The organism is Sphingomonas sp. MJ1 (PH-R8), assembly GCF_048058635.1.
Taxonomy (GTDB): domain Bacteria; phylum Pseudomonadota; class Alphaproteobacteria; order Sphingomonadales; family Sphingomonadaceae; genus Sphingomonas.
In genome coordinates this window covers 1-85,468 of record NZ_JBBEFX010000015.1, presented here as the reverse complement: position 1 = coordinate 85,468, position 85,468 = coordinate 1, and the positions used below count along the sequence as shown (strand labels likewise).

The 85,468-nt window shown below is 69.3% G+C and carries 84 protein-coding genes and 1 riboswitch; of the genes, 42 read left to right on the top strand and 42 right to left on the bottom strand.

Translation table 11 applies throughout. The features are described from left to right. Window positions 1–162: 162 nt before the first annotated feature. The gene (locus tag VPH46_RS12905; RefSeq protein ID WP_272695240.1) at window positions 163–1,746 is read right to left on the bottom strand and encodes a sensor histidine kinase; all 1,584 of its coding nucleotides are present in this window, start codon (window positions 1,744–1,746) and stop codon (window positions 163–165) included. Between the two features lie 10 nt (window positions 1,747–1,756). Next, a complete protein-coding gene (locus tag VPH46_RS12900; RefSeq protein ID WP_164521170.1) occupies window positions 1,757–1,933 on the bottom strand; it encodes a NepR family anti-sigma factor in 177 nt (58 codons plus the stop codon). Between the two features lie 278 nt (window positions 1,934–2,211). On the opposite strand from VPH46_RS12900, the gene VPH46_RS12895 reads away from it, so the two are divergent. From VPH46_RS12895 to VPH46_RS12850, 10 genes are all read left to right on the top strand, one after another. Beyond that, window positions 2,212–3,012, top strand: coding sequence for a response regulator (locus tag VPH46_RS12895; protein ID WP_125959014.1), 801 nt, complete (start codon window positions 2,212–2,214; stop codon window positions 3,010–3,012). Between the two features lie 36 nt (window positions 3,013–3,048). Continuing rightward, the gene (locus VPH46_RS12890; protein WP_260153890.1) at window positions 3,049–3,183 is read left to right on the top strand and encodes a hypothetical protein; all 135 of its coding nucleotides are present in this window, start codon (window positions 3,049–3,051) and stop codon (window positions 3,181–3,183) included. 111 nt (window positions 3,184–3,294) lie between these two features. After that, window positions 3,295–3,927: a sigma-70 family RNA polymerase sigma factor gene (locus VPH46_RS12885; RefSeq protein WP_125959013.1), complete on the top strand. Its 633-nt coding sequence runs from the start codon at window positions 3,295–3,297 to the stop codon at window positions 3,925–3,927. Between the two features lie 448 nt (window positions 3,928–4,375). After that, entirely contained in the window at window positions 4,376–7,045 is a 2,670-nt protein-coding gene (locus tag VPH46_RS12880; RefSeq protein ID WP_416611803.1) for a bifunctional [glutamine synthetase] adenylyltransferase/[glutamine synthetase]-adenylyl-L-tyrosine phosphorylase, read from the top strand. Beyond that, window positions 7,042–7,503, top strand: a complete 462-nt coding sequence (locus tag VPH46_RS12875; RefSeq protein ID WP_416611801.1) for a peroxiredoxin — start codon at window positions 7,042–7,044, stop codon at window positions 7,501–7,503. Before VPH46_RS12880 ends, VPH46_RS12875 begins: the two co-directional genes overlap by 4 nt. Beyond that, entirely contained in the window at window positions 7,500–8,294 is a 795-nt protein-coding gene (locus VPH46_RS12870; RefSeq protein WP_416611799.1) for a ferritin-like domain-containing protein, read from the top strand. The genes VPH46_RS12875 and VPH46_RS12870 overlap by 4 nt, the downstream gene beginning before the upstream one ends. 110 nt (window positions 8,295–8,404) lie before the next feature. Then, window positions 8,405–9,589, top strand: a complete 1,185-nt coding sequence (locus VPH46_RS12865; protein WP_416611797.1) for a M23 family metallopeptidase — start codon at window positions 8,405–8,407, stop codon at window positions 9,587–9,589. An 83-nt stretch (window positions 9,590–9,672) separates the two neighbouring features. Further along, on the top strand, window positions 9,673–10,014 hold the full coding sequence (gene erpA / locus VPH46_RS12860; RefSeq protein ID WP_416611795.1) for an iron-sulfur cluster insertion protein ErpA: 342 nt from the start codon (window positions 9,673–9,675) through the stop codon (window positions 10,012–10,014). Between the two features lie 9 nt (window positions 10,015–10,023). Then, the gene (gene xth / locus VPH46_RS12855; RefSeq protein ID WP_416611793.1) at window positions 10,024–10,794 is read left to right on the top strand and encodes an exodeoxyribonuclease III; all 771 of its coding nucleotides are present in this window, start codon (window positions 10,024–10,026) and stop codon (window positions 10,792–10,794) included. Further along, a complete protein-coding gene (locus VPH46_RS12850; RefSeq protein ID WP_416611791.1) occupies window positions 10,791–11,585 on the top strand; it encodes a transporter in 795 nt (264 codons plus the stop codon). Before xth ends, VPH46_RS12850 begins: the two co-directional genes overlap by 4 nt. Before the next feature lie 84 nt (window positions 11,586–11,669). Here the strand turns inward: VPH46_RS12850 and VPH46_RS12845 are convergent, their stop codons facing one another. Next, window positions 11,670–11,999, bottom strand: a complete 330-nt coding sequence (locus VPH46_RS12845) for an SMR family transporter (RefSeq protein ID WP_416611807.1) — start codon at window positions 11,997–11,999, stop codon at window positions 11,670–11,672. 402 nt (window positions 12,000–12,401) lie between these two features. Between VPH46_RS12845 and VPH46_RS12840 the strand changes: the two genes are divergently transcribed. Continuing rightward, entirely contained in the window at window positions 12,402–13,028 is a 627-nt protein-coding gene (locus tag VPH46_RS12840; RefSeq protein WP_416611789.1) for a hypothetical protein, read from the top strand. A 103-nt stretch (window positions 13,029–13,131) separates the two neighbouring features. On the opposite strand, the gene VPH46_RS12835 is transcribed toward VPH46_RS12840, so the two are convergent. Continuing rightward, window positions 13,132–13,656: a DUF1697 domain-containing protein gene (locus VPH46_RS12835; protein ID WP_416611787.1), complete on the bottom strand. Its 525-nt coding sequence runs from the start codon at window positions 13,654–13,656 to the stop codon at window positions 13,132–13,134. Between the two features lie 261 nt (window positions 13,657–13,917). Between VPH46_RS12835 and VPH46_RS12830 the strand changes: the two genes are divergently transcribed. Beyond that, complete coding sequence (locus tag VPH46_RS12830) at window positions 13,918–14,199, top strand: hypothetical protein (RefSeq protein WP_416611785.1); 282 nt, start codon at window positions 13,918–13,920, stop codon at window positions 14,197–14,199. A 51-nt stretch (window positions 14,200–14,250) separates the two neighbouring features. Here VPH46_RS12830 and VPH46_RS12825 read toward each other — a convergent pair whose 3' ends face one another. Beyond that, the gene (locus VPH46_RS12825; protein WP_416611783.1) at window positions 14,251–15,405 is read right to left on the bottom strand and encodes an N-acetyltransferase; all 1,155 of its coding nucleotides are present in this window, start codon (window positions 15,403–15,405) and stop codon (window positions 14,251–14,253) included. Between the two features lie 172 nt (window positions 15,406–15,577). On the opposite strand from VPH46_RS12825, the gene VPH46_RS12820 reads away from it, so the two are divergent. Further along, window positions 15,578–16,675, top strand: coding sequence for a fatty acid desaturase family protein (locus VPH46_RS12820; protein ID WP_416611781.1), 1,098 nt, complete (start codon window positions 15,578–15,580; stop codon window positions 16,673–16,675). A 51-nt stretch (window positions 16,676–16,726) separates the two neighbouring features. On the opposite strand, the gene VPH46_RS12815 is transcribed toward VPH46_RS12820, so the two are convergent. From VPH46_RS12815 to VPH46_RS12775, 9 genes are all read right to left on the bottom strand, one after another. Further along, window positions 16,727–17,137 carry an endonuclease domain-containing protein gene (locus VPH46_RS12815; protein WP_416611779.1) on the bottom strand — a complete coding sequence of 137 codons (411 nt, stop codon included), beginning with the start codon at window positions 17,135–17,137 and terminating at the stop codon, window positions 16,727–16,729. Window positions 17,138–17,315: 178 nt separating this feature from the next. Then, window positions 17,316–18,413: an LPS export ABC transporter permease LptG gene (gene lptG, locus VPH46_RS12810; protein ID WP_164521168.1), complete on the bottom strand. Its 1,098-nt coding sequence runs from the start codon at window positions 18,411–18,413 to the stop codon at window positions 17,316–17,318. Further along, window positions 18,410–19,609, bottom strand: a complete 1,200-nt coding sequence (lptF, locus tag VPH46_RS12805; protein ID WP_416611776.1) for an LPS export ABC transporter permease LptF — start codon at window positions 19,607–19,609, stop codon at window positions 18,410–18,412. The genes lptG and lptF overlap by 4 nt, the downstream gene beginning before the upstream one ends. Window positions 19,610–19,888: 279 nt before the next feature. Beyond that, window positions 19,889–21,151 (bottom strand): serine palmitoyltransferase, encoded by a 1,263-nt coding sequence (spt, locus tag VPH46_RS12800; protein WP_416611774.1) that lies wholly within the window; start codon window positions 21,149–21,151, stop codon window positions 19,889–19,891. A 67-nt stretch (window positions 21,152–21,218) separates the two neighbouring features. Next, entirely contained in the window at window positions 21,219–21,464 is a 246-nt protein-coding gene (locus VPH46_RS12795) for an acyl carrier protein (protein WP_229362588.1), read from the bottom strand. Window positions 21,465–21,535: 71 nt separating this feature from the next. Next, entirely contained in the window at window positions 21,536–22,441 is a 906-nt protein-coding gene (locus tag VPH46_RS12790) for an SDR family oxidoreductase (protein WP_416611772.1), read from the bottom strand. Beyond that, on the bottom strand, window positions 22,438–23,556 hold the full coding sequence (proB, locus tag VPH46_RS12785; RefSeq protein ID WP_416611770.1) for a glutamate 5-kinase: 1,119 nt from the start codon (window positions 23,554–23,556) through the stop codon (window positions 22,438–22,440). The genes VPH46_RS12790 and proB overlap by 4 nt, the downstream gene beginning before the upstream one ends. A 15-nt stretch (window positions 23,557–23,571) precedes the next feature. After that, entirely contained in the window at window positions 23,572–24,618 is a 1,047-nt protein-coding gene (gene obgE, locus VPH46_RS12780) for a GTPase ObgE (RefSeq protein ID WP_416611768.1), read from the bottom strand. Between the two features lie 29 nt (window positions 24,619–24,647). Beyond that, entirely contained in the window at window positions 24,648–25,241 is a 594-nt protein-coding gene (locus VPH46_RS12775) for a TetR/AcrR family transcriptional regulator (RefSeq protein WP_416611766.1), read from the bottom strand. A gap of 43 nt (window positions 25,242–25,284) precedes the next feature. On the opposite strand from VPH46_RS12775, the gene VPH46_RS12770 reads away from it, so the two are divergent. From VPH46_RS12770 to VPH46_RS12750, 5 genes are all read left to right on the top strand, one after another. After that, entirely contained in the window at window positions 25,285–26,133 is an 849-nt protein-coding gene (locus VPH46_RS12770; protein ID WP_416611764.1) for a metal-dependent hydrolase, read from the top strand. A 241-nt stretch (window positions 26,134–26,374) separates the two neighbouring features. Beyond that, complete coding sequence (locus VPH46_RS12765; protein WP_125958993.1) at window positions 26,375–26,572, top strand: hypothetical protein; 198 nt, start codon at window positions 26,375–26,377, stop codon at window positions 26,570–26,572. A gap of 9 nt (window positions 26,573–26,581) precedes the next feature. Beyond that, complete coding sequence (recO, locus tag VPH46_RS12760) at window positions 26,582–27,313, top strand: DNA repair protein RecO (RefSeq protein ID WP_416611761.1); 732 nt, start codon at window positions 26,582–26,584, stop codon at window positions 27,311–27,313. A gap of 46 nt (window positions 27,314–27,359) precedes the next feature. After that, the gene (gene leuB / locus VPH46_RS12755; RefSeq protein ID WP_416611759.1) at window positions 27,360–28,406 is read left to right on the top strand and encodes a 3-isopropylmalate dehydrogenase; all 1,047 of its coding nucleotides are present in this window, start codon (window positions 27,360–27,362) and stop codon (window positions 28,404–28,406) included. Continuing rightward, complete coding sequence (locus VPH46_RS12750) at window positions 28,403–29,521, top strand: glycosyltransferase family 2 protein (protein ID WP_416611757.1); 1,119 nt, start codon at window positions 28,403–28,405, stop codon at window positions 29,519–29,521. Before leuB ends, VPH46_RS12750 begins: the two co-directional genes overlap by 4 nt. 183 nt (window positions 29,522–29,704) lie before the next feature. Here the strand turns inward: VPH46_RS12750 and VPH46_RS12745 are convergent, their stop codons facing one another. Next, complete coding sequence (locus tag VPH46_RS12745) at window positions 29,705–30,949, bottom strand: phospholipid carrier-dependent glycosyltransferase (protein WP_416611755.1); 1,245 nt, start codon at window positions 30,947–30,949, stop codon at window positions 29,705–29,707. A gap of 130 nt (window positions 30,950–31,079) precedes the next feature. Between VPH46_RS12745 and VPH46_RS12740 the strand changes: the two genes are divergently transcribed. The 4 genes from VPH46_RS12740 to VPH46_RS12725 are packed head-to-tail and all read left to right on the top strand — an operon-like array spanning window position 31,080 to window position 34,022. Next, window positions 31,080–32,288 (top strand): trans-sulfuration enzyme family protein, encoded by a 1,209-nt coding sequence (locus VPH46_RS12740; RefSeq protein ID WP_416611753.1) that lies wholly within the window; start codon window positions 31,080–31,082, stop codon window positions 32,286–32,288. Then, entirely contained in the window at window positions 32,285–32,683 is a 399-nt protein-coding gene (apaG, locus tag VPH46_RS12735; protein ID WP_416611751.1) for a Co2+/Mg2+ efflux protein ApaG, read from the top strand. The genes VPH46_RS12740 and apaG overlap by 4 nt, the downstream gene beginning before the upstream one ends. Next, a complete protein-coding gene (locus tag VPH46_RS12730; RefSeq protein WP_416611749.1) occupies window positions 32,680–33,471 on the top strand; it encodes a LysR family transcriptional regulator in 792 nt (263 codons plus the stop codon). Before apaG ends, VPH46_RS12730 begins: the two co-directional genes overlap by 4 nt. After that, window positions 33,468–34,022 (top strand): GNAT family N-acetyltransferase, encoded by a 555-nt coding sequence (locus VPH46_RS12725; protein WP_416611747.1) that lies wholly within the window; start codon window positions 33,468–33,470, stop codon window positions 34,020–34,022. The genes VPH46_RS12730 and VPH46_RS12725 overlap by 4 nt, the downstream gene beginning before the upstream one ends. A gap of 9 nt (window positions 34,023–34,031) precedes the next feature. On the opposite strand, the gene VPH46_RS12720 is transcribed toward VPH46_RS12725, so the two are convergent. The 4 genes from VPH46_RS12720 to rplU all read right to left on the bottom strand — a co-directional run bounded on the left by VPH46_RS12720 (window position 34,032) and on the right by rplU (window position 36,691). Continuing rightward, window positions 34,032–35,255: a threonine synthase gene (locus VPH46_RS12720; RefSeq protein ID WP_416611745.1), complete on the bottom strand. Its 1,224-nt coding sequence runs from the start codon at window positions 35,253–35,255 to the stop codon at window positions 34,032–34,034. A 79-nt stretch (window positions 35,256–35,334) separates the two neighbouring features. Next, the gene (locus tag VPH46_RS12715; RefSeq protein ID WP_416611743.1) at window positions 35,335–35,895 is read right to left on the bottom strand and encodes a GNAT family N-acetyltransferase; all 561 of its coding nucleotides are present in this window, start codon (window positions 35,893–35,895) and stop codon (window positions 35,335–35,337) included. Between the two features lie 175 nt (window positions 35,896–36,070). Then, window positions 36,071–36,340 carry a 50S ribosomal protein L27 gene (rpmA, locus tag VPH46_RS12710; protein ID WP_125958983.1) on the bottom strand — a complete coding sequence of 90 codons (270 nt, stop codon included), beginning with the start codon at window positions 36,338–36,340 and terminating at the stop codon, window positions 36,071–36,073. Window positions 36,341–36,364: 24 nt separating this feature from the next. Next, window positions 36,365–36,691, bottom strand: coding sequence for a 50S ribosomal protein L21 (gene rplU, locus VPH46_RS12705; protein ID WP_125958982.1), 327 nt, complete (start codon window positions 36,689–36,691; stop codon window positions 36,365–36,367). Window positions 36,692–36,972: 281 nt separating this feature from the next. Between rplU and VPH46_RS12700 the strand changes: the two genes are divergently transcribed. From VPH46_RS12700 to VPH46_RS12690, 3 genes are all read left to right on the top strand, one after another. Next, the gene (locus VPH46_RS12700) at window positions 36,973–38,262 is read left to right on the top strand and encodes a GumC family protein (RefSeq protein ID WP_164521167.1); all 1,290 of its coding nucleotides are present in this window, start codon (window positions 36,973–36,975) and stop codon (window positions 38,260–38,262) included. Window positions 38,263–39,680: 1,418 nt separating this feature from the next. Continuing rightward, window positions 39,681–40,469, top strand: coding sequence for a hypothetical protein (locus VPH46_RS12695; protein WP_416611740.1), 789 nt, complete (start codon window positions 39,681–39,683; stop codon window positions 40,467–40,469). Then, a complete protein-coding gene (locus VPH46_RS12690) occupies window positions 40,453–41,181 on the top strand; it encodes a metallophosphoesterase family protein (RefSeq protein WP_416611738.1) in 729 nt (242 codons plus the stop codon). The genes VPH46_RS12695 and VPH46_RS12690 overlap by 17 nt, the downstream gene beginning before the upstream one ends. Here the strand turns inward: VPH46_RS12690 and VPH46_RS12685 are convergent. From VPH46_RS12685 to VPH46_RS12650, 8 genes are all read right to left on the bottom strand, one after another. After that, complete coding sequence (locus VPH46_RS12685; RefSeq protein ID WP_416611736.1) at window positions 41,178–41,912, bottom strand: cytochrome b; 735 nt, start codon at window positions 41,910–41,912, stop codon at window positions 41,178–41,180. The two genes, VPH46_RS12690 and VPH46_RS12685, sit on opposite strands and share 4 nt — an antisense overlap. Window positions 41,913–41,982: 70 nt before the next feature. Beyond that, the gene (locus tag VPH46_RS12680; RefSeq protein ID WP_416611734.1) at window positions 41,983–42,774 is read right to left on the bottom strand and encodes a sulfite exporter TauE/SafE family protein; all 792 of its coding nucleotides are present in this window, start codon (window positions 42,772–42,774) and stop codon (window positions 41,983–41,985) included. 18 nt (window positions 42,775–42,792) lie between these two features. Continuing rightward, the gene (locus tag VPH46_RS12675) at window positions 42,793–43,542 is read right to left on the bottom strand and encodes a 3'(2'),5'-bisphosphate nucleotidase CysQ (RefSeq protein ID WP_416611732.1); all 750 of its coding nucleotides are present in this window, start codon (window positions 43,540–43,542) and stop codon (window positions 42,793–42,795) included. Beyond that, on the bottom strand, window positions 43,539–45,458 hold the full coding sequence (gene cysN, locus VPH46_RS12670; protein WP_416611730.1) for a sulfate adenylyltransferase subunit CysN: 1,920 nt from the start codon (window positions 45,456–45,458) through the stop codon (window positions 43,539–43,541). Before cysN ends, VPH46_RS12675 begins: the two co-directional genes overlap by 4 nt. 124 nt (window positions 45,459–45,582) lie before the next feature. Then, complete coding sequence (gene cysD / locus VPH46_RS12665) at window positions 45,583–46,518, bottom strand: sulfate adenylyltransferase subunit CysD (RefSeq protein WP_416611728.1); 936 nt, start codon at window positions 46,516–46,518, stop codon at window positions 45,583–45,585. Window positions 46,519–46,984: 466 nt separating this feature from the next. Next, window positions 46,985–48,019, bottom strand: a complete 1,035-nt coding sequence (locus tag VPH46_RS12660) for a glycoside hydrolase family 5 protein (protein ID WP_416611726.1) — start codon at window positions 48,017–48,019, stop codon at window positions 46,985–46,987. After that, on the bottom strand, window positions 48,016–48,906 hold the full coding sequence (locus tag VPH46_RS12655; protein WP_416611724.1) for a hypothetical protein: 891 nt from the start codon (window positions 48,904–48,906) through the stop codon (window positions 48,016–48,018). Before VPH46_RS12655 ends, VPH46_RS12660 begins: the two co-directional genes overlap by 4 nt. Before the next feature lie 22 nt (window positions 48,907–48,928). Continuing rightward, the gene (locus tag VPH46_RS12650) at window positions 48,929–50,266 is read right to left on the bottom strand and encodes an ATP-binding protein (RefSeq protein ID WP_416611722.1); all 1,338 of its coding nucleotides are present in this window, start codon (window positions 50,264–50,266) and stop codon (window positions 48,929–48,931) included. A 190-nt stretch (window positions 50,267–50,456) separates the two neighbouring features. Between VPH46_RS12650 and VPH46_RS12645 the strand changes: the two genes are divergently transcribed. The 4 genes from VPH46_RS12645 to VPH46_RS12630 all read left to right on the top strand — a co-directional run bounded on the left by VPH46_RS12645 (window position 50,457) and on the right by VPH46_RS12630 (window position 54,177). Beyond that, a complete protein-coding gene (locus VPH46_RS12645) occupies window positions 50,457–51,641 on the top strand; it encodes a hypothetical protein (protein WP_416611720.1) in 1,185 nt (394 codons plus the stop codon). Window positions 51,642–51,776: 135 nt separating this feature from the next. Then, on the top strand, window positions 51,777–52,358 hold the full coding sequence (locus tag VPH46_RS12640; protein WP_125958971.1) for a calcium-binding protein: 582 nt from the start codon (window positions 51,777–51,779) through the stop codon (window positions 52,356–52,358). Beyond that, window positions 52,355–53,287 carry a class I SAM-dependent methyltransferase gene (locus VPH46_RS12635; protein ID WP_416611717.1) on the top strand — a complete coding sequence of 311 codons (933 nt, stop codon included), beginning with the start codon at window positions 52,355–52,357 and terminating at the stop codon, window positions 53,285–53,287. The genes VPH46_RS12640 and VPH46_RS12635 overlap by 4 nt, the downstream gene beginning before the upstream one ends. Then, window positions 53,284–54,177: a sulfotransferase domain-containing protein gene (locus tag VPH46_RS12630; protein ID WP_416611715.1), complete on the top strand. Its 894-nt coding sequence runs from the start codon at window positions 53,284–53,286 to the stop codon at window positions 54,175–54,177. Before VPH46_RS12635 ends, VPH46_RS12630 begins: the two co-directional genes overlap by 4 nt. 477 nt (window positions 54,178–54,654) lie before the next feature. On the opposite strand, the gene VPH46_RS12625 is transcribed toward VPH46_RS12630, so the two are convergent. Continuing rightward, window positions 54,655–55,563: a TraB/GumN family protein gene (locus VPH46_RS12625; RefSeq protein WP_416611713.1), complete on the bottom strand. Its 909-nt coding sequence runs from the start codon at window positions 55,561–55,563 to the stop codon at window positions 54,655–54,657. Window positions 55,564–55,870: 307 nt separating this feature from the next. Between VPH46_RS12625 and VPH46_RS12620 the strand changes: the two genes are divergently transcribed. The 5 genes from VPH46_RS12620 to VPH46_RS12600 all read left to right on the top strand — a co-directional run bounded on the left by VPH46_RS12620 (window position 55,871) and on the right by VPH46_RS12600 (window position 63,137). After that, the gene (locus VPH46_RS12620) at window positions 55,871–56,314 is read left to right on the top strand and encodes a GNAT family N-acetyltransferase (RefSeq protein WP_416611711.1); all 444 of its coding nucleotides are present in this window, start codon (window positions 55,871–55,873) and stop codon (window positions 56,312–56,314) included. A 340-nt stretch (window positions 56,315–56,654) separates the two neighbouring features. Beyond that, window positions 56,655–57,521, top strand: coding sequence for a glycine--tRNA ligase subunit alpha (locus VPH46_RS12615; protein ID WP_342453510.1), 867 nt, complete (start codon window positions 56,655–56,657; stop codon window positions 57,519–57,521). A 150-nt stretch (window positions 57,522–57,671) separates the two neighbouring features. Further along, entirely contained in the window at window positions 57,672–60,170 is a 2,499-nt protein-coding gene (glyS, locus tag VPH46_RS12610) for a glycine--tRNA ligase subunit beta (RefSeq protein ID WP_416611709.1), read from the top strand. A 97-nt stretch (window positions 60,171–60,267) separates the two neighbouring features. After that, entirely contained in the window at window positions 60,268–62,934 is a 2,667-nt protein-coding gene (gene ppdK / locus VPH46_RS12605) for a pyruvate, phosphate dikinase (protein ID WP_416611707.1), read from the top strand. Continuing rightward, complete coding sequence (locus VPH46_RS12600; RefSeq protein ID WP_317893076.1) at window positions 62,931–63,137, top strand: hypothetical protein; 207 nt, start codon at window positions 62,931–62,933, stop codon at window positions 63,135–63,137. The genes ppdK and VPH46_RS12600 overlap by 4 nt, the downstream gene beginning before the upstream one ends. 235 nt (window positions 63,138–63,372) lie before the next feature. Here the strand turns inward: VPH46_RS12600 and VPH46_RS12595 are convergent, their stop codons facing one another. The 8 genes from VPH46_RS12595 to VPH46_RS12560 form a co-directional block, all read right to left on the bottom strand. Beyond that, on the bottom strand, window positions 63,373–63,966 hold the full coding sequence (locus tag VPH46_RS12595) for a hypothetical protein (protein ID WP_416611705.1): 594 nt from the start codon (window positions 63,964–63,966) through the stop codon (window positions 63,373–63,375). 64 nt (window positions 63,967–64,030) lie between these two features. Continuing rightward, window positions 64,031–65,029, bottom strand: a complete 999-nt coding sequence (locus VPH46_RS12590) for a type II secretion system F family protein (RefSeq protein ID WP_165889983.1) — start codon at window positions 65,027–65,029, stop codon at window positions 64,031–64,033. Window positions 65,030–65,033: 4 nt separating this feature from the next. Further along, window positions 65,034–66,011, bottom strand: a complete 978-nt coding sequence (locus tag VPH46_RS12585; protein WP_416611703.1) for a type II secretion system F family protein — start codon at window positions 66,009–66,011, stop codon at window positions 65,034–65,036. Window positions 66,012–66,056: 45 nt separating this feature from the next. Further along, window positions 66,057–67,343, bottom strand: a complete 1,287-nt coding sequence (locus VPH46_RS12580; RefSeq protein WP_416611701.1) for a pilus assembly protein CpaE — start codon at window positions 67,341–67,343, stop codon at window positions 66,057–66,059. After that, a complete protein-coding gene (locus VPH46_RS12575) occupies window positions 67,343–68,044 on the bottom strand; it encodes a CpaD family pilus assembly lipoprotein (protein ID WP_416611699.1) in 702 nt (233 codons plus the stop codon). The genes VPH46_RS12580 and VPH46_RS12575 overlap by 1 nt, the downstream gene beginning before the upstream one ends. Before the next feature lie 20 nt (window positions 68,045–68,064). Continuing rightward, window positions 68,065–69,582, bottom strand: a complete 1,518-nt coding sequence (locus VPH46_RS12570; protein WP_416611697.1) for a type II and III secretion system protein family protein — start codon at window positions 69,580–69,582, stop codon at window positions 68,065–68,067. A 1-nt stretch (window position 69,583) separates the two neighbouring features. Beyond that, window positions 69,584–70,618, bottom strand: a complete 1,035-nt coding sequence (cpaB, locus tag VPH46_RS12565; RefSeq protein ID WP_125958959.1) for a Flp pilus assembly protein CpaB — start codon at window positions 70,616–70,618, stop codon at window positions 69,584–69,586. A 50-nt stretch (window positions 70,619–70,668) separates the two neighbouring features. Continuing rightward, a complete protein-coding gene (locus VPH46_RS12560) occupies window positions 70,669–71,139 on the bottom strand; it encodes an A24 family peptidase (protein ID WP_416611695.1) in 471 nt (156 codons plus the stop codon). Between the two features lie 47 nt (window positions 71,140–71,186). On the opposite strand from VPH46_RS12560, the gene VPH46_RS12555 reads away from it, so the two are divergent. Then, the gene (locus VPH46_RS12555) at window positions 71,187–72,137 is read left to right on the top strand and encodes an alpha/beta fold hydrolase (protein ID WP_416611693.1); all 951 of its coding nucleotides are present in this window, start codon (window positions 71,187–71,189) and stop codon (window positions 72,135–72,137) included. Beyond that, window positions 72,134–73,228: an NAD(P)/FAD-dependent oxidoreductase gene (locus VPH46_RS12550; protein ID WP_416611691.1), complete on the top strand. Its 1,095-nt coding sequence runs from the start codon at window positions 72,134–72,136 to the stop codon at window positions 73,226–73,228. Before VPH46_RS12555 ends, VPH46_RS12550 begins: the two co-directional genes overlap by 4 nt. A 4-nt stretch (window positions 73,229–73,232) precedes the next feature. Here the strand turns inward: VPH46_RS12550 and rnhA are convergent, their stop codons facing one another. The 3 genes from rnhA to ispH are packed head-to-tail and all read right to left on the bottom strand — an operon-like array spanning window position 73,233 to window position 75,622. Beyond that, a complete protein-coding gene (rnhA, locus tag VPH46_RS12545; RefSeq protein WP_416611689.1) occupies window positions 73,233–73,694 on the bottom strand; it encodes a ribonuclease HI in 462 nt (153 codons plus the stop codon). Then, window positions 73,691–74,644, bottom strand: a complete 954-nt coding sequence (gene thrB / locus VPH46_RS12540) for a homoserine kinase (RefSeq protein ID WP_416611687.1) — start codon at window positions 74,642–74,644, stop codon at window positions 73,691–73,693. Before thrB ends, rnhA begins: the two co-directional genes overlap by 4 nt. Window positions 74,645–74,647: 3 nt before the next feature. Then, window positions 74,648–75,622 (bottom strand): 4-hydroxy-3-methylbut-2-enyl diphosphate reductase, encoded by a 975-nt coding sequence (gene ispH / locus VPH46_RS12535; RefSeq protein ID WP_416611685.1) that lies wholly within the window; start codon window positions 75,620–75,622, stop codon window positions 74,648–74,650. A 114-nt stretch (window positions 75,623–75,736) separates the two neighbouring features. Between ispH and VPH46_RS12530 the strand changes: the two genes are divergently transcribed. The 6 genes from VPH46_RS12530 to VPH46_RS12505 all read left to right on the top strand — a co-directional run bounded on the left by VPH46_RS12530 (window position 75,737) and on the right by VPH46_RS12505 (window position 82,612). Continuing rightward, entirely contained in the window at window positions 75,737–76,384 is a 648-nt protein-coding gene (locus VPH46_RS12530; RefSeq protein ID WP_416611683.1) for a hypothetical protein, read from the top strand. A gap of 259 nt (window positions 76,385–76,643) precedes the next feature. Next, a riboswitch (glycine riboswitch) is annotated at window positions 76,644–76,746 on the top strand. A 155-nt stretch (window positions 76,747–76,901) separates the two neighbouring features. After that, entirely contained in the window at window positions 76,902–78,083 is a 1,182-nt protein-coding gene (gene gcvT, locus VPH46_RS12525; RefSeq protein WP_416611681.1) for a glycine cleavage system aminomethyltransferase GcvT, read from the top strand. Between the two features lie 12 nt (window positions 78,084–78,095). Next, a complete protein-coding gene (gcvH, locus tag VPH46_RS12520; RefSeq protein ID WP_416611679.1) occupies window positions 78,096–78,467 on the top strand; it encodes a glycine cleavage system protein GcvH in 372 nt (123 codons plus the stop codon). A 275-nt stretch (window positions 78,468–78,742) separates the two neighbouring features. Next, a complete protein-coding gene (gcvPA, locus tag VPH46_RS12515; RefSeq protein ID WP_416611677.1) occupies window positions 78,743–80,101 on the top strand; it encodes an aminomethyl-transferring glycine dehydrogenase subunit GcvPA in 1,359 nt (452 codons plus the stop codon). After that, on the top strand, window positions 80,098–81,669 hold the full coding sequence (gene gcvPB / locus VPH46_RS12510) for an aminomethyl-transferring glycine dehydrogenase subunit GcvPB (protein WP_416611675.1): 1,572 nt from the start codon (window positions 80,098–80,100) through the stop codon (window positions 81,667–81,669). The genes gcvPA and gcvPB overlap by 4 nt, the downstream gene beginning before the upstream one ends. Before the next feature lie 181 nt (window positions 81,670–81,850). Next, window positions 81,851–82,612, top strand: a complete 762-nt coding sequence (locus tag VPH46_RS12505) for a hypothetical protein (protein ID WP_416611673.1) — start codon at window positions 81,851–81,853, stop codon at window positions 82,610–82,612. A 55-nt stretch (window positions 82,613–82,667) separates the two neighbouring features. Here the strand turns inward: VPH46_RS12505 and VPH46_RS12500 are convergent, their stop codons facing one another. From VPH46_RS12500 to VPH46_RS12490, 3 genes are all read right to left on the bottom strand, one after another. Beyond that, window positions 82,668–83,957, bottom strand: a complete 1,290-nt coding sequence (locus VPH46_RS12500; RefSeq protein WP_416611671.1) for an ectonucleotide pyrophosphatase/phosphodiesterase — start codon at window positions 83,955–83,957, stop codon at window positions 82,668–82,670. 74 nt (window positions 83,958–84,031) lie between these two features. Next, window positions 84,032–85,132: a redox-regulated ATPase YchF gene (gene ychF, locus VPH46_RS12495; protein WP_416611669.1), complete on the bottom strand. Its 1,101-nt coding sequence runs from the start codon at window positions 85,130–85,132 to the stop codon at window positions 84,032–84,034. Between the two features lie 96 nt (window positions 85,133–85,228). Beyond that, window positions 85,229–85,468, bottom strand: a 240-nt coding sequence (locus tag VPH46_RS12490) for a hypothetical protein (RefSeq protein ID WP_416611667.1), incomplete at its 5' end; no start/stop codon positions are given.

Below are 85,468 nucleotides of genomic sequence, written 5' to 3'. Positions count from 1 at the left end.
GGGTAGACGCTTCCGGGCCCGTGTTCTGGATAGCGAGAGCGGGGGGGCATAAGGTCGCTATCCGAAGAACAAAACGTCGCTTGGGGGCGGTGGTTCCGGGGAAAAACGCTCGGAGAGATTCTTTTTTCCGCAGCGGCGTAACGACCCGCGGAAAGCCGTGGATCAGCGCGCCGAACGTGCGCTGATCGCAATTTCATAGGCGCCCACCAGCGGATCGTGGTGGAGAGGGGAGCGCAGCTGGCGCGAGAGGCCCAACAGCACCCGGCCATAGCGCGAGGCGACCAGCTCGCTCAGTTCGGCGCTTTCCACCAGCGCCGGCGAACTCACCCGCAACACCACCTGCTCGGGCTGCGACACCTTGGCCGAGATGCGGGCCTGGGTGCTCGGATTGACCATCATCGCCAGCTCGATCAGCTCGGTCAGCAGGAACGAGACGGCGACGCCGACGTCCTGCGACACCAGCAGCGGCTCGACATCGATGGTGATGCCGAGGCCGGAGGCGTGTTCGGGGGCGGTGGCACGGATGTTGGAGGCGAGTTCGCCGATCACCGCGCGCAGCTCCAGCCCGCGATTCTCCTCCAGCTCGGCGAAATGGTGGCGGTGCACCACCGCCAGCGCGTCCACCCGGCGCTGGATCGAGGCATAGGCCTCGCTCGCGTCGGCACTGGGCGCGCTGCGCGCATGGAAGTTGATCAGGCTGGCGATCACCTGGAGGTTGTTCTTGACCCGGTGATGGACCTCGCGCGTGAGCTTGGTCTGGCGCACCAGCCCTTCGGCGAGGTTGCCCTCATGCTCCTGCACCGTGCGGGTGATCGCCTGGAAGGTCTCGCCGAGCTCGGCGATCTCGTGGGCGGGGACCGCGCCATAGTCGACGCTGCGGATTACCTCGCCCGGGGTATAGGAGGCGACGCTCGCGCGCAGGCGGCGCAGCGGGCGGATCAGCAGGCGGTCCACCACGAACCAGCCGATGCCGGCGGCGGCGGCCCACATCAGCAGCGGCAGCAGCATCGCGACCAGCACGGGCGAGGTGATCGGGGCGCTGCGCACGGACATGGAGAAGGCGAGCTCGTCAAAGCCGAGCGGCACCACCAGCGTCTCGCGACGTTCGAGCGCTCCCCTGCGAGGCAGGCCCTGGAGCTGGAGCGGCATCTCGTCGCCACGCTGCAGCTCGGCAGCATAGGGGGGCACGAAGCCGCTCGGGCGGGCGACGTCGGCCAGCACTTCGGTCGGGAAGAAGGCGTCGGCACGCGTGCCGTTGGGCGCATCGGGCAGGTGGACCAGCAGGCCCTGCGCCGGGAGCAGCGTCACCTGGAGGCGGCCGGGATCGGACAGGGCGGGCAGCGGCACCGGCAATTGCGCACCGCACAGCGTGCGGCCGGTCGCATCGGCGATCTCGAAGCGGATGCCGGCGGCGGACTGCTGGGCGAAGATTCCCTGAACGCGGGCGCAGCTGGGCGCGTCCTGGACATCGCTGTCGATGGCCCGCAGCGCGACGCGTAGCGCCGTCAGGTCGCCGACGAGTTCGTTGGCAAGCGCACGCGACGCCTCCAGCCCGGCCACGCGCAGGCGCGCGCGCGTCTCTACGTCCACCGTCCGCGTCGTCTGCAGCGTCGCGAACAAGGCGATCAGCGCCAGCGGCAGCAGCGCGATGCTGAGAATCAGGAAAACACGCGCACCCGTCGTCAGGTGCTGAAACGCCGCCACAGGCACCATCGGCCTGCGGCGTTCGAGATCGTCTTCGGCCACGAAGGTGGCGCTATTTCAGCTTGCTGAGCAGGTCGAGCATCTCGTCGGGGATCTCTTCCCCAGCGGCATCCTGATAGACAGCGCGCAGCGCGTCACCGACGTTCTTCTGCTTGCCTTCCTCAGGCTTCTGCTTGCCGTCCGCGGTTGCGGCGCGTTCCTGCCGTTCCGTTTCGTTCGAACCCGTCACCAACTGCACACCCTAAGCCCCCTAAGCGCGGCACCCGTGCCGTGCACTACATGAACAAATGCGGCCACGCCAACCCGATGGATGCATGCAGCGGCTGCCCGCATCCGCATGCAGGCAAAGCACCGGCGCATGGCGTGAAACCAAATTCGTCCTCGTTGGTTCCAACCCCGACGCGAAATCGGGGGAGAGCGTCTCTTCCGCCGTCGTGAAAGTGAATTGCAAACGTTTGGACGGCTCCCCAGAATGGCCGTCCACCTCTGGAGGAGACCTACCCGATCATGTCGCTTGGACAGCAACTGGCGCCGCATCTTCCTTTCCTGCGGCGCTACGGTCGTGCGCTCACGGGCAGCCAGTCGGAAGGCGACCGCTACGTGCGCGCCGCCCTGGAGGCGATCGTGGCGGCGCCCGAGGAATTCCCGCGGGACGTCGATCCCCGGCTTGGCCTCTATCGTACCTTCCAGGCGATCTGGTCGTCGACTCACCCGGCCGAAGACGCCGCACGCGAAGAAGCGAGCGGGGACCAGGAAGCGATCGCGCGTGCCCGGCTCGCCCGCATCGCGCCGCTGTCGCGTCAGGCGCTGCTGCTGACCGCGATGGAAGGCTTCACCAACGAGGATACGGCCTATCTGATCGACACCAGCGAAGAAGAAGTCGAATCGCTGGTGGCCGAGGCGCTGCGCGAGATCGAGGCGCAGACCCGCTCGCGCGTGATGATCATCGAGGACGAGCCGCTGATCGCGATGGACCTGGAAACCATCGTGCGCGACCTGGGCCATGACGTGACCGGCGTCGCCGTCACCCGCGACGAGGCGGTGGCGCTGGCGATGGAGGATCGCCCGGGCCTGGTGCTCGCCGACATCCAGCTCGCCGACGACAGCTCGGGCATCGACGCGGTCAAGGACATCCTGGCCGAGTTCAACGTGCCGGTGATCTTCATCACGGCGTTCCCGGAGCGGCTGCTGACGGGCGAGCGGCCGGAGCCGACGTTCCTCATCACCAAGCCGTTCCAGCGTTCCACCGTCAAGGCGGCGATCAGCCAGGCGCTGTTCTTCGACCAGTCGACGGTGCCGACGATCTGATACGGAGCCAAAACGATCCTGGGGGGTTTAGGCAGAATGGTCGACGATAAGCGAACCCATCTGAACACCGATCGTGCCCGTGCGGGCACGACCCCCGGGATGACCCGCTACATCCTGGGGGTGTCGCTGGCGCTGGTGATCGTCATTTTCGCGATCATTCTCTGGTCCTGACCCGCGACCGGACGTCCGGCCGGCGCGCCCGCTGGCAATCGACGGACGCATCCCCTATGTTGGCAACACGGCGCCGTCGCGAGCTTGCGGCCGCCCACCGATCGGATTTTCATGACTGAACCGGAAGTTACGGGCGAAGAGACTGGTGCGACCGAGCACGTCGCGCTGTCCGACCCTGAGTTCAAGAAGCAGCTGGCGCAGGTCATCCCGCACCTGCGCGCCTTCGGACGCTCGCTTTCCGGCAGCCGCGATCTTGCCGACGACCTGGTCCAGGAAACGCTGTTGAAGGCATGGGCGGCGCGTCAGCGCTTCCAGGCCGGCACCAACATGCGTGCCTGGACCTTCATCATCCTGCGCAACCTCTATCTCTCCCAGATGCGCCGCGCGCGCTTCAAGGGCGAGTGGGACGATCTGGTCGCCGACCGCATCCTGGCGGCCCCGGCCAGCCAGGATCGCCACGTCGAGCTTTCCGACATGCAGCGTGCCCTTCTCCACCTGCCGCAGCCGCAGCGCGAGGCGCTGATCCTGGTTGGGGCGGGCGGCTTCGCCTATGAGGAAGCGGCCGAGATCTGCAACGTGGCGGTGGGCACCATCAAGAGCCGCGTCGCCCGCGGCCGCGTGGCGCTCGAGACCCTGCTGACCGAGGGCCAGCTTCCCACCCGTGCCTCGCACCCGGGCAATGGCGAGCAGAGCGCGCTCGAGGCGATCATGGGCGAGGTCAACGAGCTCAGCCGGGACCGCTGACGGCCGGCTCTGCCGGGCTTCTGCGCAGGCAGGGCCCGGGTCTCGCCGCGCAACGCCGGTGGCCGCGCGCCTGCCTCCGGGCCGGTGCGGCACTTTCCAGAACGAGAAGCAGGAACCGGGCGGCCAGGCTTCCGAGCCCGCGGCCGGCCGACGGGCTGCGTCAGTGTCGGTGGCTGATACCGTCCAGCAGGCGGAGGTAGGGCGCGAACTCGTCTGGCAAGTTCTCCATGCCGTCGAAGCTCTGACGAAGCGCGTTTCCGATCGCGTCGCGGGGCCGGGGGCGACGCACAACGACACCGCGCGACCTGTTCGCGTCAGAAACGGCATCGGGGGCCCGGCGGGGTGGCGAAGTAACCATCGGCCTAACAACTCAACATCTTGATATTTGTTGCTTTCGCATCGCGCTTTTGTCGTTGCGCCCGCGTCCCGAACCATCGCACCAGAGGGCATGGACCTGAACTCGGCAATTCTGCGCGCGCGGGAGCACTCCCCGTTTCTTGCCCGGCTGTTCGAGCTGGAGGCGCCGCTGCTCGACGGCGTATGGATGGATGACCCGCTTGCGCATGCACGGGTCGACGATCCGGACATGGCGGTCGCGCGGCGGCTGCGGATCGAGCGACGGCGCGTTGCGCTGCTGGTGGCGCTGGGCGACCTTTCGGGCGAATATGACCTGCGCCGCGTGACGGGGCTGCTCAGCGCCTTTGCCGATCATGCGCTCGACGTGGCGATCCGCGCGGCGATCGAGGAGCGGACGCCGGGCGCGCCGCCGCAGGGGTTCGTCGCGATCGCGCTCGGCAAGCAGGGGAGCCGCGAGCTCAATTATTCGTCCGATGTGGACCCGATATTCCTGTTCGACCGCGCGACGCTGCCGCACCGCGAGCGGGAGACGCCGGACGAGGCGGCGATCAAGATCGCTCGGCGCGCGACCGAACTGCTCCAGACGCGCGACGGCGACGGCTATGTGCTGCGCGTGGACCTGAGGCTGCGGCCTGCGCCCGAGGCATCGCCGATCGCGCTGCCGGTGGGCGCGGCGATCAGCTATTATGAATCGCAGGCGCTGCCGTGGGAGCGGGCGGCCTTCATCCGCGCGCGGGCGGCGGCGGGCGACCTGGCGCTGGGGCGCCGGTTCCTGGTCGCGATCCGCCCGTTCGTGTGGCGGCGCGCGCTCGATTATGGCGCGGTGGCGGAAATCCGGCAGATCTCCGGGCGGATCCGCGATCATTATGCGCAAGGCCAGGCGTTCGGCCCCGGCTATGACCTGAAGCGCGGGCGCGGCGGCATCCGCGAGGCGGAGTTCTTCGCCCAGGTGCACCAGCTGATCCACGGCGGTCGCGATCGCAGCCTGCGCGCGCCGGCGACCCTGGATGCGCTCGCCGTGCTCGCCCGGGCGGGCTGGATCGCCCCCGAACAGGCCGCCACGCTGGCGGAGGGCTACACGCTGTTCCGCACGATCGAGCACCGGTTGCAGATGGTGGACGATCGCCAGACGCACAGCCTGCCGACCTCGCCGGAGGCGCTGGACAATGTCGCGCGCCTGCACGGGCTGGCAGACGGCGGCGCCCTGCTCGACCTGCTGCGCCCGAAGGTGGAGGGCGTGGCGGCGGTGTACGACACGCTGGGCGCGACCGATCGGCCCGCGGTGCCGGGCGATCCGCAGCTGCTGGAGGCGCGGCTGGGCGAGCTCGGCTTCGACCCCGCCGACCAGGCGGCGCGCCGCATCGCCGACTGGCGCAGCGGCCGCTATCCCGCGCTCCGCAGCCCGGCGGCCCGCACCGCGCTGGAGGCGGCGCTGCCGGAGATGCTGAGCAGCCTGGCGAGCGCGAGCGACCCGTACCAGGCGCTGATCCGGCTCGACGGCATGCTGGGGCGGCTGCCGAGCGCGATCAACCTGTTCCGCCTGCTGGAGGCGCAGCCGGCGCTCGCCAAGCTGCTGAGCGCGATCCTCTGCCATGCGCCGACCCTGGCGGAGGCGCTCGCCCGGCGGGCGACGCTGCTCGATGGGCTGATCGATGCGAGCGCGCTGGAGCCGGTGGGGGAAGGGGCGGAGCTTGCGGCCGAGATGGTCCCGCGCGAGGCGGGCGCGTCCTATGAGGCGGTGCTCGACCATGCCCGCGCGATCGTGGGCGAGAAGCGCTTTGCGCTCGGCGCGCAGATCATCGCCGGCACCAGCGACCCGATGACGGTGGCCGCCGGCTATGCCCGGGTAGCCGAGGCGGCGATCGAGACGCTGGTCGCCGCCACCGTCGCCGAGTTCGCGGCCCAGCACGGGCGGGTGCCGGACAGCGAGCTGGTGATCGTGGCGCTCGGGCGGCTGGGCGGGGGGCTGCTCACCCATGCCTCCGATCTCGACGTCGTCTACCTCTTCACCGGCGACTATCGTGCGGAATCGGACGGGCCTAAGCCGCTGGGGGCGGTGCTCTACTACAACCGGCTGGCGCAGCGGGTGACGGCGGCGCTGTCGGTGCCGACCGCCTCCGGCCCCCTCTACGAGATCGACACGCGGCTGCGGCCGTCAGGGGCGCAGGGGCCGCTGGTGGTTTCGCTGGAGGGCTTTGCCCGCTACCAGCGCGAGAGCGCCTGGACCTGGGAGCACATGGCGCTGACGCGCGCGCGGCCGGTGTTCGGCTCCGCAGGGGCGCGCGAACAGGTGGCCGGCATCATCCGCGCGGTGCTGGAGGGCGACCGGCCGGAGCGCGACATCGTCGCCGAAGCGCGGGAGATGCGGGCGGAGATGGCGCGGCACAAGCCGGCCGGCGGGCCGCTCGACGTGAAGCTCGCCCCCGGCGGGCTGGTCGACCTGGAATTCGCCGTGCACGTCGTCCAGCTGGTCCATCGCATCGGCTTCCACGCCGACCTGCCGGGCGCGACCGCGGCCTTGGAGGCGGCGGGGCTGCTGCCGCCGGGGCTGGTGGAGGCGCATGCGCTGCTGACGCGCGCGCTGGTCACCTTCCGCCTCGTCGCGCCCGATGCGCAGCTGCCGCCGCCGGCGTCGCGGGCGCTGGTCGCGCGGGCGCTCGGCCAGGCCGATTGGGACAGCACGGTTGCCTCGCTCGATGCGGCACGGCAACGGATTGCCGCCGCCTGGGCGGCAGTGAGCAACGGGAAGGATGCGGAATGAACGAGGGCGATGCCATTCCGGCAGTGACGCTGACGGCGAGCGACGGGACCGCCATCGATCTTTCGTCGGTGCGGCCGCTGGTGGTCTATTTCTATCCCAAGGCGGACACGACCGGCTGCACGCGCGAGGCGATCGACTTCAGCGACCTCCAGCCGCAGTTCCGCGCCGCAGGGGTCGAGGTGATCGGCGTGTCGAAGGACGCCCCTGCCAAGCTCGAGCGGTTCGTCGCCAAGCACGGGCTGGCGGTACGGCTGGCGAGCGACGAGGGGCCTGCGTGCGAGGCGTTCGGCGTCTGGGGCGAGAAGAAGCTCTATGGCCGCAGCTACATGGGGATCGAGCGCGCGACCTTCCTATTCGATGGCGAGGGGCGGCTGGTGCAGGCGTGGCGCAAGGTGAAGGTGCCCGGCCATGCCGAGGCGGTGCTGGCCGCTGCCCGCGCCATGAAGGCGGCCGGATGACGAGCATTGCCGAGGCCTCCCGCGCCGTTCTGGAGACTGCCGACCCGCGCACCAAGGTGAAGCGGGCGCGGGCGGCGGCGCGGGCGTGGCGGCGGGGCGAGCTGGCGTTCGCGTTCGACGTCGCCATGCCGGACCGGCCGGGCCGGCCCGAGCGGCCGGAACTGCTGCCGCCCAACCGCATGCCCAAGCGCGGCAAGGGCGGGTCGGAACGCGGGCGGCTGGCGCTGCTGCATGCCCTCGCGCACATCGAGTTCGTGGCGATCGACCTGGCGTTCGACGCCGCCGGACGCTTCGGGGCGGAGTTCCCGCGCGGCTTCACCGACGACTGGATCGGGGTGGGCGCGGACGAGGCGATGCACTTCGCCGTGCTCGAACGGCGGCTCCGGCACCTCGGCAGCCACTATGGCGCGCTGCCGGCGCACGACGGGCTGTGGGACGCCGCGACCGAGACCGCGCACGATGCGCTGGCGCGCCTGGCGGTGGTGCCGATGGTGCTGGAGGCGCGCGGCCTGGACGTCACCCCGGCCACCGTGGAACGGGCGCGGGCGGGCGGCGACGAGGCGACGGCGCGCATCCTCCACCGCATCTACACCGATGAAATCCGGCATGTTTCGGCCGGCACCCGATGGTTCCAACATCGTTGTAAAATCGAACGAATCATTCCCGCGCCGCATTGGCAGGCGCTGGTGCGGCGGCACTTCCGCGGGGCCGTTAAGCCACCGTTCAACGATTCAGCGCGCGCGTGTGCCGGTCTGACGCGGGATTATTATGAGCCGCTTGCAGAAAGCTGACGCGTCGGGCCAATCAAGGCTCGTCAAAGCGCGGAGGGGCTGCAGCTGAGACATCGATGAAGAGCGAACGGCCTGAAACCGCTCGCGAAACTTGGATCGCCGGACTCAGTATGACCATCAGCAACGTCGTCTCAGCCAACGCCGCGATTGCTAAGCGGTTCCGTCGTTTCTTCACTTTCCGCGATTTCATCCTGCACGATGGCCGCTCCGGCCGCCGCGTCCGCATCGCTGCCCGCACCCAGGCGCTTGCCGCGACCGCCGCTGCGCTAACCCTCGGCTTCTCGGGCTATGGCGTCGCCAACGCTGCGGTGGACACCGCAGCGGCAGCCGGCCTCACCCCGCAGGCCGAGCAGGCTGCCACCGTCGCCCAGATGCGGCAGCGGGTCCGCGCGATGGAGGCCAATGTCGCCGAGCTGCGCCAGGTCGCCGCTGCCCATGCCACCCGCATCGACCAGCGCCAGGCGATGATCGCCGCGGTGCTGACCGGCGAGGGCGATCCGGCAGCACTCGCCGACGCCGCGCTCGCCCCCCTGCCGCAGGGCAGCAAGGCCGTCGCGAGCGTGACCGCGCCGCTCCAGCGCGCCGAGCAGCGCCAGGCAGAGCTTGCCGCCAAGGCGCAGGAAGTCACCGCCGAGCGCTATGCGGAGACCGCCAAGCAGCTCCGCAAGCTGGGCCTGCGCCCCGAGAAGCTCGCGATGGGCGGCCCCTATGAGCCGGTGAGCACGACCGAGGCCGCCGCCGTCACCGCAGCGTCGAACGAGGCAGACGCCCAGTTCCGCAACCTATTCATGACCTGGAAGAAGCTCGACACGCTCGAGCAGGCGGCGATCGCGATCCCGTCGCTCCAGCCGGTCGACAACATCAAGCTGTCGAGCAACTTCGGCGTCCGCTCGGACCCGTTCCGCGGCACCGCCGCGATGCACGCCGGCATCGACCTTCCGGGGCCGATCGGCACGCCGGTCTATGCCACCGCCGACGGCATCGTCGGCCGGGCGCAGCGCGCCGGCGGCTACGGCAACCTGGTCGAGCTGAACCACGGCAAGGGCATCCAGACCCGCTACGGCCACCTGTCGAAGATCCTGGTCGGCCCGAACAGCCGCGTGCGCCGCGGCCAGCTCATCGGCCTGATGGGCTCGACCGGCCGCTCGACCGGCAGCCACCTCCATTACGAAGTGCGCATCAACGGCGCCGCCGTGAACCCGATCCCCTATCTGCAGGCCGGCGACCAGCTGCTGGCGGCGCAGGATCGCGCGGCGCGCAACCGCCAGCAGGCGGTCGGCGGCCCGGCGAACTGATCGACGACTTTCACGAGACGGAGAGGAGAGGGGCCACGGCGACCATGGTTGCCGATGGCCCCCGTACCTCTTATCTCCGGCCCATGGCCACCATCCCTGTTTCCGAAGTCGGCCTGACGCCATCCGCCGCGGCCCGTGTCGCCGCGATCGCCGCGCGTCAGGGCAAGCCCGCCATCCTGCGCCTGTCCGTCGAGGGCGGGGGCTGTTCGGGCTTCCAGTACCGCTTCGGCCTGGCCGATGGTGCCGAGGGCGATGACAGCGTCACCGAGACCGATGGCGTCCGGCTGGTCGTCGACTCGATGAGCCTGGACCTGGTGCGCGGCGCGCAGGTGGATTTCGTGGAATCGCTGGGCGGCGCCGCGTTCAAGGTCGAGAATCCCAATGCCGCGTCGGGCTGCGGCTGCGGCACCAGCTTTTCGGTCTGACGCCCAAGCGTGCGCATCGTCACCTACAACGTCAACGGCATCAAGGCGCGCCTGCCGCGCCTGCTGGAGTATCTTGCCGAACAGACGCCCGACGTCGTCTGCCTGCAGGAGCTCAAGTCGAGCGACGAGACCTTCCCCGAGGCGGAGATCCGTGCAGCCGGCTATGGCGCGCTGTGGCACGGCCAGAAGGGGTTCAACGGCGTCGCCGTGCTCGCCAAGGGTGCCGACCCGATCGAGCGGCAGCGCGGCCTGGCCGGCGAGCCGGAGGACGAGCACAGCCGCTATCTGGAGACCGAGGTCGACGGCGTGGTGATCGCGTCGATCTACCTGCCCAATGGCAATCCGGTGCCCGGCCCCAAGTTCGACTATAAGCTGCGCTGGATCGAGCGCCTGTCCGATCGCGCCCGTGCGCTGCTGGCCGAGGAGCGGCCGGTGGTGCTGGCGGGCGACTACAACGTCATCCCCAACGACGACGACGTCTATTCGGTGCGGGCGATGGCGAGCGACGCGCTGATGCAGCCGGAATCGCGCCAGGGCTATCGCGCGCTGGTGGCGCAGGGCTGGACCGATGCGTTGCGCACCCGCTTCCCCAAGGGCGGGGTGTGGACCTTCTGGGACTATCAGGCTGGCGCCTGGCAGCGCGACGCGGGCTTTCGCATCGACCACCTGCTGCTGAGTCCGATCGCGGCGGACCGGATGCAGGATGCGGGCGTCGACAAGGACTATCGTGGCCGCGAAAAGGCGAGCGACCACGCGCCCACCTGGGTACGCCTGCGTTGAGGCAGATTGCCGGGGCCGCACTCGCGGCCGCGCTGCTGGTGCCCGTGGCTGCCCAGGCGCGGGACTATTGCCCGACGCGCCCGGGCCTGGGTGACAATCCGTGCGTGATGGAAAAGGGTGCCGTCTCGGTTGAGACGGCGCTGGCGGACTGGGAGCATGATCGCAGCGCCGAGGAGCGCACCGACACGCTGCTCGTCGCCGACACACTGCTGCGTTTCGGCGTCAGCGACCGCGCCGAACTGCAGCTGGAATGGCAGCCCTATGGCCGCGACGTGACCCGCGACCGGGTGCTCGGGGAAACGGAGCGCAAGGACCGCGTCGGCGACGTGACCCTCGGCGCGCGCGTGAACCTCGCCAATCCGGACGGCTCCGGCTTTTCCTGGGCGGTGCAGCCGTCCCTGACGCTGCCGGTGGGCCGCCAGCCGATCGGTGGCGGCGACTGGGGCGCGAGCCTGATCGTGCCCGTCGCCTATGCGCTCGGCGACACGCTCACGCTCGAACTGACGCCGGAGGTGGCGGCGGAGGTGGACGAGGACGGCCGCGGCCGGCACCTGGCCTATGGCAACGTCCTCGGCCTGGAACTGGACCTCACCGACGCGCTCTCCACCACGCTGGAAGGCGAGGTCCGGCGCGACGACGATCCGGTCGAGCCCGCCACCACTGTCCGCGGCGCGTTCGCGCTGGCGTGGATGGCGAACGACGACACGCAGCTCGATGTCGGCACCGCCCTCGGCCTCGACCACGACACGCCGGACCTGCGCCTCTACGCCGGGATCGCCCGCCGCTTCTGACGCCTGCCGGCGCCGTCCGCCAGCGTGACCAGGTCGACGGCTGAGCGGGGATGGAGCGGACATCGAGCATCCGCCGCCCTTGTCCTAGTGCACTGCCGCTTTCGAAAAGACGTTCATCACGACCACGCCACAGATGATGAGGCCCATGCCGACGATCGCCGGCGCGTCGAGCTTCTGCCCCTGGAACACTGCGGCGACGGTGGCGATCAAGACGATCCCCACCCCGGACCAGATCGCATAGGCGATGCCGGTCGGGATCGTCTTGAGCGTCTGCGAAAGGCAGAAGAACGCAACTGCGTAGGCCACGGCCGTGATCAGGCTGGGGACGAGCTTGGAGAAGCCCTGGGACTGCTTCATGAACGTGGTGCCGATCACCTCCGAGAGGATCGCGATGGCGAGAAAGACGTAGTTCAGGGGACGCTCCGTGCGCTGGATCAGCGGGCGGGCTTGTTTGAGCGCAGCGCCCCCTGACCGGGTCAGGTCGACGCCGAGGCAGGGAAGAACCCGCCATGCGGGCGCAGGGGCTACCAGCCTGCTGCTCTATTTCCGGCAAGCCCTCCCTACACCGCCTTCGCCCGAGCGTCACGTCCGCAGCGAGCCGGTTGGAGTGGAGCGCTGCTGCGGGGTCCGCTCGATCGCGCAGAGGGTCTCTCCGCCGCAGCGATCGATCGACTTGAGGGAGGGCTCGGACCCCGCTCGCCGGCCAGGGCGATCCACACAGCACCGGACGGCCTGGACGCCGAATGAAAAGCGGCTTGACCCGCGCCCCGGACCGCTGCGATGCCGCCCTCGTTACGCGAATGGGGGGCAATCGCAGTGCACGTTCATATTCCGAAGATGCCGCATTCGGTGCGCGAATTCCTGGTCGAAATCAGCACCATCACCGTCGGCATCCTGATCGCGCTGAGCCTGGAGGCGGGCGTGGAAGCCTTGCACCATCAGGAACTGGTGGAGCAGGCCCGTGCGAACCTTCGCCGGGAACTCAAGGACAACCGCAACGGCCTGGAAAAGGCGCTGGCGACCGAACGCAGCGCCGTGGCCGGCCTGAACCGCATGTCGGCGTATCTTCAGTCTGAATCCGCTGGTGAAAAGGCGGCTGGCGAAAACATCGCGATCAACATCGATTTCACCGAGATGCGTACTGCAGCCTGGGAAAGCACGGTCGCTACGCAAGCTTTAGCCCACATGCCCTACGACGAAGCGCAGGCCTTGGCGCTGGCCTATTCCGCCAGCCGCACCTTCAACGGGCTCCAGCAAGAAGCGCGCAAGCCCTATGTCGAGATGGCGGCCACCATGGCTGACGATCCGACCTCGATGAGCAAGGAGCAGGTGGCCGAGACGCAACGCGCGATCCGCCTCAACCGGATGTACGCGACCACCACCGTGCAGACGGGGGAGGACCTGCTGAGGGTCTACGACCGTGCTCTAGAAAAGCTGGACTGATGCCCAGGCGCGGCGGCTTGCACCCGTTTGCCGCCGCAGGTGCCTTGGAAACCCTGAGGCTATCTCGTGAGCGTCCGCAACGGAGCGTCCCGGGACCCACGACCTAGTCGAGCATGCCGGCGATGGTGCGCACCGTGCGCAGGTTGCGGGTCGTCCAGATGCCGGCGCCCGGGCCCAGTCCCATCTTCGAGCGGCCGGCGCCGTCGCCGAAATAGAGCCACAGCGCGTCCCCGCGAAGCTCGACCCGCTCCCGCGCCCCGGCACGGCTGCGCAGCGCGGCGGCATCGGCGGGCGTCGCCGCTTGCTTACCGATGCAGAGCATCAACAGGTTCGGCTCCCCTTCGCCTTCGGCCGCGAAAGGGTGGTCGACCAGATACGCCCGCCATTCGGCCGCCGAACGCGCGACCACGTCCACCGCAAAGCCGAAGCGCCGCTCGATCGCCTGCTCGAGAACCGCCTCGGCCGCCCGAGCAGGCACGTCGCTTGCGAACACCAGGTTGCCGCTAGCCACATGGGTGCGGGCGTCCCGGAAGCCAATCTCCTGCGCCAGCATCCGCAACTCGGCCATCGGCACCCGGCGATGGCCGCCGACGTTGATCCCCCGCAAGAGCGCGATGTGACTGGGCATGGCGACCTGCTGTTGTTGCCGCGAATGCCTATCACAAGGTCGCGGGAGTGCCACTGTCCGGCCAAGCAAAGCTAACCCAAATGGTCGTTTTGAAATCCGCGCCACCTGTCGGCGAAATCCACCATGGTTCGGCGGCGAAAGACGCCAGGGCTCAAGGCGCGTCGAGCTAAGTCCTTGAAAACCCGTGACGCCGCTGTTTGGCACGCATGATGCACTACCCTGTTTGTCAGCCAAGTGGCTGCCTAGTCAGGGAGAAAGATCATGACCATCCGTGTTGTTGCCGCCGCCGCTGCCCTCGTCCTGGGCGTTGCCACCGTCGCAGCCCCGGCCATGGCCGAGCCCCGCACCGTGCCGGCTCCCACCACCACCACCACCGAGAGCGTCGACACCGCGAGCACGCCGTCGGGCACCAAGGCGAAGCGCGAGACCCGCTACTGCGCCGAGACGGAAGTCACCGGTTCGCGGCTGCCGCGTCGCCAGTGCCAGACCCGCGAAGACTGGCTGCGCGACGGCGTCGATCCGCTCGACTATCTGCCGCGCTAAGAAAGACGGTGCGCCGGGGGCAGGGCCCGCCCCCGGCACCGCCGACCGGCGTTACAGCGCGCGCTGGTAGACCTGATAGACGCGGTTGATCCGGCTCTGGATCGCATCGGCGATCGCGATCATCCCCTGGTTGTCGTCCAGGATCCAGCCGATCTCGCCGCGCGACGCGCCGTAATGGGCGACGGCATCGCGGCGGATATATTCGATCATCATGAAGGCCAGCTGGCTCGCCATGCGCGACGACTGCAGCCGCTTCACCACCCCCATCAGCGGCACGCGCATCGTCCGCACCTTCGGCCGGCGCAGCCACAGCAGCAGCTTGGCCCAGCCGAACGGGAGGAGCGAGCCGTTCAGCGGCTTGATCGCCTCGTTCATGTCCGGAAGCGTGATCATGAACGCCACCGGCTGCCCATCCAGCTCCGCGATGCGGATCAGGTCCTCGAACACGATCGGCTTCAGCTTCTTGCCGACGTCGTCGATCTCGGGCTGGGTGAGCGGGACGAAGCCCCAGTTATCGGACCAGGCATCGTTGAGGATGCCCAGGATCACGGCCGCTTCCTCGTCGAACCGCGACTTGTCGACCTTGCGGATGCGGATGCGGTCGTTCTTCTCGCCCGACTGGATGATGCGGTTGACGATCGGCGGGAAGGACTGGGTGATGTCCAGCTCATAGGTGACGAGCTGCTTGGCGGGCTGGTAGCCGGCGGCTTCCACCCAGCCCTGATACTCGGCCCGGTGGTGGCCCATCAGCACGGTCGGGTCCTGGTCGTGGCCCTTCACCAGCAGGCCCGGCTCTTCCCAGACCGACAGGCTCACGGGGCCGACCGCGCGCGTCATGCCCTTGCCGCGCAGCCATGCCTCGGCCGCGGCGATCAGCGCGGCGCCGGTGGCGGCATCCTCCGCCTCGAACATGCCCCAGAAGCCGGTGCCGGGGCCGAAGCCCTGTTCGGCCGGCATGGTGAGGGCGAGCGTGTCGAGGTGGGCGGAGATGCGCCCCACGACCTTGCCGTCCCGCTCGGCCAGCATCAGCTGCACCTCGGCGTGGCTGAACCAGCCGTTCTTCTTGGGATCGATCTGCCCGGCCACTTCGCTCTTGAGCGGCGGCACCCAGTGCGGGTCGTTCGCATAGAGGCGGAAGGGCAGGTCGATGAACGCCTTGCGGTCCGCCTTCGACTGGACGGGACGGATCGTCGGTTGGGTGGCCACGCATGCCTCCGGAAGAATGGAATGGGCCGCGTGTAGCGTCGCGGGACCCGGAAGGCGAGGGGAGGGATCGAGGGGGCCCGTCACAGTGATTGATTCAAGTCATCAAGCCGGCACAGTCCGGTGCCTACACATGCCACGCTGTCGCCACTATCTCAGCGCTATGGAACAGGTCATGGAACCCACGCTTGCCCTTTCGCGGGATGCCGCCGGATCGGCGGACGCCCGCGTCGTCCAGCCCAGGCCGCGCATCCTCGACGACAAGACGATGCTGCGCACGGCGGCCGAGCTGACGCGCGACCTCAACACGCCGAACCGCGCCTTCTACTGGGGCGACCTGATCGGATCGGCGGTGCTGGGCTATGGCGCGCTGGTGGTGGCGGTGCTCGCCTCCTCGACGCTGGTCACGGTGCTGGCGGCGGTGGTGTCGGTGCTCCCGCTGTACCGCGCGCTGCTGTTCATCCACGAAGTCAGCCACATGAAGCATTCGGCGCTGCCGGGCTTCCGGCTCGGCTGGAACCTGATCGCGGGCATTCCGATGCTGGTGCCGTCCTTTATGTACGAGGGCGTGCACAACCTGCACCATGCCAAGACGCGCTATGGCACCGCGGACGATCCCGAATATCTACCGCTCGCGCTGATGAAGCCGTGGACGCTGCCGGTGTTCATCCTGGTGTCGCTGCTGGCGCCGATCGGCCTGTTGATCCGCTTTGCGATCCTTTCGCCGCTGTCCTGGCTCTCGCCCAAGCTGCGCGAGCTGGTGATCGCGCGCTATTCGTCGCTGTCGATCAACCCCGCTTTCCGTCGCCGCATCCCGGCCGGCGAGCAGCGGGTGCTGTTCGACCGCCTCGATGCCGCGGCGAGCGTGTGGGCGATCGCGCTGGTGGCACTGGTTGCGACCGGCGTGATCCCGATGCGCGGCTTCCTGATCGGCCTGGGCATCGGTTCGGCGGTGGCGCTGCTCAACCAGGTTCGCACGCTGGTCGCGCACCTGTGGGAGAATGAGGGCGAGCAGATGACGGTGACCGCCCAGTATCTCGACTCGGTGAACGTGCCGCCGCCGTCGCTGCTGCCGGGCCTGTGGGCGCCGGTGGGTCTGCGCTACCACGCGCTCCACCACCTGCTGCCGAGCCTGCCCTATCATTCGCTGGGCGAAGCCCACCGCCGGCTGAGCGCGGTGCTGGAAGAGGGCTCGCCGTATCACAAGGCGAGCTACCGCAGTGCGCTGGGCCTGATGCACCGGATTGGCAAGAGTACGATGGTCCGGCGCTAAGGGGCGAGGAAGGAAGAGGGCGGTCCGAGAGGCCGCCCTTTTTCGTATCGGCTAGCTCCAGCGCGGACGCCTGTTCCTCCCCTCCCTGGAAGGGAGGGGCTGGGGGTGGGTACCGCCGAGGCACTCGGCGGCTTCCTCCAGGATGTGCTCAACGGCGCCGTCCGTATTGGCGAGCACCTCCGCATTCCACAGGCGCAGGACGCGCCAGCCCTGCGCTTCCAAGTATGCCGTCCGGCGTGCATCGGCCTTGACCGCGTCGAGATGCTGGCTGCCATCCAGCTCCACCGCCAGCCGCGCCTGTCGGCAGGCAAGATCGACGATGAATGGTGCGATGACCAACTGGCGTGTGAAGGCCGGACGATAGCGGGCGATGCGGTGCCAGATCGCAAGCTCCGCCTCGGTCGGGTTGTTGCGCAGCTCGCGCGCCCGGGCGGTTAGGGTTGGATCGACGCGGCGGAGCATGGGGCCAGCGTAGAGCGGCTTCGCTTCGCTCGCCAACCCACCCCCGGCCCCTCCCTTGCAGGGAGGGGAGTTGTTGCGTCGCTGAGGCTCATCTTCTCCCCTCCCTGGAAGGGAGGGGCAGGGGGTGGGTACCGCCGAGGCACTCGGCGGTCTTGCCCTCCGGGGGAGGATTGAGCCGCTATTCCTCCGTTCGGATCAGCACCAGTTCGCCGATCAGCAGGAACAGCAGGAACGGCGCCCAGGCGGCCAGGAACGGCGGGTAGGCCCCCAGATTACCCATCGCGAGCGCGAAATTGTCGGCGACGAAATAGGCGAAGCCGAGAGCCATGCCGATCACCGCGCGCACGAACAGCCGGCCGGAACGGGCTACGCCGAAGCCGGCGACCGCGCCCAGCAGCGGCATCAGCACGGACGACAAGGGGCTCGACAGCTTGTGCCACAGCGCGCCGTCGAGCGCCTTGGTCGGGCGGCCGGCGGCCTCGAGATCGGCGATCGCGTCGCGCAGCGCGCGGAAGGAGAGGCTGTCCGGGTCCACCGAGGCGAGCGTGAACTGGTCCGGCCGTACGCCCGAGGCGGCATGCAGCGTGCCGAGCTGCTCCATCTTGCCGGTGGCGACGGTGAAGCGGGTCGCGCCGTCCACGCGCCACTCGCGCCCGTTGAACCGGCCCTGCTTGGCCGTCAGGATCGACAGAAGCCGGCCGCCCTGGCGTTCATAGACGGTGATGCCGCGCAGCACCGCCGCATTGCCGCGCCCCTGGATGCGGTCGACGCGGATCAGGTTGGCGCCGTCTCGTACCCACACGTTGCCGCGCTCGCCGCTGTCGACCGGCAGGGGGCCGTAGTCGACCTTCTCCCACTGGGTGAGCGTGGCCGTCGCGCGCGAGACGATGCGGTCGTTGAACAGGAAGGAGATGGCCGCGACGCCCAGGCTCGCAACCAGCAGCGGGGCGAGCACCTGGTGCGCCGACAGCCCCGAGGCCTTCATCGAGATGACTTCGCTGTTCTGGTTGAGCTGCATCAGCGTCAGGATCGTGCCGAGCAGCACCGAGAAGGGCAGGAAGCGCGCGATGATCTGCGGCATGCGCATCGAGACGTAGTGCCAGACCTGCGCATCGGTGTTGCCGGGATAGGCGAGGATCTTGGCGCTCTCGCTCAGCAGGTCGAGCGCCTGGAGCACCAGCACCAGGGCGGCGAGGATACCGAAGGTGCGCACCAGGAACAGCCGCACCATGTAGAGCGCGATCGTCTTGGACGGGAAGGGGGAGTTGGCCTTCATGCCCTTTTCTCCCGCCGGCGGCGGCCGGGCAGGAAGCGCACCATGGCCTTGAGCCCCTTGTCGAACACGCGTTCCAGGGCGCCGATCGGCTGGCCGCCCGGCACATGGGCGATCGTATAGTACATCCAGAACACCAGCCCGGCGAAGATCAGGAATGGCCCCCACAGCGCGATCGCCGGGTCGACACGGCCGAGCGATCCGAACGCTTCGGCATATTCGTTCACCTTGTGATAGGTGACGATCATCACGATCGAGAGGAACACGCCCAGCGCCGACGTCGAGCGTTTGGGCGGGACCCCCAGCGCCAGCGCCAGCATCGGCAGCAGGAACATGGTCGCCACCTCCACCAGGCGGAAGTGGAAATTCGCCCGCGCGCTGGCGCGCGTCTCCGGCGTCTCGCCCTGGTCGCGGCCGATGATCGCGAGCTCCGGCAGCGTGCGCTCAAGGTCGCGGCCGCCGCGCGCGCGGAAATTTCCGAACTTGGGCAGGTCGATCGGCAGGTCGTGCGAGCTGAAGCTCAGCACCCGGGGCGTGCGAAAGCCCGGCTGGTCGTGCAGCAACGTGCCGTTGGTCAGGCGGAAGATGATGGTGTTGGGATCGTCGGTGCCGAGGAACTGGCCGCGCTCCGCGGTCGCCGCCAGCCAGCCGCCGTTCGGCCGCGCCACCCGCACGAAGATGCCGCGCAGCTCGGCGCCGCCCTCATGGCTCTCCTCGATGCGCAGCGTCATGCGGTTGCCGAGGTTGGTGAACTCGCCGATCTTGATCGACGCGCCGAGGGCGCCCGAGCGCAGTTCGAACCGAAGCCCCTCGTAATTGTAGCGCGCCCAGGGCTGGACGAAGCCGACGATGGTCAGGTTCAGCAACGCCAGCGCGATCGCGTAGAGGTACGGCGTGCGCAGCAGCCGGCCGTAGCTCATGCCGACGCCGCGCAGCACGTCGAGCTCCGACGTGGTGGCGAGTTTCCGGAAGGCGAGCAGCACGCCCAGCATCAGCCCGATCGGGATGCCGAGGCCGAGATACTCGGGCAGCAGGTTGGCGAGCATGCGCCACACGACGCTGACCGGGCCGCCCTCGGACGCCACGAAGTCGAACAGCCGCAGCATGCGATCGAGCACCAGCAGCATTGCTGCGATGATGAGCGTCGAGAACAGCGGCACCGCGATGAGCCGCGCCATGTAGCGATCGATCGACTTCATGCGGGGGGCGATGTGCTTTCGAGGGCGGTTGCAGGAATCCCGCAGCTATAGCGGAGGGGCGGGCCTGTGCCAGCCCCTCGATCGGTGTTGGTCCTGCGCAGTCCACTACCCGTCATGCGGACGAGGGTGCGCGTCCGACTGCCGCAAGGGAAAAGCGTACCCCGGCGAAGGCCGGGGCCCAGTTGCGGTGTCTTTGCGAGGGCAGGCTGACCTCACCGCCGCCTTCTCAACTGGGCCCCGGCCTTCGCCGGGGTACGGGGGACGCTCGAGTTGAGGTGCTTACGCGAGAACGCCCACCGCCTTGCCGGCCGCCTGGAACATGCCCAGCACCTTCTGGATCTGCTCCGGCGTGTGCTCGGCGCACAGCGAGCAGCGCAGCAGATAGGTGCCGGCCGGCGTCGCAGGCGGGCGCGCCATGTTGACGTAGAGGCCGCCCTCCAGCAGCGCCTGCCACATCGCCACCGCCTGGGTCTGGTCCTCCAGGATCACCGCGAGGATCGCGGAATCGGGCGTCTTGGTGCCGAGGCGGAAGCCCATGTCCTTGAGGCCGGCGTGCAGCGTCCGCGCGCTTTCCCACAGGCGGGCGCGCTTTTCATGGGCGTGCTGCAGCTTGCGGATCGAGACGGCGGCCGTTGCGACCACGCTCGGCGGCAGCGAGGCGGTGAAGATGTACGGGCGACAGGCAAGCCGGATCGCCTCGAACTTCGGGTGGTTCGACACGCAGAAGCCGCCGACGGTGCCGACCGACTTGGAGAAGGTGCCGACGATGAAGTCGACGTCGCCCTCGCAGCCCTGCGCCTCGTACACGCCGCGGCCGTTGGGGCCGTAGAAGCCCATCGAATGCGCTTCGTCCGACAGCACCATCGCGCCATGCTTCTTGGCGACGGCGACCATCTCCTTGAGCGGCGCCACATCGCCGAGCATCGAATAGACGCCCTCCAGCACGACGAGCTTGCCGGCGTCCTTGGGCAGGCGGCCGAGCCGCTTGTCGAGATCGGCGATATCGTTGTGGCGGAAGCGGACGACCTCGGCATAGCCCTGCTTGCAGCCGTCGTAGATCGAGGCGTGGCTGTCGGCGTCGAGGATGACGTAATCGCCCTTGCCGGCCAGCGTCGAGATCATGCCGAGGTTGGCCATGTAGCCGGTCGAGAACACGATCGCGCCCGACACGCCGTAGAAGTCGCGCAGCGCCTGCTCGACTTCCATATGGTCGCGGAAGGTGCCGTTGAGCATGCGGCTGCCGTTGGTGCCCGAGCCGAACTGTTCGAGCGCGTCCTTGCCGGCCTGGATCACGTCCGGGTCGAACGTCATGCCCATGTAGTTGTAGGTGCCGAGCAGGATCGTGTCGCGGCCGGCGATCACCGCCTCGGTCGGCGACTTCACCTGCTCCATGACGATCGCGAACGGATCGGTCACGCCGGTGTCGATCAGCGCCTGGCGTTCGGCGATCAGCGCGTCGAACTTGCTCATCAGGTCACGCTCCGGCGCGGCGGCCGGCAGATCGACGGGGAGCTGGTGCTGGGTGGCGGCGGCTTCGGTCATCTGTGTTTTCCTGGGGACACCATCGGGCGGATCCGGCGCGCGACGCGCCCGGTCCGCCCGAACGGCGTTAGTCCTGCTTGAGCTTGGCGACGGCGTCGGTGAGCTGGCCGACGGTCTCGATTTCCGCCTGCATGTTCATGGTGATGAGAATGTCGAACTCGTCCTCGACCGCCGCCACAAAGTCCATCACGGTCAGGCTGTCCCATTCGAGGTCGCCCGCGAAGGTGGTGGTCTCGCTCAGCGCCACGCCCTTCTTGTTGAACGGCTCGATCAGGCGGGAGACGGTGTCGAAGATGGCGGCGCGATCGCTCACAGGGGGCGTCCTTTGCAGATGGGGCCGTTCCTGGGCTGCGTGGCGCAGAAATCCGGCACGATTTTGGCGCTCTATAGCAGCCGGTTGGCGCGATACCATGCCGCGGTGGCGGCGAGACCGTCGGCGGTCGCGATCCGCGGGCGCCACAGCGCTTCGGGCGGGCGCGCGTCGGGGGACGAGGTCCAGTCGGGATGCGCCATATAGGCGGCGCGGTCGGGCGTGAGCTTGGCCTTGTCCCCGCGCGCCAGCCGGTCGATCCGTGCGCCCAGCCGCAGCACGCCGGCGGGCAGCGACAGCGGTAGCACGCGGCGGCCGACGGCGGTGCCGATCGCGCGGGCAAAGCCGGTGTGCGTCCAGGCGTCGGGCGTGCCGTCGTCTGGTTCGTAGATCGCGCGGCCGGTGTCCTGCCGGGCCAGCGCCAGCAGCAGCCGGGCGAGATCGTCGACGTGGATCAGCGACAGCCGCCCGGCCGGCGGCATCGGCAGCACGCCGAAGCGCGCGGCGCGGAACAGCTCCAGCATCTCCAGGTCGCCGGGGCCGTAGACGGCGGGCGGGCGCACCATCGTCCAGGCGAGCGGGGAGGCGCGCACCGCATCCTCGGCTCCCGCCTTGGAGCGGCCATATTGCGACAAGCCCGGTTCGCGCGCGGCGAGCGAGGAGACGTGGACGAAGTGTTGGACGCCGGCGGCTTCGGCGGCGGCGAGCACCGCGCGGGTGCCGTCGATGTTGCCGCGGGTGAAGCCCTCCGGCGTCGGCGCGTTCACCACCCCGGCGATGTGGATCACCGCATCGGCGCCGCGCACCAGGTCGGCAAGCGCGTCGGGCGTATCGAGCGCGCCCTGGACCCAGGTGACGCCCGCCTGCGCCGGCTGCGGTCGGCGGGTGAGCGCGCGCACGCTGTGTCCCGCCTCCAGCGCCAGCGCGAGGGTGCGGCCGCCGACGAAGCCGGTCGCGCCAGTGATCGCGAGGATACTCACGCCACCACCATGTGGTTGCGGTGGACCAGCGCGGCGCGCGGTGCGTGGCCGAGGATCGCGTCGAGTTCGTCGCTGCGGCGGCCGACGATGCGGACTGCTTCGTCCGCGTCATATTCGCTGAGGCCCCGTGCGACCGGCTGGCCGGCCTCGTCCAGGATCATCACCAGGTCGCCGCGCGCGAACCGCCCTTCGACGCGGGTGGCGCCCGCCGGCAGCAGGCTGCGCCCGTCCTGGAGCGCGCGTGCCGCACCGGCGTCGATGTGGACGGTCCCGCACGCGACGAGGCGTCCTTGCAGCCATGCCTTGCGCGCGGGCTGGGCGGGGCGGGCGACGAACACGGTGCCGCGGCCGGTGTCGGCAAAGCGGGAGAGCGGGCGATCGACGCGGCCCGAGGCGATGGCGAGGTGCGCGCCCGCCGCAGTGGCGATCCTGGCCGCCTGCACCTTCGACACCATGCCGCCCGATCCCATGCCGGAGGCGGAGCGGGTGTCGGCCATCGCCTCCACCGCGGCGTCAATGCGTTCGACCCGCTCGATGAAGCGGGCATCGGGATCATGGGTGGGGTTGCGGTCGTAGAGCCCATCGATGTCGGACAGCAGCACCACGCCGTCGGCATTCGCCGCCTGGCCGACGCGGGCGGCGAGCCGGTCGTTGTCGCCGAAGCGGATCTCTTCCGTGGCGACGCTGTCGTTCTCGTTCACCACCGGCACGACGCCCAGCGTCAGCAGCCGGCCGAGCGTGGCGGCGACGTTCAGGTAGCGGCGGCGCTGCTCCAGGTCGTCCAGCGTCACCAGCAGCTGCGCGGCGGTGAGGCCCCGGTCGGCGAGCAGCTCGGCCCATGCCCCCGACAGCGCGATCTGCCCCGTGGCGGCGGCGGCCTGCGCATCCTCCAGGCTGGCACGGCCGCCTTTGGGCAGCCCCAGCCGCCGCGCGCCGAGCGCGATCGCGCCGGAGGAGACGACGATCACCTGCTGGCCGGCGGCGTGGCGCTCGGCGATGTCCTCGACCAGGCCGCCCAACCAGTCGCGCCGGATCGCGCCGCCGGCGTCGACCAGCAGCGCGGACCCGACCTTGACCACCAGGCGCGGGCAGGCGGCGGGGGCGAACAGCGACATGGGATCAGGCGCGCGTCAGATCGGCGACCATTCGATCGGATCCTCGCCCTCATCGCTGTCGTCGACCTGCGGGTTTTCCGGATCCATCAGCTCGATCAGCTGGTCGAGCACCCAGTCGACGCCGACGCCGCTGGCACCCGACATCGGGATCACCGGCGCGCCGCTCGCCTCTTCCAGCTCAGCCGAAAGGGCGGCGATCAACTCGTCGTCCAGCGTGTCGATCTTGTTGAGGACGACGATCACGCGCTTGTCGGTCAGGCCCGCGCCGTAATTCTCGAGCTCCGCGCGCACGATCCGATAGCTCTCGGCCACGTCCGCGTCGTTAGCGTCGACCAGGTGCAGCAGCACGCGGCAGCGCTCGATGTGCCCCAGGAAACGGTCGCCGATGCCCGCGCCCTCGGCCGCACCCTCGATCAGGCCGGGGATGTCGGCGATCACGAACTCGCGCATCTTATGGCTGACCACGCCCAGCTGCGGGCGGGTGGTGGTGAAGGCATAGGCGCCGACCTTGGCCTGGGCATTGGTGACGGCGTTGATGAAGGTCGACTTGCCCGCATTGGGCAGGCCCACCAGGCCGACGTCGGCGAGCAGCTTCAGGCGCAGCCACACCCAGGCTTCGTCGCCAGGCCAGCCGGTGCCGTGCTGGCGCGGCGCGCGGTTGGTCGAGGTCTTGTAGCTGGCGTTGCCGCGGCCACCGTCGCCACCGCGCAGGAACACCTCGCGCTGGCCGGCGCGGGTGAAGTCGAGCAGCACGGTCTCCTTGTCCTCGGCGAGGACCTGAGTCCCCACCGGCACCTGGATGACCAGATCGTCGCCGCCGCCGCCGGTCTTGTTCGAGCCCGAACCGCCCTTGCCGCGCGGGGCCCGGAAATGCTGGGTGTAGCGGAAGTCGATCAGCGTGTTGAGGCCGGGGACGGCTTCGAACACGATGTCGCCGCCCTTGCCGCCGTCACCGCCGTCGGGGCCGCCATATTCGATGAACTTTTCGCGGCGGAAGCCGACGGCACCGGGGCCGCCCGTTCCGGAACGCACGAAAATCTTGGCTTGATCGAGAAAATGCATGGAAGCCGCTTTACGTGCGCGCGGGGCTTTTATCCACCGCCCTCGTGCAGGACGCCATAGGAGGACAGCAGCCGCTGGCGGGCGAGGGTGCGGGCGCGGTCGCGCGGCAGGCCCAGCGCCTTGGCCATGGCGCCGCCGAGCAGCGCGTCGCCGAGCGCGATCAGCACCAGGTGCAGCGTCTCGTCCGCAAGCGGCAGGTCGCCGAGGCCGGAGTCGGTCGCGAGTTCGTCGACCAGCCGATGGATCGCGTCCAGCACCGGATCGAGCAGCTGGTGGTTGCCCGACAGGATCATCCAGCTGGCGAGCGCGCCGGCACCCTGGTGACCGAACGCGTCGAAGGTGAGGTCCACCACTTCGCTCGGATCGCCCTTGCTCCGCGCGCGCAGCGCCGCCGCGCCGATCTCCGCGGTGATGGTCGCCGCCATGCGTTCGGCCAACGCCTCCTGCAGCCCGGCGGCCGAGCCGAAATGGTGGAGCAGATTGGCGTGGGTGCGGCCGATCCGCGCAGCGACCGCCTTCAGCGTCACGCTCTGCGGGCCGCTTTCGACCAGCAGCGCGCGGGCGGCATCGAGCGCTGCGTCACGGGACTCTGCCGAAGACAGGCGCCGGCGCGTTATTGACATGAATGTAAGTAGTCCATAGCTCCATCCTGACTGGAGGAATTTCATGGCGAAGGCAAAGACTCCCGCGGACCTCACGATCACCCCGCGCGACCTGCGCTTCGGGCGCGGGCAGGCGCGGCGGCGCTGGTGGCTGAACGACGATCCGGTGGCGACCGCGCTGTTCAACGCGCTGTCGGTCACCTTCCCCAAGGGCGAGGCGTTCTTCATCGAAAGCGTGCGGCGCTTCCGGGAAGGCGTGTCGCCGCGGCTGGCCGAGGAGATCGCCGCGTTCGTTCGGCAGGAGGCGATCCACACCCGCGAGCATGTCGCCTTCAACCGCCACGTCGCCGAGCAGGGCTATGACGTGTCGCGCCTGGAAGCGCGCGTGGACGAGGAACTGGCGATCGCCCGCGCGCGTCCGCCGATCGTCTCGCTGGCCGCGACCCTGTGCCTGGAGCATTTCACCGCCATCCTGGCGCACGCGATCCTGGCCGACCCGCGCCATCTGGAGGGCGGGGACCAGGGCGCCGCGGACCTGTGGCGCTGGCACGCGATCGAGGAGATCGAGCACAAGGGCGTCGCCTATGACGTGTGGATGCACGCGACCCGCGACTGGAGCCGCTGGCGGCGCTGGGTGGTGAAGGCACATGCGATGCTGATCGTCACCGCCCGCTTCCTGAGCGGCCGCACCCGCGGCATCCTAGACCTCTTGGAGCAGGACGGATTGAAGGGCGCGGGCGTGAAGTGGCGGCTGTTCCGCTACGCCTTCGGCCGCCCCGGCGTCGCGCGCAGCCTGGTGCGGCCGTGGATCGCCTTCTTCCTGCCGGGCTTCCACCCCTGGAACCACGACGACCGCGCGCTGATCAACAAGGCCGACAGCGAGTTCGCCGCGGCGCGGCTGGCGGTGGCGTAGGGGGCACGCCCGCCCGGCCCTTAATCTCCATCCCCGTTTGTCTCGAGTAGGGATCGAGCTTGTCGAGAGCCCGTATCGAGAGAGCCGCAACGGCCGACCTCTCGATACGCCGTCTCGACAAGCTCGACGGCTACTCGAGGCGAACGGGTGGGGATGGGATGCGGAGCAGGAGGGGCGGACAAGACGCCCTGCTTGTCTCGCCCCACTGGAACCCCATCGCCCGATGCGGCATGGCGGGGCCATGCGCACCATCTCGCACGATGTCGCCGTCCGGCTCTATCACCTCGACGACGAGGGAGGCGTGGCCACCACCATCCTCTACGGCACGCTGGCCGAGGCGTTGGCGCGCGCGGCGGCCGAGCCGGAGGAGGTCCAGGCCGGGCTCTATCTCCAGACCAGCAACGACGTGGTGTCGTACCTGGATTACTGCGAGGGCTGAGGCGCACCCATGCACCTGATCGCCGAGGCCATCCTGCTGTCCGTGCGCGGGCATGGCGAGCATGGCGCGGTGGTGCGGGCGCTGACCGAACGCGCCGGCGTGCAACCGGGCTACGTCCGCGGCGGACGCTCGCGGGCGCTGCGACCGGTGCTCCAGCCGGCGAACCTGGTGCGCGGCGAATGGCGCGCGCGCACCGAGGAGCAGCTGGCGGCGCTGACGGTCGAGCTGGTCCACAGCCGCGCGCCCTTGTTCGCCGAACCGCTGGCGGCCGCCGCCATCGAATGGGCGTGCGCGCTCACCGCCACCGCCTTGCCGGACGGCCTGCCCTATCCGCGGCTGCACGCGGCGCTCTCGGCGGTGCTCGACGCGGTGGAGGCGGCACCGGCGGCGCGCGGCTGGGCGGCGGCACTCGCCCGCTATGAACTGCTGGTGCTGGCGGAGCTGGGCTTCGGCCTTGACCTGGAGCGCTGCGTCGCCACCGGCGTGGACGAGGACCTCGCCTTTGTGAGCCCGAAGAGCGGCGCCGCTGTCAGCCGCGCCGCGGCCACCGGCTACGAAACCCGGCTGCTCCCGCTGCCCGCCTTCCTGCGCGAAGGCGGCGAGGCGGATTGGGCCCAGCTGTTCGACGCGCTGCGGCTGACCGGCCATTTCCTGGAGCGCGACGTGCTGGTCGGGCGCGGCGCGGAGGCGCTGGCGGCGCGGCAGCGGCTGGTCGAAAGGCTGAAAAGGGCGGTTGCGTGAGCGAGGCGGGCGGGGCAATTCGCGAAACCCAGCCGAAGGGAATGGAATGTCGCTGATCGCCTTGTTGCCCGGAGACGGGATCGGACCCGAAGTTGTCACCCAGGCCCGCCGCGTGCTCGAGGCCTTGTCGCTCGACCTGGTGTTTGAGGAAGCGCCCGTCGGGGGCGCCGCCTATCTGCAGGAGGGGCATCCGCTGCCCGCAGCCACGCTGGCGCTCGCCAGGCGCGCGGACGCGGTGCTGTTCGGCGCGGTCGGCGATCCCCGTTTCGATGCGGTCGAGCGCGCGTTCCGGCCCGAGCAGGCGATCCTGGGGCTGCGCCGCGAGCTGGGGCTGTTCGCCAACCTGCGCCCGGCCAAGCTGTTTCCGGGGCTGGAGGACGCCTCCGCGCTCAAGCCCGAGGTTGCCGGCGCGATCGACATGGTGATCGTGCGCGAGCTAAACGGCGACGTCTATTTCGGCGAAAAGGGCCGGCGCACGACGCTCGAAGGTCTGCGCGAAGGCTATGACCTGATGAGCTACGACGAGCGCGAGGTGGAGCGGATCGCCCGCGTCGGCTTCGAGACCGCGCGCGTGCGAAGCAAGCGCCTGTGCTCGGTCGACAAGGCCAATGTGCTGGAAACCAGCCAGCTGTGGCGCGACGTCGTCAACAGCGTCGCGACCGAATATCCCGACGTGCACCTCACCCACATGTACGTCGACAACGCCGCCATGCAGCTGGTGCGCAACCCCGGCCAGTTCGACGTGATCGTCACCGGCAACCTGTTTGGCGACATCCTGTCCGACCAGGCGAGCATGTGCGCGGGCTCGATCGGCATGCTGCCCTCGGCCGCGCTCGATACGGGCAAGAAGGGCCTGTATGAGCCAATCCACGGCTCCGCGCCCGACATCGCCGGCCAGGGCAAGGCCAATCCGTGCGCGACGATCCTGTCGGCGGCGATGATGCTGCGCTACTCGCTCGACGACGAAGCTTCGGCCGAGCGGATCGAGCGCGCGGTCGAGGGCGCGCTGACCGCGGGCGTCCGCACGCCCGACCTGGGCGGCACCGCCACCACTGCCGAAATGGCCGACGCGATCCTGGCCCGGCTGGCGTGAACCCGGCGCTCGCGCTCGCGGTCGTCGTCCCGGTCTTCAACGAGCGCGCCAATGTGGCGCTGCTCGTGGAGAAGCTGGCGGCGGCGCTCGCAGGCCGGGCGTGGGAAGTGATCTTCGTCGACGACGACAGCCCCGACGGCACCGCCGAAGTCGCGCGCGCCCTGGCGGCGACCGACCCGCGGGTGCGGGTGATCCAGCGGATCGGCCGGCGCGGGCTTTCGACCGCGTGCATCGAGGGGATGTGCGCCACCGCCGCGCCCGTGGTGGCGGTGATCGACGGCGATCTCCAGCATGACGAGATGCTGCTGCCGCGCATGCTCGACGCGCTGGAGGGGGACGCGGCCCTCGACCTGGTGATCGGGTCGCGTTTCGTGGACGGCGGCGGCACCGGGGAGTGGGACGCCGATCGCGTCGCCAAGTCCGCCTTTGCCACCAGGCTGTCGCGCCGGCTGCTGAAGGCCGACCTGTCGGACCCGATGAGCGGCTTCTTCATGATCCGCACGTCGCTGGTGCGTGCGCTGGTGCCGTCGCTGTCGGGCATCGGCTTCAAGATCCTGCTCGACATCGTGACGGCGAGCCCGCGTTCCTTGCGCTTCGTGGAACTGCCCTATGTGTTCCGCACGCGCGTCGCGGGCGAGAGCAAGCTCGACCATGTCGTGGCGCTCGAATATCTGATCGCGCTCTACGACCGCATGTTCGGGCGGATCGTGCCGGTTCGCTTCGTGCTGTTCTCCGCGATCGGCGCGGCGGGCGCGGCGGTGCACCTGGGGCTGCTGGCGCTGCTGCTGGAACTGGCGCCGATCGGCTTCGTCGCCGCGACCATCCTCGCCACTGTGGCGGCGATGACGTTCAACTTCTTCCTCAACAACGCGCTCACCTATCGCGACCGCCGGCTGAAGGGCGCGCGGGCGCTGCTCGACGGCTGGGTGTCCTTCTGCCTGGTGTGCGCGGTGGGGGCGGTCGCCAATGTCGGCGTGGCGGCGTTCCTCTACGACGTGCGCGGCGGCGCCTGGGCCGTGCCGGCGCTGGCGGGCGTGCTGGTGGGCGCGGTGTGGAACTTCGCCCTGTCGAGCCGCTTCACCTGGGGGCGCTACGGCCGCAGGGCGGCGGCGTGAGGCATCGGTCGGATTGACATCCCTCCTTTCCCGTTTGTCTCGAGTAGGGATCGAGCTTGTCGAGAGCCCGTATCGAGAGAGCCGCAACCGCCGACCTCTCGATACGCCATCTCGACAAGCTCGATGGCTACTCGAGGCGAACGGATAAGGCGAAAGGGCGCAACGCCTGCGCTGAACGTCGCTTCACCGCCAGCTGTCGAACCACATCCACCGGTTGAACGCGCCCGGCCCGTCCAGCGGTGCGGCGCTCAGGATCGGCCAGAAGTGGAAGAAGGCGAACAGCGCCGCGAACAGGAAGATCTCGTCCAGGTAGCGGCGTCGGCTCTGCGGAAAGGCGTGAAAGGCCGCGGCGATCGCCACGCACAGGAAGATCCCCGACAGGTGATAATAATAGAAGAAGCCGAGCGACTTGGGGATCGCCGCCCAGAGCGCCAGCGAGGCCACCCACAGCAGCCCCGCGCCGCCGATCGCGGCCGAGCGCCGCCGCAGCCCGGCCCACAGGCAGGCCGCCACCGCGACCAGGCCCCCGTACCAGATCACCGGATTGCCGATCAGCAGCACGCCGCGCTGCACGCCCCCGTCGGGCTCGTAGAAATACCAGATCGGGCGGATCAGCAGCGGCCAGCTCCACCAGTCCGACTGGTAGGGATGCGGCGGCAGCAGCTGCGTCTGGCGCTCGTACATATAGTGCTGGAACGGGATCAGCTCGCCCAGCGTCATCGGATCGAGCCGGTAGAAGAACGCGGGCAGGAAGGTGAGGAAATAGGTAGCGATGCTCACCAGCCCCAGCACCAGCACGGCGGCGAACCCGTTGACGCCGGGGAAATAGCGGTCGCGGTCGCGCCACTTGGTCCAGAGGATCAGCAGGCAGGCAAACGCGACATAGGGCGCCGCCACCCATTTGGTGCCGACCGACAGGCCGAACAGCACCGCCGACAGCAGCAGCCGCGGCCACACGCGTCCGCGGGGGCCACGCATGGCCCACAGCAGCGCCGCGATCGCGCAGGTGACGAACGCGCCGAGGAACCCCTCCAGCATCGCGATCCGCGCCTGGATATAGACGGTCTGGTTGAGCAGCACGAACACGGCACCCAGCACCGCGATGCGGGCGCGGCCGAACAGCAGCCACAGGATGGCGAACACGCCCAGCACCGTGGCCGTGCCCGCGAGCGTCGACAGCGCCCGCCACCCGATCGGATTGTCCCCGAACAGATGGATGCCGAGACCAATCAGCTCCTTTGCGACCAGCGGATGTTCGGTATTGGCCGGCTCCGCGAGCGCCCACAGGGTTCGTGCGGCCGGGACATAATGGACCTCGTCGAAGGTCAGCACCGACGGGGCACCCAGTCGATAGCAGAACAGCAGCTGCGCGGCCGCGCCGATCAGCAGGGCCAGGGTCCACGGGCGATCGCGCAGGCGGGAGAGCATGGCCGTGCTGATAGGTCGGAAGCGCCGCCGGGGATAGGGCGCGCAGCGTAGGCGCCGTACCGCCGGGGCGGAGCATCGGGCCTGCCCCAAGTGCTTGCACGGCTGGCCTCAAGGGAGCAAAGCGAGCGCCATGAAGCGCACCACCGGACAAGACCGCACGATCACCCGCAACTGGCGCCCGGCGACGCAGGCCGTGCGTGGCGGCACCGCCCGCAGCGAGTTCGGCGAAACCTCCGAGGCGTTGTTCCTGACCTCGGGCTATTGCTACGACAAGGCGGGCGACGCCGCCGCGCGCTTTGCCGGCGAGCAGCAGGGGATGACCTACTCCCGCCTCCAGAACCCGACCGTGGAGATGCTCGAGGAGCGGATCGCGCTGCTGGAAGGTGCCGAGGCGTGCCGGACGATGGCGTCGGGCATGGCGGCGATGACCGCAGCGCTGCTCTGCCAGCTGCAGCAGGGCGACCATGTCGTCGCCGGCCGCGCGCTGTTCGGGTCGTGCCGCTGGCTGACCGACACGCTGCTCCCCAAGTTCGGCATCGAGACCACCGTGGTCGACGCCCGCGACGCGCAGCAGTTCGCCGACGCCGCGCGGCCCAACACCAAGGTGTTCTTCTTCGAAACGCCGTCCAACCCGACCATGGACGTGGTCGACCTGAAGGCGGTGTGCGGCATCGCGCGCGAGCGCGGCATCGTCTCGGTCGTCGACAATGCGTTCGCGACGCCGGCGCTGCAGCGGCCGATGGAGTTCGGCGCCGACGTCGTCGCCTATTCCGCGACCAAGATGATGGACGGGCAGGGCCGTGTGCTCGCCGGTGCGGTGACCGGCAGCAGTGCCTTCATCAACGACGTGCTGCTGCCCTTCACCCGCAACACCGGCCCCACGCTGTCCGCGTTCAACGCCTGGGTGGTGCTCAAGGGCCTGGAGACGCTGGACCTGCGCATCCGCCGCCAGAGCGAGAATGCGCTCGCGGTCGGCCGCTTCCTGGAGACGCGCGTGCCGCGCATCAACCATCCGGGCCTGCCGAGCCATCCGCAGCATGCGCTGGCGATGGCGCAGATGGATGCGGCCGGTCCGATCTTCTCGTTCGAGGTCGATGGCGGGCGTACCCAGGCGCACGCGCTGCTCGATGCGCTGGCCCTCATCGACATCAGCAACAACATCGGCGATTCGCGTTCGCTGATGACGCACCCGGCTTCCACCACCCATGCGAGCGTCGCCGAGGACAAGCGCGTCGAGATGGGCATCGGCGAGGGGCTGCTGCGCCTCAACGTCGGGCTGGAAGACCCGCAGGACCTGATCGAGGATCTCGACCAGGCGCTCACCGCGGCAGGTCTGTGAAGGCGTTCTTCCCCTATGTGGCAGAGACGCGCGGGGTCACCGTGCGCGTCTCCGTCAGCTATCTGGCGGAGCAGTCGGAGCCGGCGCAGGCGCGCTGGTTCTGGGCCTATCACATCCGCATCGAGAATAACGGCGAGCGCGCCGTCCAGCTGCTGACCCGCCACTGGGTCATCACCGACGGTCGCGGCGAACGGCACAGCGTCGAGGGCGAGGGCGTCGTTGGCGAGCAGCCGCTGATCCTGCCGGGCGCCAGCTACGACTATGTGTCGGGCTGCCCGCTCACCACTTCCACCGGATCGATGCAGGGCAGCTATCATATGCTCGACACCGAAGGCGCCGCGTTCGACGTGGTCATTCCGAAGTTTGCGCTGACCGCACCGGCGGTGGGCGCGTGAAGCGGACGCACCTGCCGCTGAACGGCCTGCGCGTGCTCGACGCGGCCGCGCGCCACCTGTCCTTCACCCGCGCGGCGGACGAGCTGGCGGTGACGCCGGCGGCGGTCGGCCAGCAGGTCCGCGCGCTGGAGGACACGCTGGGCGTGGTGCTGTTCCGCCGCACCACCAAGGGGCTGGAGCTGACGCCGGAGGGCGAGGCTGGCCTGGCGGCGCTGCGCGACGGCTTCCTCCAGTTCGAGGAAGCGGTGCGCGCCATGCAGGCGGGCCAGTCTTCCAAGTCGCTGACCGTCGCCGCACCGCGCGACCTCACGCAAAAGTGGTTGATGCCCAAGCTCGCGGAGATTGCGCGTGTCGACCGCGAGCTCCGCTTCGTGCTGGTCGCCGCCGACGACGCGGTGGAGTTCACCGAGGCGAACCTCGATCTCGCGATCCGCTGGGGCGAGGGGCCGGGCGTGCACGAGGGCGAGGCGCTGGAGTCCGAGGGGCTGGTGACGGTGGCCGCCCCCGGATCCGCCACCGACACGGTGATCGGCTGGCCGGGCTGCCCGGGTGGCGAGGCGCAGGCGCTGGTGCAGGTCGCCGATGCCGGCCTCGCGATCGATGCGGCTGCCGCCGGTCTGGGGCGTGCGACCGTGCCGGAGCTGCTCGCGCGCGCCGATCTCGCCGCCGGCCGGGTGGTGGCGCTCGGGGAGGCCCAGGTGGGGCGGGCGGGCTATTGGCTGGTCGCCCCGCTGCCGCAATGGCGCCAGAAGAAGGTCCGCGCATTGGTCGAGGCGCTGGGCGCGTGAACCCGGTGCCGGCGGCATTGCCGGTGCTGGAGACGGCGCGGCTGCAGCTGCGCCCGCTCGAAGCCGCCGATGCGGAGGCGCTGCACCCCACGCTTTCCGATCCCGTCAGCATGACCTGGTGGTCGCATCCGCCGATGGAGAGCCTGGCGGAGACGCGCGCGCATTTGGAGCGCAACGCAGCCTCTTCCGATTGGCGCAATTGCGTGTTCGTGCCGCGCGAGGGCGGGTCGGCGATCGGCTTCGTCGCAGTGGGCGAGAAGCGCAACGGCGCGTGCGAGCTCGGCTACATGATCGCCCGCGAACATCGGGGCTCGGGGCTGGCGCGCGAGGCGGTGTCGGCCGTGCTCGACCATCTCTTCGCCGCGGAGGGCCGGCGCCGGGTGTTCGCCGATACCGACCCCGACAACATGGCCTCGCGCGCCCTGCTGGAACGCCTGGGCTTCACGCTGGAGGGCCGCCTGCGCGCCGAGTGGGAAACTCACATCGGCATCCGCGACAGCCTGATCTACGGCCTGCTGCGCGACGAGTGGCTGGGCGCCCGCCCGCGCTAAGCCGCCCGGCTACAGCGCCGCCAAATCGATTTCGGCGTTGCGGTCCAACCAGTTGTCGGTCGGCGGCATCGGGTACTTCAGCCCCGTCGCGCAGTTGAACAGCACCGTGCGCTCCTCCGGGTCGACCAGCCCGTCGGCGAGCGCCTGACGATAGGCGGCAAGCGTCGCGCCGCCCTCGGGGCAGAGCAGCAGGCCGTCCTTGCGCGCGGCTTCGTCCACCGCGGCCAGGATCGCGGGATCACCGACCGCCAGCGCCTGGCCGCCCGATTTGCGCACCGCCCGCAGGATCAGGAAGTCGCCCACCGCGCGTGGCACGCGGATGCCGGCGGCGACGGTGGCGGCGTCCTCCCAGCGCTCGGCATGTTCCTCGCCCGCTTCGAACGCGCGCACGATCGGCGCGCAGCCGGATGCCTGGACGGCGTACATGCGCGGCCGCTTCGATCCGATCCAGCCGAGCCGCTCCATCTCGTCGAACGCCTTCCACATGCCGATCAGGCCGGTCCCGCCGCCGGTGGGGTAGAAGATCGCGTCGGGCAGCTCCCAGCCGAACTGGGCGGCGAGCTCCAGCCCCATCGTCTTCTTGCCCTCGATCCGGTACGGCTCCTTGAGGGTCGAGAAGTCGAACCAGCGGCCCTCCGCGGCGCCGCGCGCAACGATCGCGCCGCACTCGTCGATCTGGCCGTTGACCCGCCAGACGCGGGCGCCTTGCGCCGCGATCTCGCGGACGTTCACCTCCGGGGTTTCCTCGGGGCAGAGCACCACCGTCTCGATGCCGCAGCGCGCCGCATAGGCGGCGAGCGCCGCGCCCGCATTGCCGTTGGTCGGCATGGCGATGCGGGTCACGCCCAGCTCGCGCGCCATCGCCACCGCCATCACCAGCCCGCGCGCCTTGAACGATCCGGTGGGAAGCCGCCCCTCGTCCTTGACGATCGCGCCCCGGCCGCCGGAGCGCGGGATCGGCACCAGCGGCGTCTCGATCTCGCCCAGCGACACGATGCTCCCGGTCCGCCGCACCGGCAGCAGCTCGCGCCAGCGCCACAGGTCGGTCGGCCGCGCCGCAATCGCGTCGCGCGACACCGCCTGCCCGAGCGCATCCAGGTCGTAGCGGACCAGCAGCGGCCGCCCCACCCGGGAGAGGCCGTGCAGCCGGTCGGCTTCATAGCGCTCGCCCGTCATCGAGCATTCGAGGTGGCTGACGAAGGTCGGCCGGTCGCTGTGCAGATTCTCGTTCACACCGCCTGCTTAGACCGCGGGGCGTCACGCTGTCACGCGCCCGGGGGCGAGCCGCCGCACACGACTCGCCCCTCGTCGATCAGGCCGCGAGCGGCGGTGCGTCGGAAATGTCGGGCAGCGCCGCAGTACCCGCACGCTGGCGGCGATAGTGCACGGCCGGCACCTCGCTCCCGCGCGCGCGGCAAGGGGCGAGGGCCTGCTCCCCGGTCGGGCGGAAGCCCAGCTTGCGCAGCACGCGGCCAGAGGCGGCGTTGTCCACGAAGTGGCAGGCCGACACCTCCGGGATGCGCAGCGTGTCGGCGATCGCGAGCACCGCCCGCGCCGCCTCGGTCGCATAGCCGCGGCCCCAGGCATCGGGCGTGATCCAATAGCCGAGCTCGTGCGCGCCCGCGTCGCTCCGGTGAAGGCCGGCGCCGCCCACCAGGCGAATGCCGTCGCCCTCGTGCGCGAACACCAGCAGCGACGGGGTGCGCGGGGCCTGCGGCGTGCGCAGGAATGCCTCGGCATCGCCCAGCGCATAGGGCCAGGGCATGCGGCTGGTGTTGCGTGCGACGGCTTCGTGGCCCGCGGCGCGGGCGAGCTGAGGGGCATCCTCGACCCAGCCGGGCCGCAGCGTCAGGCGTTCGGTACGGGCGAACATGTCCGCTCTCCTCTTGCGCGGGCGCCTACGCCGTCATGATGACAGCGGCGCGACCGTTTCGGGCAGAGGGAGCAATAAAAAAGGGAGCCGGGGCGGACCCGTCTCCCTTGTTGGCTGGTCCCGCTGGCTGCGGGACCCGGGTCGCCCTGGTGGGCAACCCGGTTGGTTGCCCTATTTATTCAGCCGCAATCGCCGGCATGTCGACCGAGCAGAATTTACGGCCAAGCTTGCCCTCGCGGAACGACACGCGGCCGTCGACGAGCGCGAACAGGGTGTGGTCCTTGCCCATGCCGACGTTGGTGCCCGGGTAGAACTTGGTCCCGCGCTGGCGCACGATAATGTTGCCCGCGACCACTTCCTGGCCACCGAACTTCTTCACGCCAAGACGACGGCCTGCCGAATCACGACCGTTGCGCGACGAACCGCCTGCTTTCTTATGTGCCATGGTTCAAACTCCTCGTGTTCGCGCTCAGGCGGCTGCGCTGTCGTCAGCGCGGCTGTCGCCGATCGCGGTGATCTTCAGGATGGTGTGCTGCTGGCGATGGCCGTTCTTGCGGCGATAGTTGTGGCGGCGACGCTTCTTGAAAACGATCACCTTCTCACCCTTCGCCTGGGCGACGATCTCGGCGGAGACCGTGAGGCCCTCGACCGACTTCAGCTCGCTGCCCTCGCCGGCGAGCAGAACGTCGCCCAGGGTCACGTTGCTGCCGGCGTCGCCGTCCAGCTTCTCAACGACGATCTTGTCTCCGGCGGCGACGCGATACTGCTTGCCGCCCGTGCGCACGACTGCGAACATGGCCCTCATCACTTCCCAAAAGCATGTGCCCGCGCAGGGAAGCCCGGCGCAGGAGAGAGGGCGAGCTAGGCGAGCCCGGCCGTCGTGTCAAGGCTGAATGCCCGCAAGGGGCCGTGCGGGAGGGGCGCAGGCCGGACGGGAGGGGGCGGTTAGCGCCGCCTGCGGGCGGAGACAAGCCCTGCGCGACTCGGGCGCGAATCACTCGGGAATGGAGTCGCTTCCCGTGGCCGCGGGCCGGGCCGGGCCGTAGCGTGCCGGGGAAGCGGAAGAAGGGGGCGCGGATGGGTGCGGGCGATCTGGTGGCGGCGGTGCTGGTCCGATGGCGGCTGGTGGTGCTGGTCGCGGCGGCGGTGCTGCTGCTGGTCGCCGGCTGGACGCTCGCCCAGCCGCGACTCTACCGCGCCTCGGCATCGGTGCTGTTCAACGTCGCCCAGTCCGATCCCGAAAGCATGGCCGGCGATGCGCCGCAAAGCAGCAACGCCCTGCTCGCCACCCAGGGGGACGTGCTTCGCAGTGCCCGGGTCGCGCACGACGTGGCGGTTCGGCTCGGCGGCGGCGCAGCGGGTGCCGGGGCGGACGGCGCCGGGCTGGAGCGGGTGGCGGCGGCGCTGCGCGCGAAGGTCAGCGTCACCAATGCCAAGGCCAGCAACGTGATGGTCGTCAATGCCGAGGATCGCGATCCGGAGCGGGCGGCGCGCATCGCCAACGCCTTTGCCGAATCCTACCTCGCGCAGGTGCCGCAGCTGCGGGCGGTCGCCGCCCAGGGCTATTCGAGCTGGCTGGAACGCCGCACCCGCGACGTGCGCGGGCGACTCGAACGCGCGCAGGAGGCGCTGGCGCGCTATCAGCGGGAGCGGGGGCTGGTCGGAGCCGGTCGGTTCGATCTGGATGCGGAATCGCTCCGCACCCTGAATGCCGAACTCGCCCAGGCGGAGGGAGCCGCCGCCGAAGCGCAGTCGCGCGCCGGTTCGCGCAGCGTGCCGGAGGTGGCGTCCGACATGGCGGTGCAGCAGCTGCGCACCAGCGTCGCCACCCAGGCGGCGCGGGTGGCCGAACTCTCCCGCACGCTGGGACCGAGCCATCCCGACATGCAGGCCGCCACCGCACAGCTGGCGGCGCTCCAGGGCCAGCTTTCCGCCGCGATCGGCAGTGCGGCCGAATCGGTTCAGGCCGCCAGCACCGCGTCGCGCCGGCGCGAGGCGAGCATCCGCGCCCGGCTCGCGGCCCGGGAGCAGGCGATGATCGCCGGCTCCGACGACCAGAACCGGCTCACCGTCCTCCAGCGCGACGTCGACGCGGCACAGCAGATCTACGACCAGATGCGTCGCGAGATCGGGCAGCAGTTCGTGCGCAGCCAGGCGAGCCAGGCCAATGCCAGCCTGCTCGATCGCGCCGACCCGCCGCGCCTGCCCTACAAGCCTAACCTGCCGCTGATGCTGGTGCTGGGAACGGTGCTGGGCATCGCCGTCGGGCTCGCCTCGGTCATGGGGCTCGAGTTCCTGGAGCCGCGGGTGCGCACGGACCACGGCGTCGAGCTCGCCACCGGCGCCCCGGTGATCGCCCTGGGCTAGGAGGAACCCACGACGTCGGGTGCTCGCCTCAAGGCGCGTTGCGCACCGATCCGTGTATCCCAACCGTTCAGGACGTCGGGCGGCCGAGGAACGCGCGCGAAACTACTCGCGGTCTTTACCTTCGCCCCGGCCAGGTCTTTGCAGACCGCGCGTGCCGTACTTCCGAGAAGCGATACCTCTGCGAAACCCCTGACGTGCTCCTGCGAAGGCAGGAGCCCAGGTTCCAAGCGCCGCAAGTCGTTGGTCTGCATGGCCCTGGATTCCTGCCTGCACAGGAATACGGTGTGACCGAAGGGCGGCGCTTCCGGCGTTCATCCTGCCCTTCGCGGCTGGGGCGCCTCTTTGCCATTGTTCGTTGGATCAGGGACGGATTCGTCTGGTAGAAGCAACGGGTGCACCGGCGCGACCCTGGATGCGAGTCCTTCTTTTCGCGCGCACTGCACCGGGACCGCTCGTCTTGAACTGCTGCGGCGGAGTGTGATGAAATGGGAACGCGCATAAAGGTTTTTGTGGCTTGCTGGATCGTTGCAAGCACGTTGCTGCTGAGCGGGATCACGCAAGGAATACGTGGTTTTGCCGAACCTCGATTCATCCAGGAGCAGTTCGCGAAAGCGAGCAAGCTGACCTGGTCTCCTTCGATCGAGATATCCGTTGAGGTAACGCTGAACCTCGCACGATGATCTTGCGCGCTCCTCGGTTTGGCGGGTGCGTGCAGCAAGGAAACCGCCAGCCCGCCGGGCAGGGACTGTGCGCGACGCCGTGAAGCCCACGGTTTGTCTTGGAAGAAGCGTTCGGGATTGAAGCCGGAGTATCTCTGCAAGGGGGGACTCGTGGTGTTCGGACGAGGTTCGGCATCTTCGCAGCCCGCTTGGGTTCCGCGGCCGCGCTGATCTGGGGTGTGTCTGGAGCGACGCGGCTCCTGCAAAGGGGCGATGCGCATCCAGCCGCAGGAAAGAGCATGCCGCTTCTGCCGGGCTCCGTGCTGCTCATCGGCGCGCTCCTCCGCCATCGCCCACGCGAGCATGCCCATTCTAGCCGGTGTGAATCGCCAATCCCGGCGCCCCGCCGCACGGCGCAACCCGTCTTCCCGGACCGCGTCTTTCCTACCGGACATGGGGCGCGGTACACCGGCTCCGTCCTCCAAAAAGGCGGAAGCGGTGCTGGACCAAGACCCTCATCCCGTTGCCGATTCTCCCGCGGGCCGCGGCTGCCGCGCGGGCGCTTCGCCGGAAGTGCGCGGAGCCTGTTCTTGGACTAACTTTCGACTAACTTTCCGCGGTCGCATGGCCGCGGCCGGAGCCGTTCGCCCGGCCGGGCACGACCTGCCGGATGTGCCTCCATTCGGAACGCTTGCCCCGGCAGCCCGTTGTTTCCGTCCTGCCACCCCCCGGCAGATCAGGGAAGGAAACCGCGTGCGCATGACCGACACACCCCCGGTGCTGGATGCGTCCGCGTTCGATCCCCCGCCCAATTCGCAAGGCTTCTACACCGACTCGCTCCGGCTGCTCGGCGAGTCCGGCGTGCCCTATCTGCTGTCCGGCACCTATGCGCTCAGCTGCCACACCGGCATCATCCGCCCGACCAAGGACATGGACGTGTTCTGCAAGGCGGGGGACGCGCCGCGGCTGCTCGCCTGGTTCAAGCAGCACGGCTACGAGATCGAGGTCGAGGACGACCGCTGGATCGGCAAGGTCTGGCAGGGCGAGCATTTCTTCGACGTCATCTACAACCTGTCCTCGGCCAGCATCCCCGTCACCGAGGACTGGTTCCGCGACACCTATGAGGTGGAGATCTACGGCAGCATCGTGCCGGTGACGCCGCCGACCGAGTTCATCCTGTCGAAGCTCTTCATCCAGGATCGTTATCGCTACGACGGCGCGGACGTGGCGCACGTCATCCTGAAGAAGCACGACGAGATCGATTGGAAGCGGCTGCTGGCTACCATGGAGCTGCAGTGGGAAGTGCTGCTGATCCACCTGCTCAACTTCCGCTTCATCTATCCGACCGAGCGCGACTGCGTGCCGCGCTGGCTGTTCGACGAACTGATCGACCGCGCCCGGCTCCAGGCGGACCTGCCGCCGGCGAACGTGAAGGTTTGCCGCGGCCGCCTGCTGAGCCCGCGCGACTATCTCGTCGACATTTGTGACTGGGGCTTCGCCGACGTGGTCGGCAAGGGACTTGAGGAGCAGCATGAGCGAAAAGCCTGAGCGCATCGTCCTGGCGGCAACCGGCGACCTGCACGTCAACGACGCCGACGCCAACCGCTACCGCGACCTGTTTGCGGAGATCTCCGAAAAGGCGGACGTGCTGGCGCTGACGGGCGATCTCACCAACTTCGGCAGGACGCGCGAGGCCGAGAACCTGGCCGAGGACCTGCGCCACTGCACGATCCCGGTGGTCGCCGTGCTCGGCAATCATGACTATGAATGCGGCCAGCCCGAAGAGGTGGTGCGCATCCTCCAGGGCGCGGGCGTGACGGTGCTCGACGAGCAGGCGGTGGAGATCGCCGGGGTCGGCTTCGCGGGCGTGAAGGGCTTCGTCGGCGGCTTCGATCGCGCCGAACTGGGCGCGTTCGGCGAAAAGGCGATCAAGGACATCGTCGACGAGTCACTGGCCGAGGCGCGCAAGCTGGAGAATGCCCTGCGGACGCTGCGTACGGACCGTGCGGTGGCGCTGCTCCATTACTCTCCGGTGGCGGCGACCGTGGAAGGCGAGCCCAAGGAGATCTGGCCGTTCCTCGGCTCGTCCCGCCTCGCCGACGCGGTCGACCGCTTCGACAATGTCCGGCTGGTGCTGCACGGCCATGCGCATCGCGGCAGCTATGAGGGGCGCACCCGGCGCGGCGTCCCCGTCTACAACGTCGCGCAGTTCGTGCTGACCGAGCAGTTCGGCAAGCCGTACGTGCTGTACGAGGTCTAGCGGGGCTCGGCCCGGCCCAGCCCCATGCGGGCGAGCTCGCGCTGGCGGTCGACGAACTGGTGCTTGAGGGCGCCAGCGACGTGGAGCAGCAGCAGCGCGAGCAGGATCCAGGCGCCGATGGCGTGAAAGGTCTCGATCCGCGCATGCACGGCGCGCTGTTCCGGCACCCCTGCGGGCGTGCGGCCGAGTTCCTGGACCGGGCCGATCATCGGCAGCGGGAACAGGCCCCAGATTTCGGTCGGGCCGCGCTTGCGCGGCGGCAGCCCGCCGCCCTTGCCTTCCCCCGCAGGACCGCCGCGGGAGGTCGTGTCGGGCTTGAGCGTGGGTGCGGGGGGCGCGCCGGGCGGGTTCTCGGCAGCCCAGGCGGCACCCGGCGAGTCGGCCGGCGGATTGGCCGAGATCATCGCCCAGCCGGAGAAGGGCATCAGCAGCATGGCGGCGTAGAGCAGGAGGTGGACAGCCTTGGCGAGCCGCTTCTCCCACTGGACCATGGGCAGGAAAGGCGGCGGGCGGTTGGTAAGCCGCCAGCCGACCAGGACCAGCGTCAGCACCAGGATGGAGATCCCGGACGAGACGTGGAAGGCGAAGAAGCCGCGAGGTAGCACCGGGCGCAGCAGCCCGGAGGTGAGATTGTAGAGGATCAGCGCGGCGATCGCCCAATGCAGCGCGATCGCGACATTGGCGTAGCGCAGCCTTCGGCGCGCGCTCCCGTCGTAGGTGTCGACCCCCATGCGGACCCACTCCTTCAAACCTGCATCAACCTGTCCCTCGGCCGCGGCCGGGTCAAGCACGCGGAGGCGGTCAGGCGAGCAACCGCGTCCCGGTGATCACCAGCACCAGCGCCAGGGTGGGGCGAAGGACGCGGTCGGAGGCGCGGGAGGCGAACAGCGAGCCGGCGATGATGCCGGGGATCGAGCCCAGCAGCAGCCCGCCGAGCAGCGGCGCGTCGACGTTTCCGAGCGAGAGGTGACCCAGCCCCGCGACCAGCGTCAGCGGCACGGCGTGGACGATGTCGGTGGCCACCAGCTTCCGCGTGGTGAGGCGCAGCGGATAGAGGCCGAAGAGGATGACGGCGCCGAGCGCGCCTGCGCCTACCGAGGTGAGCGTCACCATCACCCCCAGCAGCGCCCCTGCGAGCACGGTCAGCGGCGGCTGGAGGTGGTGGAAGCGGGCGGCCGAGCGGGCGCGGAAGCGGATCGCCGCCCGTTGCAGCCGCGGGCGCAGCAGCGTCGCCCCCGCCGTCAGCAGCAGCACCACGCCCAGCGCATGCAGGATCAGCCCGCCCTTGATCGCATGGGTGTCGGTCTGCGCGAGCACCCATAGGGTCAGTCCGGCGGCAGGAAGGCTGCCGAGGCACAGCCGGCGCACGACCTGGAAGTCCGGGCCGCCGTCGGTGCCGCGGTGGCGATGATGGATGAAGCCGCCGACCGACTTCGTGATCGCGGCGAACCACAGGTCGGTCCCGACCGCGGTGATCGGCGTCACCCCCAGCAGCAGGATCAGGATCGGCGCCATCAGCGATCCGCCGCCCACGCCTGTCATGCCGACGAGCAGCCCGACACCCAGGCCGGCGATCACATTGTACAGGTCCATGGCCCCCCGCTGCGGCGGCTAGGCCGACAGCTCGGCGACCAGCGCGAGCAGGCGGGGCGCGGCCTCCAGGCGACAGATCAGCAGGTCCGGGAGGTAGGGGTTGGCGCAATTGTAGACGAGCGGCTGGCCGTCGATGCGGCTGACGTGCAGCCCGGCCGCGGCGGCGACGGCGACCGGCGCGCAATTGTCCCATTCATACTGGCCGCCGGTGTGGAGGTAGATGTCCGCCTCACCGCGAACCACTGCCATCGCCTTCGCCCCGGCCGATCCCATCGCGATGAGTTCGGCGCCGATCGCCTGCGCGACCGCGACCGCCTGTTCGGCCGGACGGCTGCGGCTCACCAGCATGCGCGGTGCGCCGCCGTGTGGCGGTGGGAGGACCGGCGGCGTATCCGACGCCAGCGTCACGCCGAGCGCCGGCAGCGCAACGGCGCCTGCCGCGGCCCGGCCGCCGACCGACAGCGCCACATGCACCGCCCAGTCGCTGCGCCCCTCGCTATACTCCCGGGTCCCGTCGAGCGGATCAACGATCCACACGCGCTCCGCCGAGAGCCGCGTGGCGTCATCCTGCTCCTCTTCGGAAAGGATCGCGTCGTCGGGGCGCGCCTGCGCCAGCGCCTCCAGGATGAAGCGGTTGGCGACGCAATCGCCCGCCTTGCCCAGCGCCTTGCCCGCGAACAGGCCGGAGCCGCGGATTTCCATCAAGACCCGGCCGGCACTTTCGGCGATGCGGCGGGCGAGCGCGGCGTCCTCCGCCAGCGTCGTCACGCCGTGGTGCCGAGCAGCTGGGCCACGATCCGTTCGGCAGCAGCCTCCGGCGTCTCCCGAGTGGTGTCGACGTGGATATCCGGCGCCTCGGGCGGCTCATAGGGGCTGTCGATGCCGGTGAAGTTCTTGAGTTCGCCGGCGCGCGCCTTGCGGTAGAGACCCTTCACGTCGCGCGCCTCGGCCACTTCCAGCGGAGTATCGATGAAGACCTCGACGAACTCGCCCTCGGGCAGCATGCTGCGCACCAGCTCGCGTTCGGCGCGGAACGGCGAGATAAAGGCGGTGAGCACGATCAGGCCGGCGTCGGCCATCAGCTTGGCGACCTCGCCCACGCGGCGCACGTTCTCGACGCGATCGGCATCGGTGAAGCCCAGGTCCTTGTTGAGCCCGTGGCGGATGTTGTCGCCGTCGAGCAGGAAGCTGTGCTTGCCAAGCGCATGCAGCCGCTTTTCGACCAGGTTGGCGATGGTCGACTTGCCCGATCCGGACAGGCCCGTGAACCACAGCACCTTGGGCGCCTGGTGCTTCTGCGCGGCGTGCGCCTCGCGAGTGATCTCGACCGCCTGCCAATGGACGTTCTGGCTGCGCCGGAGCGCGAACTGCAGCATGCCGGCCGCGACGGTCGCGTTGGTGAGCTTGTCGATCAGGATGAAGCCGCCGAGGTCGCGGCTGTCGGCGTAGGGCTCGAACGCGATGCCGCGGTCGGTATAGACCTCGGCCACGCCGATGTCGTTGAGGCCCAGCGTCTTCACCGAAAGCTCGGCCATCGTGTTCACGTCGACGGCATGCTTGGGCGGTTGCACCGTCGCGCTGACGGTGCGGGTGCCGATCTTCATCCAATAGCCGCGGCCGGGGAGCAGATCCTCCGCATCCATCCACACGATCGTCGCCTGGAACTGGTCGGCGACCTGCGGGGGCGCGTCGGCCGCGACCAGCACGTCGCCACGCGAGCAGTCGATCTCGTCGGCGAGCGTGAGGGTGACGGATTGGCCGGCACCGGCCTCCTCCAGGTCGCCGTCCAGGGTGACGATGCGGGCGATGGTGGAGGTGCGGCCGGAGGGAAGCACGCGCACCGCATCGCCCGGTTTCACGGTGCCGCTGGCGATCAGGCCGGCAAAGCCGCGAAAGTCGAGGTTGGGGCGATTGACCCACTGCACCGGCATGCGGAACGGGCGGCGGCGGTCGGCAGCAAGGTCGACCTCGACCGTCTCCAGATGCTCGATCAGCGTCGGCCCCTGGTACCAGGGTGTCTGGTCCGAGCGGCTGGCGATGTTGTCGCCGCCCAGGCCCGAGATGGGGATGGCGGTGAAGTCCTCGATCCCGATCGAGCGCGCAAACGCGCGATAGTCGGCGACGATCTCCGCGAATCGGTCCGCATCATAGCCGACCAGGTCCATCTTGTTCACCGCCAGCACGATGTGGCGGATCCCGATCAGGTGCGCGAGATAGCTGTGGCGGCGGGTCTGGGTGAGCACGCCCTTGCGCCCGTCGATCAGGATCACCGCCAGGTCGGCGGTCGACGCGCCGGTGACCATGTTGCGGGTATACTGCTCATGGCCGGGGGTGTCGGCGACGATGAACTTGCGCTTCTCGGTCGCGAAGAAGCGGTAGGCGACGTCGATGGTGATGCCCTGCTCGCGCTCGGCGGCGAGGCCGTCGACCAGCAGCGCGAAGTCGATGTTCTGCCCCTGGGTGCCGATGCGCCGGCTGTCGTTCTCCAGCGCTGCCAGCTGATCCTCGAAGATCATCTTCGAATCATAGAGGAGGCGGCCGATGAGCGTCGACTTGCCGTCGTCCACCGACCCGCAGGTGATGAAGCGCAGCAGCGTCTTGTTCTGGTGCGCCTTCAGATAGGCGTCGATGTCCTCGGCGATGAGGGCGTCGGTCTTGTAGATCGGATCGTCGAGCACGGACATCAGCAGGCCTCGTCATGCTGAACGTGTTTCAGCATCCACCGCGCCGCAGGCAGCGTCGGTGCGCGGGGAGGAAGGAACCCGGAAACAGGTCCAGGGTGGCAGGAGAGAAGGGACGCGACCCGCATCAGAAATAGCCCTCCTGCTTCTTCTTCTCCATGCCGGCGCCGCCTTCGTCCTTGTCAATGGCGCGGCCCTGGCGCTCGGAGGTGGTGGTGAGCAGCATCTCCTGGATTACTTCCGACAGGGTCGCCGCCTCGCTCTCCACCGCGCCGGTCAGCGGGTAGCAGCCGAGCGTGCGGAAACGGATGGAGCGTTCGACCGGAGTCTCGCCCGGCCGCAACGGAAAGCGCTCGTCGTCCACCATCAGCAGCATGCCGTCGCGCTCCACCGTGGGCCGGGGTGCGGCGAAGTAGAGCGGCACGATCTCGATCCCCTCGGCGAGGATGTATTGCCAGATGTCGAGCTCGGTCCAGTTGGAGAGCGGGAATACGCGGATCGACTCCCCCTTGGCCTTGCGCGCATTGTAGAGGCGCCAGAGTTCAGGCCGCTGCGCCTTGGGGTCCCAGCGGTGGCTTGCCGAGCGGAAGCTGAACACGCGCTCCTTGGCGCGGCTCTTCTCTTCGTCCCGGCGGGCGCCGCCGAACGCCGCGTCGAAGCCGTATTTGTCGAGCGCCTGCTTCAGGCCTTCCGTCTTCCAAAGATCCGTGTGCAGGCTGCCGTGGTCGAACGGGTTGATCCCGCGCGCCATCGCGTCCGGATTGTGGTGGACCAGCAACTCCATGCCGGCATCCGCCGCGGCTTTGTCACGCAGGTCGTACATCGCCCGGAATTTCCAGGTGGTGTCGACATGGAGCAGCGGGAACGGCGGCGGCGCTGGGAAGAACGCCTTCTTGGCGAGGTGCAACATGACGGCCGAATCCTTGCCGACCGAATAGAGCATCACCGGCCGCTCTGCCTCCGCCACCACTTCGCGCAGGATGTGGATGCTCTCTGCCTCGAGCCGCTGGAGGTGCGTGAGGCCGGACCCGGACGGCCGGCGGATGGACGAAGAGGCGTTCATGACCCGGAGTTGGCAGAACGTTCCGGGCCGTACAATGGCGAATTGCCCCATTTACTCGGTCCGTCCCGGAGAGATCTTGGGCGGGTAGAAGCGGAACTTTAGGAGGGCCCGAAAAGCGGCCCGAACCGCAAATGATAACTTCGCGGAGCAATAGAGATGCTTTGGTCGGTGGTCTTGCTGCCGCGTACGGCTGGCGTCCCGCGCGTGCGAGACTCAATCGGCGACGTGGTCATTCTGGTGTGGCGCAGCGATGAACGGGACCGACGCGTTTGGACGGCGAGGCAGGTGTTCTCCGTGGGGTGCAGTCCGCAAGAGGATCGTCCGTGCTCGATCGGAGGGCGCTGGGAGCTTCTTCTCCGGAGTCGGCAGGACTGCGCCTTGGGGCTACGGAAGGTGGGCGCGCTGCCCGCTCGGGCTCGACGATCCGGAGGGGCGACATGGATATCCCTCGGCGCCGCGGCGCGTCCTATCGCGCCAGGTGGCGGCGTAGGACCCGCATCTGCGGCCGCTCGCCGCCCGTGCGGCTCGGCTGCACGCTGAAGGCGTAGCTGGCCGGCCACCAGGGACCCGCCGCCCAATAGGTCCAGCCGGACCAGACATCCCCGTTCCGGTCCATATAGGCCAGCATGCGGTCAAGGGTTGCCAGGCATGCGGCGTCGCCGCCGGCGCCGAACTCGGCGAGGAAGCCGCGCGCCCCTACCGAGCGCAACCAGGCGGTGGCAGCACGGAGTCGGTCGACGCCGGTATCCGGGCCGCCGCAGCCCGGGTGGATGCCCGAGGAGTCGTTGTCGAGATACTGGTGCATTTCGAACGCGAAGTTGCCGCCGGGGTCGCGAAACCCGGCGAACGCATCGGCATTGGAGCCGCCGCCGCCGGTGCGGGCCCAGCTGTGGGCGCCGGTCCACTTCGTACCGGGCACCAGGACCAGATTGCGGGCGCCCGTGGCGCGAATGGCGGTCACCACCCGATCGACGATCCTGCGCCACTCGGTCGCGGCAATGCCGTGCGGCTCGTTCATCAGCCCGAAGGCGACGCGCTTGCCCCTGTAATGCGCGGCGAGGCGCTTCCAAAGATCGACCAGCCCGTCGGCGACCACCGGCTCCGTGACGCTGCGACTGGCGTATCTGCCGTAGTTGTGCACATCGAGGATCACCGTCAGTCCGTAGGCGGACGCCCTGGCGACGACCGCATCGAGCCGCCCGACTTCCACCGGGGAGAGCGCCTGCGAAAGCCCGGGCTGCACGCGCTCCCAGCGGAGCGGCACGCGCACGACGTTCATGCCCCCCTTGGCGAACGTCGCCAGATCGGCGTCGCGCGGGTAGAGGTAGTCCTTGCCATAGATGCCCGGGCGCCTTGCAGGCTTGAATTCGCCGCCTGCGATGTTGACGCCGGTCAACTGCGGTCTGGCTTGCGCGGCAGCGGCAGCGGCAGCGGCAGCGGCGGGCGAGGGCAGCAGCAGCGCGAGGAGCGGGAGCACGACCGTGCGAACGCCGCCGATCACGGCACGATCACCGTCCCCAGCAGCGGCACCCCGCTTTCCTCCAGCAGCATGGTCAGCCGCTGGAGCGGGCGGAGCGCGCTGGCGTTGCGGCTCGCCAGTACCAGCGCGCCGTCGAAGCCGCTTAGGACCGTGTCGACCGCGCCGAAACGGGGCGACTCCCCGCGCGCGGAAAGGCTGAGAAGGAGCAGCCGGTACCGGCCGATGCGGCCTTCCAGCGCTTCTGCCAGCGGCCTGCGCTCGATCAGTTCGGGGCCATCCGCCGCTGCGGGGCCCGCCGGCAGCAGCGATAGCCGCTCGATCGCGGTCGGCTGGACGGCGGCGCGTCCCTCCGCTTCCTGGAGCAGCGTCGATAGACCCGCCTGGTTCAGTGTGCGAAAGAGCCGGTCCTGCGCCGGTGCCTGGATATCGCCGTCGATCAGCAGCGTCGGCCAGCCGAGCTGCGCGCAGACGACCGCGAGGTTCGCCGACACGCATGCCACCTCCACCGTCGTGTCGAGGCCGATCACCGCGACGGCTCGGCGGTCATCGGGGGTGTCGCTGTGCCAGCGGCTCGACAAGGTGCTGCGTAGGTCGCGGATGCGGGCCACCGCGTCACCACCGGCCTCGAACGCGGCAAAGACGGACGGATCGACGCGAGGGTCGCCTGGATGCAGCAGAGCGCCGTGCCGAGCCGCTCCCGCTGCGGCACCGCCGGGCACGGATGCGCCGTCGTGCACCGCGCCTCCGGCCTCCTGCGGATGCGAGGCCATCGGGTCGCTGAAGGCATCGATGGGCGGCATTCCGGGCGACGGCAGCGGGCCTCGACTCGGGTCGCCGGGGGCATCGTTCGGCCACAGCCGCGCGCCCTCCAGGCTGCGTGCATCGAGCGCGGTGGAGCGCAGTCTCATGGCAGGACTCTCCCGATCATCTTCATTCTGCGGCCGCCATCGCCGGCCGGGGCTCGGATGCTGCGAGCTGGAGCCGCGCGAGCAGGAACTGGGGTGCGAGCGAGTCCGCGAAGACGGCGGTGCCGCCATCGTTGAACAGCAGGGCGGGGGCGAGCGCCTCCGGTACCCGGTCGGCGGCAACCGTCTGATGCGCGGCGGCATCGCAGGCGAGCGCCCGCAGCCGCTCGCGAAGATCGGCAAGCCGGCAGAGGCGTTCAAACAGCGCGGCGGCGGACGCGTTGACGCTGGCCCATTCCTCGAAGCTCGCCGCCAGTCCGGTGCGCACCGCCGCCACATCGACCGTGCCGGCGCCGGCCTCCGCCGCCGCCAGGCCGGCTGCCTGGCAGAACAGGCGGACATGATAGGGAGAGCCCGCGGCGGCGGCGCCGATCAGCACGCGGGCCTCGGCAGGGAAGAGCAGGCCGCTGCGCCGTGAGCCCTCGTCGATCACCGCCTCCACGGAGCGCGATCCGAACGGGCGGATCGGCACGGCGGTGAGGTGACGGCGCAGCGACGGGTGGGCCTCGAGCAATTCGTCCACATCGGCGGCGATTCCGACGAGCAGGAACTGGAGCGGGGCGCGCGTGTCGGACAGCAGCTTCAGCAGGCTCGCCATCTGCGCCTTCGTCTGCGCGTTTTCGATGCGATCGAACTCGTCCACGATCAGGAAGACTCGCCGCGCGAGCCCAGGGGCGGCCGCGCTTACGAAGTCGCGCGCCGTGAAATCGCGCTCCGCGAGCGCGGATAGTGCAGCCCGGCCGGCGGGACGCGCCTCCGCCTGCAAGAAGGGAAGATAGGGACGCAGCAGGTCCACGAACTCGGTGTCGCCGGTCGCCGCGTGATAGAGGGCAACGCATTCCGCCTCATCGGCGAGATCGCCGAAGATCCGCGCGAGCGACGTCTTGCCGGAGCCGCGGGCGCCGAAGATCACCGCATGCTGGCGCCGCTCGACCACGCCATCCACGAGCCGGTTGAGCTCGGCCATGCGCCCGAGCAGTTCGTAGCGGTCGTCCACCGGCTGCGCGGCATTGAAGGCGGCGATGACGCGGGAGCGCTGCGATCGGGCCCCCATCGCTGCCGCAAAGCGCTGCGCCGGGGCCTGGGTGCCCTCCGCCTCGGGACGGACCGGTGTTGCATCCATGTTGGAAGCAATCGCCGTGTCCCCGACCGCCGGCGTTCCCACCGGGATTGCCGGTGCGCTGCGGTGGTGCAGGGCCGAGGGAGCAGGCGACGGCCGCTCGTTCACCGCCCAACGCACGATGCGATGGACGGCGCGTCGAACCCGGCGCCACCACCCGCGTGTCTTGCCATCCTCTGCCATGAGGAAGTCGTACGACGCATGCGGCAAGTAGAAAAGTGGATGGGTCCAACAAGTGCGGCAGTATTGAACCAATCCATCATTGTGCGAACCTGGAAGCCGCGCGATCGTAACTGGCAGCTGCGTTGCAGCCGGTGGATTGAGGGGCGGGATGGCGGCCGATTTTTTGTTCGACAGCGGAAAAGGCGGCGGCGTGGACCCGCCTGCCGCATTCCTCTTCACCCAGCAGACGATCGGCCTGCAGGCGCGCAAGACCAGCATGGTGTTCCTGGCGGAGGCGCTGGTGCGGCGGGGCTACCGGGTCCATGTCGTGACCGTGCAGCGGAGCTGGCTTAGCAGGCTGCGGCGGAATACCGAAGGCGCCGCAATGCGCGGTGTGCCACGCAACGGCTGGTATGCGGCAGATGGGATGCAGGGATTCCTGTGGGTTCCGCCGGTGCATCCGGTAGCCGCGCGCCGTGGGATGCGGCAGTGGCTCTCCGCGCCGCTGGTCGCGTTTTATGGTGTCTTGTTGCCGCGCGCGGTGACCGAGCCGCTGCGGAAAGCCGAACTGGTGGTGATCGAAAGCTGCGCGGCCGTCGCGCTGTTCCGGCGTGTCCGCCGGATCGCCCCCGAAGCACGCATCCTCTACAGCATGAATGATCGGCTTACCGTGATCGGCATGCATCCGGGACTCGAGCGACGGCTGCGGGCGGACGCGGCGGGCTATGATCTGGTGCGTGTCCCCGCGGCCGCACTGCTGGATGACCTGCCGGGCGCCCGCGCGGCGCTTGTCCGCCATGGCATCGATCGGCGCGCCTTCGACCGCGTCTCGGCCTCCCCGTACAGCAGCGGCCCGAACGCGGTGCTGATCGGCGACATGATGCTGGACCAGCCACTGCTGGAGCGGCTTGCCGGTGCGTTCCCCGACGTGCGGTTCCACTATTTCGGGCGCACGCCGCTCGCGTTCCCGCTGCGCGCGAACCTCACGGCATGGGGGGAGCAGCCGTTCGAGCGACTCGTGCCGTTCGTCCAGCATGCAGACGTGGGGCTGGCGCTCTATCGGCGGGTGCCGGGGCTCGCCTACCTGGCCGAATCCAGCCTGAAGAACCTCCAGTATCGCTACTGCGGGCTGCCGGTGGTGGGGCCGGCGTTCGCGATGCGCGGTGTACCGGGGGCGCTGTCCTATGACCCGGATTGCCACGAGAGTGCGGCGGATGCGCTGCGCAGGGCGCTGGAGAAGGGGCGAGGCCCCCCGGAGGCAGTGGCCGATTGGGACGAGGTTGCCGGCGAATTGCTGGGCCTTGTGGGCGCGGTGGGAGCAACTTCCCCTCCATCCATTTCGGACATCCAAAATGGACGAATTGCCCAGCCCAATCGGAGCAATCTCCGGGGATGAGGCTGCGCTTACAATTGCCAGGGGATGAACTTCAGAAGTAAATTGCGCTGCGGTGCGTAGTACCGATCTTACAAACTAATCAAATCAGGCAAGTCGCTTGATAGCCGATACTGCGCCCTTTGTCGGGAGGTAAACATGGCCTACTATAACGGTACTTCGGGTGACAGCGTGATCGTCGCGGATGGGAACGGAGAGGACGTCCTCAAAGGCGACGCCGGCAATGATCGTCTGAACGGCACCCATGGCACGGACCGGATCAAGGGCGGGTCGGGCAACGACAATCTCGCTGGGCAGCAAGGCAACGACTATCTGCAGGGGGACGCCGGCGACGACATCCTCTTCGGCGGATCGGGAAGCGACTTCCTGTTCGGTGGATATGGCGCCGATAAGTTCGTCTTCGACGACTTCAACCACAGCGATGGCACGAACGACATCATCAAGGACTTCAAGTTGACGCAGGGCGACACGCTCCTGCTCAAGAACGGGGTGACGATCACCGCCGCGGTGATCACCGATCTTCCCGACAGCCTCTATGCCGACAATGAGCGGCCGGACATCCGCATCACCCTGACCTCGGACAACGGCTCGACCCAGCAGCTGTGGCTGGCGGACGTGATGACCGAGAAGGACAATGCGGCGCAGGACCGCCAGATCGCCGCGCTCGAGGATTATCTCGAGAGCCTGGGCTACACCGGCGGCCTCGCGTTCGCGGCGTGAGCGAGGCACCGGCACTCCGGCTGGTCTCGCAGGATATCGGCTCCGCCTCGCGCGGGGCCGGTATCCCGGCCGACCACGAGTCGATGACGGCGCTCGAGACGCAGGTCGTGGTGCCGTGTCCGTTGTGCGGCAGCCGGGAGGCGTGGGGCTGGGGATGCGAGAACGGCTATTCGGCGGTGAAGTGCGTCGGGTGCGGGCTCGTCTATGTCTCGCCACGCCCTGCCGACGAGACGATCAGCGAGGCGACGCGCACCGGTCAACACCGGCATGAGGTGGGCGCGATGTCGGTGGTCTACTCGCCCAGCCGCCGCAAGCTCGCGCGCTATCGCAATCGGATGCAGCGGGTGCTCGCGGGCGAGCTGGGGAACGATCCGGTGACCTGGCTCGACATCGGTGCCGGCTTCGGCGAATTACTCGAAGCGTTACGGGACGTGCTTCCTGCCGGCTCGAGGATTCGCGGGATCGAGCCCATGACGGCCAAGGCGGCGCACGCACGGGCGCGTGGGCTGCCGGTCACCTCCGAACCGCTTGCGCAGGTGACCGAGCGGTTCGACTTCGTGTCGCTGATCAACGTGTTCTCGCATTTGCCGGACCCGGGCAGTTTCCTGTCCGACCTTCGTCGGCTGGTGCGCCCCGGGGGCACGCTGGTGCTGATGACCGGGAATGGGGCCGAGCTCGACAGCGCGAACAGCTATCCCGACCGGCTCGACCTGCCCGACCATCTGGTGTTCGCCGGGCGTCCGCAACTCGACGCCTTCCTCGGCGAGGCGGGGTTCGAGCCCTATCGTCGCGACCTGGTGCGGCTGGACACGGCGAGCTGGGCAGCCAAGGCTCTGATCAAGAAGACGCTCGGGCAGCCGGTGCCGCTGGTGATTCCGTACCGCTCCCGGTTTCGGGACATGCTGTACCTCGCAAGGCGGGTGCGATGAGCGTTGCGCTGCGTGACCGGCCGGAGGTCGACGCCAGTGCGGCCAGCGTGCCCATCGACTTCCTGGTGCTGGGAGCCCAGAAATGCGGCACCACCTGGATCCACCATGTGCTGAGCCAGCACTCCGGCGTCTTCATCCCGCCGGCCAAGGAACTGCACTTCTTCAACAAGTCGTCGGCGCTTTCGCGAGGATGCGGCTGGTATGCGGATCAGTTCGCCGCTGCCGGGGCGGGGCAGCTGCGCGGGGAGTGCACGCCGAATTACCTGTGGAATCACCTCGATCCCCGCGACCGGGCGGTACCGGGCGAGCACCATGATCTTGCGCCCAAGCTGGCCGAGCTGCGCCCGCAGCTGCGGCTGGTGGCGACGCTGCGCAACCCCGTCGACCGGGCAATCTCCGCCTTTCACCATCACATCAACCAGGGGCGGATCGCGCCGGACGCCCGAATCCTCGACCATCTCTGGACGCTGGGCATCGCCTCGATGGGCATGTACGCGCGCCACCTGCAGCACTGGATCGACGCGTTCGGGCGGGAGCCGCTGATGGTGCTGATTTATGAGCAGGACATCGCGCCCGACACGGTCAAGTCCGCGACGGCGCAGCGGCTGTTCGCCCACCTCGGCCTGGCGCCGTTCGAGGTGCCGTCGCTCTACGAGCAGCTGAATGCGCGCCGAAGCTATCTGGCAATGCGGCTCGCGCGCCATTTGCCGCCTTCCGGACTGGCCGGGCGTGTGGTGCGTCGCGGCATCGACACGGTGACACCCGCGCGCGTGGATCGCCTGTTCCGCTTCGGTGTGTCGATGGAGGAGCGCGTGGAGCTTTCGAGACTGTTCGCCCCGCACCAGGCGGAGCTGGAGGCGTTGCTCGGGCGGCGTATGCCGTGGGGGTGATGGCGAGCAGTCGGTCGGTCCCACACGCCAGCGCTTCGTCGTACGAAGCGGTGTAGCAGGATGGTAGCTTCTACGCCCGGGCAGTCGCGCCATGGCGCGCCAGATCGTGGCATCCGGAACTGGGCGTTCGGCACACTTGGCCCATCGATGCGGGACCCGGCTCGCCGCCTGGGGGGCAACGGCGCCGCGATGGCGTGCGACTTGGAAGTCGCCAAGACCCGATCGGCTCATGCTGGCGCTGCACCAGGCAGAGGAGGGGGAAAGCGGTTTGCCCGACAATGAGGAGGATGGCACCGAAACGCAACGATTAGCCGGTGCGGCTCTCGGACGGCTCGCGAAGCTGGGGCGGTGCAACGGTCGAGACGCTGGCTGTCACCGCTGGCTGCCGAAGACCCCTGCAGCCGGTGCGGAACTGTGGCGACAGCCTCTCCGGCCCGTTGGCTGCTATCTGCGCGGTGCGGTGCCGCTGCGCCCTGATCAATTCTCTCGGGGCTTCGTCGGCACTGGGGTGAGGCGGCGGACGTGCAGCCCCTTGGCGGCGAGGGCGGCCTGGAGCGATCCGGGGCCGACGAGGTGGCCGGTGCCGACTGCCATGAAGACACGGCCCGGTCGGTCCATGCGCCGCATGACCCAGTCAGCCCAGGCAGCGTTGCGGTCGGCGAGCACGCGCTGCTGCACGGCGTCCGAGGTCTGGCGCAGGTCGTGGGCGATGATCGCGGCGAGGGTGTCGGTATCGCCGCGGCTCCACGCCTCGGCCGTGCGGCGCATGAGATCGGCGGCGGCGTCCTGCCCGTCGAGGACGCGGGTCAGCATCGCGATCTGCTCGGCCTCCGGCAGCTGGTCGAACATTGCGATCTGGTCGCGCTGGGTCTCCAGGCCCTCGATCGGCTTGCCCGCACGCCGTGCGGACGCGGTGAGCACGGCCTCCACGCCCGCTTCCCGGCTGTAGCCGGTCCGGCGGAGCGGCAGGATCGAGAGCGAAGTCGCCGCCAGCCATGGGTCCATGCGGTCGAACGCCCCTTCCGGATAGCCGGCTGCGCGCGTCGCGGCGGCCAGCTTCTCCGCATAGCCGGGGGGCAGGCGCTCCGGGAGCGGAGGCGCATCGGCCGGGGGCGCCACGCGGCGGAGTGCCGCCTGCACCTCTCCCTCGGGCGGGGCGACCAGTTCGAGCACCAGCGTGTCGCTCTCCTCGAATGCGCGGCGTACCGGCCCCTGGAACCAGGCGAGATCCGGGCGCAGTTCGTGCACCGATCCGAACAGATAGACGATGGTGTCGGCATCCTGCACCGCCCACAGCGCCGGCTGCGGCGGCGGTCCTGCCGGGCGCGCGGCGGGGCCGGCGAAGAACAGGACGAAGGCGGCCAGGAGCAGGCGGACGAGCGGCATGCCAATGTTCTTAGAGGCTGGCGGGTGCGAGCAGAAGCGGGCGCATGTGCTGACCGCAGCATTGTCGCCGACGCAGTGCGAATTTCGCGCGATTTGTGCTTAGTCGATCAGAGGCCCCGGGGTCGTCGGCCTGGGGGCTGCGCCAATCCAGCTTTCCCGGAAGAGGAAGCTCATGCACGGATGGTGAAACTGGGCGGGAAGCAAGCCGCAGCTTTTGGGCGGCAACGACGCGGACCGGACATCCATCCGTTGCGGAACATAGAAGGCTCGGCCAAGAGCCGGCTGCTATCAGTCGGGAGCGCTAACGTTGACGGTTCGCCAAGCCACCATCGCCGATCTGGACACTCTCGTTTCGTTGTTTGATGCGTACCGCCAGTTTTACGGACAGCCTTCGAATCCCGCTGCTGCACGAACATTCTTGAAGGACCGATTGGAGCACCAGCAGTCCGTGATCCTGCTTGCACGCAAGGACGGGCGCGACGTCGGCTTTGCACAGCTTTATCCGAGCTTCTCGTCTGTCAAATTATCTCGAACCTTCATCCTCAATGACCTGTTTGTCACACCCGACGCGCGTGCGTCTGGCTTTGGCAGGATCCTGCTCGATGCTGCCTGCACCTATGGCCGGCAGATTGGCGCGGCACGGTTGTCGCTCTCAACCGCGGCCGACAACGCGAACGCTCAATCCTTATATGAGCGCGCTGGCTGGACGCGGGATACCGAATTCTATGCCTACGACTTCGCGCTGACCTGACGGCGGTTCAGGTCTATGCGCCAAGGCCGGAATCGGGTTCATCGTCGATGCTCAATCCGCATTTCGGAGGGATCTATCACCCACGGTTAGAAGACCGCGCCGCGCTGGTTGATGAGTCGTGGTGACATGGTCGCCGTCTGCCGGAGCCACCCGGGCGCGGTCAGCGGGAAACCGCTGGAACGGGTGTTAGCGCCTGGCCGCCCTCGCTCCGGCGCTTCCAGCCCGGTAGCCGGGCGGCGGTATGCCCACCTCCCAACGCTCCCGGAGAGGCTCGATGCTTGACCCCTTTCGGGCCATGGGTCAAAGCGCGGCCGTGTCCGAGCCACTCAGCTTCCAGCGCATGATCCTCACGCTCCATGACTATTGGAGCGATCGGGGCTGTCTCATCCTCCAGCCGTACGACATGGAGATGGGCGCCGGCACCTTCCACACCGCCACGACGCTGCGCGCGCTGGGGCCGGAGCCGTGGAACGCCGCGTTCGTCCAGCCGTGCCGCCGCCCGACCGACGGGCGCTATGGCGAGAACCCGAACCGGCTGCAGCATTATTACCAGTATCAGGTGATCCTGAAGCCGAGCCCGGCGGATTTGCAGGAGCTGTACCTGGGCTCGCTGGCGGCGATCGGCATCGACTTCACCCGCCACGACATCCGCTTCGTGGAGGACGACTGGGAGTCGCCGACGCTGGGCGCCTGGGGCCTGGGCTGGGAAGTCTGGTGCGACGGGATGGAAGTCACCCAGTTCACCTATTTCCAGCAGATGGGCGGGTTCGACTGCAAGCCGGTAGCGGGCGAGCTGACCTATGGGCTCGAGCGGCTGGCCATGTACATCCAGAACAAGGATTCGGTGTACGACCTGGCGTTCAACGACGCGGGCGTCACCTATGGCGACGTATTCCACGAGAACGAGGTCCAGATGTCGACCTGGAACTTCGAGGTCGCCGACACCGACACGCTGTTCGACCAGTTCCGCAAGGCCGCGGCCGAGTGCGAGCGCTGCCTTGCCGCGGGTCTCCCGATCCCGGCCTATGAACAGGCGATCAAGGCGAGCCACACCTTCAACCTGCTGCAGGCGCGTGGCGTGATCTCGGTCGCGGAGCGCCAGGCCTATATCGGCCGCGTGCGGGACCTGGCGAAGGGTGCGTGCGCCAAGTGGATCGAGAAGAAGACGCCCGAATGGCAGGCGCGCTTTCCGGGGTGGACGGCATGATGCGTGACGCGAAGATCCTCTCCTGGAAGGAGAGGGGGACCAGCGCAGCTGGTGGAGAGGTACTTTCCACCCGCGATGCGGTCGCCTGCGGCCGATACCCCTCCACCATGCTTTGCATGGTCCCCCTCCCCTTGCAGGGGAGGAACTGAGATGCCTGATTTTCTTCTCGAACTCCGCTCGGAGGAAATCCCGGCGCGCATGCAGGAGCGGGCGCGCGAGGATCTGGCCAAGCTGTTCGCGGCCGAACTCGGCAAGGCGGGGCTGAAGGCGGCGGAGATCGTCACCTATGCGAGCCCGCGCCGGCTGGCGCTGATCGCGCGCGGGCTGCCGCTCGCGACCGAGGCGGTGCGCGAGGAAGTGAAGGGTCCGCGCGCCTCCGCGCCGCCGCAGGCGCTGGAGGGCTTCCTTCGCAAGACCGGCCTTGCCCGCGAGGACCTGGTGGAGCGGGACGGCGTGCTGTTCGCGGTGACCGACAAGCCGGGCCGCGCGACGGCCGAGGTGCTGGCCGAGGCCGTGCCGGCGGTGGTCCGTGCGTTTCCGTGGCCCAAGGCGATGCGCTGGGGCGCGGCATCGGTATCGACCGAGAGCCCGCGCTGGGTGCGCCCGCTGCAAGGAATCGTCGCGCTGCTCGACGACACGGTCGTGCCGTTCGAGGTGTTCGGGGTGGCGTCCGGTGCGGCGACGCTTGGCCATCGCTTCCACCACCCCGGTGCCATCACCATCGGATCGGCGCACGACTATGTCGAAAAGCTGCGCGCCTGCCACGTCATCGTCGATGGCGCCGAGCGCCGCGCGAGCATCGCGGTGGGCGCCAAGCTCGCCGCGCAGGGCGCCGGGCTGACGCTGGTCGAGGACGAGGGGCTGCTGTTCGAGAACGCCGGCCTCACCGAATTCCCGATGCCGCTGCTCGGCCGGTTCGACGCAAGCTACCTGTCGGTGCCACCCGAGGTGATCCAGCTCACCGCGCGCGTGAACCAGAAGTATTTCGTCTGCCGCGACGGTGAAGGGCAGCTTGCCGACGCGTTCGTCTGCACCGCCAACATCGATGCCGAGGACGGCGGCGACAAGATCGTCGAGGGCAACCGCAAGGTGCTGGCGGCACGGCTGTCGGACGCCAAGTTCTTCTATGAGACGGACCTGAAGACGCGGCTGGAGGACCTCACCCCCAAGCTGGAAAAGATCGTCTTCCACGAGAAGCTCGGCACCGTCGCCGAGAAGGTCGATCGGGTGGCGAAGCTCGCCCGCTGGCTGGTGGAGCAGGGGATCGTCGGCGCGAGCGAGGCGCCGGCGCATGTCGAGCTGCCGCTTGATCCGTCGTCGTCGCCGATCGACGCACGCGACATCGCCGCGGGCACGGCGAGCGCCGACCGCGCGTGGCTGGCCGACATGGCCGAGCGCGCGGCGCGGCTCGCCAAGGCGGATCTCGTCACCGGCATGGTCGGCGAGTTCCCGGAGCTGCAGGGCCTGATGGGCGGCTATTATGCCGCCGCGCAGGGCGAACCGGCGGAAGTCGCCGAGGCGATCCGCGACCATTACAAGCCGGTTGGTCAGGGCGATGATGTGCCGACTGCGCCGGTGACGGTGGCGGTGGCGCTGGCGGACAAGCTCGACAGCATCACCCAATTCTTTGGCGTGGACCTGAAACCGAGCGGCTCCAAGGATCCGTTCGCGCTGCGGCGCTCGGCGCTTGGCGTAATCGCCCTGCTGCTCGACAACAAGCTGCGGCTGCCTCTGTCGCAGGTCGCAGGCGAGGACGTGCTCGACTTCTTCGCCGATCGCCTGAAGGTGCAGCAGCGCGAGGCGGGCGTCCGCCACGACCTGATCGACGCGGTGTTTGCACTGGGCGGCGAGGACGATCTCGTCCGGCTGCTGGCGCGGGTGCATGCGTTGCAGGGGTTCGTGACCACCGAGGACGGCACCAACCTGCTTGCCGGCTACAAGCGTGCGGCCAACATCCTGAAGAAGGAAGGCTACACCGTTCCGGACGAGCCCCGCTCGCCGGTTGAGGCGGGGGCGCGGCAGGTGGGCGGCGCGAACGGCGAGGCTACCGGGCACGTGAGCGGTGAAGCCGAGGCAGCAGCGCAGGGCGCCGCCATCGGAGTTCATCGCAGCGTTGCCGCCAATGCGCCCGATGCGCCGGGATCGGCCGTGCCAGTGGGTGACACGGGTACGCCGGGCAACCTGCGCTTCCAGGACGAAGAGGCGAACCAGGCGGTCGATCGCCAGGGCACGACAGAGCACGATGGCACGGCGCATCCCTTTGCCGGCGGCCAGCCCGACGGCATTCCCCAGACCGGCGAGGAGGACCCGCTGGTCGAGGTGGAGCAGGGCGAATTCACCGGCTCCGTCGCCGCCTTTGCGCGCAGCGAGCGCGCGCAGTCGCTGTCCTATGAGCCCGAACCGGCCGAGGATGCGCTGATGGCGGCCCTCGACGTCGCCGAGCCGCGCGCGGCCAAGGCGATCGCCGACGAGGATTTCGAAGGCGCGATGGCGGCACTCGCGTCGCTGCGGGCGCCGATCGATGCCTTCTTCGACAAGGTGACCGTCAACGACGCGGATCCCGCCAAGCGCACGGCACGGCTCGCGCTGCTGGCGCGGGTGCGGGCGGCGGTGCACCGCGTGGCCGATTTCTCCCGGATCGAAGGATAGCGGACAGCCCGATGCGCTGATGCTATCCTTCGCCCGAAGGTCTGGTTTGTGATCCTCCTCCCCAGGGAACGCACTCCAACCCACGCAAGGAACCACGATGACGCAGTATGTGTACCGTTTTGGCGGCGGAGTTTCGGACGGGGGCTCCGGCGACAAGACGCTGCTCGGCGGCAAGGGCGCCAACCTCGCGGAAATGGCGTCGATCGGCCTGCCGGTGCCGCCGGGGTTCACCATCTCCACCCAGATGTGCACGCGCTATTATGAGGAGGGGCAGAGCTTCCCCGACTCGCTGCGCCAGGAAGTGGCTGAGGGGATCGCGCATATTGAGGGCGTGACGGGCAAGACGTTCGGCGATGCCGCCGATCCGTTGCTGGTGTCGGTACGTTCGGGCGCGCGCGTGTCGATGCCCGGCATGATGGACACGGTGCTGAACCTGGGCCTCAACGACCAGACGGTCGAGGGGCTGGCGACCGCGTCCGGCGACGCGCGCTTCGCCTGGGATAGCTATCGCCGCTTCATCCAGATGTATTCCGACGTCGTGCTTGAGCTCGATCACGGCCGCTTCGAGGAAGCGCTGGAGATCGCCAAGGAGGACAATGGCTACAACCTCGACACCGAGCTGACCGCCGAGGACTGGCAGAAGCTGGTCGCCGAGTACAAGGCGCTGGTCGAGGAACTGTGGGGCAAGCCGTTCCCGCAGGACGTGCACGACCAGCTGTGGGGCGCGATCGGCGCGGTGTTCGGATCGTGGCAGGCGGAGCGCGCCAAGGTCTATCGCCGGCTCAACAACATCCCCGGCGACTGGGGCACCGCCGTCAACGTGCAGGCGATGGTGTTCGGCAACATGGGCGACACCTCGGCCACGGGAGTCGCCTTCACGCGCAACCCGGCGACCGGCGAAAACGCCTATTACGGCGAGTTCCTGATCAACGCGCAGGGCGAGGACGTGGTCGCGGGCATCCGCACGCCGCAGTATCTCACCAAGGCGGCGCGCGAAGGCGCGGGTGCCAAGCCGCTGTCGATGGAAGAGGCAATGCCGGACGCCTATGGCGAGCTGGCGGCGGTGTTCGACCGGCTGGAGCGGCATTACCGCGACATGCAAGACATCGAGTTCACGGTGCAGCAGGGCAAGCTCTGGATGCTCCAGACCCGCTCGGGCAAGCGCACCGCCAAGGCCGCGCTCAAGATCGCGGTCGACATGGCCGAAGAGGGGCTGATCACGCGCGAGGAAGCCGTCGCGCGCGTCGACCCGGCGGCACTCGACCAGCTGCTCCACCCGACGCTCGATCCGGATGCGCCACGCGACGTGCTGACCAAGGGTCTGCCGGCGTCGCCGGGTGCTGCATCGGGCGTGGCCGTGTTCGACAGCGACACCGCAGAGCGCCGTTCCGCCACGGGCGAGCCGGTGATCCTGGTGCGCGTCGAGACCAGCCCCGAGGACATTCACGGCATGCACGCCGCCAAGGGCATCCTGACCGCACGCGGCGGCATGACCAGCCACGCGGCGGTGGTCGCCCGCGGCATGGGCCGCCCGTGCGTTTCGGGTGCCGGTAGCCTTGCCATCGACAGCCGTGCGCGCGTGATGCGCGTCGGCACGCGGGAGATCCGCGAGGGCGACACGCTCACCATCGACGGCTCGACCGGCGAGGTGATGGCGGGTTCGGTGCCGACCGTGCAGCCCGAGCTTGCCGGCGACTTCGGCACGCTGATGGAATGGGCTGATGGCGTCCGCCGCCTGAAGGTGCGCGCCAATGCGGAGACGCCGCTCGACTGCCGGACGGCACGCGACTTCGGTGCCGAGGGCATCGGCCTTTGCCGTACCGAGCACATGTTCTTCGAGGGCAGCCGCATCACGGCCGTGCGCCAGATGATCCTGGCGGAGGACGAGAAGGGTCGCCGCGCGGCACTCGACAAGCTGCTGCCGGAGCAGCGCCGCGACTTCATCGAGATCTTCGAGGTGATGGCGGGGCTGCCCTGCACGATCCGCCTGCTCGATCCGCCGCTGCACGAGTTCCTGCCGCACCAGGAGGCGGAGTTCGCCGAGGTCGCATCGGCCGCGGGCGTGGGCGTCGAGCAGCTCAAGCGCCGGGCTGCCGAACTCCACGAGTTCAACCCGATGCTCGGCCATCGCGGCTGCCGGCTGGGCGTGACCTACCCTGAGATCTACGAGATGCAGGCGCGCGCCATCTTCGAGGCGGCGTGCGAGGTCGCGGAAAAATCGGGCGAGGCGCCGATCCCGGAGGTGATGATCCCCCTGGTCGGCACGCGCAAGGAACTGGAGCTGATGAAGGCGGTCGTCGGCAAGGCGGCTGAGGCCGTGTTTGCCGAGAAGGGCCGCACGATCGAGTATCTGGTCGGTACCATGATCGAGCTGCCGCGCGCCGCGCTCAAGGCGGGCGAGATCGCCGAGGTGGGCGAGTTCTTCTCCTTCGGTACCAACGACCTGACGCAGACGACGCTGGGCGTCAGCCGCGACGATGCCGCGCGCTTCCTGGGCGTCTATGTCGACAAGGGCATCTACGCGCGCGATCCGTTCGTGAGCCTGGATGTGGACGGCGTGGGCGAGCTGATCGAGATCGCGGCGGAGCGCGGGCGCAAGACGCGGCCGAACATCAAGCTCGGCATCTGCGGCGAGCATGGCGGCGATCCGGCCTCCATCGCCTTCTGCGAGAAGGCTGGTCTCGATTATGTGTCGGCGTCGCCGTACCGCGTGCCGATCGCGCGGCTGGCGGCGGCACAAGCCGCGCTGAAGGTCCAGGCATGAGCATGCGCCGCCCAGGCGAGGGGCAGAAGCTGACGCGGGAGGGGTTCGACCGGATCGGGCCCTTCCACCCCTATGTCGTCTGGGCGGCGATCCTGCTGTTCGACCTGCTGGTGGTGCTCGCGATCCTGGCGGCACTCACCATGGCCGGCGACCGGATCGAGGACCAGCTCTGGCCCGGCGGCACGGAGTGGGTGACGATCTGAGGCATATGGCCCGGCGAAAGACCGGGCCGAGTTCGGCGACGGCGTGTGGTGTGCGGATGCAGGCCGTCGCGATCACCGCCTGCAATCGTTCCTCGTTCTCCCGCGCAGGCGGGAGCCAGGGTTCCATAAGCTACCGGCCGTTGTTCTGCTGGACCCTGGATCCCCGCCTGCGCGGGGATACGGGTACGAGGTCCCAGACTGGCGGTGATGCCCCGCGCGGGGCGCCGCGCCCGCCTTACCCCCAGCGGCGGACGTGTTCGTCGTCGCGGCCTTCGCGGATCATCGCTGCCTGCTCCCGCCAGCCTTCGCGGGCGATGGTGCCGGGGGCGAGACGGAGTTGGACTTCAAGGGTCTGCTCGTCCTCGGCGGTCATCGTCTCGATGCCCTTGAAGGTCTTGATGCCGCGGTCGTTGAGCTCGCGTTCACGGACTTCGTCGATGCCGCGGATGCGCGACAGATTGTCGCGACCCCAGCCGAACCAGCCCCCCAGACCCTCGTGATGGCGATGCGAGTCATGCGTGTGCGACGTCGCCGCAGCGGCCGCAGTGGTGGCCGCGACCGGAACCGTGGTGCCGGCGACGGTGCCGGTGGTGCCCACAGGTGCGGCGCGCAGCGCACGATCGCGCTCGGCCTCCAGCTCTCGGATGCGGGTGTCGCGCGCCTTCAACTCGGCCACCGTCTCATCCCGGTAGCGGCGGTGCTCGATCTCCTCGGCATGGTGCCGCTCGCGCCACTTGCGGCCTCCCGAACTGGAGGCGAGGCCGAACAGCCAGCCTGCGACCAGGCAGAGCACGAGGACGAGATATTGAGTCGGCGTGTGGAACAGCATGGCGGCCTCCGGATCGATTCGGGGCGTCAACGACGCGGGCGAGCCCTGCGTTCCTTGGGGATGCCTACTGCGGGCTCAATGCGTCGGAGATCGAGCAGGCGGCGGGACCCAGGATCACCACGAACAGCGTCGGCAGGATGAACAGGATCAGCGGCACCGTCATGATCGCCGGCAGCCGCGCGGCCTTTTCCTCGGCACGCATCATGCGCTCGTTGCGGAACTCTGCCGACAAGACGCGCAGGGCCGAGGCGAGGGGCGTGCCGTATTTCTCCGTCTGGATCATGGTGGTGGCGACGCTGCGGATCGCATCCAGGTCGATGCGCTGGGTCAGGTTCTCGAATGCCTGGCGCCGCTCGGTCAGGAAGCCGAGCTCGATCGCGGTGAGGGAGAATTCCTCGCCGAGTTCGGGATAGGCGCGTCCGAGCTCACGCGCGACCCGGCCGAAGGCGGCATCGACGGTGAGGCCCGCCTCGGCGCAGATCACCAGCAGGTCGAGCGCGTCGGGAAGGCCCTTGCGGATGGCGTCCGACCGCTTGGTGATGCGGTTCTTGAGGTAGATGTCGGGCGCCTTGTAGCTCGCGACCAGCGCAACCGCGACGACCAGATAGGACTTGAGCGGCCCCCAGGTGGCGAAGGTGTCGGTGCCATACACGACGAACGCCACGGGGCCGCCGATGAGGATCGGCAGGACCAGGCGACCGAAGATCACCGCCACCGCCCATTCGCGCGAACGGATGCCGGCCTGGAGCAGCTTGGTCTGGGCGGCCTTGAGCTGTTCGTCCTGCAGCACCTTCAGGGACGACAGGGTGGCGCGCATCCAGTCGGTCGTCTCGTTCTTCTTGACGAGTTGTGCCCGGCGCCGGGACACCGGCGCGACGATGCCGGCCTTGAGCTGCTCGCGCCGCTCGTGGAGCGCCTTGACGCGCTTGGACATGGGATCGCGTACGGACAAGGCGGCATAGATCGCGATCAGCACGGCGAACGCGGCGACGCCGGCGAGCAGCGTCGCCACCATCAATACGTCCACGCCCATGATGGTCGGGCCCTCGGGGTTGCTCAGCATCGCGTCAGATCTCGAAACTGACCATCTTGGCCATGATGAAGCCGCCGATCGCCATCCAGATGAAGCCGCCGATCCCGATGACCATCAGCCGCTGATCCACGAAGAACTTGGCGAGATAGTCGCTGTTGACGAACCAGATGAGGCCGAACACCACGAACGGCAGTGAGCCGACGATATAGGCGGATGCCTTGGACTCGGACGACATCGCCTTGATCTTTAGCTTCATCTGCGATCGCTTGCGCAGCACGTCGGCAAGGTTGCTCAGCGTTTCCGACAGGTTGCCGCCGGTCTCGCGCTGGATGGCGATGGTGATCAGGAAGAACTGGAACTCCGGGGTGCCGATGCGATCGGCCGTTTCCTGAAGCGCCGCGTCCAGGGTGCGGCCGATGCGCATGCGGTCCGATACGGCGCGGAACTCCTCGCCGACCGGGCCGGGCACTTCCTGGCCGACGACGCCCATGGTCTCGGTGATCGGCAGGCCCGAGCGCAGGCCGCGGACCAGCAGCTCGATCGCGTCCGGGAACTTGGCGGTGAACTTGTTGATCCGGCGATTGATCGCCATGCCGACCACCTTGTGTGGAATGCCTGCCCCCAGGAACAGGCCCACGAACAGGCTGAGCAGCAACGGCATGCCCCGGCTCCACAGCAGGATCGTCGCCGCGATGGCGATGCCGAGCGTCGCCATGCCATACTGGCCGACGGTCCAGCTCTTGCCCGTCATCGACAGCCGCTTCTGGAGCTGGGCAGGGTTGGGCAGCAGACGCCCCGCGGCCACGTCCATGCGCGTGGCGCGCGCAGTCGTGATCCGGCGGATCTGTGCTTCCATGCTCGTGCCGGAGGCTGCCGCCTGGTGCCGCTCGCGGACCGCGGCAAGCCGGCGCGCGCGGGCCTTTCCCGCGGACGGGCCCATGAAGGCGAATGCCAGCAGCAGCAGGACCAGCGCCGATCCCAGGATCATCAGCAGGAACGGCATCGGGTTCATGCCCGCCGACCCCTGATCTGCCTCGTGCCTCGCATCCGGCCGCGCCTATCGCTTCGCCGGCTTGGCAGCGAAGCGTGAACGGAACTGCCCCAGGCGGCCGAGCAGCGACGGTGCCCCCGCGCCCGGTGCGGCCGGGCGACCCGCGCCGCCCTCGCCGAGTGCGTCCGCGACCGCCACGACCTGCGCTGCCAGATCGACCAGCGGCGCGATCGTCTTGGACCCCTTGCCCACGTCTGCCATCGGCTTGCCGAGCTTCGCGGCCTGGGCCGCAAGCTTCTGGTCGAACGGCAGCTGATAGTCGACCGGCCGCTCGATCGAGTTTTCGAAGTCCTTGCGGCTGATCTCCAGCTGCTGCGCCGGGTGCACCCGGTTCGCGACCACGAAGACCGTTGCCTCCGGCGCGTTGCTCTTGAGCCAGGAGAGGATGCGGATCGCGTCGCGCGCGGCGGCGAGCGTATATTCGGTCACCACCACGACCACCGGCATCTCCTGCGCCAGTTGCGGATGGTTGACCAGGATCGAGCGCGGCAGATCGACCACCGTGCATTCATAGGCGCTGCGCATCTCCTCGCGCAGGCGGCGGAAGACGCTGCCGTCGGTCAGCACGGGGCTGCTGATCGGCGCTTCGGCAGAGAGGACTGCCAGCCGGTCCGAGGCGCGTACCATCGCGCGCTCGATGAACAGCCCGTCGATGCGGCTGGGATTGTCGATCGCATCGGTGAGGCCGCGTCCGGGCTCCAGATCGAGCGCGAGCGCATCGGTGCCGAAGTGCACGTCGAGGTCGAGGAGGGCGGTGCTGCGCCCGGCGCGGTCGCTCACCAGCCAGGCGATCGAGGTTGCGATTGTCGAGGCGCCGGCCCCGCCGCGCGTGCCGATCACCGCGACGGCACAATGCGGTCGCTGCACCGCGGCTGCGGCCGCCTCGCTCGCCTTGGGGGCGGCCAGCGTCGCCTGCGCCTGGGTGAAGGCGTCGCGCACCGCGTCCGGATTGAGCGGCTTCAGCAGATAGTCCTGGATGCCGCTGGCGATCAGGTCGCGGTAGAGCCGGACGTCGTTGACCTGGCCGGTCGCGATCACCGCCGTACCCGGCTCGCACACCTCTGCCAGCGCGTTGATGTCGTTGATCGGATCGCTGGATTCCGAAAGGTCGACGAACAGCACCGTCGGGCTGGAGGCGACGGAGAGCGCCTGCACGGCACTGCGCAGATTGCCGCGCTGCACCCTGTCGGCCGACCAGCCGAAGGCGTGGACGATCGGGCGCAGCGTGTCGGCAGAGGCTTCGTCGGTGACGAAGCCGGCGAAGGGATCGCGATTGGCGGGACGGCTGGCCATCAGTTGCCCGCCGATCCGGTGGTGCCGGCGCCAATGCTGCCGCCAAGGCCTCCGCCGGCCCCGCCGGTCGTGTTGCCGCCGCCGGTGCCCTGGTTGCTCGAGCCGCCTGCGCCGCTGGGTGCGGCACCGCGATAAGCCTGGATCGCACGCGTGGCGTTGACCGGATCCGTGATGCCCGTGCCCGACTGGCCGTGAATCAGATCCTCGGGTTGCGCGACCATGGCAGCGAGATTGGAGTTCACGGCGCACCCGTGATTGGGGCTGGTGTGCGAATCGAGGGTGAAGCCGTTTGCGGAATCCACCCGCGGGCAGGTCGGCACGCTGGCGGACGCGCGGGTCAGGACGACGCGCACCATGCCCGCCGAAACCCCGCCCGGCGCTGGCGAGGCGGTGTCGGCAAGCAGCAGGCCGTAGCGTGCGGCCTCGGCCGCCACCTGCGCGCGGGCACCGGTGGCGCCGGCGGGATCCTCGACGGCGATCCGATCGCCATAGCCGGGCTTCAGCGCGGCCATCCAGCCGGCCAGCCGCCCAGCCTCTCCCTCGCTCAGGCCATAAGGAGTGGTCGCCAGTTCGACCGCATAGTCGCTGCGCGTGACGACCGGCTGGTTGACGGATTCCAGGCCGCGGTGGGCGTTGGGATCGCAGGCGGCGAGGAGGAGGGCGGGGGCGCAGAGCGCCAGGGCCGCAAGACGCGAGTACATGTTCTTCTCCATCGGCGGCGTCATTGGTTGCTGAAGCCCGGCGCGGCGGGCCGCTTCTTGCGCTTGCCCGAGCGCTCCTCGGCGAGCACCGGCAGGCCGGGACCGGCCGGCAGCGGCGCGCCGACTACCGGCGCGCCAACCACGGGCGGAGGCGCCATGGTGGGCACCGGCCGCGGCCCGCCGGAGGTCGGGCTGGTGGCATTGCCGAGCAGCACGCGATCCGCGTCGTCGGGCGCGCGATAGGCATCGGTGGGTAGCACGATCCGGTTCGCGTCGATCGGCTTCACCAGATAGGGCGTGATCACGATCACCAGCTCCGTCTCGTTGCGCTGGAACGCGTTGGAACGGAACAGCGACCCGATGATCGGCAGGTTGGCGAGGAACGGCGCCTGGTTCACCGAATTGTCGTGGGTGTTCGACAGCAGCCCGGCGATCATGAAGCTCTGGCCGGAGCCGAGTTCCACGGTCGTCTCCGCACGGCGCGTGGTGAGCGCGGGGATCGTGATGTCGTTGAGCTCCACCGAACCGGTGCTGGTGATCTGCGACACCTCCGGGCGGACGCGCAGGGAGATGCGGCCGTCCGAAAGGACCGTCGGCGTATAGGCGAGGCTGACGCCATATTGCTTGTATTCGACCGAGATGCTCCCGAGCCCACCCTGGCTGATCGGGATGGGGATCTCGCCGCCTGCCAGGAACGTGCCCGTCTCGCCCGAGACCGCGGTCAGGTTCGGGTTGGCGAGCGTCGTCACCTGGCCGTTGCGTTCCCCCAGGTCGAGCGAGGCGAGCAGATCGAGCCCCAGCAGCCGACCGGCAGCGCCGATCGTGGTCCCGATCTCGGGAACGCCGGGAGCGGTGAAGCCGGTCCCTCCGGAGGGCAGGGTCTCGATGGTGCCCTGGCGACCCTGGCCGATGTTGAACAGGAACCCGCCCGTGCTGTCGCGCGAGGTGAGGTTGACGCCGATGTTCTTGACGTAGCTGCGGCTGACCTCGGCGATGCGGACCTGCAAGTTCACCTGCAACGGCGTGGCCGTCTTCAACCGGCTGAGCACGCGCGTGTTCTCGCCCACGAATGCCTGCGCCAGGGACTGCGCCTCTGCCACGTCCTCGGGGGAGCGGACGGTGCCGGTCAGCAGCACCATGTTGTTCATGGGCGTGGCGACGATCTGCGCCTCGGGCATGGCGAGCGCGAGCATCTCACCGAGCGTCGTGATGTTGTTCCCCACGCGGACGGTCGCCGCATAGACGGTCGCCCCACTGCGGGAGACGGCGTGGACGGTGGTCTCGCCCGGGGACTTGCCGAACACATAGAGCTGCCGGGCCGAGCGGACCTGCACGTCGGCGATACGATCGTCGGCGACGAACACGTCCGTCATGCCCGCAGGCAGGTTGATCAGCTGGCCCCGGCCGGAGTTCATCTGAACCACCGGCGGCGAGGGTGCGGCCGTCTGTGCGGCGAGCGGGGCGGGCGCGCCCATTCCGGTCGCCAGGGCGGCGATCAGTGCGAGCGGCGTGCCCAGCAGCCTTGCCTGGATACGCATGTCAGTTCCTCCCCCCGACCGGGACAACGGAAACCGCGCTGCCACGCGCGATGCGGACGCTCGGCCCGGTGACGGCCATGGCGCTGCCGGCGGCACCCGGCATGGTCGGGAAGACCGCCGGTGGCGCCCGGTCCGTGTTCTGGGGCTTGCCGGGCACCGAGCTGCGCTGGAAGCGCGAGACGTCCGCGCCGGTCGACACGGTGCTGCCACCCTCGACCGGACGCGCGGCGAGGCGCGCGAGGGCGGCCCGTTCCGCGTTGGGATCGTCGCTGTCGGGAAGACCGGCGTCTTCGCCGCTTGCGATCGCTTCCTCGAGTTCGGTGCCGCTGTCGGCCAGCGAGCGGAGCGAAAGGGAGATCTGGCCCACGGCCTGAGCCACGGAGATCTTTTCAGCGATGCGCGGGGTCGCCTCAAGCGTCACGGTCGAGAAGGTGTTGACGACCGTGTTCCCCTTTTCATCGACCTGCTTGTCGGTCCGCTGGTCGGTGGCGAGCACGCGCAGGTTGCGCAGCATCGTCTCCGACGCCTTCAGCGGCGGGCCGTCGCCGCCACCCTCGATGTTCTGGGTCAGGATCAGGTCGACGCGGTCGCCCGGGAAGACGAAGCCTCCGACCGCTCCCTGCGCGGAAACCGGCACCGTCACCGCCCGCATGCCCGGGCCAAGCGCCGCCGCCAGGAAGCCGCGGTCGCCCGGCTTCACCAGCGCGCCCTGCGTGATCGGCTGGCCGGCGGGAATCGGATAGCGGACCACGGTTCCGACCAGCTTCGTCGCGTCCGGCGACCCTTCGGTGTAATAGGCATCGGTGACGAGGTCCTGCGGCCACGGCTGAAAGGCGAGCGCACCGGCATCGATGATCGTGCCCACCGGGAGCGCGCGCTTGGCGACCAGCACCTTGGGGCCTGCGACCACCGTCGGTTCGCCGGCTGCGGTGGCGGTAGGGGTCGATGCGCCCTGCATCAGGCTGCGCGCCATGAAGGCCGTAATGGCCGCCACGAACAATGCGCCTACCAGCAGCAGGACTTTACGAGAATCCATGACGTCGAGACCTTTCCGTCCCTGGGCAGCGATGTTGCGGCATTAGGCAGTCACCGGAACTGGTTAAGAATGGGTTCGCGGATCACGAGGAGCGCCGCCAGCGCAATCGCAACCCCATAGGGTATCTCAGGAAGTTGTTTCTTTTTTCTCAACAGCTTGTCGGCGACCATCAGCAGGGTGAGGGCGCCGCCCAGCAGCGACATCACCACCAGCATCCACAGCAGCGGCTGCGGCGGCAGCCACAGCGCCAGCGCGCCGATCAGCTTCACGTCGCCGCCACCCATCTGCCCGAGCCAGAAAGCCCCGACGAACAGGCCGAAGACCGCCACCGCCACCGCCAGCTGGATCGCGACGCCCGGCCACAGGCTGAGCCCGCTCGCCATCCACCACCCTGGTGCGAGCAGCGCGATCAGCGCATTCTTCCAGTTCGCGATCTCGCGCGTGCGGACGTCCTCGATGCCTGCGGACAGCAGAAGGACCACCAGCGCGAGCAGCAGAAACGAGGCAAGGGACAGCGGCATCGTCCAAGGGCCTAGACGCAGCCGCTTACGAAACCGTAACCGGGGGCATGGCTGCCCACGCCCTGTATCGCCGCGCGATTCCCGCCGCGGCGCGGATTACCCGATGGCATGCACCCGACGGGTGGGTGCATCGCCGGTTCGACTGGCCGGCGGCAGAGGGTGCCCGCCAGCGCGGCGCCATGCTGTTCCAGGTTGGGCGCGGCGACATATTCGAGAAATATCTGGAGAGCTTCGCCCACTGGCGTGCGTGCGGCTGGTCGATCACGAGCTTCGACTGGCGCGGGCAGGGCGGATCGGGCCGGCTGACCGACGACCCCCATTGCGGCCACATCGATTCGTTCGACACCTATGTCGACGACCTCGCGGCCTTTGCCGCCGCCTGGCGGGAAGAGCGGGCGGGACCGCACGTGATGGTCGGCCACTCGATGGGTGGGTACCTGGTGCTGCGCGCCCTGGCAGAGGGCCGGGTGACGGCGGATGCCGCAGTGCTGGTCGCGCCGATGCTGGGGCTGAAGTCGCCGGTGGGCCCGCGTTTCGGTGAGCGGGCGGCGCGGCTGCTGGCCGGGCTCGGCCGCAGCAGCCGCCGGGCATGGCGCGCCAATGAGCGACCCTTCACCCGCGCCGCACGCCAGACGCTGCTCACCTCCGACCGGGCGCGCTATGAGGACGAGCTCTGGTGGATGGAGGCGAACCCGGCCCACCGCACCGGGCCGCCGAGCTGGGCGTGGGTGCTGGAGGCGTTCCGGTCGACCCGCACGTTGAACGCGAGCCCTGCGCTCGCCACGCTGGACGTACCGGTCCAGCTGCTGGTGGCGGAGGGGGATGCGCTGGTCGATTCGAAAGCGGCGCTGGCGGTGGCGGCGCGGCTCAAGCGGGGAACCCTGGTCCGGTTCGGACCGGAGGCCCGCCACGAGCTGCTGCGCGAGAGCGATGCGATCCGCGATCGCGCGATCGGCGAGATCGACCGCTTCCTGGCCGAAGTGCTGGTACCGGCGTGACCCGCCGGGTCGCCATCGTCGGCGCAGGCATGGCCGGCGCCAGCCTTGCCGCGAGCATCGCCGGTAGCGACTCGGTCGTGCTGCTGGAGGCGGAGGCGCATCCGGGCTTTCACGCCACGGGCCGCTCGGCGGCGTTCTGGTCCGAGACCTATGGCGGGCCGGGGGTGCAGCCGCTCACCAGCGCGTCGGGGCCGTTCCTCCACCAGCCCCCGCCGGAGTTCGGCGGCGAGCCGTTCCTGGCAGAGCGGGGCGAATTGATGATCGCGCCGGCGGCGCAGCCGGCGGCACTGGACGCGTTCGAGGCGCGGTTCGCCGGATCGGGGATCGCGATGATGCGCGAGGACGCGGCGGGGCGGGTGCCGGGCCTGAGAGGCGAATGGCAGGGCCTGTGGATGCCGAGCTGCGCGGACATCGACGTAGCGCGCTTGCACGGGGCGTTTCTCGCCCGCGCGCGCCGGCTGGGCGCCACCCTGCGTTGCGACGCGATGCTGGTGGAGGCGCGGCGCGAGGCGGGAAGCTGGCGGCTTCGGCTGGGCGATGGCGGGGTGGTGGAGGTCGACGTGCTCGTCAACGCGGCCGGCGCCTGGGCGGACCGGGTGGCGGCGCTCGCGGGTGCGCGGCCGGTCGGCATCCAGCCCTATCGCCGCACCATGGTGCAGCTCCGCGTCGATCCGCCTGCACCGCCTTCCCTGCCGGTGGTGATGGACGCGGCAGGTGGTTTCTACTTCAAGCCCGAGCCCGGCCGGCGGGTGTGGCTGACGCCGCATGACGAGACGCCGGCCGAGCCGGGCGACGTCGCGGCGGAGGAGATCGACGTGGCGCTCGCGATCGATCGCATGCAGCGCGTGGTCGACTGGCGGGTCGAGGCGGTCGAGCGGCGCTGGGCGGGCTTGCGCAGCTTCGCGCCGGACCGGCTGCCGGTCTATGGCTGGGACCCGCGGGTGGAGGGGCTGTTCTGGTGCGCCGGGCAGGGAGGGTTCGGCATCCAGACCGCGCCCGCGGGCGCCGCTCTGTGCGCGGCGCTGCTGGGGCGGGGGACCGTGCCGGCGGGCGTGGACGCCGCTCTCTACCGCCCGGAACGCTTCGGCTGACGCCTCAGGCGGCGGCGCTCCGGCTGCCCACCGCCATTGCGGCGTCACTCGCAAGCTTGTCGGCGCGCTCGTTCTCCGGATGGCCGGCGTGGCCCTTCACCCAGACCCACTTGATCTGGTGCGGCTTGGCGGCGGCGAGCAGCGCCTGCCAGAGTTCGGCATTCTTCACCGGCTTGCGATCGGCGGTCTTCCAGCCGTTCTTCTGCCAGCCGTGGATCCACTTGGTGAGCCCGTCCATCACGTAGCGGCTGTCGGTCGACAGCGTCACCTGGCACGGCCGCTTGAGCGCGTTCAGCCCCTCGATCGCGGCCATCAGTTCCATGCGGTTGTTGGTGGTATGCGCCTCGCCGCCCGACATCTCGCGCTCGTGCTCGCCCGAGCGGATCACCACGCCCCAGCCGCCGCGGCCGGGATTGCCCTTGCACGCGCCGTCGGTGAAGATTTCGACGGAGGTCAGTTCGGTCATGCAAACGCGTTCCTGTTGTTCTTGTACCAATCGAGCCGCCGCAGATAGGCGAGCGGGTCCTTGCGCGTCACCAGCGCATCGGCGGGGGTGTTGATCCAGTCCCAGGCGCGCGTCAGCAGGAAGCGGATGCACGCCCCCTCCGCCAGCACGGGCAGCGCCGCACGTTCCTCGGCCGAGAGACCGAAGCCGGCTTCATATCCCGCCAGCAAAGCGCGTCCGACGGCGGGGTCGAGCGGCGTGCCGGTGCCGTCGAAGCTCCACGCGGAGTGCATCACGGCGAGATCGTAGGCGCGCACGTCGGTGCAGGCGAAGTAGAAGTCGATGAGGCCGGTGACTTCGTCGCCCAGCATCAGCACATTGTCGGGAAACAGGTCCGCATGGATCGCGCCGGTCGGCAGCTGGTGCGGCCAGGCGGCGAGGATGCGGCCAAGCGCGCTGCCCACCCGATCCCGCAGGCCCGGCTGGATGCTGTCGAGCCCGGACGCGCATTGCTCGAACAGCTGCGGCCAGGCCTCCACCCCCATGGAGTTGGGGCGGGTCGGGGCAAAGTCGGTGAGCGCCGCATGCATGCGCGCCATCGCAGCGCCCCCGGCGCGGGCCTGTGCCGGGGTGGGCTGGCTGAGCGAGACGCCGGACAGGAACTCGATCAGGCAGGCCGGGCGCCCTTCCAGCGTCTGGATCACCGTGCCCGTGCGATCGGGCAGTGCGCGGGGTACCGGGTTGCCGGCGTCGGCCAGCCGGTCGATCATCGCGAAGAAAAAGGGCAGGTCGCCCGCATCCACGCGCTTCTCGTAGAGCGTCAGGATGAAGCGCCCTTGCGTGGTGTCGACCAGATAGTTGGAGTTCTCGACCCCTTCGGCGATCCCCTTGGCGGAGACCAGCGCGCCCACGTCATAGCGGGCAAGGAAGGCGCCGAGCGCCTCCGCCGAAACCTGCGTATAGACGGCCACCGGTCAGGCGGCGACGGGTTCGAGGCCGCGGGGCAGCTTGAAGGTCAGCGTCTCGCGCGTCATCTCGACCTCGCGCTCGCGGATTTCGAAGCGCTCGGACAGGCGGTCGACCACTTCGCGCACCAGCATCTCGGGCGCCGAGGCGCCAGCGGTGAGGCCCAAGGTGCCGACGCCTTCCAGCCAGGCGAAGTCGATCTCGGACCCGCGCTGGATCAGGTGCGACGGCGTGCCCTCGCGCTCCGCGACCTCGACAAGGCGCAGCGAGTTGGACGAATTGGGCGCGCCGATCACCAGCACCAGGTCGACCGACGAGGCGATCGCCTTCACCGCCGCCTGGCGATTGGACGTCGCGTAGCAGATGTCGTCCGCCTTGGGCGCGACGATCGCCGGGAAGCGGCGCTGCAGCGTCGCCATGATGTCGGCGGTGTCGTCCACCGACAGCGTGGTCTGGGTGAGAAAGGCGAGGTGCTCGGGATTGGTCGGCATCACCGCCTCGGCATCGGCCACCGTCTCGATCAGCGTCATTTGACCCTCGGGCACCTGACCGAAGGTGCCGATCACTTCCGGGTGGCCGGCGTGGCCGACGAAGAGGATGTGGTGGCCGGTAGTCACCAGCCGCTCGGCCTGGCGATGGACCTTGGACACCAGCGGGCAGGTCGCGTCGAGATATTCCAGGCCGCGGTCCTCCGCCTCGGCCGGCACCGACTTCGGCACACCATGCGCGGAGAACACCACCGGGACGCCTGGTGGAACCTCGTCCAGTTCCTCGACGAACACCGCACCCTTCGCGCGCAGGCTGTCGACCACGAACTTGTTATGGACGATCTCGTGGCGGACATAGACGGGAGCGCCGTGCTTCTCGATCGCGAGCTCGACGATGCGGATCGCGCGGTCGACGCCGGCGCAGAAGCCGCGCGGGGCGGCGATCAGCAGCTCGAGGACGGGCTTGGGCGACGGCGCTGTGGCGAAATCGGTCATCCCCCGCGCATCTACGCGATTGCTTGCGTGCTTGAAAGGCGCTTCCTATGCTGGCGGCGGTCCGGGTCGGCGCTGCATGCGACGGCCCGTTCGTCGTGAAAGGTGTATCTCCCTGTGATCGTCCGAACGCTCGCTGTTTCCGCTGTCGCGCTCCTCGCCCTCGCGGGGTGCAGCCGTAAAGGCGAGATCGACGTGACCCGTGGCGTCGGCATCACCACGGTCCGCTCCGCCTGTCCGGCGGCAGGCGTGCCCGCCGGCACCGGCGACATCACCCTGTTCGATCCGGCCGGCAGCCAGCTGGCGAGCGCGATCGACGTGACCGCGACGATCACCAACGTGCGCGCCACCTGCAACGAGACGGGCGAGGACATCGTCTCCACCGTCACCTTCGACATCCAGGCGCGCCGCACCCGCAGCGATGGCGCCCGCCAGGTCGACCTGCCGTACTTCCTGACGGTGGTGCGCGGCGGATCGCAGGTGGTGGCCAAGCGCATCAACCACGCCGTGCTCGACTTTGCCCCCGGCGAGGCGCGCGCCCAGGCGACCGGCAGCGCGACCGCGGTCGTGCAGCGCTCGGCGGCGACGCTGCCGGACGAAATCCGCCAGCAGATCACCCGCCCGCGCAAGGCCGGCGCAGAGGATGCCGCGGTCGACCCGCTGTCGACGCCGGAAGTGCGCCAGGCCGTGCTCAACGCCTCGTTCGAGGCGCTGGTCGGCTTCCAGCTCACCCAGGACCAGCTGCGCTACAACGCCACGCGCTGAGTTTTGCATCGAGGGGGAGGCGCCCCTCCCCCTTGTCCGTTCATCTCGAGCAGCCGTCGAGCTTGTCGAGACGGCGTGTCGAGAGACCGCCGGGCGGGGCTCTCTCGATACGGGCTCTCGACAAGCTCGATCCCTACTCGAGACAAACGGTGGGGGCTGAGTGCCAACGGGGCTTTTAAACGAAGCGTCCGTCGCGAGGCCGATTGACTCGGCTCCGCGGCCAAGCCAGAGCGGGCGCGTCGATGGCCGGGAACGGCCATGGGCACGCGCGGGAGAGCGCCGCCGGCCTTGCAGGCCGCATGCGGCCGCCGAAGGAGCAACCGCCCCGGAATCTCTCAGGCTAAAGGGACCGCGCGCGCCAACGACACTCTGGAAAGCGCGCCGTGATTTCGGCGCCACCGAAGGGGTAAGCGCACAATCGCTGCGCGAAAGCTCTCAGGTTCCGTGACAGAGGGGGCGGCGGGGATGCGGGGAGGCCTGTGTCTGCGTCGTGCCAGACCTGCCGGAGACTGCGCGAATGAGCGACCCGATTTCCTCTTCCGATGCGGACGGCTTCGAGCCGATCGCGCCCTCGCTGCTGCCGCTCGACGCCTGGCATCGCGCCAAGGGCGGTCGCATGGTGCCCTTCGCCGGGTACGAGATGCCGGTACAGTATGAAGGCATCATGGCCGAGCACCTGTGGACCCGTAGCCACGCCGGCCTGTTCGACGTCAGCCACATGGGCCAGCTGCTGTTCACGGGCGAGGGCGTGGCCCAGGCGCTGGAAGCGCTGCTGCCGGGCGACCTCCAGGTGCTGGCACCCAACCGCATGCGCTATTCGCTGCTGCTCGCCGACAATGGCGGCATCCTCGACGACCTGATGGTGACGCGCCTGCCCGAAACGCATCCGTTCGGCGCGGCAGGCGAACCCGCACCGGCGGGCGAGGCCTTTTACATGGTCGTGAACGGCGCCACCAAATACGAGGACCTCGGCCACCTGCGCGAGGCGCTGGCCGACTCCATCACCATCAACCACCTCGAAGAGCGCACGCTGCTCGCGCTGCAGGGCCCGGAGGCGGTCGCGACGTTGGCGCGGCTGGTGCCGGGCGTCGACGCGCTGCGCTTCATGACCGCGGGTGCGTTCGAGTGGCAGGGCCATGCGCTGTGGATCAGCCGGTCGGGCTACACCGGCGAGGACGGCTGCGAAATCTCGCTGCCCGCCGAGTCTGTCGAGGCGTTCGCCGACGCGCTCACTGCCCAGGCGGAGGTGCAGCCGATCGGTCTCGGCGCGCGCGACTCGCTGCGCCTGGAGGCCGGGCTGCCGCTCTACGGCCACGACCTGGACGAAGAGACCACGCCGGTCGCCGCCGACCTGGGCTTTGCGCTGTCGAAGCGCCGCCGCGAGGAAGGGGGCTTCCCCGGTGCCGAGCGCATCCTGGCCGAGCGTGCCGAGGGTCCCGCGACCAAGCGCGTCGGCCTGCGCGTCGACGGGCGCCAGCCGGTGCGCGAGGGCGCGACCGTCGTCGACCAGACCGGCAAGACCATCGGCCGCGTGACCTCGGGCGGCTTTGCCCCCAGCGTCGGCGCGCCGATCGCCATGGCCTATGTGCCCGCCGCGCTCGCGGTGCCCGGCACCGAGATCACCCTGTCCCAGCGCGGCAAGGCCCATACCGCCGAGGTCGTGCCGATGCCGTTCATTTCCCACCGTTACGTCCGCTAAGGAGCGCCGTCGATGAGCCGTTATTTCACCGAAGAACATGAGTGGGTCGAAGTCGACGGCGACGTCGCGACCGTCGGCATCACCGAATATGCCCAGAGCCAGCTGGGCGACGTCGTGTTCGTCGAAGTCCCCGAGGAAGGCCGCGAGCTGACCAAGGGTGACGAGGCCGCGGTGGTCGAATCGGTCAAGGCCGCTTCCGACGTCTACACGCCGGCATCGGGCACCGTGGTCGAGGGCAATGCCGAGCTCGAGGCGAGCCCGGCCCTCGTCAACGAGGATCCGGAAGGCGACGGCTGGTTCTTCCGCCTGACCCTGTCCGACCCATCCGAGCTCGAAGGGCTGATGGACGCGGACAAGTACGCGGCGTTCGTCGCCAAGCTCTAAACCCCAAGTCCGCCAGCTTTAGGCTGGCATCTCGGGCGGCGGGCGTGGCTCTTGTGGAGTGAGCCCGCCGCATGAGAAACCGGTGGTCGCCGGACCTTTGCAAGAGGCGCGACAGGCGTCCAGACACTCCCGTATCCCTGCGCAGGCAGGGATCCAGGGCCAAGCAGAGCAACGGCTCGCGGCGCTTGAAACCCTGGGCTCCTGCCTTCGCAGGAGCACGAGACAGCGCTTTGCAAAGGTCTTGGCCAGCCGGGCTCCCGTCCCGAAGGATTGCCATGCGCTACCTGCCCCTGACCCAGCCTGACCGTGAGGCGATGCTCGCCGCGGTGGGCGCGTCCTCCGTCGACGCGCTGTTTGCCGATGTGCCGGAGGCCGCGCGCCTCGACGGCCCCGTGCCCGGCCTTTCCAACCACGCCAGCGAACTCGCCGTCGAGCGCCACCTGTCGGCGCTTGCCGCCAAGAACCTCGCCGCCGGCACGGCGCCGTTCTTTCTCGGCTGCGGCGCCTATCGCCACCATGTGCCGGCGAGCGTCGACCATCTGATCCAGCGCGGCGAGTATCTCACCGCCTACACGCCCTATCAGCCGGAAATCGCGCAGGGCACGCTGCAGATGCTGTTCGAGTTCCAGACGCAGGTCGCACAGCTGTTTGGCTGCGACGTGGCGAACGCGTCGATGTACGACGGCTCGACCGCCTGCTGGGAAGCGATCACCATGGCGCGCCGGGTCACCCGCCGCGGCAAGGCGATCCTCTCGTCGGGGCTGCACCCGCATTACGTCTCGGTCGCCAACACCATGGCGAAGTTCACCGGCGACGTGCTGGAGACCTCCGCGCCGACGCTCACCGCCGACACCGATGCCGAGGCGCTGATCGCCGCGATCGACGGGGATACGTCGTGCGTGGTCGTCCAGTATCCCGACATCCTCGGCCGCATTCCGGACCTGCGCCCGATCGCCGAGGCGGCGCACGCCAACAAGGCGCTGCTGATCGCGGTGGTGACCGAGCCGGTGGCGCTCGGCGCGATCGCCTCGCCGGGCGAGCTGGGCGCCGACATCGTCGTCGGCGAAGGCCAGTCGCTGGGCGTCGGCCTGCAGTTCGGCGGGCCGTACGTCGGCCTGTTCGCCTGCTCGGACAAGCTGGTCCGCCAGATGCCGGGGCGTCTCTGCGGCGAGACCGTGGATGCCGAGGGCAAGCGCGGCTTCGTGCTGACGCTGTCGACCCGCGAGCAGCACATCCGTCGCGAAAAGGCGACGTCGAACATCTGCACCAACTCGGGGCTGTGCGCGCTCGCCTTCTCGATCCACATGACCCTCTTGGGCGAAAAGGGCCTGCGCCAGCTCGCCGCGAGCAACCACGCCCGCGCCGTGGCGGCGGCCGACCGGCTGGCGAAGGTGCCGGGCATCGAGCTGGTCAACACCAGCTTCTTCAACGAGTTCACGCTGAAGCTGTCGAAGGAAGCACGGCCGGTCGTCCGGACGTTGGCCGACCGCGGCGTGCTCGCGGGCGTGTCGCTCGGCCGGCTCTATCCGGGCGAGGCGGAGCTTGCGAACGGCCTGGTGGTGGCGGTGACCGAGACGGTGACCGCAGAAGATATCGAGACGCTCGCAACCGAGCTCGAAGAGGTGCTGGCATGACGATCAACCAGAGCGGCTGGCGCCCCGAGATGGGCGGCGGCGACGAGGCCACCCAGGCGACCTTCACCGGCAACCGCGCGCTGATGCTCGAAGAGCCGCTGCTGTTCGAGATCGGCTCGGCCGACGTGACCGGCGTCGACTTCGACGAAGCGCCCGAGGCGCCGTCGCGGCTCGGCGGCATGGAGCGCAAGGACCCGATCGGCCTGCCGGGCCTGTCGGAGCCGGAGGCGGTGCGCCACTACACGCGCCTGAGCCGTCAGAACTATGCCATCGACCTGGGCCTGTTTCCGCTTGGCTCGTGCACGATGAAGCACAACCCGCGCCTCAACGAGCGCATGGCGCGGCTGCCGGGCTTTGCCGACGTGCACCCGCTGCAGCCGGTGGATACGGTGCAGGGCGCGCTGGAGGTGATCCATCAGCTGGCGCACTGGCTGGTGACGCTGACGGGCATGGACTCGGTCGCGATGAGCCCCAAGGCGGGCGCGCATGGCGAGCTGTGCGGCATCCTCGCGATCCGTGCGGCGCTGGAGGCCAAGGGCGAAGGGCACCGCAAGGTGATCCTGGTGCCCGAAAGCGCGCACGGCACCAACCCGGCGACCGCGGCCTTCGCCGGCTTCAAGGTCGAGGACATTCCCGCCACTGCCGAGGGGCGCGTCGACCTGGAGGCGCTGAAGGTGCGGCTGGGGCCGGACGTCGCGGGCGTGATGATCACCAACCCCAATACCTGCGGCCTGTTCGAGCGCGACATGCGCGCGATCAGCGACGCGGTCCACGACGCGGGCGGCTATGTCTATTGCGACGGTGCCAACTTCAACGCGATCGTCGGGCGCGTGCGTCCGGGCGACCTCGGCGTCGATGCGATGCACATCAACCTGCACAAGACCTTCTCGACGCCGCACGGCGGCGGCGGGCCGGGTTCGGGGCCGGTGGTGTTCTCGGCGGCGCTGACGCCGTTCGCCCCGCTCCCCTTCGTCGAGAAGCAGGGCGACCGCTTTGCGCTGATCGAGGAAGAGACGGCAGGCGAGCATCATGCCGGCAGCTTCGGCCGCATGGTCGCCTTCCACGGTCAGATGGGCATGTTCACCCGTGCGCTGAGCTACATTCTCAGCCACGGCGCCGATGGCCTCTACCAGGTGTCGGGCGATGCGGTGCTCAACGCCAACTATGTCCTGCGCCAGCTGGAAGACGTGCTCGACGCGCCGTTCGGCGGCAGCGGCCCGTGCATGCACGAGGCACTGTTCTCGGACGCAGGCTTGGCCGAGGGCTTCACGACGCTGGACGTGGCCAAGGGGCTCATCGACGAGGGCTATCACCCGATGACGATGTACTTCCCGCTGGTCGTCCACGGCGCGATGCTGATCGAGCCGACCGAAACCGAGTCGAAGGCCGCGCTCGACCAGTTCATCGGCGCGCTGCGCTCGGTGGCGGAACGCGCCAAGGCCGGCGACCAGGCGCTGAAGGGCGCGCCGCACTTCGCGCCGCGTCGTCGCCTGGACGAGACCCAGGCGGCCCGCAAGCCGGTGCTGCGGTGGAAGGCGCCGCAGCCGGCGGCGCAAGCGGCCGAGTAACCGCACAGCCTCCTCCCGGGCCGGCGTCCGGGAGGACAGGCCGCGATACTTGCGCGTGGGCGTCGCTCGTGGAGACGACGCCGGAACCGTCCAAGTATCGCCCACGTTGTTCCGAATAGTTCACGCTCCGTTCAACCGCGTTCTGCGACCGATGCGGACATTCCTATTCGGGAGAATTCCCATGTTTCTGAAGCGCATCCGTACTCTCGCGCTGATCGCGGCAGCGGGCCTGGGCGTCAGCGCCTGCACCTATGGCGACGGCGGCTATGGCTATAGCGGCGTGTCCGTCGGCTATGGTTCCGGCGGTTACTATGATCCCTATTATGACGGTTATGGCGCCGGCTACTACGGCAGCGGCTTCGGCTCGCCCTATTGGGGTTGGCAGGGCAACTATTATTACCCGGGCACCGGCTACTACGTCTACGACCGCTATCGCCGCCCGCACCGCTGGACCGACAGCCAGCGCCGCTATTGGGAGCAGCGCCGGCACAACTGGCGCGGCGATGGCCGTCCGGGCAACAACTGGAACGACTTCCGCCCCGGCGACGGTCGCCCGGGCGTGCGTCCCGGCCGTCCGGGTGACGGACGTCCTGGTGTGCGTCCCGGCCGTCCGGGTGGCGGCCGTCCAGGCGACGGGCGCCCGGGTGTCCGCCCGGGGCAAGGCGGCGAGTATCGTCCCGGCGTCCGGCCGGGCCGGCCTGGTTCCTGGGTCCCCAGTTCGCGTCCGGGCCAGGGCGGCGCGGGTGCCCAGCGCCCGGATCGCCCGGGCGGCAGCGACGCGCGGCCGGGCGGCCGTCCGAGCCCGAGCTGGGGAGATCGCGGCGGTCGATCGAGCCCGCGCTGGGGTGGCCAGAGCGGCCGCTCCAGCCCGCGCTGGGGCGGGCAGGGTGGCCGTTCGGGCGGCCCGCGTTCCAGCGGCCGGGGCGGATCGCGTCCGAACTGACCCTAGGGGGCGGCGGGCTCCGGGCTGAACCCGGGGCCCGCGCCGCCCGCGCGCGTTACTGCGCCTTGAGAACGCCGCGGAACGGCGCGTCCGTGCCGTCGACCCCTTGGGCGGGCGGCAGGCCGACCAGGTCGCGCAGCAGCGGGTAGACGTCGACGTTATCGAAGTCCGGCAGCGTGCGCCCGCTCGCAAAGGCGGGACCGTTGGCGATGAACAGCGCCGTCATGTCCGGCGCCATGTTGTCGAAGCCATGGCTACCGCCCGCCTGGGGCTGTGTCGGCGTGGTCGGCAGCACCTGCCAGCCGTCCTCCGCGAGGCACAGGATGGCCGGCACGCGCGGGTTGCGGCCATAGTGGAAGCGGGCGGGGATCTCCCCCTTGCGCCAGCACTCCATGTGCGCGTGCGGCTTCAACAGAGCCTTTTCGACCGCCGCTTCCTTGCCGGGCGTTGGCGCCAGCGCGGCATAGGGGCCAGCCTCCACGACGTGATAGAGCGACGGGTCGGCGAGCTTGTCGAGGGCCACGACCCGCTCGCTGGTGGTAGCGGCCATGCCGTGATCGGCGACGATCACCAGGTTTGCAGGCTGGCCCATCGCGGCGAGACCCTCGACGAGCGCACCGACGGCTGTGTCCACATCGGCAGCGGCCTCGTTCACTTCGCGTGAGTCCGGACCAAAGCGGTGGCCAGCAGTGTCTACCGCTTCGAAATAGAGGGTGAGCAGGCGGGGGCGGATCGCGGCAGGGCGCCGCAGCCAATCGAGCACCCCGTTGACGCGCTGAGTCGGGCTGATCGCCTCGTTATACTGCTGCCAGTCGGACGGGCGGGTGCCGCCCTGCGTCTTGTGCGGCCATTCGGCGGCGCGCGTGGCGCCGATCGGAACGTTCGAGCCGGGCCAGAACTGGGTGGCCGTACGGATGCCGGCCTTCTCGGCCGCTACCCAGATCGGCTCGGCGCCGTTCCACCAGCTCGGATCGTCCGTCGCCATGGTGAAGACGTTCTTGGGATCCGCGGGATCCTCCATGCGATTGGCGACGATGCCGTGCCGGTCGGGCCGCAGGCCGGTCACCAGCGTCCAGTGATTGGGGAAGGTCTTGGAGGGGAAGGAGGGGTGCATCGGCCCAGTCACGCCGCTTGCGGCGAGGCGGGAGAGCACCGGCGTCACGCCGCGCTGCAGATAATCGGGGCGGAAGCCGTCGATCGAGACGAGGATGGTGACGGGCGCGCGGGCCTCCGCAGGGGCGGTCGCCGGGGCAGTGCCGGCGACCGTGTCCGGAGCCGGCAGGGTCTGGGTGCAGGCGGTGAGCGAGGTGACGGCCAGGAACGCGGCGGAGAGGGGCTTGAGCATGGCCCGCCCTTCGCGCGCGTCCGCGGCAGGAATATGACAGTTGCGCCCTTGCCGGCCTTTCGACCGGCAAAGGATCAGACGTTGAAGCGGAACAGCATCACGTCGCCGTCATGGACGACATATTCCTTGCCCTCCTGGCGCAGCTTGCCCGCCTCCCGCGCGCCGGCTTCGCCGTTGCAGGCGATGTAGTCGTCGTATGCGATGGTCTCGGCGCGGATGAAGCCGCGCTCGAAGTCGGTGTGGATCTCGCCGGCGGCCTGTGGCGCCTTGGCGCCGGCTTCCACCGTCCAGGCGCGGGCTTCCTTGGGGCCGACCGTGAAGAAGGTCAGCAGGTTGAGCAGCTTGTAGCCGGCGCGGATCACGCGGGCGAGGCCGGTTTCGGTCAGGCCCAGGTCACTCAGGAACTCCTGGCGGTCGGCGGGTTCCATGGTCGCGATCTCTGCCTCGATCGCGGCGGAGACGACGACGGCCTGTGCGCCCTCGGCGGCAGCCTTCTCGAACACCTTGGCGGAGAGCGCATTGCCCTCGGCCGCGTCCTCCTCGTTCACGTTGCAGACGTAGAGCACCGGCTTCGCGGTGAGCAGCTGCGCCTGGGCGAACACGCGCGCTTCCTCGTCGTCCTTGGGCTGGGTCAGCCGCGCCGGCTTGCCCTCTCGAAGCAGCTCCAGCGCCTGGCCGAGCACGGAGGCGCCGATCTTGGCTTCCTTGTCGCCCTGCTGGCCCTTCTTGACGAGGTTGGGGACGCGCTTTTCCAGGCTCTCCAGGTCCGACAGCATCAGCTCGGTCTCGACCGTCTCGGCGTCGGCGATCGGATCGACCTTGTTGTCGACGTGCTGGATGTCGTCGTTCTCGAAGCAGCGCAGGACGTGGACGATCGCGTCCACCTCACGGATGTTGCCCAGGAACTGGTTGCCGAGGCCCTCGCCCTTGGACGCGCCGCGCACGAGCCCCGCGATGTCCACGAAGCCGAGCTGGGTCTCGATGATCTTCTGCGAGCCGGCGATGGCGGCCAGCTTCTCCAGCCGCTCGTCGGGGACGGCGACGTTCCCGACGTTGGGCTCGATGGTGCAGAACGGATAGTTTGCCGCCTGCGCCGCTGCCGTCTGGGTCAGCGCGTTGAAAAGAGTGGACTTGCCGACGTTCGGAAGCCCGACGATGCCGCAGCGGAAACCCATGTCCGGTTCTTCGATCCCGTTGGTGAAGGTGAAGCCCGCCGCATAGGCGTTTCGGGCTCCCTTTACCAGACGGGTGCTGCGGCACCGCCGCGAAGGCTATGCTTTCTTGGTCGTCTTCTTGCGCTTGGCCTTGGCTTTGGCCTTCGGCGCCTCGCTGTCGCGGGAAAGCAGCAGCACGGCACCGATCGCGAGCGCGCCGAGGCCGACGCCGGCAAGCGTCGCCAGCGTTACGCTGCGCGTCCGCTCGCGATCCGCCTCATCCTGCTCGCGGCGGGCGGCGGCGCGCGCCGCCGTCTCTGCAATTGCGGGCGATGGCGGGGGCGGTGCCTGGCTCTT

What these genes read in the sequence shown, in the direction of transcription:
- VPH46_RS12885 (WP_125959013.1), top strand. Translation starts at nt 3,295, where the DNA reads ATGACTGAACCGGAAGTTACGGGCGAAGAGACTGGTGCGACCGAGCAC.
- VPH46_RS12890 (WP_260153890.1), top strand. Translation starts at nt 3,049, where the DNA reads ATGGTCGACGATAAGCGAACCCATCTGAACACCGATCGTGCCCGTGCG.
- gcvPB (WP_416611675.1), top strand. Translation starts at nt 80,098, where the DNA reads ATGACGATCAACCAGAGCGGCTGGCGCCCCGAGATGGGCGGCGGCGAC.
- VPH46_RS12770 (WP_416611764.1), top strand. Translation starts at nt 25,285, where the DNA reads ATGGCGAAGGCAAAGACTCCCGCGGACCTCACGATCACCCCGCGCGAC.
- VPH46_RS12500 (WP_416611671.1), bottom strand. Translation starts at nt 83,957, where the DNA reads ATGCTCAAGCCCCTCTCCGCCGCGTTCCTGGCCGTCACCTCGCTCACC.
- VPH46_RS12865 (WP_416611797.1), top strand. Translation starts at nt 8,405, where the DNA reads ATGACCATCAGCAACGTCGTCTCAGCCAACGCCGCGATTGCTAAGCGG.
- lptF (WP_416611776.1), bottom strand. Translation starts at nt 19,609, where the DNA reads ATGAAGTCGATCGATCGCTACATGGCGCGGCTCATCGCGGTGCCGCTG.
- ychF (WP_416611669.1), bottom strand. Translation starts at nt 85,132, where the DNA reads ATGGGTTTCCGCTGCGGCATCGTCGGGCTTCCGAACGTCGGCAAGTCC.
- VPH46_RS12580 (WP_416611701.1), bottom strand. Translation starts at nt 67,343, where the DNA reads ATGGCCAGCCGTCCCGCCAATCGCGATCCCTTCGCCGGCTTCGTCACC.
- glyS (WP_416611709.1), top strand. Translation starts at nt 57,672, where the DNA reads ATGCCTGATTTTCTTCTCGAACTCCGCTCGGAGGAAATCCCGGCGCGC.
- VPH46_RS12830 (WP_416611785.1), top strand. Translation starts at nt 13,918, where the DNA reads ATGACCATCCGTGTTGTTGCCGCCGCCGCTGCCCTCGTCCTGGGCGTT.
- ppdK (WP_416611707.1), top strand. Translation starts at nt 60,268, where the DNA reads ATGACGCAGTATGTGTACCGTTTTGGCGGCGGAGTTTCGGACGGGGGC.
- VPH46_RS12505 (WP_416611673.1), top strand. Translation starts at nt 81,851, where the DNA reads ATGTTTCTGAAGCGCATCCGTACTCTCGCGCTGATCGCGGCAGCGGGC.
- VPH46_RS12555 (WP_416611693.1), top strand. Translation starts at nt 71,187, where the DNA reads ATGGCTGCCCACGCCCTGTATCGCCGCGCGATTCCCGCCGCGGCGCGG.
- VPH46_RS12650 (WP_416611722.1), bottom strand. Translation starts at nt 50,266, where the DNA reads ATGGCAGAGGATGGCAAGACACGCGGGTGGTGGCGCCGGGTTCGACGC.
- VPH46_RS12700 (WP_164521167.1), top strand. Translation starts at nt 36,973, where the DNA reads ATGGGTGCGGGCGATCTGGTGGCGGCGGTGCTGGTCCGATGGCGGCTG.
- VPH46_RS12560 (WP_416611695.1), bottom strand. Translation starts at nt 71,139, where the DNA reads ATGCCGCTGTCCCTTGCCTCGTTTCTGCTGCTCGCGCTGGTGGTCCTT.
- VPH46_RS12835 (WP_416611787.1), bottom strand. Translation starts at nt 13,656, where the DNA reads ATGCCCAGTCACATCGCGCTCTTGCGGGGGATCAACGTCGGCGGCCAT.
- obgE (WP_416611768.1), bottom strand. Translation starts at nt 24,618, where the DNA reads ATGCATTTTCTCGATCAAGCCAAGATTTTCGTGCGTTCCGGAACGGGC.
- leuB (WP_416611759.1), top strand. Translation starts at nt 27,360, where the DNA reads ATGTCGCTGATCGCCTTGTTGCCCGGAGACGGGATCGGACCCGAAGTT.
- lptG (WP_164521168.1), bottom strand. Translation starts at nt 18,413, where the DNA reads ATGAAGGCCAACTCCCCCTTCCCGTCCAAGACGATCGCGCTCTACATG.
- cysN (WP_416611730.1), bottom strand. Translation starts at nt 45,458, where the DNA reads ATGTCCGTGCTCGACGATCCGATCTACAAGACCGACGCCCTCATCGCC.
- VPH46_RS12690 (WP_416611738.1), top strand. Translation starts at nt 40,453, where the DNA reads ATGAGCGAAAAGCCTGAGCGCATCGTCCTGGCGGCAACCGGCGACCTG.
- ispH (WP_416611685.1), bottom strand. Translation starts at nt 75,622, where the DNA reads ATGACCGATTTCGCCACAGCGCCGTCGCCCAAGCCCGTCCTCGAGCTG.
- rplU (WP_125958982.1), bottom strand. Translation starts at nt 36,691, where the DNA reads ATGTTCGCAGTCGTGCGCACGGGCGGCAAGCAGTATCGCGTCGCCGCC.
- VPH46_RS12765 (WP_125958993.1), top strand. Translation starts at nt 26,375, where the DNA reads ATGCGCACCATCTCGCACGATGTCGCCGTCCGGCTCTATCACCTCGAC.
- VPH46_RS12895 (WP_125959014.1), top strand. Translation starts at nt 2,212, where the DNA reads ATGTCGCTTGGACAGCAACTGGCGCCGCATCTTCCTTTCCTGCGGCGC.
- VPH46_RS12745 (WP_416611755.1), bottom strand. Translation starts at nt 30,949, where the DNA reads ATGCTCTCCCGCCTGCGCGATCGCCCGTGGACCCTGGCCCTGCTGATC.
- VPH46_RS12815 (WP_416611779.1), bottom strand. Translation starts at nt 17,137, where the DNA reads ATGCTCCGCCGCGTCGATCCAACCCTAACCGCCCGGGCGCGCGAGCTG.
- VPH46_RS12590 (WP_165889983.1), bottom strand. Translation starts at nt 65,029, where the DNA reads ATGCTGAGCAACCCCGAGGGCCCGACCATCATGGGCGTGGACGTATTG.
- VPH46_RS12715 (WP_416611743.1), bottom strand. Translation starts at nt 35,895, where the DNA reads ATGTTCGCCCGTACCGAACGCCTGACGCTGCGGCCCGGCTGGGTCGAG.
- rpmA (WP_125958983.1), bottom strand. Translation starts at nt 36,340, where the DNA reads ATGGCACATAAGAAAGCAGGCGGTTCGTCGCGCAACGGTCGTGATTCG.
- VPH46_RS12820 (WP_416611781.1), top strand. Translation starts at nt 15,578, where the DNA reads ATGGAACCCACGCTTGCCCTTTCGCGGGATGCCGCCGGATCGGCGGAC.
- VPH46_RS12640 (WP_125958971.1), top strand. Translation starts at nt 51,777, where the DNA reads ATGGCCTACTATAACGGTACTTCGGGTGACAGCGTGATCGTCGCGGAT.
- VPH46_RS12655 (WP_416611724.1), bottom strand. Translation starts at nt 48,906, where the DNA reads ATGAGACTGCGCTCCACCGCGCTCGATGCACGCAGCCTGGAGGGCGCG.
- VPH46_RS12575 (WP_416611699.1), bottom strand. Translation starts at nt 68,044, where the DNA reads ATGTACTCGCGTCTTGCGGCCCTGGCGCTCTGCGCCCCCGCCCTCCTC.
- VPH46_RS12585 (WP_416611703.1), bottom strand. Translation starts at nt 66,011, where the DNA reads ATGAACCCGATGCCGTTCCTGCTGATGATCCTGGGATCGGCGCTGGTC.
- gcvPA (WP_416611677.1), top strand. Translation starts at nt 78,743, where the DNA reads ATGCGCTACCTGCCCCTGACCCAGCCTGACCGTGAGGCGATGCTCGCC.
- VPH46_RS12870 (WP_416611799.1), top strand. Translation starts at nt 7,500, where the DNA reads ATGACGAGCATTGCCGAGGCCTCCCGCGCCGTTCTGGAGACTGCCGAC.
- VPH46_RS12615 (WP_342453510.1), top strand. Translation starts at nt 56,655, where the DNA reads ATGATCCTCACGCTCCATGACTATTGGAGCGATCGGGGCTGTCTCATC.
- gcvT (WP_416611681.1), top strand. Translation starts at nt 76,902, where the DNA reads ATGAGCGACCCGATTTCCTCTTCCGATGCGGACGGCTTCGAGCCGATC.
- VPH46_RS12680 (WP_416611734.1), bottom strand. Translation starts at nt 42,774, where the DNA reads ATGGACCTGTACAATGTGATCGCCGGCCTGGGTGTCGGGCTGCTCGTC.
- gcvH (WP_416611679.1), top strand. Translation starts at nt 78,096, where the DNA reads ATGAGCCGTTATTTCACCGAAGAACATGAGTGGGTCGAAGTCGACGGC.
- spt (WP_416611774.1), bottom strand. Translation starts at nt 21,151, where the DNA reads ATGACCGAAGCCGCCGCCACCCAGCACCAGCTCCCCGTCGATCTGCCG.
- VPH46_RS12775 (WP_416611766.1), bottom strand. Translation starts at nt 25,241, where the DNA reads ATGTCAATAACGCGCCGGCGCCTGTCTTCGGCAGAGTCCCGTGACGCA.
- VPH46_RS12695 (WP_416611740.1), top strand. Translation starts at nt 39,681, where the DNA reads ATGACCGACACACCCCCGGTGCTGGATGCGTCCGCGTTCGATCCCCCG.
- VPH46_RS12685 (WP_416611736.1), bottom strand. Translation starts at nt 41,912, where the DNA reads ATGGGGGTCGACACCTACGACGGGAGCGCGCGCCGAAGGCTGCGCTAC.
- VPH46_RS12630 (WP_416611715.1), top strand. Translation starts at nt 53,284, where the DNA reads ATGAGCGTTGCGCTGCGTGACCGGCCGGAGGTCGACGCCAGTGCGGCC.
- VPH46_RS12875 (WP_416611801.1), top strand. Translation starts at nt 7,042, where the DNA reads ATGAACGAGGGCGATGCCATTCCGGCAGTGACGCTGACGGCGAGCGAC.
- VPH46_RS12625 (WP_416611713.1), bottom strand. Translation starts at nt 55,563, where the DNA reads ATGCCGCTCGTCCGCCTGCTCCTGGCCGCCTTCGTCCTGTTCTTCGCC.
- cpaB (WP_125958959.1), bottom strand. Translation starts at nt 70,618, where the DNA reads ATGGATTCTCGTAAAGTCCTGCTGCTGGTAGGCGCATTGTTCGTGGCG.
- proB (WP_416611770.1), bottom strand. Translation starts at nt 23,556, where the DNA reads ATGTCGCTGTTCGCCCCCGCCGCCTGCCCGCGCCTGGTGGTCAAGGTC.
- VPH46_RS12570 (WP_416611697.1), bottom strand. Translation starts at nt 69,582, where the DNA reads ATGCGTATCCAGGCAAGGCTGCTGGGCACGCCGCTCGCACTGATCGCC.
- recO (WP_416611761.1), top strand. Translation starts at nt 26,582, where the DNA reads ATGCACCTGATCGCCGAGGCCATCCTGCTGTCCGTGCGCGGGCATGGC.
- VPH46_RS12880 (WP_416611803.1), top strand. Translation starts at nt 4,376, where the DNA reads ATGGACCTGAACTCGGCAATTCTGCGCGCGCGGGAGCACTCCCCGTTT.
- VPH46_RS12600 (WP_317893076.1), top strand. Translation starts at nt 62,931, where the DNA reads ATGAGCATGCGCCGCCCAGGCGAGGGGCAGAAGCTGACGCGGGAGGGG.
- VPH46_RS12740 (WP_416611753.1), top strand. Translation starts at nt 31,080, where the DNA reads ATGAAGCGCACCACCGGACAAGACCGCACGATCACCCGCAACTGGCGC.
- erpA (WP_416611795.1), top strand. Translation starts at nt 9,673, where the DNA reads ATGGCCACCATCCCTGTTTCCGAAGTCGGCCTGACGCCATCCGCCGCG.
- VPH46_RS12595 (WP_416611705.1), bottom strand. Translation starts at nt 63,966, where the DNA reads ATGCTGTTCCACACGCCGACTCAATATCTCGTCCTCGTGCTCTGCCTG.
- cysD (WP_416611728.1), bottom strand. Translation starts at nt 46,518, where the DNA reads ATGAACGCCTCTTCGTCCATCCGCCGGCCGTCCGGGTCCGGCCTCACG.
- rnhA (WP_416611689.1), bottom strand. Translation starts at nt 73,694, where the DNA reads ATGACCGAACTGACCTCCGTCGAAATCTTCACCGACGGCGCGTGCAAG.